Raw genomic sequence first — 104,508 nt, 5'->3', positions numbered from 1 at the left:
CATTGTATTACTTCTATTTTAAAATAAAAAAGACTGCAGACAAGCACGATTTTCATCGAGTTTGTCGACAGTCTGAAAGCCGCCTAAAAATTAGGCGGCTTTTTCTAATTATTTTGCAGTAACAGTCATAATCGTAGATGTCCCTCTAGCCACAGGTCCCTCCACACTCTTCTCAAGAGAAGCGACCTGGTCGCCATTAGTGACAATGATCGGAGTGATAGTGCTCTTTGCCTTTTCTTTAACTAGAGCTAAATCAAAAGTGACAAGCTTATCCCCTTCACTGACCTTTGATCCTTCGGAAATATGGGTCTCAAACCCTTCCCCTTTCATCGAAACCGTTTCAAGGCCTATATGAATTAAAATCTCTGCACCATTCTCAGCACGAATGCCAATTGCATGCTTGGTAGGAAACACTTGAACTACTTCTCCATTTACCGGGGAAACAACCACCCCTTCTGCAGGTTCGATTGCAATACCGTCCCCCATCATTCTTTCTGCAAATACAGGATCAGGCACGTCTTCCAGATTAACTGCCGTGCCTGTCAAAGCAGCCTTAACCTCAATTGCTTTAACTGCTTCCTTTTTGCCAAATAATTTCTTAAACATAAAAACACCTTCCATTTCTTAGTTTGCATCATTAAATAATCGCAGAAATTCTTTATAGCCTTCTTCCTCCAGTTTTTCCTTAGGAATAAACCTTAGTGCAGCAGAATTAATGCAATAACGGAGGCCCTCAGGTCCCGGCCCATCATCAAAAACATGACCAAGATGGGAATCGGCTGATTTGCTTCTCACTTCCGTTCTGACCATAAAGTGGCTGCGGTCTTCTTTTTCCACAATTTCTTCATCCTGTATGGGCTTTGTGAAGCTTGGCCAGCCACATCCTGCGTCATACTTGTCTTTTGAGCTGAAGAGAGGCTTGCCGGAAACAATATCGACATAGATTCCCTCTTTAAATTCATTCCAATATTCATTGCGGAATGGCGGCTCCGTGCCATTATTCTGAGTGACTTCATATTGCATTGGATCAAGTTTCTGCTTTAAATCTTCTCTATTTTTTGCCATTATCTTTCACCCCAATGCTTATTAATAAATGCCTTTCTTCCAGAGCCGGTTTGATAGGAACTGTATCTATCCGGATTTTTTTTGTAATAATGCTGATGATAGTCTTCTGCAGGATAAAAGTCTGAAGCAGGCAGAATCCTGGTAACTATCGGTTTCGTAAATGGTCCGGTTTCTTCAAGCTTTTGTTTGGATTCTACTGCTGATTGCTTTTGTTTTTCATTATGATAGAAAATCGCTGTCTGATATGATTGGCCGCGATCATAGAACTGCCCGCCTGCATCTGTTGGGTCAATCTGCTGCCAATATAGTTCAAGAAGCTTTTCATATGGGAAAACCACAGGATCAAATGTAATTTGAACTGCTTCGTAATGACCAGTCGTTTCTGAACAGACTTGCTGGTAAGTAGGATTTTTTACATTTCCTCCGGTATATCCGGATATTACTTCTTTAATTCCAGGCTGTTCATCAAAAGGTTTTACCATACACCAAAAGCAGCCTCCTGCAAATGTTGCCTTTTCAAATAGTTTCTCTGTCATTTACTCCACCTCTTTCCGGCACTTTTCTATCTTTTACTTTTTCCCTTAGAATGATAATTTAAAGCTATATACATAAGATTAATGAAAAGATTCCTTATATGCAAAAGAAACCTCTTTAGCGAAGAGGTTTCTGAGGTTTATGAATTTTCACATTCTTTTGTTCTTTGCTCCGGCACTCACTTTTTTCCAGCGTTTGCGTTCTTCAGATTGGGCTCTCTTATCCTGCTTTCTGTCCAGATAAGCGAGTTCCTTGAGAAGCTTTTTATAGCTGTTAAGACGTTCCCCTGATATGTCTCCATCCTCTATCAACCTATGCACAGCACAGCCTGGCTCATTTTCATGTGTACAGTCCCTGAACCTGCAGTTTTCAGCGGCTTGCTCAATATCTGTGAAGCTTTCAGAAAGCCCATTTTCACTTTCCCACAGCTGAAGCTCTCTCATTCCTGGAGTATCAATTAATATGGCACCGTCAGGCAGCAGGATGAGCTCCCGATGGGTAGTTGTATGCTTTCCTTTATCATCACTAATCCTAATATCCTGGACTTTTTGCTTATCCTCGCCAAGAAGGTAATTTGTAAGAGTGGATTTCCCTACGCCTGAAGAGCCGAGTAAGGCGATTGTTTTTCCTGGCTCTAAAAAAGGCTTAAGCTGGTCTATTCCCTTCTCTTCAATGACGCTGATTGAGATAACAGGAACACCCATGGCGACACTATCCACATCAGCAAGCTGATCCTCCAGATTTTCACAAAGATCAGCCTTGGTAAGAACTATAACAGGATTTGCCCCGCTTTCCCATGATAAAAGCAAATAACGTTCCAATCTCCTTAAATTAAGATCCTCGTTAAGAGAATTAACAAGGAAAATAGTGTCTACATTGGCTGCTACAATTTGCTCTTCAGTATTCATCCCTGCAATTTTCCGTGAAAATTTGCTTTTTCTTGGAAGGACAGCATGAATCGTCCCTCGCTGTTCTCCTGCCCTTTCTTTGATGACAACCCAGTCACCGACAGCAGGATAATCTTCCCTTGAAGATGCACTGAAAGAAAACTTCCCTGATACTTCGCAAAGCATTTCAGAGTTATCTGTCCAAACGCGATACATTCTTTTATGCTCTAGTGCAACACGGCCAATTTGATAATCTTTATCTTCATACACTGAAAAAGCCTCTTTAAAAAAGTTATTAAATCCAAATTTATTGATTGTCAATGTTTGTTCCTCCATGCTTATAGAAATTTAATTTACATACAAAAAACCATAGGCAATCAGCCCATGGTTTAATAATGCAAGGTTCAATAAGCAGTGGAAAACTAACTGTTCCGCTCGATTAAACGATCTCCATTTGGGCTGTGCCTGAATTTTTTACAATGAACGTATTTGCATAAATTTCTCTTTTCATAGCACATCACCCGCTTTCGTTTATTTGTTTATATTATATGGAATATTGCACCAGAAGTAAAGCCTATTTTTTTTCTACTTCATTTTCCCCATGTGGCATTCATCCAGTCAGAAGCATATGTTATTGGAGCAGATTTAGGAGGGAGAAGCATGGCTTCAGAGAGAAATCGGCAATGGTACTTCCAAAGAGCAGCTAAGTATGATCTTCTTTCGCAGTATTTTAAATATATTGATCCTGCACAGCATATTGCTTATTACTATAAACATTTACATTGCCTGAATCAGGCTTTTCAAATAATGCGGACACAAAACCAGCAGCCTTCTGAGGGACAGCAGGCAAAAGTACGGATCTTTCATGGTTCACCTGATGCCGGTCAGGTTGATATTTATGTAGACGGTACGCGTATTTTGAAGGACTTCCACTATAAAGAAGCAAGCGGCTATGCTTCCCTGCCAGCCGGCAAGCATCAGATAGACATATATCGAGCAGGCAATATGGTGTCCACGCTTCTAAGCAGAAAAATCATTGCTGCCGCAGGTAAGGCTTATACAATTGCTGCCGCAGGAATTGCATCGAAATTAAAGCTTGTTATTTTAGAAGACCACCATAAAGTGCCTGCTGGAGAAACAAAAGTCAGATTTGCCCATCTTTCAGCTGATGCTCCTGCGGTTGATATCGCCGTAAAAAACCGGGATGTCGTTTTTCCCAATATCGCTTTCAGGCAGGCAAGCAAATATCTGGCCTTAACTCCAATGACTGTCGACTTGGAAGCAAGGATTTCAGGCACCCCCAATGTAGCACTGGCAATTCCTCGGATGCAATTTCAAGCAGACCAGGCTTACACCCTATTGGCTGTAGGTTCTGTTGCCAATGAGCCTGTGCTTGAAGCAATTCTGATTCCAGACTAATGGGTTCAAATACCCATTAACAGAAAAAGAATCCTTTGCGAAAGGATTCCCTTTTCTCATTTAACCGGCACAAGAAGGGTAAAACGAATATCATCCTGCTTTAAATTAAATTCATCCACTTTTACTTTTACATCACTTTTCAGCTTCATCTCCTGCAGCGACACATAAATTCGTTCTTTCTGCGGCTGGATTGTGACCCCTTCTGGAACCTTGTAGCGGTCTTTTACCAGCTTTAGGACATGTGATACAGGAAGATTCAGCTGCCCTACAGATATGGACTTTTGCTGGAGGACAACATCCCCATTCTCCAAGGCTTCTGGTTCAAATGATAATTTCATTTGCAAATCCTGGCTGAAAAAAGGGATTGTGCCATATAAATCAACTTCATCATTCAAGAGAACTTTATAATCTATTGCCCCTGTCAGTCCTTCTTTTTCAAGATAGTGGTTAATGACTCTATTCAAGTCTTCTTTATTGGCTTTTATGTTAAAAGGAACATAATTATCACTATTCTCGGTGATCGCTGTATAGCCTTCATCATCTGCCGGCATGCTGATAAAAATAAACAGCACAATTAAGATGAGTGCATTAATGACCAGCAGCGCAAAAAACAGCTTTTTCCATTTGCTATCTTTCAATAATCTTCTCTCCATTTCCTTCTGCTTTCCTTTTATACGGAATTTCTTTCAGAACTTCTTCTGTGAGGATTTGATGAACTCGGTCAGCTATTAATTCATATCCTTTGTCATTTGGGTGAAAATAGTCTGTATATAAAAGATTATCATCGGTATTTTCGAAAATATCATCTATTTCAACAAAATAGGTTCCCGGATACTTTTTTAATATTGTCTGGCTTGTGCCATTCCAATCTTCAAGAATATCATTTATTTCCGTTATTTCGGAAAACCATTTTAAGAAGGGATTATATAATCCTATTAAAATGATTTTACTATTAGGGTTTACCTCTTTAATCGCATCTAAAACATCAATCAGATTCTGCTCATATTTTTTCTTTTCCTTAACAAAAGCTCTCAGCTTTAGGTTTGAAAAATTCTCGCGGACTACTTTCATCACATCATTTCCGCCAATGGTTATGATAACCGCGTCTGCACTCTTCACAACATCTTTTACTTCTTCAGTCCCTAGCTTTTTCAATAATTGATCGGAACGATTGCCTCTTACTCCAAAATTATAAAAAACAGCGTCTTTCACACTTTTGTCTTTTTCCAGTGACATTTCAAGATATGGCACGTAGCCTCCGCGTTCAGTACTGTCTCCAACCCCCTGGGTTAAAGAGTCCCCTACTGCAGCAACAGTAATATTTCTTGGAAAAAAGTCGAAGGGAATCTCCTCTTTAAGTGCAAGTTTAGATTCTTTTTCAGAATGAATGATTTCGCTGTTGTTTGAGGAACTGCAGGAGGCGAGAAGAAGCATGATCAAAAAGATGAAGGTGAATTTTTTTATCATACTATCACCTGCCTATATAATTCAATCATATTATAACATGTACTTTACTATTAAAAAGAATTAGCTTTTGCCCGGAAGGTTCCCGGGCTTATCTGAAAAGAAAAATAGACCTTTTCCAAGGTCTATTGCAAGGCTTTAATATCATTCATTATTTCATCTAATGGAATTTCATTAAGACCGGTATAATATTTCATTACATTGCCGTTCTGGTCAACAAGGTAAAAATCAGTTCCATGGATAACCTGATCGCCTGTTTGCGGCTTTTTCACAATGGCTTTGAAATATTCCATAGCATACTTTTCAATTTCTTCCTGGGAATAGCCGGTCAGAAAATGCCAATTGGTGAAATCTGCATTGTATGTTGATGCAAATTCCTTTAATACCTCCGGTGTATCAACCTTGGGGTCAACACTGAAAGAAACAAATTCGATATTTTTAATGCCTTCCTTCTTAGCCAAATCCTGAAGCTTCTTCATATTAGCTGTCATTGGCATACATACATCTTCACAGTTAGTAAAAATAAAGTCCGCAACCCATACCTTGCCTTCAAGATCCTTTAAACCAATTTCCTGATTGTCCTGATTTGTATACTTAAAATCTGCAAGTTCCCAGTTTAACGCATCCTTTATGCCACTCTGTCCACATGCTGAAAGGACTAAAAGCATAAAAACTGAAACGATAATGGCAAAAACTCTTTTTCTCATACATTCACCTGCTTTAATTAGTTACGATGCTAATTTTAGCAAATATTCTTGAAAGAAGAAAGAAGTACTTGTGACAAACTTGTGAATAGAAGCTTTTGCCTCTTTTTTAAGAAATAGCGGGATAAGCCGGAAGCATCCGCATAAACACATTTTTCTTTTTAGGGTGTTTTCGTTTTATGATTGGTCATTATCTCATAAAATATCTTGATAAAACTTGAATAATTAAATTGTACAGCAATCCGATGAATCCGGTATTTCATCTTATCTTCAGGAGGTGCATTCCTAAAATCTCCAATGCTCTGGCCGAACGCCTCCCCTCTGTTGACAATTATTTTTACCGGGACTTCCATATATTGAATTTCAGCTTCTTCTAGCATTGCCCAAAAGGTTAACAAATCGTGCAGGGGACTGCCGCTTATGCCAGGGGAGGTTCCTTTATAAAAATTAAAATAATAATCAACCATAGGCTTAATAAGCAAGCCTACTTCATTTTGTACAGACTGATAATAAGCATCAAGGGCGTCGACAACAGCTGGTGTAATGATTGCAGACATCGTTACATCCAAAGGAAGAATATGAATTTTCTTCGGTGCATTCGCAAACACAACATTGGCCGCATATGGATCACCATAAAAATTTGCTTCAGCTACCGGAGTCACATTGCCAGGAACATTAAATGCCCCTCCCATTATGTAAAAGTCACTGACTTTACTCATGAGTCCAGGGTAAAGAATAAATGCCGCAGCCAGTGATGAAAGCCTGCCTACATTTACTATAGTTATATCATTTTCATACTTCTGGATCAGGTCTTTGAAATCATCAAAATTTTCAAATATGTCATTGGAATTCTCCAGATTCGGCACAATCGGGCCGAGTCCCTCTATACCGTGGACGTCAGGATAATACACCGGAACTTCCCCGGTTAATGGCAAAACAGCTCCGCTGAATACAGGAATTTCCTTGTGTCCAGTTACTTCTTGCAGATATGCAGCATTTCGGATGGCATCTTCCCTTGATACATTTCCATAATCACCAACAATCCCCACGATATTGATTTCTTCTGAGAAAAAGGCAAAAATCACCGCAACAAAATCATCTATTCCAAAGTCACTGAATAAAAGGACATTTTTTTTCTTCAACCCTACACCCCCATAATTCATTTTATTCGGGGGATAAACAAGAATGGCAAATATTTTCAATTACAGGATAAAGCTCTATAAATCTAATCAATTGCCAGCGGAATGAATATCCGGAATACCGTTCCTTTTCCTTTTTCACTATTAACCTCAATACGTCCCTTCATCCGGTCGACAATTTGGTAGCATACCAGCAGGCCCATCCCAGTTCCCTTTTCTTTCAAAGAATAAAAAGCGGTTCCCAATCTATCCATTTCTTCTCTTGTCATACCAATCCCGGTATCAGAAATTTCAAAAACACCATATATACCTTCACTGGATACCGAAAGTGACAAACAGCCCCCATTTTTCATGGCTTCAATGCCGTTTTTATAAATATTGATCAAAACCTGCTTTAACTCACTGGCATTCCCTTGTATCCATATACCTTCAGATATCTCGGAAGCAACAGATATATTTTTTGACATCATGGCATAAGAGTTCATTAGATCAATTACACCGGCAGCAAGTTCTCCGGCATTAATTGCCTCTACTTGCTCTATATCAGGTTTGGCAAGGGATAAATAATCGTTTATGATTGTTTCCGCCCTGTCCATCTCATCAATCATAAGCTTTATGTACATTTTTTCTTCTTCGGTCATTTCTTCCTTAGCCAAAAAAATTTGTAGAAATCCTTTTACTACCGTCATTGGGTTTCTGATTTCATGTGCCACCGAAGCAGCAAGCTGGCCAATTGCGTTCATCTTTTCAGCTCTTTGCAGCTCTTTAAGAATCTTTGTCCTTTCCATGATATGCTCCATTTCCCCTATTGCTTCTTCAAAGCGATGTGAAGAGGGAGTATTCCTTGGCACTGTCCCAAATTGCTCGGAAGTGGCAGACAGTCTTTCAAAAAGGATAGCCAGCCGGGTGGTCATAAAGTTAAATCTCTCTGAAAGAATGCCTAAATCTGCTTGATTAGAAGGCTTTAACTTTACGTTAAAATTACCGCTGCTGACTTCTTTAAAACCTGAAATAATATCATTAATTGGCTCTAATACTTTTTTAAGACCCCGTTTCAAAACAAAATATACTAAAAAGATAATGATTAAAAATAAGCCTGATAAATAAAGGGCTAAATCTCTTTGAATCGATTTCAGCACAGCAGCATCAATATCGATACATAATATGGCAATAATATTTCCTTTAGAGTCCACAATAGGGGAAAAGGCAGAAATCCAGGTGCCAAACTGATCCTGATAAACTTTACTGGATGCAGTACTTCTCTTCTGCACAGCTTCCGTGAAACCATCTATAAAATCGTCACTTGCCGAATAAAATGAAAATGATTCCAGGCCCATTTCTTTAGAGCTTTTGGAAGTTACTAATAACTTTACCGAGTTATCATCACTTTTTTCCGGCATCAGCAGTGAAGCATTTGAATAGGCTGCCTTTTCATTTACCAATGAAATAAGATGTTGCAGCCTTTTATAAGCCGGATCGGACGGATTTTGATATTCCTTTACTTTTTCAACATCTTTGTACTCTATAACAGAGCTCCAAAGAGAAGCCATGTCAGTCACTCTATCTGTAAGCTGCTTCTCCAGATGCCGGGTTTCAACCATAAAGCTGATGCCTGCTGTAAAAACTGTGACAAAGATAGAAATGAGGAAGGAGAATAACAGTACTTTTCTGAACAAAGGCAGATTTTTTATTTGATCCTTCATATAGCAGTCACCGATTCCTTATATTCTAAGTAGCTATCTAACCTTTTTCGGCAAAATTCTGCTGAAATCCTCTAAAAACGCCAAAGTTTTAAAAGTGCAGCATTTATATCCTGAACAAAAACGGAAGGCCCTTGATCGGGTAGGAGCTGGATGCAGATAATTTTTCATCAAAGTTATTCACATCGTTATATTTTATAAATTCCTAAACTGCAAAAAAACGCATAGCCTGATAGCCATGCGTCCGTTTTATTAATCTTCCAGATGATACATAAATCCAATTGCTCCTGGCCCTGTATGTGTACTGATAATTGGAGTTGTTTCTTCGATTTCAATTTCTGCAGCAGCATCCAGCTCTTCAATCATTTTCTTCAGTTTAGAAGCTAACTCAATGCCTTCTGCATGGACAAGGCCTACACCTTTTATTGTTTTCCCTTTGATATCCTCTGCAAATTGCTTGGCCAAATACTTGGCCACCTGTGTATGGCTTCTTACTTTGGCAACTGGTGTGTATACACCGCCTTCAAGCGAGGCAATTGGTTTTATATTCAGCAAGGACCCGATCATGGCCTTGCCTTTGCCGATTCTTCCGCCTTTCACAAGATTTTCCAGCGTATCTACTACTACAAATAATTTAGTATTACTGCGAATGGTTTCCAGCCGGCTGACAATTTCCTGAATACTTTTCCCTTCGCTGGCCATTTTTGCAGCCTCCAATACTTGAAAAGCCAGTGCTTTGGATATATATCTTGAATCAACCACTGTAACATTTGCATGTGACATAGCTGCTGCACTTTCTGCTGATTGAACAGTACCGCTCATTCCGCCAGTCATATGAATTGAGAGAATATCATAGCCTTGGTCACCAAACCTGTCATACACCTCAGCTAATACTCCCGCAGGAGGCTGGGAGCTTTTAGGCAACTCGTCCGCTTCTTTCATTTTTCTCATGAATTCAGAAGGAGTAATATCAACCCGGTCCAAGTATGTATTACCTTCTATGTGAATAGATAGCGGGACAACTTCAATATCGAATTTTTCAATCAATTCGCTGGATAGGTCAGCTGTAGAATCTGTAACAATTTTAATTTTAGCCATTATGCTTTCACTTCCCCTGGATTAACAATTAGTTCATATTATACATTTAAGCAAAATACAAATAAAGCGATAAATATATAGCCTGTATTTCTCCTCCTCAAGTGGCCAAAAAAATACCGGCTGGCTGCCGGCATCAAAGTTGTTATGCGTTATTTTTTAATTCTGGAGTCTTAAAAATCTCTTCATAGACGGGCCACTTTAAAACTCGCTTTAGATATTCTCTAAATGAATGGTTCTTAAGTGTTTTCTCATTGGCGTTAGTGGCCGCAATAAAAGTTTTCAAACGGACTTGGATCATAAAATAATAAGGGCTATCTTTTGCCAATACAGGAATTTCAATAATTTTTACCTTCTGTCCAACAGCATTTTTGAACTCTAGGCTTTTAAATAGCAAAATATCAATCCTCTTTTTCACCCGTTTGTTTATATTATACCCCAAATACGGCTCGAAATGTGTCTGATTATGCTATCTGATTAATTTTTTTAAGAAGATGCCTCTCCTGAATTCTCTGCCTTTTTCAGCTTTCTTTTGTAAACAATTTTAGATAAGTTGATGCTTATTTCATAAAGCAGAAGCAATGGAATAGTGACAAGAATATCAGACATGAAGTCAGGAGGTGATATAACAACTGAAATCACGACAAGGATAAAATAAGCATACTTCCTGATTTTAGTAAGCACATAAGGATTAATGATTCCAAGCGAAGTCAGGAACATGATGACTACAGGGAGTTCAAACAAAACTCCAAAAGGCAAAGTCATATTTAGGACAAAGCGGAAATATTTATCCGCAGTGAAATTAGCCTCAAACATTTCTCCACCCAATTCAACAAGAAAACTCAATACGGTGGGGAAAATGACAAAATAGCCAAAGCAAAGGCCAATAATGAACAATATAAAAAGCGCCGGCACATAAGAAAGAGAAATCTTCCGCTCAGCGGCTGTCAGGGCAGGCTTGACAAAAAGCCAAATCTGCAAAGCCAGAACGGGAATTGTCCCTGCAACTGCAATGACCGTAGCAAGCATAAAGTAAACCCAGATAATATCACTTGGACCCAGGACAATCAATTTGACGTCCAGGTCTCTTACCAGCCATTTATAAATATCCTCCACAAAAACAAAGCCTGCAATAAAAAATAGGATAAATGCTGATGCCGTTATAATGAGTCTTTTTCTTAATTCATCTAGATGTTCGACTAAATTTAACTCTTTTTCTTCCATATAATTCTCCTGCTAATTTTATAAAAAACCAGGCTATGGCCCAGCCTGCTGTATCTGAAACCAAAACAAAAAGGTGCAAGAAGTATATCCTTACACCTTATTTAACCGTTTTTTTCTTAGAATCCTGTTCAAATTCTTCCATTACGTCACTCGTTAAATCACGGGTGGATTTTTTGAATTCTCTAAGTGTTTCACCAAAAGCACGGCCAATTTCCGGCAGTTTTTTTGGTCCGAATATGATTAACGCTAAAACAAGGATTAAAATTAATCCTGGAACACCAATATTTGAAAGCATATTCACATCTCCTTTTAAGTACTTCCCATCTGAATCTAATACGATTATAGTACTTTTCAAAGGAAATGTCACAGATATCATCAAAATTCATATTTCAGTCACAAATCAAGTAAATAATATGAAGCTGCCAAGTCATCCGGGTGCTTATACCAGCAGATGAAAAAGGTTACTGTCTTTGTTTATCTCTTTGTATGAAAATCCCTTTTTATTCATTCTTAAAATGAGGTCACTATAGTCCTCTTTATGCTTTAACTCAATTCCCACAAGGGCTGGACCATTCTCTTTATTGTTTTTCTTCGTGTACTCAAAACGTGTAATATCGTCTGCCGGGCCAAGAACCTCGTCAAGAAACTCTCTTAATGCTCCGGCACGCTGAGGGAAATTCACAATAAAGTGGTAAAGCAGGCCTTCATAAAGCAAGGACCTCTCTTTTATTTCCTGCATTCGTCCAATATCATTATTGCCGCCGCTGATCACACATACGACATTCTTTCCTTTAATTTGCTCCCTGCACATATCAAGTGCGGCTATTGGCAGCGCACCTGCAGGCTCAGCCACAATCGCATGCTCATTATATAATTCAAGGATCGTCGTACACACTTTCCCTTCAGGCACCATGAAAATATCATCAACAAGCTCATTGCAGATTTCATAGGTTTTTTCACCGACACATTTTACTGCCGCTCCATCTACAAACTTATCAATTTCCTCGAGAGGCGCTACTGCTTGAGCCCTGATAGATTCACTCATCGATGGTGCTCCTGCCGGTTCTACTCCAATCATCTGTGTTTCCGGTGATATACTTTTTATGTAAGTGCTCAGTCCGGCCATTAATCCGCCTCCGCCAATACTCGCAAAAACAAAATCTGCAGGCTCCTCACAGTCGTTAAGGATTTCCACCGCTACTGTCCCTTGTCCTGCAATCACCATTTCATCATCAAATGGGTGAATAAATGCCCTGTTTTCCGCTTCTGCACATTTAAGAGCTTCGTAATAGGAATCATCAAAGGTATCTCCTACGAGAATGATTTCCACTGAGCCCCTCCCAAACAGCTCCACCTGACTTACTTTTTGTCTAGGTGTGGTTGCCGGCATAAAAATTTTTCCCTGGACGCCAAGATGCCTGCATGCATAGGCAACTCCCTGTGCATGGTTCCCAGCACTTGCACAGACAACACCATTTTCCAGCTCCACCGCAGTTAAAGATTTAACTTTATAGTAGGCACCTCTTAATTTAAATGAGCGGACATGCTGAAGATCTTCTCTTTTCAGATAGACATTGCACCCATACTTTTCTGATAGACGTTCATTTTTCTGTAAAGGTGTATGGGCAACAATATCCTTTAGCTGCTGGTATGCAATCAAAATATCTTCCAACTGCACCCATTTTTTTGTCATTACCTTCTGTTCCATTTTGCCACCCTCTTCTTTACAAGTTATTAATTTGTACATTATACCATGACAAATCATGATTTCAATCGGGTTTTTTTAAAATTTACATTTTTCGAATTATTTCAAGGATAGAAATCGCTGAAACCGACATATAATAAGCAAAAGCTAATTTATATCTCAAAGGGGTGCCGGAATGGAGTTTTCTTTATGCAGTCTGGATAGCGCTTTGCCTGTGGAAGTAACATTGGATGAAGATAACGGCAGGTATATGATTCGGAAAAGCGACACGAGCGGAGAGTACTTCAACAGTGCTGACGAACTAATACAATGGGTGAAAACCAACTTTACAGCAGAAGAGTTTTGCGATCCCAAAGAATACCACGGAATGATTCAGAAACTGACAGATTATTTAGTGAATCCCAATTTCTAATTTAATTAACCGCATAATTTAAATAAGGCCCCTGACTGAAAGGGGCCTTCTTCTTATGACGCGATCTTCTTGCCTGTAAGGCTGCTGCAGATTATTTCTCTTACTTCCTGAGCAAGAAACTTTGCTTCCATATTTTGAACGATCCTGGAATTCACAGGCTTACACACCTGGATTTCTATTTTAGCCGGCTTTATGAGCCTCCCATTCTTTTCAAACACATCAGCTGTCCCTTTAATGGAAATTGGCACAATCGGAACACCTGCATCCTGTGCAAGCCTGAATCCGCCAACCTTAAAAGGCGCTACCTGACCGCCCTTGCTTCTGGTTCCTTCCGGAAAAATCAGGAGAGAATGCCCCTGCCTTAATAGTAATGCAGCATCCTTTAAAGAATTGACAGCCTTGCTGCGATTGCTGCGATCAATAAAAACACAGTTCATGACTTCCATCCATGAAGAGATAATGGGTGCTTTCTTAACTTCAACTTTTGAAATAAAACCAAAAGGTTTATCAATGGATGCGAGAAGGACTGGAATATCAAAATCCCCTTCATGATTGCAAACAATGACAACAGGCCCGTTTGGAATCAATTCCTGCCCCTTAACTTTCACTTGGGAGCCTGAGATTTTCATTATTGTCCTGGACCACTTCTGCGGCACATTATGGATAATGCGGTCTCGTTCCTCAACAGGGAGCGCAGCATTCAGTTTCCTCATTCGGGTTAGTGCAGGCAGGCTATAAACCAAATATCCGCCCATATACAGAAAAAAGATTATTAATCGAAGCATAATGACCTCCAGGTCTTGGGATGGTTTACATTATATAATAATCAGGTTCCTTTCACTATATGTTTACAGATTAAATGATAAAAACAAAGCAGCCCGCCGGAGCGAGCTGCTTTAAAGATTATTTTCTTTTATAAATGAGGAATTCAAAATCATATGGATTTTTTTCATCCCTGGTGCCCTTCTCCCTTGAAAGGAGATCCCATTCTGACATGTCTAATTCCGGAAAGTATGTGTCTCCTGCAAATTGGTCATAAATCATAGTCAAATAGAGACGATCTGCTGCAGGAAGAATGGCTTTAAAAATCTCGGCACCGCCAATGACGAAGATCTCATCTTCGTTTACACCGCTGTACTTCAGAAGCTCTTCAACCGTATTTACAACTGTGCATCCTTCACAGGAAAAGGATTTATTCCGGGTAATAACAATATTCTCTCTCCCCGGCAGAGGTCTTCCGATTGAATCCCAGGTTTTTCGCCCCATGGCAATCGGATGTCCCATCGTAGTTCTTTTAAAGAACTTTAAATCCTCAGGCAGATGCCAGGGAAGTTTATTATCCTTGCCGATCACACGATTCTCATCCATTGCCCACATTAAAGAAATCATACACTGACAACTCCTTTAATATGAGGGTGGGGATTATAGTCTTCCAGCTGAAAATCATCAAACTTAAAGCTGAAAATATCTTTCACATCCGGATTAATGATCATTTTTGGAAGCGGCCGGGGATCACGGCTCAGCTGGAGGTTTACCTGGTCAATATGATTCTGGTAAATATGCACATCTCCGAAAGTATGTACGAATTCACCAGGCTCCAGATCGCACACCTGTGCAACCATCATAGTCAGTAAAGCATAGGAAGCAATATTAAACGGAACCCCGAGAAAAACATCCGCAGATCTCTGATAAAGCTGGCAGGAAAGCTTTCCATCTGCTGCATAAAACTGGAACATGCAGTGGCAAGGCGGCAAAGCCATTTTTTCTATCTCTCCTGCGTTCCAGGCATTTACTATCAGCCGGCGGGAATCAGGATTTGTTTTAATCTGGTCAATCAGGCTGCTAATCTGATCAACTGTATTTCCATCGGCACCTGTCCATGATCTCCATTGATGACCATATACCGGCCCAAGATTGCCTTCCTCGTCAGCCCATTCATTCCAGATTCGCACACCATTCTCCTGAAGGTATTTTACATTGGTATCACCGTTTAAAAACCATAACAGCTCATGGATAATGGATTTTAAATGCAATTTCTTTGTTGTAACCAATGGGAAGCCTTCCTGCAGGTTAAAGCGCATCTGATAGCCAAATGTACTTATTGTCCCTGTACCAGTGCGGTCTTCTTTCTTCGTCCCATTCTCCAAAACATGCTTGCATAGATCCAAATATTGTTTCATTTCAACCCAACCTTTTTTAAATACTCATTGCTATTGTACACGAATTTCCGTAAATTTCACATCGGATAAAAATTTAGAGAATACGGTGAAATTAGTTTAATTTGTTTATAAAATCATAGGTCTTCGGAGCATTCACACTTAATGATTTCCTGGATTCCCCGCCTGCAAAATACATGGCAAAAGCCTCAGCGAAATATTCTTCAGGGAAGGATAGAAAATAGTTTTGACCCGGGAACAATTTAGCTTTCTCAGCTTTCCAGACAGAGAGAAACTTCTGATTAAATCGGATGCCATTGTAAACATAGCGATCAACAGAATGGGCAAGTTCATGAAGTTCCAGGTTAATGGATCCATGGCCTTTCCCCTTCTCACTGTAGCCTATTTTAACAAGGACTGTTTTTGCCCCGCCAATCCCCGGGACATCGTCCCAAGTGGTACCCCCTGTATAGCCGCGGGGAATTACCCCTTCAAGGTGCTGGGCTGTAGGATTATCGGTAAGCTTTCCTACGAATAATTTCACCCTGATATCTTCATCCTCTATTTTGGTCAGCAGGGAGGCTGGCAGATTATCCACCCGGGAAATCATTTCTGCAGCCTCTCCCTCATCAAAAGGTTCGAGCGGCAATATAAAAATGCCGCCAAGCTGTCGTGGAGATTTTAAACTGAGAAACTCTTTAAGCTGGGAGGAATTCGGATAATCTTTTAGTTTGATCCCGCCCATGGCAGCCTGAGAGTTCCCCAGCAATGCAAGGGAAACCATCATGATTGTAAATGTCAGTGCCATTTTGCGCATTTTAAAAGCCCCTTCTGCTAATCTAAGATGTATAATTTACGGGCAACAGAGCTCTTTGAAGTGTCTAAGCTGCGGAACTGCCTGAATGGAGAAAAAATTTTTAACCGTTCTGTTAATCTATTAAAATTATAACATACGAATGAAGAAGTTGAAGGAAACAAATGATGGGAAAATTAAATGAAAATTCAAAAAGGGCCCGAATAAATTCGGGCCCTGCCAATGAATATCTTTATTAAGAATATGAACGCACAACATCTGATAGGCCTGGAGAAGCCGTTCCAGTGCCAACTGCAGCAAACTTCCAATCGCCTCCATGGCGATAAATCTCACCGACAATTAAACTAGTTTTTCCGCTGTAATCATCTGTAAGATTGTATTTAATCAATTCTTGATTATTTCCAGAGTTAACGACACGGATGAATGCATTCTGAATCATGCCAAAATGCTGCTTTCTTTTTACACTATCATAGATATTTACAACAAAAACCATTTTGTGAACGTGTGCCGGCACTCTGCTTAAATCAACCATTACCTGCTCGTCGTCTCCATCTCCCGCTCCGGTAAGATTGTCCCCGGAATGCTGTACACTTCCATCGCTGCTTTTTAAATTACCGAAATATATAACATCTTTATTACTCTTAAGCTTTCCATTTTCACCAAGCATGATAACAGAAGCATCGCAGTCGATATTTGCACCGCCGCCGCCTCCGAATAAAGATCCCAGAAGACCGCCGCCTCCGCTTTTTTGTACTGGATCCCAGCCTAATCCTACCATAATTTTAGATAATCCGGGATTTCCTTTAGTTAAGTCAACACGCTGGCCTTTTTGAAGATTTATTGCCATATCAATTCCACCTCATCAATTATTTATATTTTATTTTAAAATGAGCAGCTGCCTAACCCTGCTGCTTCATTTTTTTAAAATTGTCCTGCAGCTGTTCCAGTCTCCTGGTTCCTTCTTGCCGTAAACGCTTGTTTTCTTCTTCTATTGATTTTGTCTCCTGCATACCTTTCATGATGATATTCCAGGATTCCTCAATGGTTTCTATCTTAATGCTCGGACCGCCTGCCAATCTTGCGATATCAGCGCTTTGATTAGAAATATTCTGGGCATTGCGCACAAGCATTTCATTTGTTCGTCTGTCCAGCTCGCTCATTGAATCTGCAACAAGTTTTTGTCTCTTTGCTGCCACTGCCTGAATCAAGCCATTCTTAAAAATTGGAATCGTAGTAACGAATGCAGAATTAATCTTCCCGATCAGCTTAGTATTGCCTCGCTGCAGCAGCCGGATTTGCGGTGCAGTTTGAAGGGCAACCATTTTAGCCATTTCAAGATCATAGACTCTTTGCTCCAGCAGTTCGATGGCATTTCTTAACGAATCCAGCTGCATCGAAGCCATTTGATCCCCCTGGGCTGCCCTTCCTTCCAGCTGAGGAAGCTGATTGGCTTTTAAATCGTCGGCTTTCAGCTGTCCTGCCACAGCATATTTTTCGAGCGTCAGATAGTACTGATAATTTTGCTCATACATTTGTTCAAGCATGGTTGTGGAATCAACCATTTCACTTTGGTATTTGGAAATTTCAACATAAACCTTATCAATTTCCGCGCCCATTGTCTGATATTTCCCGAAAAGCTTTTCAATCATCTTTTCACCGCGCTTGAAAAGCTTGCCAAAGATCCCTTTTGATCCCTGCTCGAAATCCTTCTTGTCAAATTTGTCCATAATTCTGCCGAGCTGCTTTAAAAGCTCACCTGAATCTTCAACCTTGGTTGTTCTCATGTTGCTCAGTATCTGATCGGAAAAGCGGGAAATCTGGACTGCAGGCTCTTTGCCAAATTCAAGTATTTGAATTTGGTCCTTCTCATCGATGGACCTGGCCAAATTTTGCACCTCAGGCTCCTGCCTTAAAGCAAGCTTAATTTCTGATACCTTATTTTCGGTTAATTTGTCATCCTGCACCTGGGCTGTTAAATTCAAATCTGTTGCGTTAGTCGGATTCATTTTCAATCACCCTTTAAATTTTTTAATATTCCTTGAAAGAGAACCTTCTTTAGAAAAGATGGCTCCTTAAATTCCTGTTCAAAAACAACATCCTCAAGCCAATGGACATCATATAAATCTTCCTCAATGAAGTTTTCAATGTCGTTATGGCCCGGCGGATTATACAATACAATATCCAGTCCAAACTGATTAAGCAGTAAAAGAAGAGCGGCATCCGATCTTACCATCGTCCCGTTCAGCTCGTTGTTATAGAGGATAATTTTAGGGACTTCCTGCGAATAATCAAATTGCTGCATTAATTTTAGAATGCTCGGCGGAATTTGCAGGCTTTGGCTAAATAGATAAATCTTCAATTCCTCTTCCGCTTCACCGGAAAGCGGCTTTAAACGCGGACGTTCACACATATTTCTAACCGCCATTGCAATTCCATTTTGCAGGCCGCCAGGAAGCTGCTGATACCTCCAATAGTGCCCTGCAATGATTTTTTCAGGATCAAGCTTTCCTTCCCTGTCAAGTGCATTCCGATAATGGAACCGAAAATCATTGTTGACGCTATTTGTAAAAGGAAATCTCCTTATCAGCAAACTTTCATCATACTGGCTGATTGTTTGTATTCGATCCCAGTATTCCTTGCGGTTCCTGCTTACACCCTGGATTTTTGAAAATACGGAAGGTATCATGACCCTTCCTTCTTTCACCTCGAAGTTTGGGCGGATCATGGCTTTCTCTTTAATTAAAATAAAGAGCTCATCATAAGTGGTTTTCAAAGTAACAGAGGAAGGTGTATAATCCCGCAGCTGCCAGGGCTTATAAAGTCCTGATCCCTCATGGTTAAGGATGGTCTCTATTTCCCGGGATGCTCTATAGGCAACTGTAGCACTCCTTCTTCTCTTTTCTTGCGGAAAAGGCTCTGGCTTTTTCTTTTCAGGGTAATGATGGACAAAAGATTCCTGACCAATCGGCCCCATATTTGCCGGAAGATCTTCCCCTGAAGGAGAAAAATAAAGAATATCGCACCCGATTTGAATTAAGTAATACAAAAAATAAAAATGACTCTTTTTCCCATTACCGTACCATAGGATTTTTGGCATGGCCCTTTTAGGGTCAATATCTTTAAGTTCTGTGCCCAAATGGTTAGTGGACCACTTAATCACATCTACTAGCACTCTTCGGATATCCTGGTTTTTTAATCCGGCTGGTTCATGTTCAGAAAAAAGTTTCAGCATACTGATCATCGCTTCTCTAATCTTCCTGTGCATAGAAGGTGAGGATGATTTAAGCAGCAGCTGTTCCCCATCAAGGAAAGCAGCAAAGCGGTTTATGGATAAATCCTGTTCCCGGTTAATGTTCAGGACTTTTTGTATCGCCTGAAACTGCTGATTATTAATGGTTTTATCCAGATGTTCTTCACTCAAAAGAAGCAGCCCTGCATTCTCTGTGTGAATAAGGTCAAAAAGACGATTATAATATTCATCTTCATCAAGCGGAACTCCGAGAAACCTGGCAACAATCTGGCCAATATGCAAAGTTTGCTGTTCCTCTCTGTAACTGTAACGCTCGTGATTAGGCTTTGTTAAGTGTGAGGTCCAATTCTCATGTGTAATCTTTATAATGTGATTTTTAATTTGACTGTACGACAAGTTCAATTTATATCCCTTCCCTCTATGAGCGAAAGATGCATTCTTATCATTTCATTCAAAAATGGCGTTTCAGTTCCCGGATAATGACACGGGAAAAAATATGTAAACTTATTACCATCATATCATAGGAATACAGCCTATTTCTAAAATGGTTAGCTTTCTTTACGATTTAACAGGAAGAAAGTTTCATTTCAGCCGTATTTTCATAGCTGAATAACCTCAAATGAACTTTTTCACCATTATTCCTGTCCCCGCATAAATTGGAGTACTCTGTGAAAGGAAGGTGAATCAGTATGAGGCTGCTTTTTCGAAGAGTGAGATATCAGAGGATTGATCATGATCTGGATATGATCAGGAATATTTTATGTTCCAGTTCTTTTGTTTTTACAGACATCTTTTTCTTGTCATTAATCCTTGCAGTCTTCACATTTGTTAGTTACCAGTCTATTGCCATCAGCAGCTTAATCTTTACAGGATGCTATACGTTTTGCATCTGTTTATTTATCGCTTTAAAAAAATGGCTGAGGGACCAGCCGGACTAAACTCTTTCTTTAATATTATTTAAAACATCATTAAGAATTTCTTCCCCGGCTGCTGCCCCTATATTATTAGAAATCAAGTAAGGATGTGAGAGGGCTGGATTAGCTGCCAGCTCACCATGGTTTGGGACGTATGAGAAATCGCAGAACTTTAAGAAATCATGGTCCAGAACTGAATCACCTGCTCCGAAAACAATTTTTATTTCTTCCCGATTCTTAATAAATTTTACTGCCTCGCCTTTACAGATGGGATTCGGCATAAAATACAGTTTTCTCCCCTGAAGGGATATTCTCCACCCATAAGACTCAGTCAGCCTTACTATTTCCTCTTTGGCTGCTGTTGTAATATGTTCATTCAGAATATAGTAAAAGAAAAGATTTTCAGCGGTTTTTATTTTTCCGTTCAGTTCCAGAGATTGTGATCTGTCCATCATTTCCTCAAGCAATGCACACTCTGCCTTTAGACGCTTTCGTACTATGCCGGACCACTCCTCAAGAGGCTTTCCATGATAATGGATATTTGCGCCATTCGATGTGACAGTGTACGGAATATTAAGTTGGTCATCCTGAAAAATAAAAATGCGCTTATATTGTTCGTAAGTTCTCGTTGTAACAGGCACAAAGAGCATTTGAGCGGATACCCTTTTCAGCATCAAGAGCGCCTCGTTCGTCATAAAGGCCACTTCCCTGCCATCTTTACGCTCAACCCCAATTAAATTTTTTTCTCCTGTCTGACCAAAATCAGCTAGTGCTTTATTTGAGTAGATCAATGTCCTGTCCAGGTCTGAAGCAAACATCCTCATTATTCTTCTCCCGTCTTTTTAATTAATCCACAGCATGTGTAGCTCATATCAGGATAATGAATAATCTCGACATTCCTCTCCCGGGCAAGCATCACAATATGGCGAACATATGGGCTTTTAGGGTCTCTAATCAGAATTTTCCATGGAAGCCTTCTCAGAAGAACCCTGGTGGTTTCTCCGACTCCCGGCTTTACAAAGTTAATAGATTCAATTTTAAATTCCTCTTGTATTCTCTGAACTTCTTTCATTCCTTTAAAACATGCTTCCCCAGGGTTTTCCATAATCTTAGCCGCAAGTTCAGCTGCTTCCTGTTTAATAGCCGAGAACTCTTCTGTAATCGCTGAGAGATAATGGTTTGAAACATCTGCTTCCTCCAGCTCCCTATAGTATTTGGCGCCATGGTAATCTTCCGGCCCAATTAAGGATTCATTTAATACTGTTCTGCTGACCAATCCTGAAACAGTAGAATTGAGGCAGGCACTTGGAATCAGAAAGTCCTCCCTTGTTCCATAAAGTGTTGTGCAAAATCCTGGATCTGCAAGAACAGCCAAAGTGTCATCGAGAAGAACACCATAATGTTCATGGAATTGTCTGCAGGCCTTGGTTAATTCAACAGAAATAGCCCCTTTGCCTGTCCATCCATCCACAAACTGAATATTGCAGCCAGGATGTGAGTTTAAGATATGCTTTATCGCATTTTCGTCGATCCCCCGGTCCCTGATAATGGAAATGCTGTAATGCGGCAATCTTACTCCATATACTTCATAAAGATACCGTTTTATTAGAATACCGACAGGCGTCCCTGCTCTGGCCAGGGACACTAAAACCGCATTTTTTCCTTTTTTCTTCCAAATTTGTTCAGAAACCACTCCTGTGGACAATGCTGTTTTTCGTTTGTATTCATCAAGTGTTTCCCAAAACAGGGAAAGGTAATTTTCAGGAGGCTGGTATTCAATAGGAAGTGTTTCACTATAATGCTGACCGGACTGAATGTTTTTTTCCCTTTGCTCAATGGATCCTTCAAGTGAATATCTGCTTAAATCCTTCAGTAAAAATACAACGTCATCTTTACTATATGAACCAAATTTTTCCGCAATTCTATTCATTTGTTTCACCCCCATTAAAGCAAACTATTTTTATATTCTTTATATATTTCTTTAATTGATTGATAAAAGGCATAAGTGAATCTTTTTCCGGCTCTCTTTCGAAAAACAGGAATAGTTCTTCATAATAGTCCTCTGGAATGTTATAAACAAATTGTGCCATTTCAGGGTCTTCAGGGTTTTGAAAGGAAATGCCGTATTTGGCTCCATATTCATCATCACTACTTACAAATATGGGACTGCGTGTTGTTGAGTGGAATTTTACGCCTTCCCCCATTAATGAGGCAAGTCTCATAGGGATATACATAAACTCCCCTGTTCCAAGACATAGCGTATTCCTGCCATCCCGTTTACCTGATAGGTATTGGCCGATCTCAGCTAATGACACACTTAATCTGGCTTGGCGTTTTGCATCCAGCCCGAAACGGCCAGAATCTTTTAAATAAGGAATAGTTCTGACTTCACCGCTTAGAGCAGCAGAAGGCTCATTCATCGGGCTTAATAGTTCAGGGAATTCATTATTTATATGAATATAGGAAATTAGCCCATCATTTCCTTTCAGTTCATCCGATGACTGACTTTCATGCACTTCAGGGGAACCCTTAACGTCTATCTCCCCTTTTAGAAGAGATACACTGTGAATAATAATGCCCAATTCTTTTTCAAGATCATCAAACAGAATCTGGTTTTTTAGGGAACGCCAATCCAGAATGGAGACGACTGTATAAATCTTTCTGGGAAAGCGTTCATGAATGGATCGGATGATATTAATAGCTGTTTTTCCTGTTGTCATTTCATCATCAACAAGAATGATCTCTCTCTTATTATCCAAAAGGCTTTCATTTGTGTAACATCTGTGGGAAGTAGCATGGGAATGTTCTTCTTCAAATGTTATGACAGAATTCCTATCAATCAGCTGCTCTCTTGTCGTGTGAAAGTAATCGGCACGTTTAAATGATTGAAAGAAAGCATGCCCAAGTGCCGTTGCTGTTTCGGCAAAACCGATAATGACAGGGTTATGTTCTTCATGAATAAAAGGGCTGCTGTTTATGACGCCTGAGCCGTTTTTAAAAGCAGATAGAAACTCAGCGGCCTTTCCTGTTTCCACCTTCTTTACCTTTTCCATATAACGGCTTGCAAGCAGTTCCCCTGTCAGGAGTCCGATTTGCGGATTAATCGGAATATGTTTTCCGAGTACTTTGCTGACAAATAAAAAGGATCTTTTTTTATTTATTCTTGCGGCCATGACAAACAAATCTTCAGGCGCAAGCTCATAAGGGTTATCGGTTATCTGAATATCAACGGTTAATGAGTTGAGTATCTGAATTGAATATTTCGTTTTTGAGTAGGTCAATGTATGTGATCTCATCCTGCAGCACCCCGTATACTTCTGATTTTAATAATATTTTTTTAGCCCAATATAAATGGGGTTTAATTTCATTCATTTTGTTTTGGTAATCGCTTTTCATTACCCCTATTTTTCCGCCGGCCTGTCCGGCGATGCTCTGTGCATCCAAATACTCTTCAAGGGTGACAGTATTCAATGCCTGTACAGGCCTGATATGGGTTGGATGGATAATGGTTTTTCCAGTTAAGCCATTTGAAATATCCATCGCGATTTCTCTTATTAATCCGTCCATATGCCGATCAATCAAGTCCGTCCTCATTTTGAGCCCATCCTGCCCAAGTCGTTCCCTGAATGGCGTCTGCCTGATTTGAGGCTTCAGAAGACGCTCCTTTGAGGAGAAATATTCCCATACCGGGCCTGAAATGACATATGGCTGATCGGAACGCAAAAATATATTAATGATATCTGAGATACAATCTCTAATAACAGCAATATCATATACAGTAGTATCTGAGTTTCTGCGAATTCCATATAGCCCGCTAAAATCCGTGGCACCAATCCGCACATTCAAAATCAGTTCGGAATACTGGTCCAAAACCTTCTTAATGCCGATTAATTCATCAAGCCTTGTTTCTTTTTGAATGATTTCTTTAGTTTCCAGAATCGGCATGGCATATAAACAATAACCATAAGAATTAAGCTTTTTAATTTCAGTTAAAATTTTGCATCCTTCAGCCGGAGAGAACTTTGGCAGGACAAAACCAGTGAGAAGATGCATGCCATTGGGAATTCTGCTTTTGAGTCTAATAAGCTGTTCATAGCTTCTGATTCGCACGAAGAGCAAAGGAAGATCTTCTTCTTCACAAAGCCCCTTCGCAAGGTCCGAGCTCAAATTTTCCAATTCCAAAGACAGCAGGTCTTCTGCCTGTTCCACTTCATCATCACCAATTGCATCTTCAAGGCATATGACCATGGATGTAAGGCCTGCATGCTTTTTTGAGAGCAGATCCTGATGAATATTAGGCCTTGTAGCCGGCATATACAAAGTTGCTCCAAGTGCATATGCTAAAAGATCCCTGCCTGACCTCTTGTTAAAATGGCCCGGCTTTTTGTAAAACACCTGATTTATTTTTTCATCCGGAAGATCGGAAAATAGTCTCATTTTCGCAGCTCCATTCCTTTACATAAATACTACTTTCTTCCTTTTTCGTCCAAAAAAGATAAAAATAAAAGGGAGCGGACAAGTGTCTGTTCCCTTTTAAACGTAGAGCAATTAAGATATTTAAGTTCAGCCCTGATCTGCAGCTTCCTTTTTTGCATTCCTAGCATGAACAATAAATGTAATTGCAAACACGATAACCAATACAATAAAGAAGTAAATATGGTCAATATGAATACCAGCAGCACTTGCAAGCATCTTAGCAGCAATAAGCAGGATCAGAATATATGAGCTGGTTTCCAGTTCAGGCACTCTATCAATCAGCTTTAAGAATACTCCCGCTACACCACGCATCATGATAATTCCAAGCATGCCTCCAATTAACAGCACCCAGATTTCCTGACTCACTCCAAGCGCAGCCAAAATACTGTCTATTGAAAAAGCAATATCCATTAATTCAACTGCAATGACTGTTCCCCAGAAAGTACCGAAAAGGCGAATTAATAACCCCCGTTGGTTAATCCCTTCTATTGCCTCTTCATCACCTTCTTGCTCGGCATTCCGCTTATCAATAAAATACTTGATTGCAAGCCAGGCTAAATAGGCTGCACCCAATACCTTAATATACCAGAATTCAATTAAGAATACACCGATTCCAATGGCAATAAACCTGAAGAAATAAGCACCTAACAGACCATAAAAAAGTGCTTTCTTGCGCTGTTTTTCCGGTAGATGTTTTACCATTACAGCAAGTACGAGTGCATTATCAGCAGACAATAAGCCTTCTAAAATGACAAGTGTCCCTATCAGTGCCCAGCTTTCTGGTTTTGATAAAGCTTCAACCCACATTTCCCAGTTAAAAAACTGGGAATATGTATGCATAATAGATTCTAAGATTTCCATTCTAATTTATTCCCCCCGGATGATGACTATTTTATTCATATAAAAGACCCGGCAATGCCGAGCCTTATTAAGCAAATATACCTCTTATTTATCCAACCTGTAAACCAAAATCTTTTGCCAGTGCAGCCAGTCCGCCCTGATATCCGCTTCCAATCGCACTGAATTTCCATTCTCCGTTATGTCTGTATAGTTCTCCAACTACAAGTGCAGTTTCAATAGAGAAATCTTCCCCCAGGTCATAGCGGATCAATTCTTCACCTGTATCTTCATTCAGGATTCTTACATAGGAATTTGATACCTGTCCAAAGTTCTGATTGCGTGCTTCTCCGTCATGAATTGTGATTGTGAACGTAATACGCTGGATGTTTGCAGGCACATTAGCAAGGTCAATTTTCACCTGCTCATCATCTCCAGCCCCTTCTCCTGTACGGTTATCTCCAGTATGTACAACGGAACCATTAGCACCAGTTGTATTGTTATAAAAAACAAAGTCGCTTTCAGAAGTTACCTTCCCAGTGTCTCCGAGGAGGAATACAGAAGAATCCAAATCGAAGTCAGTTCCGCCATCGTATTTATTCGTGTCCCACCCAAGTCCGACTATTACCTTAGTCATACCCGGGTTTGTTTTTGTTAAGTCAACTTTTTGTCCTTTTGATAAGCTTACTGCCATTTCAACTCAAACCTCCATTATGTAGAATAAATGTATTTACGCTATAAATCATGAAAAGTTTCATAATCCATAAAAATATTTTTTCATATTCCAGGATTTATTTCAATCTTTAAGTCATCCATTTCGGCGGAGTGTTTTTATTCCAGTAAATTGATCCAAGTTCATGGTGGGCCTGAAAATTATCATGGTGTGTATGATAGTGAAAATTAAACCAGTATCCCTGCTGAGGAGGATGGTCCCTTCTTACATGGAAGCGAATGACATCTTCATTCGCCTTGCTATTGGTGATATGAAAGATTTTTTCCGACAATCCGCCCCCCGGAGTTTCTGTAACCTTTAAGTTAGCAAGGCTTTCTTCGGGAAATTGCACCGCCACCTCCTGGATGGCTTTCTCAATATTTGGAAGTATCACCTCGTTAAACTCATCTTCAATAACAGGGCCTATCTTTGCGCCAAACTTCTCATATGATTGTGCCTCAGCTTCTATAAGCATTTGCCTGATAAAGTCATCCTTATCAAAATTAGTATCTTCCTCTTCAGCAAGTTCTGCATTGTTTTCCGAGTTTTCCACATCAGAAGCTCTAGAGGCTTTTAACTGGCTGGTATTTTCATATAGAAAAGCCTGAGAAGGTGTGACGAGGCCAAATGTTAAAATGGTAACAAGTACAACAAAGGATTTTCTCAGCCAATTCGGCATGTTTTTTCGCCTTCCTTTCTGCTAAGCAAGGATTTTCTTAAATATGCCGCTTTTTTCAATATTTGCGGCAGCTTGCTTTAATACATCTTCGGGCTGAACAAGTGCAATCCGAACATATCCCTCACCCCATTGGCCAAAGGCACTTCCAGGGGTTACGACTACGCCGGCGCGGTTAATCAAGTCAACCGCAAAATTCCAGGAGGAGCTGTATCCATTTGGAACCTCTGCCCACAAGAACATTGACCCCTCCGGCTTGCTGATATCCCACCCGATATTTTTCAGCTCTTTTAATAATACATCTCTTCTTTTTCTATATGTTTCTCTCAAGTCCTGCAAAAAAGAGGACTGATCATTCAATGCTTTCACTGCAGCTGACTGCACCGGCAAGAATACCCCATAATCCAAATTGGATTTGAAGTTGGCCAGCAGCGCAATAAGCTGCTGATTACCGGCAGCATACGCCACCCTGCATCCTGCCATATTAAAGCTTTTTGATAGTGAATTCATTTCAATCCCTACATCCATTGCCCCTGTAACAGACAAAAAACTTAGAGGTCTCTTCTCATAATAAAGTTCTGAATAAGCAAAATCATGCAATACAGCAAAGCCGTACTTCTTTGCCTGATGGATCACCTGAAGAAAAAACTCTTCTGTCGCCATTGCAGGAACGGGATTGCCGGGGAAATTCAGAATCATTAATTTCGTGTTTGCGAGTATTTCATCAGGGATTGCATCAAAATCCGGCAGGAAGCTACTGTCCTTTTTTAAGGGCATGCCGTACATCTTTGCCCCGGCCAATGCTGCACCTGCAGCATAAGCAGTATATCCCGGGTCCGGGACTAGGATATACTCTCCAGGATTACATAGAACCATCGGCAAATGAACCAGCCCGTCCTGGGAACCCATTAAAAGCAGCACCTCTGAAGATTCAAGATTCACTTCAAAATTTCGTTTATAATAGCTGCAGACTGCAGAATGAAATTCATTTGTACCTGTTAACGAGTACCCATATGATTCTGGTTCCCGGGTTCCTCTTGCTAACTCCTCCATAACAAAAGCGGGAGGGGGCAAATCAGGGCTGCCAATGCTCAAATCAATCACCGGAAATCCGTCTGAAAGTTTCGAATTCTTAATTTGGGACAATTCAGCAAACACACTTTCCGGAAAAGAAGCCATTCTTTTTGAAATAGGAAATTCCATAGTATCCTTCCTCGCTATGTATCTCAATTCTATTTTTCTATTATACTTCTTTTCGAACCAAATTTAAATTGATTTCATGTATCGTTAAAAAGAACAATAGATATATAGTGAAAAATATATTTGCCGGATTATAAAGCAGCAAAGCGGGAATAATAAGAACAAATCGTTTTCTTCAAGCCGAGGAGAATAAAAAGGGGGAAATTCAAATGGATTGGTCTGTATTCTTTGTTATTGCAAGCCTTGTGCTGATGGCTTACTTTGTTTATCTGGCCATCGCAGATTAAATAAGAAGGTGCCTGGTATTCAGGCACTTTTTCTTATTTTTCAATTACCCCAAAATGAAATTTCGATGACTTTCTTTCAATTACTTTGAAGCCATATCGGTCAAACCTTGAACTTCTAAAGTGATCCTTCAGAACCACTCTCTGTCTGGCTGCTCTTTTTGCATGAAAAATAACTTCCTCTGACAGGTCCTCATAAACAGCAAAGTTCCTCAGTGCTTTAATCCCCTCTGACTCAAGGATTTTTTCTTCAAACATGGGATCAAAATATACAACGTCATAACTGTCCGGGGGCAATTTTTTCAAATAAGGAAGGGCCATTGACGACTCCACCTTTATTCTTCTCATTGCCTGATTCATACTATCAAGCCCGGAGTCCCATTGTCTAAGGCCATTCGCCACCAGGAAGGAAAGATATTTATTTCCTTCCAGCCCTGTAACTTTGCCTTTACTCCCTGCTGCATAACTGGCTGTTATGCTGTCCGAGGCCAGTCCAAGGGTACAATCTAGAATACTGCTGCCTTCTTTAAGCCCCGCAGCCTGAAGAAAAGGATCACCCTCTCCTTTTAGGAGACGCTTTACTCTGAACATCGCTGAACTGGGATGAAAGAAGAATGGCTGGCTTTCACCTATCGGAAAAAGCTCCAAACGTTCTTTTCCAACTACTATGCAGTCTTCAGGAACTTGTTTTTGGATCATTCCTACAGACCTTTTATTCCTGCTGATATATTCTGCACCCAATTGTTCGGCAATTTTTTTTGCTTTTTCTTTCATTGCTTCATTGGTGCGTCCGGCAGTTGTAATAATCATTGTGTTCACCTGAATTTCTTAATTTTGCTATAAAAAAAGGGTGCCAGCAGACACCCCGTTTTGTTTAATCTTTATATTCTCAGCAATTCGCCTCAAAAGCCGCAAGAAGATTTTCCATGATCGCTTCCATGGAATGGTCTTCAATATCATGGCGGTGAATGAAGTGCACAACTTCCTTCCCTTTTAAAACAGCCATAGAAGGAGATGAAGGCTCATATCCATCAAAGTACTCGCGCATTTTAGCTGTTGCTTCTTTATCCTGTCCTGCAAACACCGTCACTAAATGATCAGGTTTCTTTTCACTGCGTAAGACGGCCTGTGTAGCTGCCGGCCGAGCCAGTCCAGCAGCACAGCCGCAAACTGAATTGACAACAACAAGAGCTGTTCCTTCAAGACCTTCCATAAACTGCTCTACATCTTCTGAAGCCGTCAGCTCTTTAAAACCAGCCTGTACAAGCTCCTCACGCATCGGCTTGACCATTTGTTTCATATATTCTTCATATGCCATAGACATAAAATTGCCTCCTCCTTAAGCTGCAGTTTGTAAAGTAAGCATACTATAACGTATGATCTTTATGCAATTTTTCTATGCCGGGTATTACTTTGTAATCCTTTTTATCGTCCTATTACGGTATTCTATCGTCCTAAATCACATACATATCGGCCAAAAACTCTTATCAGCAAGAAAGCCAGTCATAAATGACCGGCTTTCTTAACATTATTAAATTTTCATAACACCGCCTGTGCTGGCATTGGTTACAAGCTTCGAATAACGGGCAAGATACCCTTTTTTGACCTTTGGCTCGAAGCCTTGCCAATTGGCTTTGCGTTCTTCAAATTCTTCATCGGAGATTTCCAGGTTGATTGTACGGTTATTCAAATCCAATTCAATGATATCTCCATTTTCCACGAATGCAATAGGCCCGCCTTCAGCAGCCTCAGGAGAAATGTGCCCAATGCTGATCCCCCTGGAAGCCCCTGAGAAACGGCCATCTGTAATCAGGCCGACTTTTGCCCCAAGTCCCCGGCCAACAATCTGGGAAGTAGGTGCAAGCATCTCCGGCATTCCAGGCCCTCCTTTAGGACCCTCATATCGAATGACTACAACATGGCCTTCCTGCACTTTACCGGTAATGATTCCGGATAATGCCTCTTCCTGCGAATCAAAGCAGATGGCTGGTCCTCTATGGTATCCGCCTACTGATTCATCAACAGCACCGACTTTTATAATTGATCCTTCAGGAGCAAGATTTCCAAACAGAACTGCCAGCCCTCCGCGTTCAGAATGCGGATTCTCCAGGGTACGGATTACGTTTTTATCCAGAATTTCACTGCCTGCAACATTCTCCCTTAGCGTCTTTCCGGTAACTGTCAGACAATCTCCATTCAGGGCGTCCGGCTTTTTAAGCAATTCATTGATGATCGCACTGACTCCACCCGCATTATGAACATCTTCAATATGATAATCTGAAGCAGGAGCAATCTTCGCTAAATGCGGAACCCGGTTGGCAATCTGATTAATTCGTTCAATCGGATATTCAAATTCGGCTTCGTGAGCAAGTGCCAATGTGTGAAGAACTGTATTGGTTGACCCGCCCATTGCCATATCCAGGGCAAATGCATTGTCAATCGCATCAATTGTAACGATATCGCGCGGCTTGATATCTTTTTTTATTAATTCCATCAGCTGCTTGGCTGAACGTTTAACAAACTCTTTTCTCTCTTCTGATACTGCCAGAATCGTCCCATTGCCAGGAAGTGCAAGACCCAGCCCTTCTGCCAGACAGTTCATAGAATTTGCAGTGAACATTCCGGAACATGATCCGCAAGTCGGACAGGCAACCTGCTCGATTTCCTGAAGCCTTTTTTCATCGATTTGTCCAGATTCAAAGGCACCTACACCCTCAAAGACAGAGCTTAAAGATAAAGGTTTTCCGCTTGAATCAACGCCAGCTTTCATCGGGCCTCCGCTGACAAAAACGGTTGGAATATTAACCCTTAAGGCCCCCATCATCATTCCAGGCGTAATTTTATCGCAGTTCGGGATACAGACCATTCCGTCAAACCAGTGTGCAGAAACAACTGTTTCAAGTGAGTCTGCAATGATTTCGCGGCTTGGCAGAGAATAGCGCATGCCAATATGGCCCATGGCAATTCCATCATCTACTCCGATGGTATTAAATTCAAATGGAACTCCTCCTGCTTCACGGATTGCTTCTTTAACAATTTTACCGAATTCCTGCAGATGCACATGTCCAGGTACGATATCAATATAGGAATTGCACACAGCAATAAATGGTTTTCCGAAATCCTCTTCCTTTACCCCGGCAGCACGCAGCAAGCTGCGGTGCGGAGCCCGGTCTGTGCCTTTTTTGATCATATCACTTCTCATCTGTGAGCCAGTCATAGTATGTAATACCTCCGTTTACCCTAGATTCATAATCTCTTATTCTATGGGAATAATATGATAAGCCTCCTGCTCCCAAATATTTTCTTTCCAATATAGACCCTTTTTCGGATAATTTCAATAATTTTTAAAAATTTATTATAATTTTTCGCTTTAAATGGGTGAAACTGCAGTGTGTGTGAGTTATGGAATTCAATAATTAGGGACGGGACATTCTATAAAAAGCCGGGCACACAATTTTGCTTCAGTCGTTACCTTATTCCTGCTGCCATCTTTCCTAAGACGCCGGGAACAATTCCTTATATGCCCAACAAAAAAACCGCTCCAGATTTTCATTCTGTGAGCGGTTTTTTTCCTGTAATTATTCCTGGCCCTGTTTCCGGGATTCAGTCATCTGTTTCCAAACTGACCCTTTTGCTTCTTCTCCATGTTCAATTCTTTCAATAGCCAATTTGATTTGCATGCTGACTTCGAATTCCGGATCGTCTTCTGCTGCTTTTAAAGCAGGAAGCACACTTTCATCACCCACTTCGTAAAGGAACATAGCCGCACGCCAGCGCACAAGTTTACTGTCATCCTGCAGTGCTTCCTTCATGGCGTCCATTGCTTCTTCAAATCCCAGGTCTGACAAACAATCCCCTGCTGTACGTCTTACAGTGACCGTTTTATCCTTTAATGCTTTGTAGAGGAGAGGCAGGACACTCTTTTCCTCAATCATCCCAAGATAAACTGTCGCAAGTCTTCTGATTGAAGCCTTCTCATCTTTAAGCGCTTTTTCAAGCACAGGCAGGTCCTCCAGTTCAGGATCATCCATCTGTTCGAGTTTTTGATAGCGCTCCCGCCAATCTGGGGAATCCAGATCTTCGACAGACAGTTTAAGAAGGGAACGTGCGTGTTTTTCCTCCGTTTTATCCGGGCTTTTTGCCGTTTTAACAAGTATCTGGAGTCTTGCTTCTGGATAGGCAGCCATTAGTTCTTCAACAATATCATGGCCAACTTGGTCAAAGTCTCCATAGCGGACACCGAATTCTTTCCACTTGCGGACCATGACAACGTTATCTGCAGGATCCTGGGCCTCTGAAACAGCACTGATAAAGTTTTCAGGAAGTCCAAAGCGCTTTTCTTCTGTGCCGTCAGTCAGTTTCACCTGCATGGGAATTCCTTTATACATTTGGACTAACACTTGGACTTCGCCAAAATGTTCATCGATGCCGTTGTCTTCTGTGCCTTCATTTTCCACATCCTCGCCAAAAGCGGATCTTACTTGAGGGAGAAGCTCTTTCCAGTCATATTTCGCATTTCTTTCGACAGCAAGGAAATCGGCAACATGGTACACCCCTTTGATTCCTTCAATTTCAAGTATATCTAGAATAATCTTTGGAGCTCCTTCTTTTTTTTCCTTTTTATAATTATTGGCCTTCCCCATCGGAAGCTCTTCATCAAGAATAACCTTCATAGTGTTTGGACTTGGTGTTGGTTCGATTGCTTTTATTCTCAAAAGTATCACCCTTTTTTATATATTCACGATGGTAACTGGTATTATTTTAACATAAGGAGATTATCGAGGCATTTTAGCTGTTTCTGAATATGCAAAGAAACCCGGGAAAAATCCCCGGGTATGAATTATTCATTTTCAGCTGCTTCTGAAAGATAGCTCCATCTCTCAATCAAGTATTCAAGCTCTTCATTCAGCTTTGTTTCTTCTTCTACTAAGGCCTGACCCTTTTCAAAGTCACTGCCGATGCTGGCCATTTCTGAGGAAATCGCTTCGAGACGGGATTCAGCCGCTTCAATTTTACCCTCGATTTCTTCCCATTCCTTTTTTTCTTTGTAGCTCATTCTCTTCTTTTTCGGCTTAGTTTCCCTCGCTTTTTTGGGTGCATAATCAGCTTCCTGAACAGGCTTGGCATTCTCGCTTTCAAGAAATTCACTGTAATTTCCATAGTAGGATTCGATTTTGCCCTCGCCTTTTAATACAAGAAGCTGCTCAGCCACTTTATCCAGGAAGTAGCGGTCATGCGAAACTGTAATGACTACACCGGGAAAATCTTCAAGATAATCTTCGAGAACCGTTAGGGTTTGAGTATCAAGGTTATTGGTCGGCTCATCAAGCAGAAGAACATTAGGCTCAGACATTAAGATTTTCAATAAATACAGCCTGCGTTTTTCCCCGCCGGAAAGCTTGCGGATAGGAGTGCCGTGAGAATAGGCCGGAAATAGGAAGCGCTCAAGCATTTGAGCTGCAGAAATCGTTTTGCCATCGGATGTTTCAACCACTTCTGCTGTTTCTTTGAGGTATTCGATCATGCGCTTGTTCTCATCCATATCTTCGCTTTCCTGTGTATAGTAAGCGATTTTTACTGTCTGCCCAATAATGCGCTTACCTGAGTCAAGCGGAATCCGGCCTGCCAGTATGTTAAGCAGAGTAGATTTCCCCGTTCCATTTCTTCCGATAATCCCTATTCTATCCCCTGGTTTTACAAGAAGATCAAAATGATCCAGAATCGTTTGAGTGCCATACTTTTTTGAAGCAGATTCGAGTTCAAATACCTGTTTTCCTAGGCGGCTGCCGCTTAGGGACATATCCAATTTTTCGGAGGATTTAACTGAAGCAAGCTGGCTGTCAAGGGTTTCAAACCGCTGGATTCTGGCTTTTTGTTTGGTGGTACGGGCTTTTGCACCTCTTCTGATCCATTCCAGTTCCCTTCTGAACAGATTTTTCTGCTTATCGATGGCTGCCGCCTCATTTTCCTCTCTTACCGCCTTTGCTTCAAGGAATGCAGCATAATTCCCTTTATAGCTGTATAGATTTCCGCCTTCAAGTTCAAACATTCTATTTGTAACCCGGTCAAGGAAATAACGATCATGTGTTACAAGGAGCAGAGCACCCCTGTACCTGCCCAGATATTCTTCCAGCCATTTGACCGATTCAAAATCAAGATGATTTGTCGGCTCGTCAAGAATCAGCAAGTCAGGTGACTGGATCAATACTTGTGCCAGAGCAACCCGTTTTTTTTGCCCGCCAGAAAGCTCTCCAATCTTTTTACTGAACTCCTCGATACCCAGCTTAGTGAGTATCGTTTTTGCATCGGTGTTCACTTCCCAGGCATCAAGGGTATCCATTCTTTTTTGAAGTTCGAAAAGATTTTGCTGAATGTCTGAATCTTCGGGGTGCATGCTAAGCTCCAGCAGGGCTTGTTCATATTCTCTCTGCAGTACAAGAATTGGCGCATCTCCTGCAAAAACCTGCTCGAGAACTGTTAAATCATAGTTGAGTTCAGGCTGCTGTGCTGAATATGAAATGGTGTAATCTCTAGGAGTGACTATTTCTCCAGAGTCTGGCAGGTCAACACCGGCAATCACTTTAAGCAGGGAAGATTTCCCTGTACCGTTTACACCGATCAGTCCTGCCCTTTCTTTTTCAGCGATTGTAAAAGATATATCATTAAAAAGTTCTTTCTCTCCATATGTTTTTGTAACATTTTCCACAGAGATCATCTTCATGCTTGACCATTCCATTCTATAAAAAATTGATGCAGATATTTCTCCATAATTTGATGCCGCTCTTCTGCCATTTCCCTGGCAGTGTCAGTATTTAGCAGGTCTCTCAGCTTCAATAGCTTTTCGTAGAAATGATTGATGGATGATGACTTACCATTCCGGTATTCATCTTCAGTCATTACTTTTCTGATTTCAAGGCCGGGATCATGAATTGGCTGCCCTTTTTTGCCGCCATAGGCAAATGCCCGTGCAATCCCTACAGCACCAATCGCATCCAATCGGTCCGCATCCTGGACTATTTTAGCTTCCACGCTTAAGACCTTCTTGTTATTGCCGCCTTTAAAAGAAACTGAATCAATAATTGTCTTAATGCTGCTGGAAGCTTCTTCTGCAATCTCAATTTCCTGCAGAAAATCAGATAGCTTCCTTTCTCCCGCTTCCCTTGAAGTGTTCAGCTTAGCATCGGGTATATCATGAAGCAGCGCTGCCATTTCAATTAAAAAAGGATCTCCTGCTTGTTCCTTTTTGGCTATGTAAAGGGCATTTTTTCTCACCCGCTCAATATGATGCCAGTCATGCCCGGTTGAATCTTCTCCGAGTGTATCCCGGACGAATTTTTCTGTTAAATGTATATTTTTTTCCTTCATTATTTCACCTGCTTTCAAACTCCACACTCCATTTTAACATTAGTCCCAAAAAGAAACGATGGCAAGGTAATGCCATATCTATAGAACCATTTATTGGATTCATTCTTACAGACGGCACCGATAAAAAAATGGCGCAGAAAACCAGTATTTGATTTCCTGCACCAGGTCCCTAAGCTATTTTATTCCAGGCCATTCAGCCAGCTGATGCCAAGTGTATTTTCTCCTGCATGGACGCCAATGGTAGCCCCCAAAGAATAGCATCCAAATTCAACTCCATTAAATTCTTCCTGGAGCTCCTTCTTCCATGTCTCCGCTTCTTCCGGATGCAAACCGTATAGGATGAATACTTCCTTCAGCAGTTTTCTCTCATGTGCACCCTTGAGCAGATTCACAATTTTGTCTTTTGCCTTTCTTTCGCTTCTGGCTTTCTCTTTTACGCTTAATTCCCCATCACGAACTGAAATGATCGGCTTTACATTTAGCATGCTGCCCAGGAAAAACTGAACTCCGGACATCCTGCCGCTTCTATGAAGCTGTTCAAGACTCCCAATGAGGACATAGGTTTCTCCCGTATCGCGGAGTGCCTCAAGCCTGCGGATAATTTCTTTAATATCCAGTCCGGCTTCTGCCAATTCCATCCCCTTAAGGATTAATCTTGTTAAAGGGTATGATAATATCTTGGAGTCTATGCTGTATACTGGTATATCAACCAGCTGGGCTGCCTGTTCACTGGAAGAAACAGTCCCGCTGAGTTTTGCCGATACCAGCACTGCGATAATACAGTCATAGTCCTTCTGCAGATTTTCATATAACTCCTGAAAAGCACCAATTGATGGCTGGGAAGTTTTTGGAGGAGTATCAAGGGTTTTTAAGCTCGCATAAAGTTCTTCCGGTGTTAAATCAACTCCATCTGTATATTCTTTGCCATCCATAATGATGGTCATCGGAATCTGGTACATGTGAGGATGGTCTCTTAACTCGTTATTTAAAAAAGCAGTGCTGTCTGTTACCCATGCAATTTTATCCACTATAGCCGCCCCCTTTTAAGATATTTATACGTGTATGTATGTAATTAAGACTATTTGAAAGGCTGGAAGTGAAAGATTTCTCTTCCAGCCGCAGGTTCTATGGCAGAAAAGGCTTGATTTTAGGAAAAACCTTTATAGCGGTATTGTAAAATACATCTTCATGATGCTCTTCAGGTATGAGTTCTTTTATAAATTCAATATAAGGACCTACTGGCGCAAGAGGCCAATCAGTTCCAAACAGCAATTTATCGTAAGAATCTGCAAACACTAAAGCATGCCTCAGATGATCCAAAAATCTTCCTTTGCTGCGCTTCTTCAATTCTTTTTCTGTACCGACAATCAGGCCTGAAAGATCCGCATAGACATTTGGATTCTTGTATATGATTTCAGCTCCTGTCAAAGTCCATGGGTCTCCAAAATGAGCCATCATGAAATTAACATTCCGGTGTTTAACAGCAACCTCGTCAATAGCCAGCGGGTGAGAATACTTAAGCAATCCCCTTTCTGAATAAGTATCTCCTGTATGAAATACAACAGGAACTCCATATTTTGCAGCGAGTTCGTACACAGGTTCATAAACATCATCATAGGCGTAGAAAGGATAATATCCCAGGTAAATCTTGATCCCTGCCACGTTCGGCTTTTGCAGATTATCCTCCAGCCTTTGAAGAGCTCCTTCATTGAGATCATATGGATTGATGCCAGCGCAGTAAACAACATTAGCCGGTATCTTATCATCCAGGTCAAGCCCCATAGGCGTTCTTGCTTCATAATCCGGAAAGCCCATATTTTCTGTTTCTGTAAGCCCCATTGCAATGCTCAAGACTACATTAGCTTTTTGGAACTCCTGCTGATGCCCATGGTATGAATAATCTACAAGTGAGAGTTCATTGGCAGTATGATGAAATGATTTAATATCAGAAAAATGAATATGTGCATCTATGACTTTCATAATTTCTCCTTTAGCAGAATTCCAGGTTGTGGAGTCTATTAAGCAGTCTGCCCTCGAAGCTTCTTTCATCAAATGCAATAAAGCCCGGTTTGGCCAATGGGCCTGCTTTTCGTTCCGAAATAACTTCGAATGCTTCTTTATTCATATATGCTCCAAGGAATTCATTATCTTTACTTCTCATTACATACATATTTTCAGGAGACAGGCAGCTGGAAATACGGGATCCATCAATTAGAACAAATGACTGCTCCTCAACTCCGGCCTGATATGCTGATTCTGCTCCTTTGTCACTTACTGTAAGAGTAAGATCCTTTAATGAGCTACCGGCTATAAATAAATCTGTAATCCATTTTTCATTTAACAGGTACTTCCCGCCTGCATTCTCCGCTTTTACCCAATGGGCAAGGAGCGGCACTCCCGGCAATAACGCGAAATACTGTGTATATTCAAGGCCTTTCCATATGGAGTGATGGACAACTTTCGTACTGATGGCCAATGCAGACCATTCGTTTCCATACGAATCTTTAACACTGGTAAATTCAGCAGAAGATGACTCCTTCAATAGCGAGAACACACTCATTTGCGATGGCACAGTTTTCATGCCGCCAGTCCATGGGTTCCACCATCCTTTGGCAACCGGTTCGGGAAAGGATGAATCAAGCCACTCCCTCTCTTTATAGGTTAATGAGAATAAGCCAGGATAAAAATCCGGTGCACCTTTTAAACTAATGATGCCATTATCCATGATATAAACAGTCTTGCCGCCATGCTCTTCCGTAAGCTTACGGACATTACCCCGGGGCACAAGCAAAAGTTCCCTTACTTGCTTCTTTTCACTGTCAAGGGTAATTTCAGCATTTATAATAGATAGAGGTTCCGTATCCTTAATAGGAAAATTGGATTTGAACACACTTAATTCCTGTTCTTGACTGAAATTTGAGGTTTGTTTTTTATCTGTATTTAAATATAAATCAATAGTGCCATTAAGATAACTAGAACGATATGTTTTAAGAGTGAATTCTGCTGTATCCTGTTCTTTTGCAACTGGATTTCCCCTATTGATAATTAGTGCTTTTTCTTGGTAAACATTTTTTTTATACTCTGTCCCGACACCTGCAAAATGCCGCATTTCTTCCCATGTCCGGAAAGCTCCTATTGATAAATAGCCAGGTGCCAATACTATCTGATCTCCCGATTCAATGCAGCCAGTTTCCTGCTGATAGTAAAATTGCCACCCATCAGGATTGGACTTCGCATTTTTCGGCCAGCAGAATCCAACCGGCTCGCCGTTATGATCGGCGAAAAACCAATTTTCGGTTATACCTGATAACTCCATGAACCCCAATTCTTTTATGTCAGAAAACTCGATTACTTCATTATCCAGGGGGAAATACGGCTTCTGCATTTCATAATATAACGGCTGGCTGAAATACAGATTCTCATATTTTTCATCCCCTTCGTTTGTCAATTCAGCCCATATTTTAACAAGGCCTTCACCATATAGGGATGTAAACAATGATACAAGAATACCTGTAAATGCTTCAGACTTGAATACCAATTTGAAAGTGATTGCCGTGTCATCTGTAAACCACTCAGCTGCCACCGGCTTTGCCTTTGAAAATTCAGCTGAAAAGGGTTTCCCAAGTTTAGGAGCAAAAAACGCGAAAGGCTGGTTAACACTTTCGTTCCTGCCAGCCGTTATTTTATAATCCAATTTACGGATATTCACCTGGCAGATTCCATTGCAGATATGCCAATAATCCTTTGACTCTCCCCCGAACTTTTGACCGAAGCTTTTAATGGGGATGCCCATTGAGCTGCATGAAAAAGCGAGTTCGTCTCCATTCTCCTTTATTGCCAATATTGCCATTTCCGGCTGATAAAAGCCATATTTTTTAACAATGAAAGGCACCTTCAGCAACTTACGCCCTTTTTTGTGAAGCTCTATTCTAAAGTCCCGCTCTTCTAATTCGACAAGATCACTTACAGGAAATGAAAGGTGAAATACGGCGTCTTCTTCAAGGTTGTTCTCAACCTCAATTTCCAATTCAGCTTCCTGATTTATAAACCTGAGATTCCCTTTTGAACCGCCTGTAATTTTGGCTGGCTGCTTAGGCAGCAGACCAAGGCGCAATTCACACTCCTCACCATTTACCCACACCTTAACTTCTAATGAAGGATGCGTTTTCCAGATACTAGGCTCTTCCCCTTCATGCACTATGAATTGTCCGGTAATTACCGCGTCACTCTCCGCCATCAGGTCATGTTCGAAAACAGCTTCGACTCTTCCCTGGTTATTGCCTTCAGCCTTAAAAGAAACAGGAACTCCCGTCTTATTGATGAATTTGAGCTGGAAATTTTGGATTTCATTTCCGATTACTTCATGATGATCCATGGATAGTTCTAGAAGGTAATCATCCGTTTCTATTAAACTGATTCCTCTGCCCGTTCTTTCAAACCTGACTCTCGCAGACACTTCCCCGCTCTCCCATAAATACTCGTAAAATGTAAAGCCGCTTTCTTTGATTCCATCTGGCTTCACGTCAATTTCTCTCATGCTGCTGCTATACCAATCAAGCTTTTCGAAGGCAGGTTTCAAAAGCTGTGTCTGATGAACAGCCGGAATAAAATTCATTAAGTGTGTTGTATCATCTCTGTCTTCCCAGAAGAAACCGCATTTTTTGTAAAGCGGGACAGCTTTCACATTTCCTGGCCATGTATACAAGTCAAGGCGCGGCCAGCCCAATTCAATTGTTTTTTGCAGCGCTTTCAGCACAAGCATCTTTCCTATTTTCCGTCCATGGTAATCCGGCCTTACATTTAAAAGAGGGATGTATAGGGATCCCGTATCTTCTTTATATTCCGATAACCCGCAATAGCCTACGACCTCTTCACCATACAGCGCTAAGTATAAAGTAATATTGCCATTATTCGCTTCCTTCGTTTTTACTTGTTCTTCAGTCATTACACTGGTATCTCCGCCCCAGCTGTCTCTGCTCAAGTTCCACATTTTTGCTATTCCTGCCGCAAAGCCCTCATGATACTCTGCAATGACTATTTTGTCTGTACTTTGAATCATACCTTTGTCCTCCTGACTAGGTTACGTCTTGTCTACCCTTCTCAATTCCTTTTCCTTCAATGATAACCAAAACCATTTGCCTCTCCTCCTTTTGATATTATTCGGAATGTTTTTCCATTCCTTCTTAATCGTATTATCAGAGTAAGTGATTGTAAATATAATTTTGAATTTTCCGTATAAATTCCATACGAAAAAAGCGCCTTGCTATTTTCGGCAAGACGCATTCATATTAAATATAGACTTTTCTTAAAGCTTTCATCGAAGCGGTCATATAAGTGATCATTTCATTCAGATCATCTATCTGTTCTTCATGAATAAGCCGGTTAAAAGAAATGACGGTTTCTGTTTCGGCCAAGGCCTTCATATTTTCAGGGTTGTATTTTACAGTCTGTTCGACCTTCCGTTCACTGCCCCAGATATGACGCAGAACTTCACGGATTTGCAGAAATGATTTTGAATCTTGTGGATGCTTAATTGTAAATTTTACATTAATCCGGCAGCCTGCCAGCTTCTCAGATTTCCCTTGAGGCAATAGCTCAGCTGCGAGATTATCCAATCCCGCTTCCATTGTAAAGGTACAGAAAATCTCTGCCAGCCCTTTTGCAATGTCTGTGAAAGTAATGTCATACCTCCGGCTCATTTTAGCTGAGTTTAATATGTCATTTCGATCAACGATTCTTATTTCACCGTCCAGATCCCGGTCATAGAATCCGCCTTCCATTACAACCTTCATATTCTCAAAGGCCGTTGGGTCAAACATGGGCTAATTCCCCCTTAAAATAGGCCGACAGCATTCCCATCTTCATCTACATCCATGTTCATGGCTGCAGGGGCTTTAGGCAATCCAGGCATAGTCATCACATCACCGGTGAGTGCTACAATGAATCCTGCACCAATAGATGGCTTCAGCTCGCGTATAGTAATGGTAAAATCTGATGGCCTTCCAAGCTTTGAAGGATCATCAGATAATGAATATTGTGTTTTAGCCATACAAACCGGCAGGACGCCCCAGCCAAAGCTTTCAAAGTCTTTTATCTGCTTTTTGGCTTTAGTTGAGTATTCCACTTTGCTTGCGCCATAAACCGTCTGGGCTACTGTTAGAATTTTCTCCTCAAGAGGCAAAGATAAATCATATAGGTGGCTGAAATTCGCTGCTTTTTCATCCAAAATTCCCAGGAGCTTCTCGGCCAGCTCAATTCCTCCCTGCCCGCCTTTTTCCCAAACCTCTGTCAGCGCCACTGGCATGCCGGCCTCACTGCAAAGTTCTGTAAGGACCTCTATTTCATTCTCGCTATCGGAAATAAACCGGTTAATAGCCACTACATACGGAAGGCCAAAACTTTCAATTGTTTCAATATGCTTTTTTAAATTAGCAAAGCCTTTAGTGAGTGCTTCAGTATCTTCTTTGCCCAATTCTGCTTTTGACAAACCGCCATGCATTTTTAGAGCACGGATTGTAGCTACAATCACCACTGCTTCAGGGTCAATGCCCTCTGTTCTGGCTTTAATATTTAAAAACTTTTCAGCACCAAGATCCGCGCCAAAACCGGCTTCTGTCACTACATAGTCAGCCAGCTTGGAGGCAGCGGCAGTTGCAATCACACTGTTGCACCCATGAGCAATATTGGCAAACGGGCCGCCATGAACCAATGCCGGTGTATGTTCAATTGTCTGCACCAGATTAGGTTTGACTGCTTCTTTAAGAAGCAAAGTAAGAGCTCCTTCCACTCCAAGATCGGCTACTGTTACCGGCTGTTTATCATAATTGTATGCTATCACCATTTTCCCCAGTCTTTCCTTCAAGTTCTGAAGGTCAGAGGCAAGGCATAGGACGGCCATAATTTCTGAAGCCACAGTGATATCAAATCCATCTTCTCTCGGAACACCTTGTACAGGCCCTCCAAGGCCAATGACTATTTTTCTTAATGCACGGTCGTTCAAATCCAGGGCACGCTTCCATACTATCCTTCTCTGGTCAATATTTAACAGATTCCCCTGCTGGAGGTGATTATCAATCAGGGCAGCCAATGCATTATTGGCTGTAGTGATTGCGTGAAGATCACCGGTAAAATGCAGATTGATGTCTTCCATCGGCAGAACCTGCGAATACCCTCCGCCGGTTGCTCCGCCCTTGATTCCCATAGTTGGCCCAAGAGAAGGTTCCCTCATCGCGACCATAGCTTTTTTGCCAAGTCTGTTGAAAGCATCGGCAAGACCGACTGTTACTGTGGATTTTCCTTCTCCTGCAGGTGTCGGATTAATGGAGGTGACAAGAATTATTTTTCCGCTTTCTTTCATACTTAATTTCTTTAAGGTATCAGCGGATAATTTTGCTTTATACTTGCCGAAAAGCTCCAGATCATCCTCTAAGAGCCCGATTTTTTCAGCTATTTCCGCAATAGGCTTCATTGCAGATGCCTGGGCAATTTCAATGTCTGATTTTACAATCGGTTTCACATTCATTTTTATCCCCCTAGAATCCAATATGTATAGGTTCCTTACAGCTATATTGTACCATCCCCGAATCGAAATATTGTCATTTACTTTTGATATTTTCGCATTTTCACACAGTGAAGCATTGATACAATTTCGAATCGTCTTTATAATAAGTTTAATTGAATTTTTGCACAGGGAGATGATCACTTGCCAATAAAAATTCCTAAGCTGCTTCCTGCAAGGGAGATCTTAGAGGAAGAAAATATATTTATCATGGATGAGGATCGTGCCAAACAGCAGGATATTCGCCCATTAAATATCCTCATCCTGAATTTGATGCCTGAAAAAGAAAAAACCGAAGCACACCTTTTAAGACTCCTTGGAAATACGCCTTTACAGGTGAACATCTCGTTTTTAAAAACTGCCACACATCAATCAAAAAATACCAGTCCTATGCATCTCGAACAATTCTATACTACGTTTGAGCAAGTCCGAAACCGCAAATTTGACGGGATGATCATAACTGGAGCACCTGTAGAGCTTCTCGACTTTAAAGAAGTGGACTATTGGGAGGAACTAACCGTAATAATGGAGTGGACGAAAACGAATGTTACTTCCACCCTGCATATATGCTGGGGAGCACAGGCAGCGTTATTCTATCACTTTGGAATCGGAAAATATGAGCTGCCTGAAAAGTGCTCAGGCGTTTACCTTCATGAAGTCCATGACAGAAGCGAGAAATTATTGAGAGGATTCGATGACATCTACTTTGCTCCGCATTCGCGCCATACTGATGTTTATACAGAGCAATTGCTGAAACACCCGGAAGTCAAGCTCCTGTCATCATCTGAGGAAGCGGGTCCTTTCATCATGAGTGCCAACAGCGGAAGACAAATCATGGTAACAGGACACCTGGAATATGAAGCAGGCACACTTGCGGAAGAATACACAAGAGACAGAACCAGAGGCCTGCAGGTCCCCATGCCAAAACACTATTTCCCGAATAATGATCCCGGCAGAAACCCCCATAATAAATGGCGGTCACATGCCCATTTAATGTTTTCCAACTGGCTGAACTACTATGTTTACCAGGAAACTCCTTATGATTGGGATTAATAGTGCAGTGAACGGATAACTTAATTTGCAGCAAAGCATGAAAAAAGCCGGTATTTGAGAGGTTTGCCCCTCTCAAATACCGGCTTTTCCTTATGATTGCTGAGCATAATACACTTCTTCAAATGGCTGAACTACTACAAAGCCGTTGCCTGAAAACTTCATTTGGATCGACTCTCCACTTCCTCTTCCAAGGAACGTTTTAAATGAGATATCTGTCACAAATTCCGGCTGCAGTGTACCTGACCATGCAACTGTCGCATTTGGATCCGTATACACCGGATTATCAGGAGTAACCAAGAGTGTCAGCGGCTCATAGTGAGAAGTGATAGCCACCATTCCTGTTCCTTCTAAACGGACGTTGAACAAACCTCCTGCAAGCATGCCTGCCATCCTCTTCATTAACTTAATGTCCCAGCTGATGGAAGGCTCGAATGCAAGCAGATCATTCCCATTTACAAAGATGGCATCTCCATCGAGATTCAGAATTGAAATTTTCTTTCCTTGGTCTGCAAGGTACAGCTTTCCGTTGCCCGTAGCTTTCATTAAAGCTGCCCCTTCTCCAGTAAGTGCCTTTTTAAACATTTTTCCTAAGCCATGCTCGAGTATCCCCTCGCGTTCAAACTTAATTTGGCCGCGGTAGGAAACCATCCCGCCTGCTTTAGCCCAAACCTGGCTGGTTAAATTAATTTCGAGCATCCTTGGTGTTTCAAGTTCAAATAATCCTTCTCCTTTATCCTGCTGTTTTGTCTGCTTTACAAACTCTTCAATTGAATATCTGCTCATTCTCTTCCCATCCCTTCATTTTTCCTGTTTTCAAGCATAAAGATCCACATAAAAGATAATGATTGCTTTAGCTCATCCGTCAGCGAGCCTTTTGAAAGCTGGTCTGATGCTTTTTTATAAACACCAAGTTCATCAATCTTTGACCATCCGTTTTCTTTTGCAAGCCGTTCAAACTCCCACGGCATCATGGTATTGCAGATAACTTTTTCCTTATAAAGCCTGCGGTAGCTGTTAGCCCTGGGTGCAGCTGTTGGACCAAGAATGCCTATACATGCCCTTCCGCCCGGCTTAACAGTTCGCCGAATTTCTTTTAATACATCCAGCGGGCTCTCTGTCCATTCCAGTGAATTGATGGCAAGGACCGCATCAAGTGCATTCTCTTCAAGGGTAAGATCTGAAATGTCTTCTTTCTTAAATACCGCACCTGTTTTTTCGTTCAATTTTTCTGCTTTATGTATCATCTCTTCAGAGACATCAATCCCGATAACTTTATAGCCAGCCAAAGCAAGTTTATATGAACCATACCCATCACCGCATCCAAGGTCACATACGGCAGATCCCTTTTTGACATGCTTTTCGAAGAAGGAGATGATATCCTTTCGGCTCCCTTCCTCCCACATTGCTGCACTCTTTGCATTCCATGATTCCGAATTTTCATCCCAAAGCCTCTCTGCTTCTGCAGACCAGTTAAAAGTGCTCATCATATCCCCCCGTGTATGCATACGATTGTTCATTAAAAAAGTTCCCAATATTTTAAATTCGCTAAGATTATCAAAAATACCTCTGATTATAAAATGTTAAAAAAGTCAACAATACTGATAGAAAATGAATAAGGAGTGTTTATATGAACGGTGAACAGCTGACTGCAGTCTACAGAAACAACAATGAAGAGATTATTTCATTCCAGACTTCCGGAGGAAGGATCATTTCTTATCGGAAAGCACTATTGGAGGCTAAAGAAGGCTTGATTGAAGGTATTCAAATTTATGAAAACGAAGATGGTTCGATATATCTGAATCCTTCCTTTGCGTCATCTTTTGATGATTTTCCCAGCTTCTATTAAAAAAGTCCGGTGCATGAAAAAAACCTGACGAAAGCAGTCAGGTTTTTACTGTTCTTCTTCATTTTTACGCTGGATTTCCCTCAGTACTCCAATGCGGCTATCATCCTCTTCAAAAAACTGAACCAAGTCGCCAACCCTATCGATGGCATCCCAGCTCAGGTGATGTTCAATGCCTTCCACATCTTCATAAATATTTTCTTCTTTAACTCCAATAATACGCAGGAGCTGTTCTAAAAGCTCATGCCGATATACAAGCCTCTTGCCGACTTTTTTTCCTTTTGGCGTTAAAATAAGCCCTCGATACTTTTCATAAACTAGATACTCATCCTTATCAAGCTTCTGAACCATTTTTGTCACAGAAGAGGGATGTACAGAGAGAGCCTCGGCAATATCAGAAACTCTGGCATATCCTTTGTCCTCGATTAACATATATATTTGTTCAATGTAATCTTCCATACTTGGTGTTGGCATTACGCAACCTCCTGCCAATTAGAAAAGCGCAAGCGCCTTGCCCACCCCCGACAAACACAAGACGAGCCTATCAGAAAGGCGTTCTTTGCCTCTTTGGGAGGATTGACTTGTGATCTCGAGGGGGTAGCCGCTCGAGCTAGACCATTCTCAAAATTCAAAGATATAAATTCAGATATTATAAATGCGCAGAGCGCCATGTCCACTTTATTTCATTCATTAACAATTATAAGACTTTAACGATTTTACTACAGTTGGAAAATGGAGACAAGGAAATTCGCTGCAGCAAGCAAATTCAGGTCTTTTGCGGGAAGAGAAATTTGACTCTATTCTCCTGTCGGTCCCAGGTTAATTTAGCTGAAAATGTTTTATCCTTTCCTTTGCTTGTAAAACCTTCAACTAAGTCTGTTTCCCCATCCTTCAGTAGCTGTTTGATCAGTTTCTGAGTCATCGTCTTGCCCATAATGCTTTTGGAAATAGTGAAAGTGCATTTTGTTTTATTATAATTGGAGCAGCCATAAAAGCTCCCCTTATCAACAGCTTTACCATCACACAGCATGCATTTGCCCAGATTGACTGCTCTTTTTTGCTTGAATTTCCCGGGCGTGAACCCCTCTTTATCTTCCTCAGAGAATGTCCACTTTCCCGCATGTTCAATGGAGGCGGAAATCAAATGGCCAACCATTTTATTGGTTTGCTCCATGAATTGTTTGGGGGATGCCTGACCATCCGAAATATCCTTCAGCCGCTGTTCCCATTTGGCTGTCATTTCTGGAGAAGCCAGTATTTCTGTGCCTATTGCTTCTATCAGGATTTTTGCTTTTGAGTTTGCATATACAAGATTCTTCTTTATATCAATGTATTTGCGCTCCTTCAGCATTGTGATGATTCCCGCCCTTGTAGCTTCCGTTCCAAGGCCTTCCGTCTTCATCAGGACCTTCTCAAGTTCCTTATCTTCGATTTGCTTCCCGGCCGTTTTCATCAGTGTAATCAGCTGGCCTTCCGTATACCTTTTTGGCGGCTGGGTTTTGCTTTCTTTTACATCCGCCTTTAACACTGTACCTTGATCACCCGCCTGCAATAAAGGCAGAATCGGTTCCTTTTCCTTCTCCTGCTGCGGAATCACTTTTCTCCAGCCTTCTTCAAGCTGTACTTTTCCCTTGGATAAAAACAAAGCTCTTCCATCTGCAAGGGTTTTAATAGTTGTATATTCTGTTACAGCTTTTCCATAATGTGCAGCTATTAAGCTCCTAACGATCAGGTCATAGAGAATTTTTTCATCCGAAGATAATCTTACCAGGTCGGGCACTTGTTCGGTCGGAATAATGGCATAGTGATCAGTTACCTTTTTATCATTCACATACCGTTTATTCTGCAAAATCGAGCTTGAAGGCAAAGGGAAAAATTCCTTATACTCATCTTTTGTTTCCATTTTCCTGAGGATCTCCGGAAACATTTCCGCTTCTCCTTCTGTTACATGCCTGGAATCTGAGCGAGGATATGAAACGATTCCTTTTTGATAAAGCTTCTGCAATACATCAAGTGTTTTTTTGGGCGGGAATTTGAATCTGCGGTTGGTTTCTGCCTGCAATGCAGAAAGGTTATAAAGCATCGGCGGCAGGAATTCTTTTTTTTCGGCCTGCACATCTTCTACCTGTGCATCTTTGTCCCTGCAGAATGCCGCAATCTTTTCGGCAAGCTCCTTCGTCTTAATTCTTGATTCCCCATCTTTTTCCCACTTGCCGATATATTTTTTCCCGTTTACTTTAAACTGTGCATTTACTTCCCAGAAAGGTTCGGAAACAAAATTCTGGATTTCCTGTTCCCTTTTTACGATTAAAGCTAAAGTGGGAGTCTGAACCCTTCCTACTGAAAAAACATCCGAGAAGCCTTTCTGCTGCAGAAGAAGACTGTATAATCGTGAAGCATTCATGCCAACGATCCAGTCGGCACATGCTCTCGTATAGGCTTCATAATATAAGTTCCTTGTGTCACTTTCATCCAGCAGGGTAAGAAACCCTTCCTTTATGGCTTTAGGAGTCAAGGAAGAGATCCAGAGCCTTTTCATGGGCACTCTGGTACCGGTAAGCCTTAGAATATTCCGGATGATAAGCTCGCCTTCTCTCCCTGCATCACCAGCATGGATAATTTCTGTTAAGTTAGGATTAGAAGCAAGCTGTTTGATTATATTAAATTGTTTTGCTTTATCCTTTGTCACTTCATATTGAAATTGCTCCGGAATTATGGGCAATGTATCCAATGACCACTTTTTCCAATCCTTCTTGTATTTTTCAGGGGCAGACAGCTGGCATAGGTGGCCTATAGCCCAAGTAACATGAGCCCCTTGGGGAAATATATCGTTCGGAAGGATCTCAATATATCCCTGGTGTTTCTTCATTTTAAAAATAGAAGCCAGCGTCATACCCTGATCGGGTTTTTCCGCGATTATCAATTTCATACTTTAGCTCCCTTTGCATTGTAGAACAAATTGTAGACATCTATTTTAATATTAACCTAAAAATTTAGCAAAGGGAGTTAAAATACCTATATAGTTATGAAATTTTTAAAACAATCTGTTCCGCTAAGCAAAACAAAAGAAGAATCCCCTGACAGGATTCTCCTCCGTTACTTATCTTTTTAGAATAAAGCTTGTTTGTGCAGGTACTTCAATTGTTTTTGACTGATATATCTTTAGGTTTTTTATCCCTGCCTGTTTTCCGTCTGCAAGCAAATGCCAAGGGCCCTTGCCTGGAAGTGTTATTTTGGCTGTTTCTGTATTTGCATTATGGATTACAACAATCTCTTTCGCTCTATCTTTTAGGCCTTTTGCATCCAGTCTATATGCCACCGTATTATCTGGGGCATCAATAAATTCAAGCTTTGATTGAATATCCTCAGCTGATGTCATTCTAAACGATTTATAATGCTTTCTGAGCTTAATCAGACCTTTAAAATAGTCTACTTCCCCGCTGAAATCTGTTCGGCGGTCCCAGTCTAACTGATTTACACTGTCAGGGGATTTATAGCTGTTGTGATCCCCGTATTTTGTCCGCATGAATTCCTGGCCTGCATGAACAAAGCTGATTCCTTGGGATGTCAGTATAATGGAAGATGCCAATTTATGCATTTTCTTTCTTGATTCCTCCGCTGCGTCTGGATTAGTCAGTTCAAGCTTATCCCAAAGAGTGTGGTTATCATGCGCCTCAGCATAGGTAACCGCCTGTTCAGGATCTTTGTATGTGGCCATAGTGCCCGGATATTCCAATCCTGCTGCAATTCCTTGCTGAACAAAGTTTTCCATGCCTTGTTTGCCATTTACAAAACCTTTATCCAGTTCATCAAACACACTGCCTTTTAAACCATCCCGGATGCCATCGTTGAAATGGCCAATGCCAGGCATATCTTCGGCATTTTTCTGATTGGCCTTTCTTTCAGCTGCCAGTGGTGTGTTTAAATCCCATCCCTCCCCAATGATAATGATAGTAGGATCAATTTTATCCAATGCCTTTCTTACTTTATTCATTGTTTCAGTATCATGAATGCCCATCAGATCGAAGCGGAATCCATCAAGATTATATTCCTCAGCCCAATATGCAACAGAGTCGACGATAAATTTCTGCATCATTTTTCTTTCCGAAGCTGTATCATTGCCGACTCCTGTGCCATTGGCAAGTGTTCCATCTTCGTTATAGCGGAAATAGTAGCCTGGAACAAGCTTATGGAAACTGGATTCATTTACTGCAAATACATGATTATACACAACATCCATTACAACCCGCAGCTGCTCTTTATGGTATTCCTGAATCATTGTCTTCAATTCTGTAATTCTTGCAGCTGGATCATAAGGATCAGTAGAATACGAGCCTTCCGGCACATTATAGTTTTTAGGATCATAGCCCCAGTTATATTGTGGTTCGTCCAGTTTTGTTTCATCAACTGTCCGGTAGTCATAAATCGGAAGGAACTGAACATGTGTGACTCCAAGATCTTTTATATGATTTAAACCTGTTTTTTCTCCTTTTGAATTTAAAGTGCTTTTCTCAGCAGCTCCAAGGAACTTCCCCTTATGCTTAATGCCGCTGTCCTCATGAATCGAAAGGTCCCGTATATGAACTTCATAAATGATGGAGTCCTCTGGATTCTTTAACTTCGGCTTCTGTTTATTCCACTTTTTAGGGTCGGTTGAATCCAGATCCATCACAACGCCCCTGTCGCCATTCACTGTTACAGCCCGGACATAGGGATCAGTCGCTTCTGTCCATTCCCCTCCGATTTTAACTTTATAATTGTAAATCAGCCCATTTTGATTACCTTTTAGAACAGTTGTCCAGGTTCCTTTTTCACCTCTATTAAGAGGCAGTTCTTCAGCAGTCTGATCATCCCAGCTGTCATAAAGCACTATCGATGCTTCACTTGCTGTAGGAGCCCAAAGCCTGAAGGAGGTTTGATTTTTCGCATACTGGTTTCCCAGCTTCCCATCATAATAGAAAGCATCATCAAATTCCTTTGATCTGACAATATCCCCAATCTTCACCTCTGCCTCTCCGAATGAAACTGCAGAAATTTTATATGATTGCCTGAAATCTAGTTTATCTTCTGTTATCACTCTTACTTTATTTGTAAAATCCTTTTCCTCGTCCCCGTCAAAAGGAACAACTTCTTTAATATTGGCATTGTCAATTTCAATGATGGATTCCCAATCCCTCCACTGGAAAGGAAAATTGGTTTCAAGCGTAATCTGATTAAAAGTATCCATAGAAGCATTCACTATTTTTGGATCTTTTTCAATATAGGCTGGATTGTAATAAATTCTTTCTGTTCCCTGAACAATCCATATTTCTGCATTCCCATTTTCATCGAACTTTGTAATAAAGCGATCACTAAATTCCTTGCCTGCCCAGTCATTTCCTTCTATGCTCTTCCTGACTATAATCCGGCCTTTGTCATACCTTCCGGATTTTCAAGCTCAAATTCAGCAACTTTCCCAAAATCATCTTCTGCTGCAAAATCAACTCTTTTGCCATCTTTGCCTTCTGGCCAAGTCCATAAATTCCAGCCTTCATAATTACCGTCATATCGAAAGTAGTGGAGTTTTACCTTCACCCTTTCAAATGCTGGAAAGTCCCTGTACTCACCATCAGGCGGTGATGTATATGTATGTTCATCGCCTGCTTTTACCCATACTTCATCATTGCCGCTCTGTACATTGATGAATCGGTCTCCCCCATCCTTCTCCCAGCTGTCAGTACGGACAATAAACCCAACTTCATCATGGATTCCAGGGAGTACAATCTCTGCAGTGAGTCCAAATTCATCTTCACCAGTGAATTCAAAAGCCTGACCTTCGCCATCTTTAGGCCATACCCATAAATTCCAATCTTTCGCATTGCCCTCTGCAGGCTGATAATGGATAGTGACTGCCGTAGTCTGATCGAGCCCTTGTGTCGTTTTTTTAGCTGATGCAATCGTTTGCATGAATGGGGATAAAAAATTGGATGCCGCCAATATTATAGCAGCGGCCAGAAAAATAAACTGTTTATACCCTCTCAACATAAGTCCTCCTTTGCAAATTGTTTAAAGTTTCCTGCAATTATATATTAATCCATGCAGGAAAGCGTTTGCATAAGGCGGAAGACCCTGTGATTTATTACCTAATAAATTTGCTTGCAATAAGAAAAGCGCAAGCGCCTTGCAGTAAGAACGCCATATCTCTCAAAAGCTGCCTATTTTGTCGTGCGGTGTGTATACCGTCGAAGCCTTCCTTAACCTGTGGGCATCAAGCACACGACGAGCCTCTCGGAAAGGAGTTCTTTCCCTTTTTTCGGAGGCTGCCCTACATGTAGAGGCGACTGCACAGGGACGACAAGCATAAGACGAGCCCTGCAAGAAGTGTACTTTCCTTGGAAGGGATTGGCTAGTCTTTCGTCACTAGGAGCCGCAACTAGACAGCCTTGTGACCTCGAGGGGCAGGCGCTCCTCCTAAAAGCTAACACTTTTAGTCGTGCGATGATAAAGCTGTCGTTGCATTCCTTGTGGAGCTGGAAAGTTATCGGCGACCAAAATTTTTTTCTATCAAAAAAATGGCTTTTGCCGATCATTCTTTAAGATAGCGCTTTATTGTCAGGTTTTTTTGGATGTACCATTTATTTTCTGTAACAATGTTTGCGACCGTCAAAATCATGGATGGAATTTTCTCAACATTAAATACAATGATGCCTAATTGGTCATTCATAATAAGAAATGACTCTCCATGTGAGTATAGAGGGAGATCCTTGCCAAGCTGCAGGATCGAGCTGATGATGGCCTGCTTCTCTTCTGCTTCTATTTGGATGTTGGGTGAAAACCTCAAGATCCAATCTTGATTCTCAATGGAAAACCGATACATTTTCCTCACCCTTTGCCAACAAGATAATTAATAATTAATATGAGAAAATCTCTAATTTATGTTATCAATTCACTAGTGAACATTGCATTTCACTCTCAAATAAACAAAAGTTGAAATATTTTAAATATTTTATTGTTTTTTGTAAAAAAGCGTTTTAATTCCTTGACGGAAAGTGCCCATTCATGTATATTATAATCATCATTTAACAGAATATATTTCCGTTATTAGATAAAAATATCTGCTCTATGTTTTGTTAGGTGGTAATATTCATCTAAGGCACAAGATGTGTCTTGACAGGCTTAGGAGGAAAAGTAAACATGCAAAACGGTAAAGTAAAATGGTTCAACAATGAAAAAGGTTTCGGTTTCATCGAAGTTGAAGGCGGAGACGATGTATTCGTTCACTTCACTGCTATCCAAGGTGAAGGTTTCAAATCTTTAGAAGAAGGCCAGGAAGTTTCTTTCGAAATCGTTGAAGGAAACCGCGGACCTCAAGCTGCAAACGTTGTAAAACTATAATTCAAATATAACGATAAAAAGGCTGGCACCTGCCAGCCTTTTATTTTTTTCCTGATTTATGAAAGCTTGCTGCCTATTGATTTAATTTTCTCACCTACAGTGCACTCTGTAATGCAAAATCGATGGGCATATCTGCGCCCTCTTTCCTCTTTATGATGCTTATGAAGGAAGCAGTCTTTGCAGTAACTGATTATCAGCTCCTCCACTTCATTAATAATTTCCTTCCTGCTCAAACGATTCACGCCTTCCTTATATCGGATTATATGATCTGCATTTTGCTGTTAATAAACTTCCCCTGCAGTGCCTGACCGGCCAATTTATCTGCTTCTTTATTTTCATTGCGCGGAATGGGTCTATATCTTGGCAAAATACCAAGCTTTTTAATCTTTTCTTCAATTCGGTCAAGCCAGCGGTTTAAATTTTCTTCATAACATGGCCATTCACCTTCAAGCTGTTTCAACACTACCTGTGAATCACCTTTGAATTCACAAGTCATATGATGAACGCCCATTTCTTCGAGCAGGTTGAGAGTGTAATAAATGGCAGCATATTCTGCTTCATTATTATTATCCATCTCATCAAATAGCTCATTTGCCCGCACACGGTACTTTTTTTTGCCCTGTTTAAAATATATTACTGCACCGAGCCCAGCCTGACAGGTTTCTTTATTAAATCCCCCATCAAAAAATACGGTAATATCGTGGGGATCCTCTTCCACTTCCATTAGAAGTTTTCTCATTTCCTTTGTGCTCCATGAAGTGCCAGCTTCATCATAGTAAATTATTTCTTTGCCCTTCCCTGATTTTTCAATATCTTCTCCAGCCTGCAAGGCCGATTCACCGTCAATCCAGTCTGAAGTAAATAATATATCCTCATTACCTTTAAGTTTATATTTCCATTCCAATTTATATTTCATTAAGGTCAGCCTTTCTGTACTTTATTAGCTGGTCATCATTATTAGAACTGTTTGCAATAGTTGAACTTATTATACTTTACTCAGTTTATTACTAACTGAGTATATTTCAAGGTATAATGGTCAATGACAATTTTATATCTCCTGCGGTTCGTAAACTCCCGCATTAACAAAACTAGGAGGAATATGATGTTTAACGAATGGTTTGGACTTCTCTTTGCAATTATTAATTTCACATTAGTATTGACTATGTACCGCGTGTTCGGAAAGACTGGTTTATTCGTGTGGATTGGCTTCTCTACTGTCATGGCCAATCTTCAAGTCGTAAAAACCATTGAAATGTTCGGCCTGACGGCTACTTTAGGAAACGCTATGTACGGTACCGCTTTTCTCGTTACGGATATCCTAAATGAAAAGTACGGAAAGGAAGAAGCAAAAAAAGCTGTATGGCTTGGTTTCTTTACTCTTCTGTCCATGACTCTCATCATGCAGATGGTTTTATTATTTAAACCGCATGAAACAGATTTTGCACAGGAGCCCCTCAGCACTCTTTTTTCGATTCTGCCGCGGATTGCTGCTGGAAGCCTCGCTGCCTATTTAGTCAGTCAATTTACGGATGTTTATATTTTTACCTATTTAAAAAAGAAATTTCCAAAGGATGGCCAATTTTGGATCAGGAATAATGGCAGCACTATGATCAGCCAGCTATTGGATACCCTTGTTTTTACAAGCATTGCTTTCCTCGGCGTATTTCCAATGGAGGAATGGATTCAAATATTCATCACCACTTATTTGCTGAAATTTATAGTAGCTATACTTGATACCCCGTTTGGCTATATTGCTAAACGTTTTCCAGTAAAAGATTAGGATGCCATTTTTGGTATCCTTTTCTGTTTTATCGCGGTCTGACGGGCAGTAGGCTCCCCCAATTAAAGACTCAGCGGTATCAATGGAGGATAACTGGGGGATCCAACTGCCCGTAAAGGCCCGATTGGTTCAACTAACAATCAGTGGGAGATAAAGCCCCCCACTTATTGAAGTTTCACTTTATCGCTTATTTTTATGATAAACTACACTTAGTTTACCCTATTATGCTGTTAAAATCAGGAGGCAGTTTAATTGATTGAAGTGTATATCGATGGAGCAAGTGCCGGAAACCCGGGTCCCAGCGGGGCAGGCATTTTCATTAAAAATAATGGCCAAGTTGAACGCTATTCCATTCCTTTAGGGAATATGGAAAATCACGAAGCCGAATACCGTGCATTTATTCATGCTCTGGAAATATGTATAGAAAAGGGATACAAAACAGTATCCTTTCGAACGGATTCACAGCTCGTTAACCGGGCCGTTGAAAAGGAATTCGTTAAAAATAAAAAATTTGCTCCCTTGCTTGAAAATGCTTTGGAGCTTACAAGGCAATTTGATTTGTTTTTTATGAAATGGGTGTCCAGCTCCGAAAACAAAGGAGCGGATGAATTAGCCAGAGCTGCCATTCGCAAAAATAGAACGAAAGGTCAATGAGATAATGAATAGATCGGTTATATTTGCAGATGTAAGCCTATTGCTCGTAGCCTTTGTGTGGGGAACTACCTTTGTGCTTGTACAAAACGCCATTGCTTTTCTTGAGCCATTTTCTTTTAATGGCGTACGCTTTTTCATGGCCGCTTTCTTGCTGGGAGGCTGGCTAGTTATTTTTGAAAGAGAACAGTTAAAGAAAATAAACAAAAAGCTTTTGATTTCTGGAATTATTATGGGCTTGTTTTTATTTATAGGCTATGCTTTCCAGACAATCGGACTGCTTCATACAACTTCCTCAAAAGCTGGCTTTATTACGGGGTTAAGTGTAGTAATGGTCCCAGTCTTTTCTTTTATGCTTTTAAAAATTAAGCCAGGGTTCAATGCTATTATAGGTGTATCAATTGCAACAGCGGGATTGTATTTGCTTACAATGACTGATAAAGTCTCGCTAAATATCGGTGATGCATATGTATTAATCTGTGCAGTTGGTTTTGCCCTTCATATTATATTCACAGGAAAATATAGCAGCAAATACCCGGCCCTGCTATTAACGGTTATTCAAGTATGTACCGTGGCCTTGCTATCAGGCATTTTTGCGTTTTTTACAGAAAATTGGCAGCAGGCATTTGAAACTGGAGTATTATTTAAGACCAATGTGGTGACTGCTCTAATTGTAACTTCATTGTTTGCGACCGCGCTCGCATTTTTTGCACAGACTGCTTTTCAAAGATTCACAACCCCAACAAGAGTGGCCCTCATATTCGCCATGGAACCTGTGTTTGCTGCTGCTGCAGGATTTATGTGGGCGAATGAGAGACTTTCCTTTAGTGCCCTGACTGGCTGTCTGCTAATTTTTGCAGGTATGGTCTTTGCAGAAATTCCTGCTAAGAAAACATTATCCATCTTTAGGAGAAAAACAGCTTAATAAATAGAAAAAGGGCGTGTCCTCAAAAAACACGCCTTTTAAATGATTGATTTTTCTTTTACAAATTTTATTGCTTCACGCCTGCTGGTAATATTCTTTGAAACCAATGTTTCAAGCAATGATACGTAAAAACTGCCGTCAAATGATTTCTGAGCTTTTAATGTAAGTTCTATTGCTGCATTGGCAAGCTCATCAGAAGCATTGGTATAATTTTTGCCAAAGTAAATGAAGCCAATCGCGTCTTCCCGAAATTGAAATCCTTTACTTTGCAAAAAGTGCAAATACTCTTCAACTGTCTTCATTTCACTTACCCTCTTCCCCTGCTCCCTCCTGCGTTCTCCTAAATCTTACCTGATTTTTCGACAATTATCTACCTTTTTTCTGCATGAAGCAGGGGAGTTGTAAGCTCAATTATTTCTTCTTAGTTAGAAGGTAGCCAAGTGTTCCGGTTAATACACCGAGGAGAGCTCCGCCCAATACTTCAGCAGGCTGGTGGCCGAGCATTTCCTTCAGCTTCTTTGGACCTTCCTCCTCAAACTTAACTGTCTCATCTTTGTGAATTTTATCAACCAGCTCACCAAGACTATTTACCTTTAAGGTAAGCTCACCGGTTTGACGCCTGATTCCCTGGGCATCATACATAACAATCAGGCCATAAACCAGTGATAAAGCAAAGTCGACCGTCGGAACTCCGCGCTTTAAAGCTATAAAAGTGGTTAAAGAAGAAACACCAGCCGAATGAGAACTCGGCATGCCCCCTGTCTGGAAAAACAAATCAGGTCGAAGTTCTCCCTTTTTCACATAATGGATGGGGATTTTTAGGCCCTGTGCCAGCCCTATACTTAAAAGAGCGATATAAACTCCCTTGTTCATAACAATTCACCTCTTCTTTATTGTGAAGTATGCAGACTTTTATTATTCCTCCTTCAAATGCTAAATAGGCCTGTAATTATGGAATAATTAAACCCAAAGCAGAAGAAGAACTCACCGCATCAGTTGCTAAATTGTACCCTCGATGGACATGATTAAAACCCGAAGACTTTAACAATAATAAGGTTATCAATGGAGAAGTTGCTGACTGGGGAGGTGAATCACATGAGCAAAAATGGACATACAAACAGAGGAATAAAAGCACCTGGTGTAAACCCTCAAGGATACGGGCAGGATGCTGAATTTTCAGAGGAACCTAAAAGCAAACTGGAGAATGCAGCGAAAAAGAAGAATACTAAATAAATTGGATGCCGCCTTTGGCGGCATTAATGTTTGTTAGAGTAAAGCTGCATTTGGGGTCTGATGGAGATGTACACATTTTACTTCGGTTATATGTGCATGATCCTTGTGTGAGCGGTTACTGTCATTTTTGTGCGCGGGGGTTCTTCGTTTACGCGCGCTTGACCCTTGTGTGCTCGGAGCTCTCTCGTTTGTACGCGCAAGCTTTTCTTATACGCGCTGGCTTGGCGAGGATGTGCGCGGGGGTTCTTCGGTATGCGCGCATGATTATGGTGTGTGCGGGTTTCTTGCATTTATGCGCTCAGTTTTCTCTTTTACTTGGAGATGCGCAATCATGAAAAAAATTTAAAACCCCAGGCAGGAGCCTGGGGTCTCTATTATGCATATTCCTTTTTAAAATCAAGAAATCTATGAAGACCGCGGAATTCAATTTCAGTGAATTTCTCTATGACCTTTTCCCGGTTCATTGTGAATTGCGCCAGGTCTAGAGGGCATTCAACAGGTACATCGCATTTTATTTCGGCGAGCTGTCTGCTCAAGTGCAGCATTTCAAGATCCTGTTCGATCTTGGCACGCTGTCCTTTTGTGAGCTGTTCCAGGTTTTCTAATACACCTTCAATATGCTCAAATTGCTGCAGCAGCTTCAGAGCTGTTTTTTCGCCAATCCCTTTTACTCCGGGATAATTATCACTTGTATCTCCCATGAAGGCTTTCAAATCAATCATCTGCTTCGGTGTTATTCCCTTTTCTTCATAAAAGGTTTCTGTCGTATGCACCAGATAATTGCCGTAGCCTTTTTGCAGCAAAATGACAGAAATATTATCATCCAGAAGCTGAAGGATATCCTGGTCGCCAGTAAGGATCAGTACTTCCGCTTCCTGGCTTGCTTTTCTTGCAATGGTGCCAATGCAGTCATCAGCTTCATATCCTTCAAGGCCAATATTTGGAACATCAAAAGCTTCCACGACTTCTTTTACCAGATCGAATTGAGGCACAAGTTCAATTGGAGCTTCAGGACGGTTTGCTTTATAGGCATCAAACATTTCCGTACGGAAGGTTTTGCTTCCCATATCCCAGCAAACGGCCACATGAGTCGGGCTAAAGGAAGAAACAGCCGTTAAAAAGTGTTTAACAAATCCGTAAACTCCATTTGTAGGTATTCCTTTTGAATTTATCATAAATTGACCGGACATCGCTGTTGCAAAATATGCCCTGAACAGCAGAGCCATTCCATCAACCAGCAGCAGTGAAGGTTTTTTCTCGTTCATTTTTCCGCCTCCCGATTATAATCATAACAACTATTATATCATGGGAAACTCTCCGTTTCTCTTGAAAAGTTTTACAGCCCTATTCTGTTTCCCTTATTAGTTCAACTCCATGTTCTTCCAGTTCATAGTAAGTAGCGATTCGCGCATTTCGGACATTATTATTTAATGGATACGCATATGTAGTTCCATCTTTAAAGGTAAAGATTAATTCATCATCAGACATAACACCCATTTTGTTTATGACCGTTTGCCTGGCATGTTTGATTTCCGGCCAATTATAGTGCTTCTCCTTCAAACTGAATAATGTATTAAAATGGACACCATTCTTATCAATATAGTGGTAATAATCAAAACTGAGGATAACTGTAGCCAGTGAAAACAAAAAACCGGCTCCTGTAATAAATTTCGCAATCCTGCCCAATTTTTCAGCACTGTGCAGCCAAACCCCCGCTAGGATAAAAATCCCCATCGATGCCAAAGCTATGCTAAATGTAACATAAGCGGCTTTAGGCGCTTCGAAAACCCAGGTCCCTTCAGGTCTGAAAAATTGTGCCTGAAATGGTGAAAGTAAAAATATAGGAATAAAAATTGCTGACAATATTAGAATAATTGCAGTCGTTACCAATATTTGTTTTGTTTCAGTTCTTTGTTTTTTTGTTATCGTGTAGCCCGAAGTATTCATTTAACCACCCCATTTTCAAAATCTATTAAACCTTTTAAATTATATAATAATTTTAACAGTAAAAAAATCCCTTTTTTTGAAAGGGATTCCTCTATTCTTCGACAGTTTCTATTTTATTTCCGTCATAAGAGATCCAATCGCTGAAGCTTCCAGCATATAATTTAACATTACTGAAGCCAGCTTCCTTTAATGCCAGAAAATTAGGTGCTGCTGTTACCCCAGATCCGCAGTAAACAACTACAGGTTTATTCTTATCGATGTCTGCAAACCGTTTTTCCTGTTCCTCTGCTTCTTTAAACCTGCCATTTTTATACGCTTCAAGCCAAACTCTATTGATTGCTCCAGGGATATGGCCGGCTTTTTTATCAATTGGCTCCTCCAGTCCCAGGTATCTCTTTTCCTCTCTCGAGTCAATAATAACAGCAGTATCCTGATTACCGGTATATTCTTTAACTTCTTCGTATGAGGCAAGTATGTCAGGCCGCAGATCGATTTTAAAGTCAGCTGGCCCGAAGCTTTGAATCTTATTATTCAAAGGATAGTCGCTTTCAGCCCATTCTTTATATCCGCCGTTCAATACATAAACTTTATCATGTCCCAAATACCTGAGGAGCCACCAGAACCTTGCGGCAAAAGCCCCTTCTCCTCCATCATAGGCAATTACTGTGGTATCCCTGCTGATACCAGCCTTCTCCAGGACTTCTTTAAATTGAGAGGGATTTGGAAGCGGGTGCCTGCCCCCATGTTCTCTAACAGGGCCTGACAGATCCTTCTCTAAATCAAAATACACGGCATTGGGAATATGGCTGAGATTATATAAGCTGCGCCCTTCTTCAGGTGACCCAAGTTTAAAGCGGCAGTCGGCAATTCGGATATTAGGATCATCCAGTTTAGTTACTACCCATTCCTTTTCTACTTGATACTTCATTTAAGGTTCTCCCCTTTTCTCTTTTCCATCAGGCGTTTTATATGTTCCTTTGGTGTCCAGCAGTTAAATTGATAGTCAGGTTTCGTTTCATAGCCCAGTCTGCTGCAAAAATAAACCATTCCTTCTTTACGCTTTTCAGGATGGAAGTTTACGCAGGTTGCACATGCATGAAATGAATTTTTCTCCATAGCTCTCCCTTTACTTCTCAGAATGATATTAAACTTTCAGCAGTTCCCAAAGCCATTTATTCAGTCCGGATACTTTGCCTTTTCCTATAGGCATTGATTCACCGGCTGTATAGAGGAATTCCCTTTCTGACTCGAGTGTATCAGCTATTTGATTAGCTAGATGCTCCTGAATAAGATCCCCGCGTTGTTTTGCATTAACCAGGGTCTGATAAAAGCGGGTAATCTCATCCTCTTCCTTTAAGCAAAAGAGACCTGTATACAAAAAATCTCCGTTTATTTTGCTTTGCTGAAGCAGCTGCCTTGAAATGAGGCAGGCTCTTATCGCCTGGATTAACAGCTTCTGTTTTTTAATTGAAAAGCCCTCTTTTTTTGCCGCTTCCCCAAGATTGCGGGAAAATAGCTGGGTGTAATGCTGGAATAACTTATACCGTGAGAACTCTTTTTCCGCGATACTCCTCAGCCTATTTGAAAAGCCATCCCTATCCTTGTAGATGATGGGTGAGTATGCCCATTCGAATATACTTGGATTTGATCTTTGCATAAGGTCAAATGCTTTAAAAATATCCCAGCCGTGCGCATCATAAGGGTTATCTGAATCAATAACCTCTTTGGCACGTTCAAGGGAAAGATATGTTTTCAGGTCCTTATGTTTAAAGATGAAGCGGATATCATAATCTGATTCCGCATCATCTGTCCCCCAGGCCCTGCTTCCTGCTTCACATGCAAACAGGATGTCTATATTATATTTTTCTTCAGCAGCGGAAAGCCATTTTTCCATAAGAAAAGCAGCAACCTTTCAATACCTATTATTCGTACTGTGCAATGTTCCTCTCAATTTCTTTCAGCTCTTCAATCGGGAAATCATCTTTTAAAGCAGCCGTAATACCTTCATAATATTCATTGTTCTGTTCAATCAGCGAATTGAGCAGCCGCTCAAATTCGACCGTCAGCAGGCTGCTGTAATGGAATTTTAGTCTGGTGCTTTCAGCTTGCAGGTAACGATCTGCAGGTTCCTGCAGGTTCTTCTCCAGTTCATCCGCCAACTGCTTGCGTTCATTCTTTTCAAAAAACGTTTTTGGGTTTTTAAAGTAGGATAGAGCCTTTTTAAATTGGTTCGGGTCTTCATTGGAAAATGCAGAATCAAATTCAATACTCTCCATTTTTAATGGCTCATATGAGCTAAAAGACAAATCACTGTTCACATTGGCGGCTTTTTTCGAAATAGTCTCCTGCTGCTGGCCGATCAGCTTGGATATATAGGATTCAAGCCTTAATGTTGTTGCACGAAGTTCCTGGGCAAAATCAAACCCAAAGCTTGCAAGGAATTCATCAAGAGCGATTTTAAGCATTTTCTTTAAGTTCCGGCCATCATCCTTCAGGACTGAAGGGTTGAAAGCCTCCTTAACAAAATCAAAGAAACGCAGAAATACTCTTTGCTTGATGTAAAAGACTAGCTCATCCGTTTCCTGTTCAAGCCTTTGGGAAAGCAGTTCGGATTTTTGTCCACGGATAATCTCAGTAACCGTCTGATGCTCTTCCTCAAGCTGTTTCAGCTTTTCAAACCTGACTTCTTTATTTTCCTGTGAGGAGGAAATGTAAGACCTCAGCTGGGCTAATAGCCGCCTCCACTCTGTTTCTGCTGATGAGATGGAAATATTCAGCAGGTCTTGATTTATAAAGGAGTAAAAGCTTTTTTCAAATGAACTGATATTGGAAACTCCCTCTTTGCTGTTATCCAGCTTCTCTGCCAGAGCTTGAAGGCTTGAAATGCCAGACAGATGCGGCCGGCGGATTCCGTATTGCACCAGCTGTTCTTCAACGTACTCCAGTACCGAATCCTTTTCTTCTTCATTATTGGCAAGGTCAATGGCATTAACGATAAAGAACATTTTATCAAGTGAGAAGGTGTCTTTGACCCTTCCAAGCTGAATAAGAAATTCTCTATCGGCTTTCGAAAAGGCATGATTATAATAAGTTACAAAAAGGATTGCATCCGAGTTTTTTATATATTCAAATGCGACCCCGGTATGCCTCGCATTAATCGAATCTGCCCCAGGTGTGTCAACCAGGGTAATTCCCTGCCTTGTCAGTTCACAATCAAAGTAAACCTCTATTGTCTCAACGAAGCATGATTTTTCCTCATTGGCTACATAATCCCGAAACTCTTCCAAATCAGCTTTTATGATTTTCCCAAGCTGATCTGTGAAGAAATTAAAACCTCTCATAAAGGCATTAAGAAATGCAAAGTGTGTCTTTTCATTCGCATCGAAATCCTGGTTTTCCCCAGTGATCTTTTTAATCGCTGCAGCAGCATCGCCAAAGTTTCCTGCAGAATAATCAAAGACCTTCAATGAATGATTGATATCATTTAAGAGAGTCTGTGAATCCTTTACTTTTACAAGAACAGTTCCATGGACATTTTCAGCCGTAACAGGCTTAATTTTGTTGATTGCAGCTGTCGTCGGATTTGGTGAAACCGGAAGCAGTTTTTTCCCGATTAAAGCATTGGCAAAGGAGGACTTTCCTGCACTGAATGCACCAAAAAGGGCAACTGTGAATTCTTTGCTCTCAAGCCTTGATGCTTTATCTGCCAAATCAGCAGCAAGCTTTCTGAAACCTGGGATATCCTTTACTGCATTAGCGGTGAATTGAAGCTTTTCAATATCAGGCTGAACGAAAACCGCAGGAACGGCTTCCCCTGTCTGCTCTTCCTCAGCAGATTTTCCAGATTTCTTTGGCACCTTTTCCTTCTCAGCTTTATCTTCATGCAGGAAAACAACTTCAGCTTCATCGACATCTTCTGCTGCAAGGATTTTGGCTTGCTCTTGAAACTCAACTTGAGCAAAGTCACCTGTTAAATAGACTTTCATCTCGGCAGATGCCTTAATAACTTTTTCATTGAGAGCTTTAATTGCACTAAGAGCTTCCGCATAGACAGTAAGCTTGCGGATTTCATTGACCAGTACAGTCTGATCCTGGCTGATATTTTCTTCAAGCGCTTCCAGTAGTGCATTTTTCAGGAAAGCTGCGTTCTTTTTGGCAATTCTCTTTACAGCCTCTGCGGTGTCGTTCGTATACTGAAGAACATAATCTCCTGAAACCATGGCCCCGGACTTTACTGTTTCGGCTAAAACTGCTGGTTCAAAGGAAAGCTTGAAGCTCTGAACTTGTGCTAGAATTTCTGAATCATGGATATTATGCTGCTTGAACTGCTGTAAAAACAGCTCTTTTATATGCCACTCCAGCTGAGACTTAACCTTTTCGGAAAAATCTTGATAGAAGCGGTCAAGCCGCACTGACCTTTCCTGCTCCGTTTTCTGTTTGCTGAAAAATAGGCCAATTTTAAACGAAGGCTGGCACGACTCAAGGTAAGATTCAGCCAGTTCCCTCGTCTGGAAAGGCATTAAATAAGCGTTTTTTAAAATCTCATCTATCTTTCCGGTTAACTCAATATCTGCTTCATGCATAGAAGACTTTAGCTTATTCAACTGATTCTCTAACTCTTGCAGCCTGTTTCCGAGCTGATCCCGTTCATCCTGATCTAATTCAGCCAGTTTTTCTTCCCATTTACCTTTTTCAGCTGCATGGGTGTCTCCTAAAAATGCCAGATGGTCCTCTGTTAATTTCTTTAAAGAATTAAAAACGGATTGGGGCAAAAGCTCTTCACGGTTATCAATGCTGCTGTTAATAAAGTTCTGAAGTGCCTTAAAATCGTTTGCCTGGTGATTTTCATCTTTTAACGTGGTGTAAAAAATCCGCGCAGGCTTTACTCCCCAGGATGCAAATGATTCCTTTACGCTTTCTTTAAATTGTTCAAAGCTGAGCTCTTCATCCCGATGTTTATCAATTTGATTGATAACAAGATAAACTTCTTTTCCTGCAGCCGTCAGTTCTTTTGTAAAAAGAAAATTTAATTCCGACTGGACATGGTTATAATCCATAACATAAAAAATAAGGTCAGCCAAATGAAGAGCAGATTCAGTAGCAATTCTATGCGCATCATCTGTAGAATCGATTCCAGGTGTATCCATAATTACTGCCTTCTTGGGCAAACTGGTGGCGGAATGGCTTATTTCAATGGAATGAATTGAATCGCCGTCCTTGCAATAGGATTTTACCTGTCCGTAATCATACGGAGCAGGATAAAGCCTTGGCTTTCCTTCCTTAAAAATAACTTTTGCATAATCTTCCTCACCTGATTTGACTTTTACCAGGTTGGCACTGGTTGGAATCGGCGAGGACGGAAGGAGGTCCTCTCCTGCAAGCTTGTTAATCATGCTCGATTTTCCAGCAGAAAAATGTCCGCAAAAAGCGATGGCAAATTCCTGGTCTCTTAGCTTAATTAAGAGATCTTTAGCTCTTTTAGCTGTCTGGCTATCCCCATTTCTCTGGGCGAATGTATATATCGCAGTAATTCTGTTCATTAATTCAGTTTGCTGTAATCCTGGTTGCAAAATCGTGTCAGCCATTTCCATTAATCCCCTTGTAACTTTAATTTACTTCCTATTTTAAATGATTTTCGTTTATTTTCCTATATAGGATGGTTTATTCTTTGATTTTTCTAATATTTCTCAGCAGCTGCTTTTATTCTATGTTCAATTGCTTGTATTTTCACATGCGTTAAAAAAACAAAAACCAGGCCTCCCGCGCCTGGTTTCAAAAAATACTATTATCTTGTATGTGGTCTAGCTACGTTATTTAATACATGTTTCATAACAAGTGAGTAGGCAGCAATTGTGCCTGCAACAAATAGAATTGTCATATGTAGCAACACCTTCCTGTTGGAATGATATTGAGAATAATTTTCAAATTCAATTAAAAGTTTATCACGAACGATAATCATTTTCAATAGGGATATTAAAATTGTCAAACTTTTTTAATATCTCTATTCATGCCAGGTCTTAATCGTAAAAAAGCTTCTTCGTATCCTGTCAATTCTTTCAGTGCTTTTTCTTCGGCTGGTATCCTGACCGAAAGTACCATTATGTTTAGCAGGGTAAATACAGCCGCAGTGATATAAGCCTGGAACATTAAAGGTATTACGAGAAATTCAGCAGCTACAATTACATAATTGGGATGCTTTATAAAGCGGTATGGCCCCCTTCTGACGACCTTTGCCCCCGGCATGACTATGATTTTGGTATTCCAGTATTTCCCTAAAGAGAAGAGTGCCCATACTCTTCCTGCCTGGGTAAGAAAGAAAAGAATCAGAAGAATGGGCCAAAAAGGGGACAGGTCTTTTTCAAAGATGGTTACTTCAATCAGAAAGCAAATGAAAAAAGAAACGTGAACCGCAACGATCCAGGGATAGTGCCGCTGACCAAATTCCAGTGCGCCCCGGCCTTTCATCCACTTTTCATTATTTCGGGCTACAGCAAGCTCTGCTGCCCTCTGCAAAATGATGACGGCAATAAATAGTTTGAACAGCATGTATTCACTCCCATTCCAGCAGCAGTAATTCCGAGCTAAATCCCGGGCCGAGAGCAGTTGCAAGTCCGGTATCTCCCTTTCTGCCGATCTCCATAAACCTTTTCAGCACGTAAAGAATGGTTGCTGAGGACATATTCCCGAACTCCTTTAATACATCAAGTGAAACTTTTGTCATATCAGGATCGAATTGCAATGCTTTCTGATAAGCATCAATAACTTTTTTTCCCCCAGGATGGGCAACAAAATGGATTATTTTTTTCATCTCCATGCCTTTTCCCCTTAGAAATTCCGTTACATTCTGCTTCAGCCAGCCCTCTATTATGGATGGTATATCCTTTGAGAAAACCACATATAAGCCCTCATTCTTCACTTCCCAGCCCATCACATCCAGAGAATTGCGCATTGTTGTTGATTGGGTTCCCAGGATTCTCGGAATGGATGACACCTTTTGAAAATCCCTTTGAACTTCATCACCCGTTATCAGCGCACATGCTGCGCCGTCAGCAAAAAGAGAGGTCCCGATAAGATTACTCTTTGATCTGTCATTGCGCTGAAAGGTCAAACTGCATAATTCTATAGTTAAAACCAATACTTTTGCTTCAGGGTAAGCCAGGCAGTATTCATAGGCTCTTGAAAGGCCTGATGCGCCGCCCGCACAACCCAGTCCCCATATCGGTATTCGCTTCGTATGTTCAGAAAATGGAAGCTTATTCATGATTCTTGCTTCAATACTCGGTGTGGCAATTCCTGAGCTTGAAATAGTAAAGATGGCATCGATATCATCACATTGGAGATTCTTGCTCAGGAAAATGTCATTTTCCAGACAGCACTTTATAGCCTTTGTTCCCAGTTCAATAGCCTGTTCAATATAAGCATTGTTTCGCTCTTCAAATGATTTATCTGTTTTAAACCATTCGAGTCCCTTTGCGAAGTGGCGCTTTTCAATTTGGCCGTTGCGGAAAGCTTTCAATAGGCGTTCAATATCCTTAAAGGACTCTGAAAATAAATCTCTGGCAAAATCCATTACCTGATCCTGTGTCAGAACATGTTCAGGTATTGCTTCTGCAACTGATACAATTGCTGGCATACATGACTCTCCTCCGCTTGCTTTCTTTTACTTTTTCCAAATAAAAGCAATTTATGTTACAAAATTGGATAATGAAGCAAAAAAAAAGCTCCCCCATTAGGAGGAAGCAATGTGTTTTGAAGGAGTTGTTGTGCATCTTTATTATAATGGAATAACTAAATGAATATCATTACTAAATCTTTTCCAATTAGCTCTAGAGCCAAGCATTCAATAAAAAATGGCTGGCCCATGGCATAGTTATTCTGATGCATCCAATCCATTATTGTTTTTGTGATGCTTTTGTACTTCTATATATATTTTTTTCGTAACCAGGATACCGCAAGCAGCACAAACCTCTTCTTCATTATATAAAAGCCGGCAGTTATCACAATAAAATTTCTCCATCACATTCCACTCTCTTTCGTGCGAGAAACAATCGCTTCGGAAATGTAAAATACCGATAGAATATTATATTGATTGCCAGAATTATTGTGATTGCCGCAAAGAAGAATTAGGAAGCCTTCTGCTCCGCAAAAGATGCAGGCTGAACTGCTTTTTTTCCTTTAGCAACATTGAATACGATATTTAAAAGAATTGCTGTCACACTGCCAGCCACTATACCGTTATCAGTCAGGATACGCACACTGGAAGGCATTTGCGCGAATAGTTCAGGAACGGCTGTTACTCCCAATCCCATCCCGACAGAGCAGGCAATGATTAATAAATTTTCCTGAGAGGAGAACTCTACCTTGCTGAGCATTTTTATTCCATAGGCGACTACCATACCGAACATGGCTACCATTGCGCCTCCTAAAACAGGAGTAGGAATAATGGTTGTCAATGCGCCGATTTTCGGAACTAGCCCAAGCAGTACAAGAAAAGCCCCTGCTGTATATATGACATTTTTTGTTTTAACGCCTGACATCTGAAGAAGTCCGACGTTTTGCGAATATGTTGTATAAGGAAAAGCATTAAAGACAGCACCAAGGATAATCGCAAGTCCTTCGGCACGATAGCCATTTGACAGATCTTTCTCTTCCAATTTTTCTTCACAGATATCACCAAGGGCAAAGTATACGCCCGTAGATTCAACTAAACTGACCATTGCTACGAGTATCATTGTGAGGATCGCTGTCACCTCAAATGTCGGCATGCCGAAATAGAAAGGGGATGGCATATGAAACCAGGAAGCTTCCCCAACAGCGGAGAAATCTACCATGCCCATAAAAAACGCAGTAATGGTGCCAGCAGCCAGCCCCAGCAAAATGGCAATCGCTCGAACAAAGCCTTTAAAGAATCGGAAAAGTACTATGATGAACAGCAAAGTGCCAAAAGCCAATGCTATATTTGTCAGGGAGCCAAAGTCAGGGCTTCCCTCACCTCCAGCCATATTATTCATTGCTACAGGAATTAACGTAATCCCTATAATGGTAACTACAGACCCTGTTACAACAGGCGGAAAAAATTTAACCAGTTTTCCAAAATACTTTGAAACAGCTACAACGAAAATACCAGAAACCAGAATAGAACCATAGATAGCAGGTATTCCATACTGCCCTCCGATCGCAATCATCGGTCCAACGGCCGTAAATGTGCAGCCCAGAACTACGGGAAGGCCAATCCCAAAAAATTTACTGCGCCATACTTGAAGGAGTGTTGCAATTCCGCACATAAAAATATCAATGGAAACAAGATAAGTAAGCTGTTCCCCTGTTAAGCCAAGTGCCCCTCCTACAATCAATGGTACAATTACCGCGCCTGCATACATGGCAAGGACATGCTGAATTCCCAATGAAGCAATTTTAAGCGGATTCTGATTCATCGTATCATTTCCTCCATATTCTTTGCTGTATTATCAAAGCTGATCATGCCGTTTTCAAGTGAGTCAATAATAGCTAAGGACTCGACCCGGAATCCCTTTTCCCTCAGCAGCTGTCCGCCATTTTGAAAGCCTTTTTCAATAACGATTCCAATCCCTGCAATTCCTGATCCCGCTTTTTTTACTATATCCGCAAGACCTAGTGCTGCCTGTCCATTCGCCAGAAAATCATCGATTATAAGGACATTATCTTTTTCTGATAGATATTTCTTTGAAACAGAGATTTCACTTGTTTCTTCCTTAGTAAAAGAATAGACAGAGGCTGTAATCAGGTCATTTACCAGAGTGAGAGATTTTCTTTTTCTAGCGAATACAACTGGAGCATTCAGATGGAGCCCAGCCATTACAGCTGGCGCAATCCCCGAAGATTCGATAGTCAATATTTTTGTAATCCCGCTTCTGGAGAATCTATCTGCAAATTCTTTGCCGACTTCATGCATTAGCTGAGGATCTATTTGGTGGTTCAGAAAAGAATCCACCTTTAAAACTGTCGGAGATAAAACAATCCCTTCGCTCTTTATTTTTTCAATAAGCATATCCATTTTGCATCCTCCTCTATGATAGATAGCCTTCAATTACTCATTCCAGCCATATAAAAAGCCTGAAGCCCATCGCATTCACAACATAAAAATGAGTGAAGCAATGGCCTTCAGGCTAATGATCTAAGCTGCAGGCAAACAAGGATGACTTTAAACGTCCTTTACATTGCTCACTCATAGTCGGATCATTTACGGTAACCCGGTAGAAACTTGCGAGCCATATCCTCGCGATTATATGAGTGAATGTTATTAATTTATTAACATTATAACATCATTTACTAATACTTCAATCAAAAATTTAACTAAATACGAACTAAACAATATATTACCAGAAAATTGTTCGCTAATCAGATAATTCGCCCTCTTCAGTATGTTTATTTTTAAAAATTTGCCTTCCTTCTGAAGCTCAATTAAACCTTCACAGTTTTTTCACAATTCACAGGAGTTTTTTGTGACATAAATCACTTAAATATCAATTTTTCACCATTATCATAGTGTTTAAGTTACGAATGAACAATTTGTGAACTCACTGAAAGCATCTAGAATCTTCCTAAATGTTTTGTATTATGAAAGTGTAATCATTTACTTTTTCCACATATTCGAAAGGAGTGAAAGACAATGGCGAAAACGGAACTCAGCCGAAAAACAAAAACTGAAATAGAGGATAGCTCTTCCTTAAAGGGAACGCTAGCTTCCGTTTTCTTATTAGGATTCTTCCTGATCATTACATGGGCAGGTGTTTATTCATTATTTATCAGCCGCTTTTAGAGTTAGAAAGGGGAAAAAGCCATGCATATGCATAAATTTGAAAAGGCCTGGCTCACTTTTGGAATCGGATCGCTGCTTGTTTTTCTAACAGTCTTGGGAGTCAGCGCATTTTACCTGGGCAATCAGCCCCCAAGCTGTTTGGCAACAATCGACCCTGAAAAGGTCGATACTACCGCTCCATTTAATGAGCCAGGACTGAAAAAGGTAGAAGGGAAAGATTGGGATTACGAATTGGTATACGTAGCATCTGCGTTTTCCTATAGCCCAGCTGAAGTGGAGGTTCCATATGGTGCTAAAGTGAAAATTATCGCAACAACCAAAGACGTTGTCCACGGTTTCGAAGTTGCAGGATCAAATATCAACATGATGCTAGAACCCGGCTATATCAGTGAACACATTACAACATTTGATAAAACTGGAGAATACTTAATTGTATGTAATGAATATTGCGGTGTTGGTCACCACATGATGTCGTCTAAAATTAAGGTGGTGGAATAATGTTTAATCCTTCAGCAAAATTTAAAGTTGACCGCCGTGACGGAAAATTGGCAATGGCTCACTTTTTCGTTGCATTTACAGCTTTAGCAATAGGCGGCCTTGCTGGCTTATTGCAGACTTTGGTCCGCTCCGGTAAATTCGAGCTTCCGGCAGGCATCGGGTATTACCAAATTCTCACGGTTCACGGTGTTGTACTCGGACTTGTACTTACTACCTTTTTTATAATGGGCTTCCAGTTAGCAGCAACAAGCAAAACATCAGGAACCCTTACAAATAAACAGCGAATTGCCGGCTGGGCCGGTTTTTGGCTGATGACAGCAGGAACTGTTCTTGCAGCTGTCATGATCCTGTTGAATGAAGCTACTGTTCTTTATACTTTCTATGCTCCTCTTCAGGCACATGCATTGTACTATATCAGTTTAACACTTGTTATAGTGGGAAGCTGGATTGACGGGGCAGCCATCATTATGAAGTATGCAGAATGGAGAAGAAAAAATCCCGGGCAGCCGAGTCCGTTATTAACCTTTATGTCATTGGTCAACACAATGATGTGGATTGTGGCAACAATCGGTGTAGCGTCTACTGTTCTTTTCCAGCTTCTTCCTTGGTCATTGGGGTTTGTAGAAACAGTAAATATCGGAGTCAGCCGTACTCTATTCTGGTATTTCGGACATCCGCTTGTTTACTTCTGGCTATTGCCAGCTTACATGGCCTGGTACGTTGTCATTCCTAAAGTCATCGGCGGAAAGATTTTTTCTGATTCATTGGCGCGCATGTCATTCATATTATTCCTGCTGTTCTCAATCCCTGTCGGATTTCACCATCAATTAATGGAGCCGGGAATTGACCCAGCATGGAAATTCTTACAGGTTATCCTAACATTCCTGGTTGTCATTCCATCTCTTATGACTGCATTTTCTCTTTTTGCCACTTTTGAAAGCTTTGGGCGTTCCAAAGGGGCCACAGGATTATTCGGCTGGGTAAAAAAACTGCCTTGGGGAGATGCCCGATTTACTGTTCCTTTCATCGGGATGGTTGCCTTTATACCTGCGGGAGCAGGCGGTATCGTTAATGCGTCCCACCAGATGAACCAGGTTGTCCATAACACGATTTGGGTAACCGGCCACTTTCACTTAACCGTGGCAACATCTGTAGTACTTACATTCTTTGGGGTTTCTTACTGGCTGATTCCACATCTCACAGGAAGAACATTAACAAAAGCGATGAATAAATTGGGTATCATCCAAGCAGTTATCTGGGCAATCGGAATGACATTCATGTCTGGTGCCATGCATGCTGCCGGTCTTCTGGGAGCGCCGCGCCGTTCATCATACTCTGAATATGGCGGAGCAGCACAAGCAGCAGAATGGATTCCATACCAGGTTGCACAGGCAATCGGCGGTTCTATCCTATTTATAGGCATCATCTTAATGCTTTATATCTTCATCAACCTTGCCTTTTTCGCACCAAAGGGAGAGCAGGAATTCCCTGTCGGAGAAGCTGCTGATGAAGCCGAAAAAGCTCCAATGGTATTTGAAAATTGGAAGCTTTGGCTTGGAATAACGGTTGTTCTTATTCTATTTGCCTACACCATTCCTTTTATAGATTTAATTCAAAATGCACCTCCCGGGGCTAAAGGATATAAGCTTTGGTAAAAAAAAACACTCCGTTCCGATATGGACGGAGTGTTTTAGTGTTCAAGCTTGCTTGAGTCTGCCGCCCTTCCTGCATTTTTCCTTCTTGCAGGCAAATTCACAATAATTACAGAACTGAGTATCAGCAAAGCACCAGCAATCTGGACTGCACCGAGACTTTCCCCGTAAAGTGTGACTCCTAGAAGCATGGCCACGACAGGTTCAACTGTAGCAATAACTGCAGCTTTGCTTCCATCCGTTTTTTCCAGTCCCCATGTATATACAAAATAGGCGAGAACCGTAGGTACAAATCCAAGACCAATACTAAGAAACAAAACTTCAGTGTTTAGAAAGATTTCAGCTTTTGTCCACAGTCTGGTTACCGGGATTAGAAATACCGATGCAATCAGGAATGTATAAAGCGTAACTGTATACGGATGATATTTTCTTAATGCAAATTTTCCGAATATCGTATACAGTGCATAGCCAAACCCAGAACCCAATCCCGTCATAATTCCAAGCAAAGTGATATCACGGCTGCCTGCTGTTACTCCGGCAATTAGAATGCAGCCTAAAATTGTGCCTGCCACAGCTGCAATCTTTCCAAGATTTATTCCTTCCTTTAAAAACAGGTAAGATAATACAGTAACAAATGCTGGAGCTGTGTAAAGCAGAACGACAGCCATTGATATGCTGATTTGGTTCATTGCTGTGAAATAACAATAATTAAAAAAGACGATGCTCAGTATTCCGGTTCCTGCAAAAAGTCTGATGTCAGAGGCAGATTGCAATTTAAAACAGTTCCGGAAACGCATAATTCCTATTAGGACAAGAAATATTGCTGCAAAAAAAACTCTCGCGGCCACAATTTCCATAGCCGTAAATCCATATTCTCCGAGCCCTTTAACAAAAACAGCAATAATTCCCCATAGACTTGCCCCTAACGCAATCATTATGAATGGAAGTATTTTCTTCATTATTTCTCTCCATGAAGTAAGAGGATGGCTGAGGCCACCCTCCTCTCAAATTATAATAAACACCTATTTCAACTGATAGACCTTACCGTACTTATCATATAGATAGTCAATTAAATGCTGGGCATTCAGTCCTTCTCCAGTTACGTCATTTAAGATTTCAAGCGGTTTTTTCATTTTGCCGAACTGGTGCACATTTTGGGTAAACCACTCTTTGATTGGCAGCAAATTGCCCTCTTCCAGTAATTCATCATAGTTTGGCAAATCCTTTAACATGCTGTTTTTAAGCTGTGCTGCGTACATATATCCTAAAGCGTATGAAGGGAAATAACCGAAGCTTCCTCCAGCCCAATGAACATCCTGCAGAATGCCTGCTCCGTCATTTTCAGGCTTTACTCCCAAGTATTGTTCATATTTTTCATTCCAGATTGCAGGAAGGTCTTTAACTTCGATTTCATCATTGAACAAGCCCTTTTCAATTTCATATCGGATGATGATATGAAGAGGATATGTTAATTCGTCTGCTTCAATACGGATTAAAGAAGGCTTTGATTCATTAATGGCACGATAAAAAGCATCTATTGGCACATCATCAAATTGACCGCTGGCATATTCTTTAAGAAGGTCAAAATTCCTTTTCCAGAAAGAAAAATGTCTTCCAACAAAGTTTTCATAAAATAATGACTGTGATTCATGAATTCCCATGGATGTTCCAGAGCATAGCGGGGTGCCCACAAGATCAGAAGAAATATTTTGTTCATACAGAGCATGCCCGCCTTCATGAATCGTGCCAAATACGGCAGTTCGGAAATCTGTTTCATCATATTTGGTTGTCACCCGGACATCACCAGGGTTTAAACCGGTCGCAAAAGGATGAACAGTCTCATCCAGTCGTCCTGCTTTAAAGTTATAACCCATTTGTTCAAGAACTTTAAGGCTGAAATCCCGCTGTTTTTCCTTGGCAAAGTGTTCAAATAAAAAGCTGGTGTCCGGTTTATTCTGTGATTCGGAAATTTGGTGAACCAGAGGGACAATTTTCTCCCTAAGCTGCCCAAAAACCTGATCAAGTGTTTCAACGGTAACACCAGGTTCATACATATCCAGCAGAGTATTATATTTGTTACCTTCATATCCCCAATAAGAAATGAATCGTTTATTCATTTCAACAAGCTTTTCCAAATATGGCTGGAACATCTCGAAATCTGAGCTTGCTTTTGCATCTTCCCAAATGCTTTCAGCTTTGGATTGCAGGATGACATACTCCGTATATTCCTCCGCAGGAATTTTTTTATTCCGATCATAATCCTTTTTGCATTCTTCAAGAGTTTTCAATGTCACTTCAGTAAGATTTTCCTGGCCTGAAAGTTTTGCTATGTATGCAGCCATTTCCTCAGATGTTGACATTTTGAATACTTCTGAAGAGATCATTCCAATCACTTCGGAACGCTGTTCCAGACCCTGCTTGGGTGCCCCTGTCCGCATATCCCAATACATCAGCCCGATGGCTTCATTATATGCCGTCATTTTTTTGACATAATCAAGGAATTGCTGTTCTGTCTGTTTTAATGATTCTGCCATAATTTTACCCCCTATATATATCTATTACATTATCATTTTATCACATTTTTCTGAAAAGGCAGTCAACATAATCTCTTTCCCATTGCTGTTTTTCTTTTTAACCTGCCGGCCAAAGAGTTATAATGGTGGAAAGTGAACTAACCATAAAGTGAAACTTCAATTAGCGGGGCGCTTTTCCCCGCTGATTGTTAGTTGAACTTATCGTGCCCTTATGGGCAGTTTGAGCCCCACTTATCCTCTTTTGATTCCTCTTTAGCCCTAAAGTGAAGGTCTTACTGCCCGTTGGACGCGAGAAAGTGAGAGAGCATGAAATATTTGATTTACTTTATCATAATCGCAGCATTTATTGATACCTTTTCCCAGCTCCCTATTATGAGCCCTTTTGCCAAAACCTTTGACTCCTCACCAGCCTTTGTGGGATTAATTGTTGGGATGTATTCCTTCTCGAATATGATAGGCAATATATTAGCAGGCTATTGGATTGATAAAAACGGAGCAAAAAAAGTTTTGGTCTCTGGCCTTTCCTTAACTGGCACCATTTTAGTCCTGTATGCATTTGCTGAGACACCTTTGCATTTAATTACAGTAAGGTTTTTTCATGGGTTATTTGGCGGGTTTCTGGTACCTGCAGCTTTTACAGTCATCGCAGACCGCGGAAAATCAGACAAACAAGGAAAAAAAATGGCTGTATCAGGTGCTGCTGTTGGCTGTTCTGCCATTATCGGGCCTGCTTTTGGCGCTGTGGTTGCTTCCAATTGCAGCATAAACTGGGTCTTTTTAATTATAGCAGCAACGATGATCAGCAGTGCAGTCCTGGCCTTTGTGTTTTTGCCATCAGGGAATCTGAAAAAGGTTAAAGAAGAAAGCTCTCATTCTGAGAAAATGCTTTCATTATTAAAGAATCCTATGCTCGCAGCAAGCTATTTAGGAGCTTTTTCACTCATGTTTGCTCAAGGGGCACTTGCTTACCTTCTCCCCCTTCAGGTAGAAGCTCTGCAATTTGATTCAATGTACAGCGGAATCTTATTAAGCACTTTCGGAATAACCGCAATTCTTATTTTTCTGCTGCCTATTAATAAAATTTTTGATACATTTAAGCATCACAATAGCATGCTTTCAGGGATGCTGATCATTGGAATTGCACTCATTCTGCTAAGTTCAGCTTATTCTCTTGCATTCATGTTTTTATGCATGGTCCTTTACGGCACCGGGTTTGCTCTTTTATTCCCTTCCATTAATGCCCTTATAGCCAGCCATACAACTGAAAAAACAAGAGGAAAGGCATTTGGCCTCTTCTATGCCTTTTTTTCTTTGGGCGTTGTAGCCGGCTCCACCGTATTAGGTTTAATGGGAGTAACTTTCAATATAGGTTTCTTGATCGCCGCAGCGCTTTTACTGTTAACGGTATGCGGGATGTTCATATACTTTAAAAAGCAAAGTTCCCAAATATTAGAGAGCCAGGAGTGACCGAAAATGAAGGAATTAGTTGGCAGCTGCTCTGTTTGCGGCAAAGACCTATTCTGTCTTGATGGATTCTTCAACGGAGTTCATAACGAAAAAAATGAAACAATCTGTTTTAAATGTATTGAAGAACAGGAAGAATCCGCAGAGTAAGCATCTGCGGGTTTTTTTGTTCCAATGATTTTTTTATAACTTTATAATGCCTTTTGAAAAATGTTCTTCGAAATATGATATATGTCACTTATTTGAAAAGCTGCCGCTGTTAAACTTAAAGCAATTAATAACTATTCTCACTGCAGTTGATTCACTGTTATTGGCAGCTATTTTAAACTATCAGCCAATTAAAGGAGAGGTCAAAATGAAAAACAAAGTCGTTGAACTTGATGTAAGAGAAGATATAAAAAACAAATTGGAGCCATTTCAGAAAATCATGTCCGCGGTATCTGGACTGGATGCCGAAGATGTTTTTATTCTGCATGCACCATTTAAGCCCATCCCTCTTTTTGGAGTATTAAAGGCAAAAGGGTTTGAATATAAAACTGAAGAAATTGATAAGAAGCATTGGAAAGTGATCTTTACTAAGAGCGGTGAGTCAAAATGAAGCTGGATAACCGGGGACTGGAGCCGCCGCAGCCCATGCTGAGAACACTTGCAGCTCTTGAAAGCCTTCCAGAAGGAGAAACCTTATTAATCATTAATGACAGGCGGCCCATGTTTCTTTATGAACAGCTGGACGAAATGGGCTGCAGCCATGTAACTGCCGAACAGGAAGATGGAAGCTTTTTAATAGAAATTAAGAAATAAGCAGGTGATCCCAATGTTCGCCAAAACAAAAAATGAGACCAATATCAAACTTCCATTTTTATTTATACTTTTCAGCCTGCTCTGTTTAATAGGAGCTATGTCCCTTATTCTTTTTAAAGGGGATTCCATCATCAGCAGCCAATTTCGTGTACCCGCAATTTGGTCAGCCGCTCATCTTTTTATATTGGGATGGGCGCTGATGACAGCAATGGGAGCCATGTATCAGCTCGTTCCAGTGGTTTTTCTGACACCAATTTGGAATGAAAGGTTTGGCTTTATCCAATTTACGGTTACTGCCTTTGGAATATTATATTTTGCCCATAGTTTATTTCATAATCTAGAGAGTGCACTGCTGCCTGGGCTTATTACTTTAACGGGGATCTTAATGTTTCTGCTGCAAATGTTCATGACTTTAAGGCAGCAGGCGAAGCCCAATGTATTGACTCTTTTCGTGGGAACTGCACTAATTAGCCTGTTAACTGCAATTCTACTGGGAATCCTTATGGTCTTCAGCATGAAAACTGGATTTATCTCTGATTATTATCAAGCAGTCTTTAAAAGCCACATACTGTTCGGAACAGCGGGCTGGTTTACCCTCTTGATTTTTGGATTTTCCTATAAAATGGTTCCCATGTTTTCCTTGTCTCATGGCTACAGCATGAAGCCGGCCAAATACGTCTTTACGGTTTATGCATCAGGGCTGGCTGCGGCAGTTCTCTCTTTTTTCACAGAGAAAAACTCACTTCTTACCATTGCATTAATGATTCTGGCAGGCGGATTTGCATTCTTCACCTGGCACATGCTGCAAATCCTGCAGAGAAGAGTAAAGAAAAAGCTTGATTATTCATTCCGCTTTGCTCTGCTCGCTATACCTGCAGGACTGGCCATCCACCTGGGAGCTTTCATATGCTCGCTTACCGGCAGCTTCGAAAGTGTCATTGGATATCTGGCATTTGCATACCTCCTGCTTTGGGTAGCATTGAGCATTATGGGTTATTTATTTAAAATTGTTCCATTCTTATGGTGGACTTGGAGATATAGCAAAGAGATAAGCAAACACAGTGTGCCTTCGCTCAAGGATATGATGAATGACAAGGCATCCATTCCGGTTCTTTCCGCCTTTATTCTCGGTATACTCAGTGTGACTGTTTCCATTGCATATGAACACCTTGCCCTGTTCCTTTCCGGCCAGATTTTAACTCTTGGAGCATCCATTGTTTTCTGTTATTTAATTATTTCTGTTTTAAAAAAATAGGAGGAATGAACATGAATCCAGAAGAATTAGTTCTCAGCAATCTAAAAAGAGTTATGGATCCTGAGTTAAATATAAACGTGGTGGATTTGGGACTTATTTATAATATTGATTTTCCCGATGATGGCAAGGCAGTTATTACCATGACCCTGACAACACCCGGATGCCCGCTTCATGACAGTATTGTCAGCGGAGTGAAATATTGCATTGAAGATCTGAAGCAATTTTCTGCTGTTGAGGTTAATCTTGTCTGGGAACCAGCCTGGACCCCTGCCCGTATGACATCTGAAGCAAATCAGCTTTTGAGAGGTTAACAATAAGGCAGTGCCCGCTTGGGGCACTGCCTTTGTTCAACTCTTTATGGATGGCTCTGCAGGCAGAACCTTTTTTATCGTTTCACGCACTTCTTCGTTTTCATTTTCATTCATTAGAATGTGAACTGTGCCCTTGTCTTCATGTGTTCTAATTAATCTCCCAATACCCTGCCTTAACCTCAGAATCATATATGGCAGATCAACCTCTCTGAAAGGATCAGATGAACCTTCCCTTTTGGCTGTAAAGACCGGATCATGAGGAGGAAATGGCAAGCCAAAAATAAGCACATTTTCCAGGGATCTTCCCGGTATATCAAGACCTTCCCATAAATGGACAGAACAGAGTACTGAATACTCATCATTTTGGAAATTTGACACGAGGGTACTTATTTCTGCATCCCCTTCAAAAAAGATTGGCACACTCAATTTTCCTGATGCAAAGGCTTTGAATTCTGCCAATTCAGAAGCGCTATTGAATAAAACTAAAGCCCTGCCTTCTGTCAGCATAATTTGTTCAAGAATATAATCCATCTTCGCTGTGGCAGATTCCTCTGCAAATTCCGGCATGCGAATAACCATATTCTCTTCATAGTCAAATGGGGAATCTACGGTAAATGATAAATACTCATCTACCCCAAGGCTCTTTGCCATATAATCAAAGGATTTATTCTCTGATAATGTTGCTGAAGAAAATACAAACGGCTTCTTCTGGGAAAATACTTCTTCCCGCATAATATCTTCCACCATTCTTGGCATGATGACCAGGGTTCTTTCACCATTTGTTTCTTCAAACCAGGTAATTCCTTTTAAATCCTTTAGGAACAGTGAAAGTGAGTATGCGATTTGCTCAAGATATTCTTCGACAATTTTTAAGTCATATTCATTAATAACGTACATTTCGCTTTCAAACACCAATTCTTCCTCAAGTGTATTGATTAAGTTCTGGAGTTTACGGCCTTCTCTCATTACATCGGCAGTTTTTTCAATCGTTTTCTTGTCAGAGCCTGCGTCACCAGAAGCGGACATGGCAAGTGTTAAAAAGAAATGCTCATTCTGGTAAATGGCATCCTCAATTATATTTAACGTTTTTTCACGTACATCATTAGCCATGAGTCTTGTTAAAATGGATTCCAGTATCTGCTCAGTAAAACGATACGTCAGAGCCTTTTGGGATGCATATTCCAACAAATGGCCTTCATCAAAAACCACACAGGAGCTCTCAGGAAGCAAAGGCAGCTGCCCTTCACGTTTTCTTGATTCCTTTGTCCAGATATGTTCCATATAAAAATCATGCGAACAAATAATCAAGTCTTTTGCGCTCCGGTAGTATTCCCTATGGAGGGTTTGACCACAGCGGTGGCGCTTCTCACAAGTAAAACAATCCTGGATTGAATCCCACGAGACATTCTTCCAATGCTCATCCGGCAAATCAGGATAATCTTTCCGGTCACCATATTTCTCAAACTTTTGCATGGAAGATCCTGTTTGAACAAAATCCGGGAGATCATCAAAAATGCGGTTATAATGATCATGAACATCATTCGCTACGAGCTTATCCAGCTTATTTAAGCATAGGTACTGATCACGTGATTTTGCCAGCCTGACATCAATATTCAATCCTAATGCTTTCTCCAGCTTGGCAATATCTCCTTCCTTTTTCACAAGCTGCTCAATTAAAGTCTCATCCGCACATGCGATAATAGCAGGTTTGTTTATGTACCTTGCATAGCTGATTGCATATAAAAGATAAACAATCGTTTTCCCAGTCCCTACACCAGCCTCAGCAAAAATAACACTTTTGTCTTTAAATGCCTTCTCAAGCTGAAAGGCCATAAATATTTGTTCATCCCGAATTTCAAATCCTGCTTCAGGCAATATATCGTAAAAAACATCTCCGATCCACTCGCTTAGCTTTTCGTAAAAAGATTCGCTTTTGGATACGGCAAAAGGCATTCGGTTAGACATGCTACCCCTCCGTAATTAAAAAGTTAAAGCGCCTTTTTATCCAGACGCTTTGATTTCAGTTCTATCAGTATTTCATATTTAGATTGTTAATAATCAAATGAACATCATATAATTTTATCTCAAATACTGCAACTGTCAAGATTTATAAAAAAACGAATATTGATCTTTTACATAAAAAAACAGGGGTGCTATTAGGCAGCCCCTGCTCAGGTATTGACGATTAGTTGACACGTGACATAGAAAATGACAATGCCTGCTGCAATTCGTCCTGTGCATTTCTTAGACTCTCCAGTGCTTCTGCTGATGGATCACCGTCTCCCTGTATTGCTTCAAGTGTTCCATTAAGCGCCTGGGAAATTTTATTAAAATCAATGCTTGAATGTTTCATTGCCACCCCTCCTTAGAAAAGCGCAAGCGCCTTGCCCACCCCCGACATGCACAAGACGAGCCTCACGGAAAGGCGTTTTGTGCCTTTTTGGGAGGAATGGCTTGTGAACTCGAGGGGGTAGGCGCTGGAGCTAGACAGCTCTCGAAAAAGAATATAGATTCTGATGTTGAAAAAAGAATCAGATAGATATATTCTATACAGCCTCAGGAGGAATTATGCTTTTGTTTTTACATCTAATTATTTCTTGGCGGTCTTTTGCCCCAGTACTGATAATAGTCTGTGCGAATAAAACCATTGAAGAGCTTGCGTTTCTTTGTCGCTTTTTTTCCAAAGTGATTTTCAAATTCCTCGTCTGAAGTCAGGATATAAATCGACCACGTATCAAGAGGGGCCAAGGCCCTCCCCATTTCAGCGTACATTCGCTGTACCGCTGCCTTCTCACCAAGTCTCTCCCCATACGGAGGATTTCCGACAATGACACCATATTCCTTAGCAGTCGTAAAATCGCGCACTTGCATTTGTTTGAAGTTTATTAAATCTCCCAATCCGGCTTCAAAAGCATTTTCTTCTGCTATTTTCACCATCCTGTGATCAATGTCAGCACCTGTAATATCGAGAGGCTGATCATAGTTCGCCAGATCTTCAGCTTCGTTTCTTCCATCCTCCCAGACTTTTTCAGGAATCCATGACCATCCTTCCGAAATGAATTCACGATTAAAACCTGGTGCAATATTCTGGCCGATTAACGCTGCTTCTATCGGAATAGTGCCAGATCCGCAGAAGGGATCTGCAAATGGTTTATCTGGGTTCCAATTAGTCAGCATAACCAGTGCAGCTGCAAGTGTTTCCTTTAGGGGTGCTTCCCCCTGCCCCGTACGATATCCCCGTTTATGGAGTCCACTTCCGCTGGCATCGATGGTCAAAAGCGCTACATCTTTATGAAGAGCAACTTCTATTTTAAATAACGGCCCATTTTCTTCGAGCCAGCCTGTCTTATTATACTTTGTTCTCATGCGTTCCACTATTGCTTTCTTGACAATAGCCTGACAATCGGAAACTGAAAAAAGCTTGGACTTCACAGACTTTCCTGAAACAGGAAATTCGGCATTTTCAGGCATATAATTTTCCCAGGGCAGCGATTTTGTTTTCTCAAAAAGCTCATCAAAACTTGTTGCTTTAAATTCTCCCACTTTTATGCGTATTCTGTCTGCTGTTCTCAGCCATAAATTCGACCGGACAATTGCAGCTTCATCGCCTTTATATGTTATTCTGCCGTTTTCAACTTCACATTCATATCCGAGATCGCGCACTTCTTTGGCAGCGAGTGCCTCAAGCCCCATGGCCGTAGTGGCGATTAAATCGTATTTAGACATATTTTCACCCTAACCTAATTCTTATTACTATTATGTATACCCTAACTCGGCTTAGCAATCAACATATAAAGTATATCTGTTTATTTACTTACCCGCAATGAGCCTTTCAGGTTCTCTGATTGGTCATCTTGGACTTCAGCTTTGCTTTTTTCTAAAAGTTTTGTGTTTTTGCTAATGAATTAGTCCGTTGATTTCCACTGCGGGAAGTTGCTTTCCGCGGGGAGGAACGGGAGCCTCCCCAGCTTCGACTACGGGGTCTCCCGCTCCCCCTCCTCCCGCAGGACATTGAATAAGCTACTTCGAATTTACACCATTAAACTAAGTTATTAAATAGCAACAAACTTTACGAAAACAGCTTAAACTTCTTAACAGCAGGCAGAAAAGTAAAAAAGCTCTCCCAAAAAGGAGAGCTTGAATTTATAACACTCATACTGTCTCACTAATAACGTTCTGTAAGCCATGTTTTGTACCGTAGTACTGCAAGCGACAAATGTCTCGTACTCAGGTGGTAATCATCTATCTACAGGCATCTGCCTGTCCTTCCCGTTGTTCATTTCCTCAGGGAAAGTGCCCCTACCATCATTTGGGTTTCTCGCTCGCGGGGTTTACCTCGTTCCACCCTTTTCATTTCTGAAAAGGCTACGTCACTGTGGCACTTTCAAGGTATTCATGCCATATCCAGAAGGACTTAGGCATTTTCCCTGCCGTCAGCCAGAGCTAGCTCAGACTGCCCTAGCTTATGAATTCGCTAGGCACGAACACTACAGGCATCTCAGCCTGTGCGAGCATGGACTTTCCTCTACAATATAAAACATATTGCAGCGATTACCCGAACGCTATTAATGATCACAAAGAATATTATATGTAATCTGCGATGGAATAGCAATGGTTTTAAACAGGAAAAACTGTTAATTCCTGTCAATCATACAATTTACTGCCAAAAACGTGTTTTTCCAGATTTGATAATCTTTTTAGAATATCAAAATTGGTTGTACCTGCAGTTTGTGCTGCCGGTCTGCGTGAAGCATCGTCAACCTGTTTTTTCAATCTCATATTTTCCTGCTGAAGATCTTCAATTTCCTGATGGAATGCTTCATAATCTTTTATGACCAAATCTAAGAACTTGTCAACATCTTCAGGCTTATAGCCTCTCATAGCTGTCTTAAACTCTTTTTCCAAAATATCTTTTGCAGTTAATTTAATTTTATCGGATAGCATGATACTCACCTCAGTATATCGCCAATCATAATTAATACTATTTTTCCAGAGATATGTACATTTGTCAATTTATCTGTGTATTATTCAAATATGTCTCTCTGAGAGAATTGTTCTTCTTCTACAATCAATTGTAAATCATAAAAGGTGATTAGTCTAATTTCATATTCATTTTCTTCCTCATATTTTTTTGCGGTTTCATACAAATATTTGGGGCTTCCCTCTTTTTCCAAATCATAAAAAAGAAGCAGCACATCACTTTTGCCGACAAAAAAATGATTTTTCACCCTGAATTGCTGAGGACTTTCATAAGGTTTTTTTGATACTGAATCAACAAAATCAGCCTGAAGCAGTATGGATTCATACCATTCTTTGTTCGCATCCTTCCAGGATGCTTCCTGCTCCAAAAAAGGAGTTATGAATGCAAGCTTCAGGTCTTCGTAACCTTCCAGCTTAAGGTCAGATACAACTTCAGCCGCCCAAAGCTCGGCACCCAGCTGCCCGCTGATGATTACCCACTCGAGCCCATCATCAATCAGTGAAAGCAGGCTTTTTCTTATGGCGGTTTTTTTATAGCCGACTGCCGGGTCATCATTTTTAAAAATCCCTACTTCAAAAGGCTTATACCCTGAAATAACTGCTACTTTTGTCAATTGCAAAAACTCCTTAAAGAAATCTGGCCGGGACTCATTTAAGTTTCCATTTGATATTTATATAAATAAAACAAGGGCATAAAGCCCTTGTTGATTATCTGCCGGAAAAACTCGGCCCTTGTTTTGGCCCCATTCCGGTTGATGCTCCTGCTACGCCAGTTCCTGGTCCGCCATATCCTGGACCCATTCCCATACCTGGGCCCATTCCCATACCTGGACCCATTCCTGGGCTATATGCACCTGCCACGCCTGGTCTTGGTCCCATATTAACATTTGATTGTGTCACCTGGTTCACATTTGACTGAGTATGCGGGAAAGAATGCTGATTCTCATAGTTAATGTGGTTTACATGAGTATGATGTGTAGGATGAATGTGTGGAACCACAATGTTCTGGAACGAATGAGTTACACAGCATTTTGTCGGATGAACAACAGCAGGCATCACCTGCGAAGGTCTTGGTCTGCAAAACATGTAAAGATCCCCTTTCCAAATTGTTTTTACATTAACAACCTATGTGAGAAAGAGTAATCTTGTACTAATGAAAACACCTATTTTTTAGGTACTAGCCTTAGAGCATGCTGTAGAAACTGTCTTTTAAATTGGAGAAAACGATTGCTGTAGTGAAAATCACAAGGAAGAATAAAAATAAGATTGCTTTATACATTTTACCAGCCTCACTATATAAAATTCCTAAAAAAGTACCACACAAGTTATAATTTTACCTGTAAGAAGAAGTACATACAACTAGGAAATAGTGGATTTTTTTGTCTGGTATATTAAAATTATGTTACAGGGAAATTTAAGTTCGATTAAACTTTCGTTCAAGCCGTACAATCCGCCGATGCAATTCTTCCTGTTTTATTTTCAGCTTTTCTGTTTCGCCACCTGAGATATCTTTCATCATGTTAAAAGCTTTTTTCGCATATATAATTGCCTGGCCTATATCCTTTAAGCGATGCTCATAGATCTTGGCCAGTTCAATGCATGATATTACCTTCCTATTCATCAGGCCTTTTTCAGCAATATCCTTCCATAATTTTGCCGCCTCATCCCAATTTTTATGTTTCTTATGCTCAAAAGCCAGTGCAAACCTGGCATCCAAAGCTTCAGAAGACTCTCCTTCAGATATTCTATTAAAGGCTGTCTTCGCCTGTGAAGATTCACCCAATGTCGAAAGCCATCTTCCTACTTCATAGACCTCACGGGGAGTCTGTTTTTCATCCAGCTGCATTATTTGGAAAGAAAGATGTGTATAAAGACTGATCAGGGACAAAATATCTATTTCATTATGTTTAATTATTCCCAGCATTCCTTCAGGATTTTTTCTTTCCACAAAATCAAAATAGATCATCGGTGCCAGAAAACCCGGAATATCATCCTTTCTTTCGATCCCCAAAACATCTTTTTCCACTGCAGTAAGTTTTATCCTCTCGAGTTTGTGCTTCCACATTCTCCTTGCTGCATGATACAAATCAAAATGGCCAAATGGAGGAAGTTTGGGGACATGCTCCTTCAGAAGGGTATGCCTCGTTTTTACCTGCGGCCAGTCGAAAGCCTTCCCGTTGTATGTCACCATTGTTGAATAATCAATGCTTTCAAGAAAGCTTTTATACAATGGAATCTCGGCTCCAGGATGAGGAAGGATATGCTGCTTCAGCTTTATTTTATTTCCGTGCAGACTGGCTTGGCCAAGCAGGAAAATAGTGTTTCCAGTCCCTCCGCCTAAGCCAGTTGTCTCTGTATCAAAGAAGAAAAGATTTTCCGGCCCATGTCCGGCAGCAGACAGCGGATGCCTGATGCCTGAAGAATTCCAGGCCTCCACCGCCGCTGTAAACTGGCCAAAAGAATAGATTCCATGCATTTGATCAAGGCTATATTCCTTTTCCCTCACAAGGCAATAGGAGTCTTCAAAATAATATGGATAGACACTTTCGGCTTCCCATACTTCTTTGAATGGCACATCGATATTATTCTTTGACAACTTGACGGGTGATGGCTGTTTATCCTTCTCTGTACCGAGATGGCCCTTTAGCCTGTTCAGTTTGTTTTTAATGGACAAGTCTATCACCTGCTCGATTAACTCCATTTTTAAAAGAGCTGAGAATCCTGAGTACGTCTTTTTTCGCGGTTTCTGAAGAGGTATCAGTTCCAATGCAGGAAGGACACCCATGCTCACATGAACATCTGCTGACCATTTCCATCGTTTCGTGCATGATATGTTCTATTCCCCCAAAAATCTTCTCGCTTAGCCCTACCCCGCCGGGATACCTGTCATAAAAAAAGATCGTCGGCTTTTCATTATGGGCCGCTTTTACCTGTGGGACAACATGAACATCCTGAGGATCGCACATAACAAAAAGAGGCACAATATGTTTAAGCGCATGTGCTGTTCCGATGAGTCCCTGCTCAAGCCGGTCTTGCTTATAATTTAAGGATTCCTTGTTAAACGAAAGCCAGGTTGAGCTTGTATGAAGCTCTTCTTCCGGAAGTGTTATTGGACCGGATCCGATATTTTCATGTGTTTCAAACTTAATTTTCTTAAAGATCGTAGCCATTGCCACAACACTTACATCCCCAAACCCTACTTCCCCAATGGTGGATGATCTGAGTTTATCCTGTTCCAGCACCTTTAGCTCAACTGCCAGGTTAGCATCTGTAAAATAGTCTACATCCACTTCGCGGACAAATGCTTTTTTCTCTTCCCAATCAAGCATTTCCACCTGAAACTGGGTCCCCTGGTGGAGATAGATTGCTTCTTCATGCAGAAGGGTCATAGCGGAAAAGCGGTCCATTTCGCCAATAACTTTCACATTCGCGATATCCGATTGATCGATTATAACGACATTTTCCTGTGATGCTGAACGGAGGCTGATGTTATGGGCAGGAAATGAGTCTTTCATCCAATAAAATTTATCTCCATTTTGATGCAGTACCCTTTCTTCTGCCAGGTATTCCAATACCTCTTCAGTTTCAAAGGTGCCAAAACGTTCCCCGGCATTAAAAGGAAGCTCATAGGCTGCACACTTGATATGATCCACCAGAATAATAAGATTATCTGGATTAATTCTGGCTGTTTCAGGACTTTTATTAAAAAAGTAATCAGGGTTTTGAATAACATATTGGTCAAGCGGACTGGAGCTTGCCACCATGATGACAAGCGATTCACCATGCCTTCTGCCTGCACGGCCAGCCTGCTGCCATGAGCTGGCAATTGTACCGGGGTATCCGGTCATGATACAAACCTGCAGCTGTCCGATGTCCACTCCGAGCTCAAGCGCATTTGTGCTGACAACTCCATAAATCTCCCCTGAACGAAGTCCTTTTTCAATTTCCCGCCTCTGAGTTGGCAGATAACCGCCTCTATAACCCCGAATGGCTTTAGGTCCCAACTTATGCTTTACAAGCTCCTGGAGGTATGTCAGCAGAATCTCGACTCTGACTCTGCTTCTTGCAAACACAATGGTCTGGATTTTATTTTTCAGTAGTTCACCTGCGAGCTTTCTCGCTTCTAGAGTAGGGCTTCTTCTAATATTCAGCGGTTTATTGACAATAGGAGGATTGTAAAATACAAAATGTTTTTTCCCGCTCGGGGCTCCATTATTATCTACAAGTTTCATCGGCTTTTCTGTAAGCTTTTCTGCGAGTTCCAATGGATTTGCAATTGTTGCAGAAGTACAGATAAAAATGGGGTCACTTCCATAAAAACGGCAAATCCGTCTAAGGCGGCGTATGACATTGGCTACATGACTGCCAAATACCCCTCTGTAAATATGAAGTTCATCTATGACCACATACTTCAAATTTTCAAACAATGACACCCATTTTGTATGATGGGGCAATATCGCCGAATGAAGCATGTCCGGGTTTGTTATAACCACATGCCCAGCCCTGCGTACCTTTTGCCGAATATTTGCTGGTGTATCCCCGTCGTATGTATAGGAATTGATATCCAATCCGGACTCCTGGATGATTTCATTGATTTCGCTTTTTTGGTCCTGAGCCAAGGCTTTTGTCGGAAACATATAAAGCGCCCTTGCATCTGGATCATTGACGATCGTCTGCAGGACTGGAAGGTTGTAGCAAAGTGTTTTGCCTGAGGCCGTTGGAGTAACTGCCACAAGACTGTCCCCATTCATGGCTGTCTGATAAGATGTTTTTTGATGTGTATAAAGCCTTGTAATGCCCCTCTTTTGCAATGCTTCTATTAAAGATGGATGTATGTCTTCCGGAAGGCCGGCAGTCTTAGCCTCTTTTTCTTCTATTGTATGCCAATGGACAATATTATCTTTATATTGCTGTTCAGATATAAGTTCTTTCATGATTTCAGGCAGATTTTTACGCACTTTCATCTATTTCACCTCATACCCCTATTCTAGCGAATAAACGTTCGTTCTAACAGAGCAAACTCTTAAATCCCATTAACTTTTTATGGAAATATTCTATTAAACTCTAAAATCCTTCGTCCTCAATTCCCTAAATTAGACTTCATGGGAAAAATTGACTGAAGGTTCTAAATATAGGACAATATTATGTATATTTTTCATTTTTTTTAAGAGGTGAAGTCATGCTTTACAGCATTTTAAAATCAGCAGGGGTGTTTTTGTTAATTCTAATTGGATTTATCCTGATTCTTCTTCTTCCCCGGGAACAAGAAATAACTGTTTTTTCGGCGTTTCATGTTGAAGCGGATTACCCCTTTAGCTTTGAATTATATAAAGAGAGAATACAAGATTTCACTGTTTATATAGTAACTGAAAAAGGTTTGGGTGATGCAAGGAGCGGACGCCCAGTCAGTGAGGAATCAGCGATATTTGTTAAGCGCAGCATTAAGATTATTTTGCCGGCCTTCATGGTCAGCATGCTGCTTGGCACACTGATGGGTGCACTCCAATTTTACAGGAGAAAAAAATTTTCCGGGAAGCTGCAGAACTTTCTTTCCTGGCTGTTTTCTTCCATACCCGATTTTTTTCTTTTTATTGCCATTCAATACCTTCTGATTCTGTTAATGCAGCAAGGGCTTCCTTACTTTAAGCTATATGGGCATGAAAATTGGTATAGCTTTTTACTGCCGCTCATTTCTTTATCCGTGTTTCCATTTCTTCATATGTCCCGTTTTACCTCGGCTGCACTTGAAAATGAAATGGGCGAAGAGTATGTGCGCACCACCTATGCAAAAGGGCTTGGCGACTTTAAAGCACTCCTGCATATGCTATGGAATTGCTGGTCCCCCATTTTGAACCAGGCGCAGCTGGTGATGCTCTATATCCTATCCAGTCTGCCAATCATTGAAAAGCTGGCTGGCTATAATGGGGCAGGCAAGGAGCTTCTATTCAGCATAACATCTAATGATGAAATTAAGGCACTGTCCCTGATGCTCCCTTTCCTCTTTATCATGTTTATTACTATTATCCTTTCACAGATAGCAAAATTCTGGCTCATGCCAAAAGGAAGGGCGTGATGGAGTATGCGCGTTTTAATATGGTTTAAGAGACATGCCCTATTTTGCACAGGAACTGTTTTTCTGATGCTACTATTGGCAATCACGTTTGCCGGACCTTATCTTCCTTTTGTAGACCGCGAGTTAACAAAGATTACTTACATCCTTAATGAGGATAAAAAGCCCGTTATACCGCCTTATCCGCCATCAGAGGAATACATATTCGGCACTGACAAAAGCGGAAGGGATTTACTCAGCCTGATTATATTGGGCGCAAAAGAAACCATTTTGCTGGTCGCCTGTATAACTGGCCTGAGATATACACTGGCAATTCCGCTCTCCTTTCTTGCGCACAAAAAATGGATGGGTACCCACCTCTTCCTTAAATGGCTTAATGGACTGCTGTCATATATTCCGACCATCATCATTGTCATGCTTCTTGCCATGCTTCCGCCATTTTTGTTAACTGAACACCGGCCCCTATTCCTGCTCCTAATTATAGGTCTGGCAGAAATGCCCCGTGCCGCAGAAATGATAAAGCTGGAATTTGATCAGATTTCTTCCAAGGAATATATATATGGAGGGATTGCTGCTGGAGCTTCACCATACAGGCTTTTCAGAACATACTATCTGCCTTTTCTATTTAGCAAGCTTCTTGTATATATGGTTACAGACCTTGGAAAAGTCATGTTTTTACTTGGTCAATTAGGGTTTGTCGGCATTTTTATTTCCCAGGATTTAGTTCAATCCATGGGAGGAGATTGGCAATTGGTCAATAATTCGATTTCTTGGCCTATGATGCTGATGAAAGCCTTTGAGGATATAAGAGGCCCGATTTGGATTCCTTTCTTCCCAGCATTTGCAATGACCTGTGCCATCTTAACGTTTAATATATTCGCTCAGGGATTAAAATCATTTTTCACCAAGAAGGTCCGATATATTTAGACGTCCCAGCCGGACTATCTTCTTTAAGGAACAGATTTTAAAATAAGCTTTTCTTTATATGAACGTCATGAATGTTTTTTGTTACAATAAGCTTTATAGGACAGACGCAAGAGGTGGATTATGAGAGCAGAAGAAATTAAGGGAGTTCTTTCCCAGTTCTCTCTATTTAAAGAACTGAACAATGAAGAGCTCGATAAAGTGGTAGAGATATCAATTTCACGGGATTGGAAAAAAGGAAGCCATGTTTTTCTTCAGGATGACCCGCTGGATAATGTTTATTTTATTAACAACGGCAGAGTTAAAATTTATAGAAGTGATATTAATGGAAAAGAGCAGATTGTTGCCATCTTAACAAAAGGCGAGATGTTTCCTCACGTAGGATTTTTCAGAAAAGGGGGATATCCGGCTTTTTCGGAGGTGCTTGAAAATGCTCAACTCGTCGTTGTACCAATTTCGCAATTTGAAAAGGTACTAATTGAAAATCCCGTGCTATGCATTAAGGTGTTTAAAGTTCTGGGCGAGAAGATTGTTGATCTTCAGGAGCGGCTGGAAGCGCAAATTTTAAACAATACTTATGAACAAATTATCAAATTACTTGTCCGTCTAGCCAAAATGCATGGAAAAACGCTTGAAAACGGCAGCTTTCTTTTAAAAGGGGACTTCACCAATAAAGACCTCGCCAATATGATTGGCACTACAAGGGAAACGGTCAGCAGGACTTTAACCAAAATGAAAAAAGAAAAGTTAATTGAAACAGATCAGGATGGACATTTAATCATAAACCCTGATCAGCTCTTAGAGACAATCTTTTAAAAACCGCCTATGCGGTTTTTTCTATTTTCCAGCTCAAGCGTTTACTCCCTCGAGGTTTCGGCCGTGAGCACCAAAGGAAAGCTTCCTTGGAGGTTCTCGCAGTCGCAGGAACAAGCGGTTTTACTTGTTCCAAAGGGCGCTTCCGCTTTTCTTTTAACCTTATTTGCTCAACAGGAACATCCACCCAATTGGCAGCATAGGATATGTTGAAAAATCCTGTTTGAGAGGGGATGGATGTATATATGGAGGATCCAAAGAAAAAAGACCGAAATGAGCCTTTTGGTGATTTAATGAAATCGATGAATCAGCTTTTTCATGAAAAACCCGTTAGAGGATTTCTGCAGACCATGGATGATTTCTTTAAGAATCCCTTCCCAAATTCTTCTTCCTTTCATGTCGATGTTGCGGAAACCGAAAAAGAACATATCATTAGTGCAGAACTTCCAGGAATAAATAGAGAGCAAATACAAATTGACATCCTGGACAATTATATAACTATTTCTGTCAAGTCCTCTGAGATGGTGACAGAAGAGGATGAGAAAAATAAAATCTTCAGAAGACAGCAAAGCATGCAGCGTTCCAGCCGGACCGTTCCGCTTCCCCAGCCAGTTAATGAAAAGAAAGTAAAGGCAGTTTACCAAAACGGCCTTCTGCAAATCACGGTGCCAAAGCAGCAGGGAAAAAGAATCGTAATCGATGAAAGCTGATCCTGCCTGCAAGCCAGGTAAAATTAATTCACTAATGCGGCCTGGTTAAACAAAAACAAGCAGGCTCAATGACTGCTTGTTTTTGTTTAAATGAACTAATTAGCTGTCTAGTTTAGATGTATCAATCCAATTATTGAAATAACCGGTCGGAACACTGAAGTAATCTTTTGTGAAGGATATAAACTCCTTTGTATCGACCTCTTTATAACGGAAATTTTGATAATAATCTGACAGGAACTGCATCCCCACGGCTTTAGGGGATTCTCCTTTTAGGGTATATTTTTCCTGAATCATCTGTAAAATCTCCAGAGAAGGCTGCCCATAGATATAGCCTGAATGCTTTACCTCATTAACCGGCACATTTGAATATTGCCTTCCAAGTCCAGCTTCTTCAATGGCCTCCATTCGAAAATGGGAAATGCCAAATGCCTGTCTTTCAGCCTGGTTTTGACCTGCATAGAAATACATAGAGGTGGCAAATTCAGTAATTCCTTCATCAATCCACGCATTATTGTAGGGGTCATTGGCCACTACTCCATAAAAATACTGATGCGCAATTTCATGAACAATAGATATATCATAAAATCTCTTATCATCAATATAAGGGTTAATGGTTACAATACCGGGATATTCCATAAATTGTCCATCATCTAAAACGATGTCAAGCTGCTCATGCGGGTAGTCTCCAATATGATCCTGATAGAATGTTAATGCATTTTTGGCCAGTGTCAATGAAGCTACAGGGTCTTTGTCATGATTGCTTCTTGAAAACAATCTGACCTTCACGCCGTCTTTCGCTTCCGTTTCATGAACTTCCATATCCTTCATGACAGCAATGAAGAAATCCCTGACCTTTTTGGCTTTAATATGCCCTTCATTCTTCCCTTCTGCAGGGTCTTTGTCTGCTGTGGAAGCCAGAGAATACCCTTTCGGAAGCTTATAGGAAACGTTGAAATCAGAGAAGCCTGTATGAAATGTTTCCAGTCCTTCCATATACGGCTCTTTATTCCATTTGCCTTTTTGATAAACTGCAGCCATAGGGTACCATTGAGCAAGATAATAGTTTGTGTCTACTTTTGAAAAGCGGCTGCCTTTGTCAGGGACTGTAAATCCATATTCGATCTTTACATTATGTCTTCTTTTATCTTTCATTTCAGGTTTTAACTTTATAGTTAACGTATCACCCTTTAGCATAAATGACGCTTTTTGCCCGTTCACTGTTACCTTCCCGATATCTGCCTCAGATGTTCCCTCGACTGAATCAAATGTATGTCCCTCTGCAAAAACGTTTGGAATGAAATAAAATACAAGGTCTTCCCATTCTTTATTTGATTGGTTTTTCACTTGGATATTAGCATTGGCAGTGAAATAACCTTCGCCATTCATTTTCAGATCAATGTTGTAATCCGAGTGGCTGCCGCTTTTAACGCCAATATTGGCATCTTTTGCTGCCATTACATAAATTCCAGCACCAGCAAAAGCAATGACTAGTGAAGAAAAGGCTGCTTTTGGGGCAGAAAATGACCAAAATCTCTTTTTTCGGCCATATTGTTTTCTGGAAGGCTGAATTAATGGTTCATGCCCTGTCCTAATCCACGGTGTACGCTGATAATTTGACTGAAATCGATTCTTCAATCCATTTGCCAGAAGGCTGAAGGATACTGTTGTATATAAAAGGACCGCAAGTGGCGCAACTAATATATGAGTGTTTCCATAGATATTCAACCTCGCCTGCCCAACCAGCCCTGCGAGCTCTTTTGTGGCTGATAGGTATATGATGGGGTCAAATCTCATAATGGTTCCGCCGACAAAAATATTTAAAAGCGCCAGCTGGCCCATAAGAGCAATCACATACACAATTTCAAGTATAAACATAACAAGGAAAGTTTCCTTTAACTGAGGAAATAGATGCTTCCAAATCAAACGGTGTTTTCCAGCACCCAGTGCTTTGGCCGCTTCGATATAAACGGACTTATATAATTCAGCGGTTTTAAGTCTTACAGATGATACGATGCTAGGAATGCTGATGATCGACGCAATAACTATAAAGTAGACTATTAATACATTTTGTTTAAGGCTGCTGTTGAAGCTTATTGGCGCCAGGAAAAAATACAGGATCAGAAACAGCGGAACATAGCTCCAGGCATTTTCAAAAGCAATCAGCCAGCCTGGTGTCCGTTTCAATGTGCCAGCATACAAACCGATGATTGTTCCGAAAGCCATTTTAATCATCGTAACAGCAGCTGCAATAAAAACAGTGTATCTTAATCCATATAAAATCATGGACAAAAGGTCGTAGCCCCATTTGTCTGTCCCCAGCGGATAGGAGGGTGATTCAAAGGGCTCTAATGGCGGGGCCAAAACCTTCCCGTTTGTATATTGTGTTTCCAGTGCTGCAGTCAATGAATGCGGTGCAAGATAAGGCCCAAATATACTGAAAAAAAGCAAGCCTGCAACCATAAGAATTCCGATAATCAAGGAGTAATTTATTTTTAGCAGCTTATTCATAGATAAAACCCCGTTTAAACAGATAGAATATGAGCCTGTTAGAAATATAGACAATTAGAGAAATCAAAAGCATGGCAAACAAGCCAATTGCGATCGGCTGGACCTCATTGCTCTGAAAAATAAATTTAGTTATGCCGGAGACATTCATAATATGTTCAATAATGAAGAGATTGCCAATCGCCAGGGAAATCACTTTGATTAGCTCAGATTTAATAAATGGCTCCAAATTTTTAAATACATGCTGAAAATTTATGTAATTCAAGCTCATTCCTTTAGCAACTGCAGTCTTTATATAGTCCTCCCCGCTTGTTTGATAATATTTTACCGAAACAAGCTTAAATAGATATAGAGTTGGAGCTAAGCTTGCGAGCACTGTTGGAAACCAGGTGTTAAGGGCTCCTCCATCCGGCCTTAGTGAGATCACTCTGATCCCCGTCATTTTATATATTTTAACGGCGAGAATCATAGACATTACAATGATGATAAAGTCGGGTATGGACGCAAGGATATTCAAGAATGCACCAAAAAGCTTAGTTAGTTTGAAACGGCTGATAAATACCCCGAAAATAAGACTTATAACTAAGGAAGCATTCACAGCAATCAATACAATTAGCAGACTGGTAGTAAAGTTATCAGCAATATCCTCGGCTATAGGACGAGTTTGCCGGCCGAGCTGATAGGTACCCAGGCTGCCCCCGCTTACTTCTTTAATAAAATCTCCATAAATCTGCGGTAGACTTTCAAAGCTCCAATCAAGACTCCCGTTTGATGGATCAACAGAAATAATTTTTGGCAATGCCGCAAGAAGCAAAATTAATATAAATATGATAAATATTTGCTGAAGAGCACGAACCATACAAATCCCCCTTTATGACCATGAGCCATTTTTCTATCTTTTCACTTTTATCTAAATTTTGTCAATCATGCGTTAAATTCTCCTGGATAATAATTCCTATACAATGGGAGTCGCAAAAAATAGACCAGCTATTTTATTTTCAAATATATTTAATTTTTTTTCAAGTCTGATTTTTATATATAATTCCATGCCATTAAAATAAGAGATAAAAAAAAGGCCTATTCGGCCATGATCAGTTAAGCTTTAAATATTCCGCCAATCCCTTTTACCATCGATGACACTTGCGTTACAGCTGACATCATCTGACCTGCGGTATCCACCATTTTATTGAGATCAAGCGAACCATCCTGGGCTTTAAAGGAATTCATAATGCTTTGCACTCCAGATGGCTGTTTAGGAATGAATGATTGTTTAGGATACGGATTCATATACGGCATCTGCTGCGCAGCGGACTTGCTTGCCTGAGTTCCGTAATAATCTTCAGATTCTAATGGGTTTTGAAAAACACCAGCATTTTTCGAACCGGTCTTTGCGTAGTATCCTTGGTCATAGTTATGCTGCGGATAGGGATTTGGTGAATAATTTTGCTGCTGCAATCCTGCCATCTGAGGCGGCTGATGATACTCCATATTATAAGGCAAATAATAAGGGTTATACTGTCCAGCAGAATTATTATAATTCTGCATTGGCTGCTGCCTCATATAAAATTGGCCATTCGGCCCCATATAAAATGGATCCATGTATATACTTTGATTTAAATGGCCGTACGGCTGCAGATGGCTCGCTCTATTCATTACTCGGCCAAACATGGGCAAACATCCTCCCCATTCAAAAAATATAAGTATATTAGCAATAATTCCAGGCAAAAGCCTTCTAATTATCACCAATATAATATATGAAAGTTTTGCCCAGAATGTGAAGGATCAATTAACATTAAAAATGGAAGCGGTTTCCGTTTTTGTCTAACTATGAAGAATCATGTCGGAAGTTTGATTTTTTTAAAAACGATGAAAAATAAATTTTCATGATAGGATATAAAAAACAAAACAGTTTCTTGTCCCCTTTTTCATTTACCGGGCTGCGGGGAAGAAATTTCTCCGCGAATCAATATTCTGAGGAGGCAATATCATGAATGTTCACGAACTAAAAATGAAGTTTCATCAGCTGCGGGAGTATACTCCTGAAAATGTTAATGAATTATTGGATTTTGCTAAAAAGGCCTATATCCATAATGAAATTTCCAGTACAGATTATCGAAATCTCGTTCGTGAGCTTGAAGCTCAAGGAGCGGCCGTTCCGGAAAGCTACAAAGATAACACCCTCCAGGATTCAGTAAATGCATAAGAAATATTTAAAAAAGGGACCCTATTTCAGGTTCCCTTTTTTTTCTTCACCTACTAATTTTATCAATTGCTTTAGGACATACACGGCCGAATTAACATAATTAATGAACCTGGTTTTGCTTGTTTCAGGGAAAAATGCCTGAATGGAGACCAGTTCAATATGTTCAGCAGCAGATTCAATCTGCTGAGGATAAAGATTTCGGGGTTTATGAATGCCAATCCACACCAGGGCTTCTTCTTTCCATCTTTCATTTATGGATTTAACATCATCGGCAAAAGGTTTGACTTCATTATAAAAATCACCCTTTTCACCTGATTCCTTAACCTTTTTAAACCTGCTGTCTGAGATTTCTACACATTCAAGCAGCTGTTCTGTCATTTGCAGCAGGGAATTTTCATCAACCATTCAGCATCAACTCCAATTAGAATAGCGGAAGGCGCCCGCTTAATAAAGGCACTCAGACTAAAAACGCCACGTCCTGTGGCAACGTCTGCATGACCCACATCCTCCCAAAAGCTATCGCTTTCGGTCGTGCGATGTTTATGCTGACGAAGCCTTCCATGTCCTGTGGGCCTCATACATAAGACTCTTTAACCTTTTGGACGGATTGGCTTAGACCCGAGAGCCGATGGCGCCAGGAGCTAGACAGTTATCTAACTTCAGATCTTATACGCTTTATAAAAAAAATAAAAGTAGCTAGTCAACATTAGCTACTGAAGGATACTGCTATTCTATGCCACTTAGAAGCCAAGTTCAAGCTTCATTGCTGCTGACCTTTTTGCATCTTCTATATTGTCTGCCTCAGACCTGATTACCGTCATGCCCTCTTCAATCGCTTCCAGCCTGCTTTCGCAAACCTCCAGTTTTTCTGACTGTTCATAATACCAATCCTGGCGAAGTCCAGACAAATTAGACTCCAGGACATTTTCAAGCTCTTCCAGCTGATCATATATTTCTGTAAGCATGGCCAGCAATTCATCTTTTTCTACCATTTTTCCCTGCATACAAAAAACCTCCCGATTTCTTTTTCTCCTTGCTTCCTGCAATAAATACGACGAAGGATACAGTGAAAATTTTGCTGTGTGCCTACATAATTCTATTTCGTTTGTAGGTTTCCTCCATGCATGACAAAACTAGAAGTGATTCGTCAAAGAAAGTACTTATTTGCATGGCAGCAACATGGTTTCGACAGCCCCCGGAAGAATGAAAACAGCGTCATTGAACAAACTAATTAACGGAGGTGTAATGTAATGGCAAAAAAAGAAAAACAAAATAAAGCACAGCCGAAAAAGCTGGAAGAAACAAAAACAGGCTATGGCAATAAGAAGCTTGAAGGCCCTGACCGCCCTTCAACTTAAAAGAACAAAGGCGGAAGCGCCTTGATCAGCCCCGACAGGCATAAGACGAATCACGCAGGAAATCCTGATTTCTGGAGTGATTTGGCTTATGACCCGAGGGGCTAGGCGCTGGAGCTGGATGCAGATATTTTTTCATCAAAGTTATCCACATTGATATATTTTATAATTTCATAGACATTGTAAAAAGCAAGGGATTCCTTGCTTTTTTTCACTTTTCCGCTAACAAAGCAAGCGAAATAATTTCCCCAGCTTTGCAGCAGTATGAAGCTGTTTCTGCTTATGCAAATACCATTTGGTAATATGGACAGGGTGCTTTAAGACAACCGATTCAGATGCCCATTTACTTTTAATGCGTTTTTTTTCGGACCAATCATTAAATTGATGAATGTGATGGGTGATTATCGGGTATGTACAGCGTAAGAAAGGGGTGGTTCTCCGTTGTCTTCCCTTAAAGTATTTCTCATAATCATGCCTTGAACCAGTATGAATTGTGCCTGAAGCAAATTCATACACGTCCCCATAATAGCTGGTGTCAAATAAGATTTCTGCCAGCCGTTTTCCAAGATCAATTCTTTTCGACACCGAGCGGAAACCATTGACACTTGCCCCGTATAATTCCCCTTTACAAGTAGGGAAGATTACAGAACTGAAATGAAGATAGTCCTGAAAGGAAAAAAGCAATGTATGAAAAACTTTATTCTTATAAATTTCATGTTCCATTACAGGTTCTTGGATAACATTTTGTTCATTGATAATCAGTGAAATCATTAACCTCTTTTTATTTCTATTTTTCCAGAAAGAAAGCCACTCCTGTTCCATAAATGCCGATACACGAAAAATTTTTAATAAATGAAACATTGGCCTATTTATTTTCGTCGAATAATGATAGAGGAGCAATTGCGGAAATGCATCCTGAAAAATCAGCCAATTGGCCCTTTCATATGTAATATAAAGCATGTCCCGCAATTTCTTTCCTATCAATTTAGGAAAACAGCTTCCTTCAAGATCACACATATTCCAGCCGGCATTTCGAGACACCATGGAGGCAAGAAACGCCCAGCGTATCTCAGGATGCTTTTTATAAAATCTGAAATATGCTTCCGTTCTTGAAATATTGTCCAGATTATATTTTGCAGTCATCTTCATAATATGATCCATTATTGCCTGTTCCTTTTTCTCATGGCTATTCAAGAATTTCCCAGGAAGAAACATCGCATTTCACCTCAGAAAATGAATGGTCTGTATTTGGCCAGCAGGCAGACACTCCAAATGACTCTGTAAAACGAATAAAACTGGAAAGTAACGCTCAAATGGAGTTTCCTATATACTTTGTTATTTAGAACTTTTTATTCAACCAAATCATGCTTACTTTTGTTATTATAGGGAGTAGTTTAAAACGAGGTGAATGCATGAATTTCCATTATCCTAATGGCAGGAGATATACTCCTTCTCCCAATAGCGCCAAAAAATTAACACCAGAGAAGAAATGGACCTACAGCAATCGTGGAATGACACTGGAGGAAGATATAAACGAAACGAATGAATTCTATCTGGAACATGGAATAGCCACTATTCATAAAAAACCAACGCCTGTTCAAATCGTCCAGGTTGATTATCCAAAGAGAAGTGCGGCCGTTATTAAAGAAGCATATTTCAAACAAGCATCAACAACAGATTATAATGGTGTGTATAAAGGGAGATATATTGATTTTGAAGCAAAAGAAACTCAGAACACGACCTCCTTCCCTCTCAAGAATTTTCATGAACACCAGGTGAAGCACATGGAGAAGGTATTAGCCCAGCAAGGGATTTGTTTTGTTCTTCTCCGCTTTTCTGCTACCGAAGAAGTTTTCCTTTTAGAGGCACATTATTTGCTCTCATACTGGGAGAGAATGAAGGCTGGGGGAAGAAAATCAATTACCAAGGGGGAAATCGAAATGCATGGCCACCACATTCCGCTTGGATTTCAGCCCAGAATTGACTATATTAAGATAATAGATTATCTTTATACCCTTAAATAAGTTTTTTTACAGTTCCATTGTCAAGAAAGGATGAACATAGATATGACTGAAAAATATCAATCAAGAGAGGAGCGCCGCAAACAGCAATCCAAGCCTAAAAAGAAGGGCAGAAAAAAAGGCACAGGCACTTTTAAACGTATCTTCCTAATTTTAATTGCCCTCGGGATTGCTGGAATGCTTATAGGAGCAGGCGCTTTTGCTTTTATGGTGAAAGACGCACCAAAGCTTGATGAAAAATTGCTGAAGGATCCAATTTCTTCACAGATTTACGATATGGAGGGCGAATTCATTACTGATGTAGGCTCCGAAAACCGTGATTATGTCGCTTATGAAGACATACCAAAACTAGTGGAAGACGCGTTTTTGGCAACTGAGGATGTTCGCTTTTACAAACATAATGGCATGGACTTAATTCGATTAGGCGGTGCAGTAATAGCCAACGTAACTCGCGGATTTGGTTCTGAAGGGGCAAGTACGATTACCCAGCAGGTGGTAAAGAACTCCTTCTTAAATAATGAAAAAACACTAAGCAGGAAAGCCCAGGAAGCCTGGCTCGCATTCCAGCTTGAGCGCAAGTATACAAAGCAGGAAATCTTTGAGATGTATGTGAACAAGATTTACATGTCAGAAGGGCATGGAGTTTTAACGGCATCGAAAATCTTCTTTGATAAAGAACTAGATGAGCTGGAGCTGCATGAAGCGGCCCTCTTAGCCGGCATGCCGCAAAGCCCGAACAATTATAATCCTTTCGATCATCCTGACAAGGCAGAAAAAAGAAGAAATATTGTCCTTTCACTGATGAATCAGCATGGTTTCATTACAAAAGAACAAATGGAAGCAGCCCAAAAAGTTCCTGTGGAATCTACACTTGTGGCTGAAGAGAAAAGAGAAACAAACGAATCAAAATATGATTCTTTCATCGATGTTGTCTTGGATGAAGTAGAAAAGAAATACCCGGATCTTAACCCATATTCTGATGGATTAAAAATTTATACGACCCTGGATCCAAATGCACAGAAACACGTAGAAAACATCTTAAACACTGATGCAGCGGTAGCGTATCCAGATGACGAATTCCAGGCAGGAATCACTCTGCTGGATACAAAAACTGGTGAAATAAGAGCAATTGGCGGCGGTCGCAACCAGGAAGTAAAACGCGGGTTTAACTATGCTGTAGATCAAAAAAGACATGCTGGTTCAACTTTTAAACCGATTGTCGATTATGGCCCAGCAATCGAGTATCTAAAATGGGGAACCTACCAGACTATTGTTGATGAACCCCACACATATTCCGGCGGAACAAAAATTAATAACTGGGACGGAAAACATATGGGCCCTATGTCCATGCGTGAAGCCCTCGCCCGTTCACGTAATATCCCGGCCCTGAAAACACTTCAGGAAGTAGGAACTGATAAGGCTTTAGAATTCACCAATAAATTAGGCATCCCAATGGAAGAAATGTATGAGTCATATTCTATCGGCGCATATGAGGTTTCCTCTCTGCAGGTAGCCGGCGCATACAGTGCTTTTGGGAATAATGGCTTTTACACTGAGCCTCATGCCATCAAGCAAATTGAAATGCGTGACGGCACGAAGCTTGACTTGAAACCAGAGTCTGAAGTAGTGATGAAAGATTATACAGCATTTATGATTAGTGACATGCTGAAAAGTGTAGTTAAATCTTCATATGGAACTGGCCGACAGGCAGATGTTCAAGGATTGCCTGTAGCAGGAAAAACAGGAACTACAAACTACACTGATGAACAGGAACAGGAATGGGGAATTCCTAGTGGTGCTGTGCCTGATGCATGGTTTGCAGGTTATACGACGAACTATACAGCAGCTATATGGACCGGCTATCAGGATAGAAAAAACTATATCCCTGCAGGCGATGAGCAAAAAATTGCGCAAAGACTTTTCAGCAGTCTAATGGCACATGTTTCAGAAGGAAAAGAAACAGAAGACTTCAAGGTCCCTAACTCCGTGGAGGAGGTTGCCATTGAAAAAGGAAGCAACCCTGCCAAACGGGCAAGCCAATTTACACCTAAGGACCAAATCATTTATGAATATGCTGTAAAAGGCAATGCTCCGACACAAGTGTCTGAGAAGTTTGATAAACTCGACTCCCCTTCTGGCCTGTCAGCGAACTTTGACCAGGAGACAAATGAAATTGCATTATCATGGGAATACCCAGACGCAGAAGGCACTCAATTTGAAGTGACGGTATCCGTAAATGAAGGCGGAGATCAGCAGCTTAGCGTCACTTCTGAAAAAGGCTTAAAAATTGCCAACCCTCAGCCAGGAGCTGTTTATACCTTTAAAGTAACAGCATTTAAAGGTGATCAGCAAAGTGATCCTGCCTCTGTAAAAGTAGAAATCCCTGATCCAGGCGTCATCGAAGAAGATGAAACTGAAGGTGAAGGACAAGATGGAACTGGCGAAGAGGAACAGGAAGGTCAAGAAGGACAAAATGGTGAAGACGGCCAGGACGGAAACCAAGATGGCGACGGTTCTGGAAATGGTGAAGGTGAAGGTTCCGGGGATGGCTCCGGAAACGGTGAAGGAGCCGGAAACGGTGAAGGTAATGGTGAAGGTTCCGGAGATGGCAATACCGGTACCGGAGAAGGAAATGGAGCGGGTACTGGAGGTACTGGAGGTACTGGAGGTACTGGAGGTACTGGAGGTACTGGAGGTACTGGAGGTACTGGCAGCGGCACTCCAGGCGCGAGCGGTTCAGGAAATGGATCTGGCACATAACTAAATAGAAATGAAGAGCTGGCTCAGGGTTGAGTCAGCTCTTCTTTTATCTTTGTCCTGCTGAGGTTTTATGGAATGGGAGTTACTGGTACAATTGAGTCCGGATAATTCGTGAGTGTAGGCAGCTTCCTCCTTTGGCGCTCGGATTCTTTGAAGTTGTGTGCGATTCTGTTGGGTTCGCGCGGATCCCGGTCTTTTACGCGCGCATTTCTTCCGTTTGTGCGCGCTTTCCCTCCTTTCGCGCGTGGCTTAATGGGGTTTATGCGCGGACCTTTGGTTCGCGCGGGTCCCAGTTTTTTTTACGCGTCATTTCTTCCGTTTGTGCGCGCTTTCACTCCTTTTGCGCGCGGCTTAATGGAATTTATGCGCGGACCCTTTGGGTTTGCGCGGGTTCCGGTCTTTTACGCGCGCATTTCTTCCGTTTGTGCGCGCTTTCTCTCCTTTTGCGCACGGCTTAA

Annotated in this window: 102 protein-coding genes, 1 other RNA gene, 1 pseudogene and 1 riboswitch; of the genes and pseudogenes, 26 read left to right on the top strand and 78 right to left on the bottom strand. The window is 40.8% G+C overall.

All coding sequences use genetic code 11. From position 1 onward, the window contains the following. Window positions 1-108 precede the first annotated feature (108 nt). From NR125_RS19910 to rsgA, 4 genes are all read right to left on the bottom strand, one after another. Entirely contained in the window at window positions 109-606 is a 498-nt protein-coding gene (locus NR125_RS19910) for a PTS sugar transporter subunit IIA (protein ID WP_019379710.1), read from the bottom strand. An 18-nt stretch (window positions 607-624) separates the two neighbouring features. After that, window positions 625-1,065, bottom strand: a complete 441-nt coding sequence (gene msrB / locus NR125_RS19905) for a peptide-methionine (R)-S-oxide reductase MsrB (protein ID WP_009332605.1) — start codon at window positions 1,063-1,065, stop codon at window positions 625-627. Further along, window positions 1,065-1,601 carry a peptide-methionine (S)-S-oxide reductase MsrA gene (gene msrA / locus NR125_RS19900; RefSeq protein WP_009332606.1) on the bottom strand — a complete coding sequence of 179 codons (537 nt, stop codon included), beginning with the start codon at window positions 1,599-1,601 and terminating at the stop codon, window positions 1,065-1,067. The genes msrB and msrA overlap by 1 nt, the downstream gene beginning before the upstream one ends. A 147-nt stretch (window positions 1,602-1,748) precedes the next feature. Then, on the bottom strand, window positions 1,749-2,807 hold the full coding sequence (gene rsgA / locus NR125_RS19895) for a ribosome small subunit-dependent GTPase A (protein WP_251156204.1): 1,059 nt from the start codon (window positions 2,805-2,807) through the stop codon (window positions 1,749-1,751). A gap of 339 nt (window positions 2,808-3,146) precedes the next feature. Here rsgA and NR125_RS19890 point away from each other — a divergent pair, with 339 nt between their 5' ends. Continuing rightward, window positions 3,147-3,905 carry a DUF4397 domain-containing protein gene (locus NR125_RS19890; RefSeq protein ID WP_019379711.1) on the top strand — a complete coding sequence of 253 codons (759 nt, stop codon included), beginning with the start codon at window positions 3,147-3,149 and terminating at the stop codon, window positions 3,903-3,905. A 56-nt stretch (window positions 3,906-3,961) separates the two neighbouring features. On the opposite strand, the gene NR125_RS19885 is transcribed toward NR125_RS19890, so the two are convergent. The 10 genes from NR125_RS19885 to ilvA form a co-directional block, all read right to left on the bottom strand. Beyond that, the gene (locus tag NR125_RS19885) at window positions 3,962-4,543 is read right to left on the bottom strand and encodes a YpmS family protein (protein WP_009332609.1); all 582 of its coding nucleotides are present in this window, start codon (window positions 4,541-4,543) and stop codon (window positions 3,962-3,964) included. Beyond that, window positions 4,533-5,372: an SGNH/GDSL hydrolase family protein gene (locus NR125_RS19880; RefSeq protein WP_251156206.1), complete on the bottom strand. Its 840-nt coding sequence runs from the start codon at window positions 5,370-5,372 to the stop codon at window positions 4,533-4,535. Before NR125_RS19880 ends, NR125_RS19885 begins: the two co-directional genes overlap by 11 nt. A gap of 122 nt (window positions 5,373-5,494) precedes the next feature. Continuing rightward, complete coding sequence (locus NR125_RS19875; protein WP_009332611.1) at window positions 5,495-6,076, bottom strand: SCO family protein; 582 nt, start codon at window positions 6,074-6,076, stop codon at window positions 5,495-5,497. Between the two features lie 158 nt (window positions 6,077-6,234). Further along, window positions 6,235-7,215: a nucleoside hydrolase gene (locus tag NR125_RS19870; protein ID WP_256815954.1), complete on the bottom strand. Its 981-nt coding sequence runs from the start codon at window positions 7,213-7,215 to the stop codon at window positions 6,235-6,237. An 83-nt stretch (window positions 7,216-7,298) separates the two neighbouring features. Next, entirely contained in the window at window positions 7,299-8,915 is a 1,617-nt protein-coding gene (locus NR125_RS19865; protein WP_251156208.1) for a sensor histidine kinase, read from the bottom strand. A gap of 249 nt (window positions 8,916-9,164) precedes the next feature. Continuing rightward, window positions 9,165-10,010, bottom strand: coding sequence for a DegV family protein (locus tag NR125_RS19860; RefSeq protein ID WP_009332614.1), 846 nt, complete (start codon window positions 10,008-10,010; stop codon window positions 9,165-9,167). A 142-nt stretch (window positions 10,011-10,152) separates the two neighbouring features. Next, window positions 10,153-10,404 (bottom strand): DUF2535 family protein, encoded by a 252-nt coding sequence (locus tag NR125_RS19855; RefSeq protein ID WP_019379714.1) that lies wholly within the window; start codon window positions 10,402-10,404, stop codon window positions 10,153-10,155. 89 nt (window positions 10,405-10,493) lie between these two features. Next, the gene (gene tatC, locus NR125_RS19850; RefSeq protein ID WP_251156209.1) at window positions 10,494-11,231 is read right to left on the bottom strand and encodes a twin-arginine translocase subunit TatC; all 738 of its coding nucleotides are present in this window, start codon (window positions 11,229-11,231) and stop codon (window positions 10,494-10,496) included. Between the two features lie 97 nt (window positions 11,232-11,328). Then, window positions 11,329-11,526 (bottom strand): twin-arginine translocase TatA/TatE family subunit, encoded by a 198-nt coding sequence (locus tag NR125_RS19845; RefSeq protein ID WP_009332617.1) that lies wholly within the window; start codon window positions 11,524-11,526, stop codon window positions 11,329-11,331. Between the two features lie 144 nt (window positions 11,527-11,670). Further along, complete coding sequence (gene ilvA / locus NR125_RS19840; RefSeq protein ID WP_251156210.1) at window positions 11,671-12,939, bottom strand: threonine ammonia-lyase IlvA; 1,269 nt, start codon at window positions 12,937-12,939, stop codon at window positions 11,671-11,673. Between the two features lie 172 nt (window positions 12,940-13,111). Between ilvA and NR125_RS19835 the strand changes: the two genes are divergently transcribed. Continuing rightward, a complete protein-coding gene (locus tag NR125_RS19835; RefSeq protein ID WP_206837973.1) occupies window positions 13,112-13,348 on the top strand; it encodes a hypothetical protein in 237 nt (78 codons plus the stop codon). Window positions 13,349-13,401: 53 nt separating this feature from the next. Here NR125_RS19835 and NR125_RS19830 read toward each other — a convergent pair whose 3' ends face one another. The 7 genes from NR125_RS19830 to NR125_RS19800 all read right to left on the bottom strand — a co-directional run bounded on the left by NR125_RS19830 (window position 13,402) and on the right by NR125_RS19800 (window position 19,964). Next, window positions 13,402-14,133 (bottom strand): lysophospholipid acyltransferase family protein, encoded by a 732-nt coding sequence (locus NR125_RS19830; protein ID WP_251156211.1) that lies wholly within the window; start codon window positions 14,131-14,133, stop codon window positions 13,402-13,404. A 118-nt stretch (window positions 14,134-14,251) separates the two neighbouring features. Further along, complete coding sequence (locus NR125_RS19825; protein ID WP_251156212.1) at window positions 14,252-14,737, bottom strand: dihydrofolate reductase; 486 nt, start codon at window positions 14,735-14,737, stop codon at window positions 14,252-14,254. Beyond that, complete coding sequence (locus NR125_RS19820) at window positions 14,734-15,528, bottom strand: thymidylate synthase (protein WP_009332622.1); 795 nt, start codon at window positions 15,526-15,528, stop codon at window positions 14,734-14,736. The genes NR125_RS19825 and NR125_RS19820 overlap by 4 nt, the downstream gene beginning before the upstream one ends. Window positions 15,529-15,619: 91 nt before the next feature. Then, window positions 15,620-16,321 carry an anthrax toxin lethal factor-related metalloendopeptidase gene (locus NR125_RS19815; protein WP_019379716.1) on the bottom strand — a complete coding sequence of 234 codons (702 nt, stop codon included), beginning with the start codon at window positions 16,319-16,321 and terminating at the stop codon, window positions 15,620-15,622. Between the two features lie 232 nt (window positions 16,322-16,553). Next, complete coding sequence (locus NR125_RS19810; protein WP_019379717.1) at window positions 16,554-17,165, bottom strand: TerD family protein; 612 nt, start codon at window positions 17,163-17,165, stop codon at window positions 16,554-16,556. A gap of 52 nt (window positions 17,166-17,217) precedes the next feature. After that, complete coding sequence (locus tag NR125_RS19805; RefSeq protein ID WP_251156213.1) at window positions 17,218-18,324, bottom strand: toxic anion resistance protein; 1,107 nt, start codon at window positions 18,322-18,324, stop codon at window positions 17,218-17,220. Between the two features lie 2 nt (window positions 18,325-18,326). Beyond that, window positions 18,327-19,964 carry a YceG family protein gene (locus NR125_RS19800; protein WP_372675473.1) on the bottom strand — a complete coding sequence of 546 codons (1,638 nt, stop codon included), beginning with the start codon at window positions 19,962-19,964 and terminating at the stop codon, window positions 18,327-18,329. A 314-nt stretch (window positions 19,965-20,278) separates the two neighbouring features. Between NR125_RS19800 and NR125_RS19795 the strand changes: the two genes are divergently transcribed. Next, a complete protein-coding gene (locus NR125_RS19795; protein WP_256815951.1) occupies window positions 20,279-20,506 on the top strand; it encodes a hypothetical protein in 228 nt (75 codons plus the stop codon). Here NR125_RS19795 and NR125_RS19790 read toward each other — a convergent pair. The 19 genes from NR125_RS19790 to NR125_RS19700 form a co-directional block, all read right to left on the bottom strand. After that, entirely contained in the window at window positions 20,503-21,306 is an 804-nt protein-coding gene (locus tag NR125_RS19790) for an HAD family hydrolase (protein WP_251156215.1), read from the bottom strand. The two genes, NR125_RS19795 and NR125_RS19790, sit on opposite strands and share 4 nt — an antisense overlap. Continuing rightward, window positions 21,306-22,412 (bottom strand): cysteine protease StiP family protein, encoded by a 1,107-nt coding sequence (locus NR125_RS19785; protein ID WP_251156216.1) that lies wholly within the window; start codon window positions 22,410-22,412, stop codon window positions 21,306-21,308. Before NR125_RS19785 ends, NR125_RS19790 begins: the two co-directional genes overlap by 1 nt. Further along, window positions 22,405-23,778, bottom strand: coding sequence for a phosphoribosyltransferase family protein (locus NR125_RS19780; RefSeq protein WP_251156217.1), 1,374 nt, complete (start codon window positions 23,776-23,778; stop codon window positions 22,405-22,407). Before NR125_RS19780 ends, NR125_RS19785 begins: the two co-directional genes overlap by 8 nt. Beyond that, on the bottom strand, window positions 23,708-24,919 hold the full coding sequence (locus NR125_RS19775) for an HpcH/HpaI aldolase/citrate lyase family protein (RefSeq protein ID WP_251156218.1): 1,212 nt from the start codon (window positions 24,917-24,919) through the stop codon (window positions 23,708-23,710). Before NR125_RS19775 ends, NR125_RS19780 begins: the two co-directional genes overlap by 71 nt. A 126-nt stretch (window positions 24,920-25,045) precedes the next feature. Continuing rightward, window positions 25,046-25,819, bottom strand: a complete 774-nt coding sequence (locus tag NR125_RS19770; RefSeq protein ID WP_009332631.1) for a TerC family protein — start codon at window positions 25,817-25,819, stop codon at window positions 25,046-25,048. Between the two features lie 88 nt (window positions 25,820-25,907). Further along, window positions 25,908-26,489, bottom strand: a complete 582-nt coding sequence (locus tag NR125_RS19765; RefSeq protein ID WP_009332632.1) for a TerD family protein — start codon at window positions 26,487-26,489, stop codon at window positions 25,908-25,910. A gap of 109 nt (window positions 26,490-26,598) precedes the next feature. After that, window positions 26,599-27,186 carry a YpjP family protein gene (locus NR125_RS19760; RefSeq protein WP_071157260.1) on the bottom strand — a complete coding sequence of 196 codons (588 nt, stop codon included), beginning with the start codon at window positions 27,184-27,186 and terminating at the stop codon, window positions 26,599-26,601. A 21-nt stretch (window positions 27,187-27,207) separates the two neighbouring features. Further along, on the bottom strand, window positions 27,208-28,386 hold the full coding sequence (locus NR125_RS19755) for an LL-diaminopimelate aminotransferase (protein ID WP_256815950.1): 1,179 nt from the start codon (window positions 28,384-28,386) through the stop codon (window positions 27,208-27,210). Between the two features lie 317 nt (window positions 28,387-28,703). Continuing rightward, window positions 28,704-29,477, bottom strand: a complete 774-nt coding sequence (locus tag NR125_RS19750) for a class I SAM-dependent methyltransferase (protein WP_009332635.1) — start codon at window positions 29,475-29,477, stop codon at window positions 28,704-28,706. A 79-nt stretch (window positions 29,478-29,556) separates the two neighbouring features. After that, window positions 29,557-29,991: a BrxA/BrxB family bacilliredoxin gene (locus NR125_RS19745; RefSeq protein WP_009332636.1), complete on the bottom strand. Its 435-nt coding sequence runs from the start codon at window positions 29,989-29,991 to the stop codon at window positions 29,557-29,559. Window positions 29,992-30,198: 207 nt separating this feature from the next. Beyond that, complete coding sequence (gene ilvD, locus NR125_RS19740) at window positions 30,199-31,869, bottom strand: dihydroxy-acid dehydratase (RefSeq protein ID WP_033196461.1); 1,671 nt, start codon at window positions 31,867-31,869, stop codon at window positions 30,199-30,201. A gap of 376 nt (window positions 31,870-32,245) precedes the next feature. Beyond that, a complete protein-coding gene (locus NR125_RS19735; protein ID WP_256815949.1) occupies window positions 32,246-33,382 on the bottom strand; it encodes a conserved virulence factor C family protein in 1,137 nt (378 codons plus the stop codon). 125 nt (window positions 33,383-33,507) lie between these two features. After that, the gene (locus NR125_RS19730) at window positions 33,508-35,388 is read right to left on the bottom strand and encodes an ABC-F family ATP-binding cassette domain-containing protein (RefSeq protein ID WP_192907733.1); all 1,881 of its coding nucleotides are present in this window, start codon (window positions 35,386-35,388) and stop codon (window positions 33,508-33,510) included. Continuing rightward, window positions 35,385-36,035 carry an HD domain-containing protein gene (locus NR125_RS19725; RefSeq protein WP_192908967.1) on the bottom strand — a complete coding sequence of 217 codons (651 nt, stop codon included), beginning with the start codon at window positions 36,033-36,035 and terminating at the stop codon, window positions 35,385-35,387. The genes NR125_RS19730 and NR125_RS19725 overlap by 4 nt, the downstream gene beginning before the upstream one ends. Before the next feature lie 176 nt (window positions 36,036-36,211). Further along, a complete protein-coding gene (locus NR125_RS19720; protein ID WP_256815948.1) occupies window positions 36,212-37,060 on the bottom strand; it encodes a DegV family protein in 849 nt (282 codons plus the stop codon). 97 nt (window positions 37,061-37,157) lie between these two features. Then, window positions 37,158-38,012 carry an amidohydrolase family protein gene (locus tag NR125_RS19715; protein ID WP_009332642.1) on the bottom strand — a complete coding sequence of 285 codons (855 nt, stop codon included), beginning with the start codon at window positions 38,010-38,012 and terminating at the stop codon, window positions 37,158-37,160. A 10-nt stretch (window positions 38,013-38,022) separates the two neighbouring features. Next, window positions 38,023-41,091 (bottom strand): GNAT family N-acetyltransferase, encoded by a 3,069-nt coding sequence (locus NR125_RS19710; protein ID WP_256815947.1) that lies wholly within the window; start codon window positions 41,089-41,091, stop codon window positions 38,023-38,025. 229 nt (window positions 41,092-41,320) lie between these two features. Then, complete coding sequence (locus NR125_RS19705) at window positions 41,321-41,851, bottom strand: hypothetical protein (RefSeq protein ID WP_256815946.1); 531 nt, start codon at window positions 41,849-41,851, stop codon at window positions 41,321-41,323. A gap of 14 nt (window positions 41,852-41,865) precedes the next feature. Then, entirely contained in the window at window positions 41,866-43,554 is a 1,689-nt protein-coding gene (locus tag NR125_RS19700) for a formate--tetrahydrofolate ligase (RefSeq protein WP_256815945.1), read from the bottom strand. Window positions 43,555-43,734: 180 nt separating this feature from the next. Between NR125_RS19700 and metA the strand changes: the two genes are divergently transcribed. Beyond that, window positions 43,735-44,643 (top strand): homoserine O-acetyltransferase MetA, encoded by a 909-nt coding sequence (gene metA / locus NR125_RS19695; RefSeq protein ID WP_251156223.1) that lies wholly within the window; start codon window positions 43,735-43,737, stop codon window positions 44,641-44,643. A gap of 90 nt (window positions 44,644-44,733) precedes the next feature. Here the strand turns inward: metA and NR125_RS19690 are convergent, their stop codons facing one another. Together NR125_RS19690 and NR125_RS19685 are read right to left on the bottom strand one after the other, a co-directional pair. Beyond that, the gene (locus NR125_RS19690; protein WP_009332647.1) at window positions 44,734-45,426 is read right to left on the bottom strand and encodes an AIM24 family protein; all 693 of its coding nucleotides are present in this window, start codon (window positions 45,424-45,426) and stop codon (window positions 44,734-44,736) included. Next, window positions 45,423-46,127 carry a class I SAM-dependent methyltransferase gene (locus NR125_RS19685; RefSeq protein WP_009332648.1) on the bottom strand — a complete coding sequence of 235 codons (705 nt, stop codon included), beginning with the start codon at window positions 46,125-46,127 and terminating at the stop codon, window positions 45,423-45,425. The genes NR125_RS19690 and NR125_RS19685 overlap by 4 nt, the downstream gene beginning before the upstream one ends. A gap of 143 nt (window positions 46,128-46,270) precedes the next feature. Between NR125_RS19685 and NR125_RS19680 the strand changes: the two genes are divergently transcribed. Further along, on the top strand, window positions 46,271-46,489 hold the full coding sequence (locus tag NR125_RS19680) for a DUF3892 domain-containing protein (RefSeq protein WP_009332649.1): 219 nt from the start codon (window positions 46,271-46,273) through the stop codon (window positions 46,487-46,489). A 45-nt stretch (window positions 46,490-46,534) separates the two neighbouring features. Here the strand turns inward: NR125_RS19680 and mntR are convergent, their stop codons facing one another. The 4 genes and pseudogenes from mntR to NR125_RS19660 form a co-directional block, all read right to left on the bottom strand. Further along, window positions 46,535-46,960 carry a transcriptional regulator MntR gene (gene mntR, locus NR125_RS19675; protein WP_009332650.1) on the bottom strand — a complete coding sequence of 142 codons (426 nt, stop codon included), beginning with the start codon at window positions 46,958-46,960 and terminating at the stop codon, window positions 46,535-46,537. 292 nt (window positions 46,961-47,252) lie between these two features. Continuing rightward, window positions 47,253-49,415, bottom strand: a complete 2,163-nt coding sequence (locus NR125_RS19670) for a DNA topoisomerase III (protein WP_256815942.1) — start codon at window positions 49,413-49,415, stop codon at window positions 47,253-47,255. Window positions 49,416-49,586: 171 nt separating this feature from the next. Then, window positions 49,587-52,528, bottom strand: a pseudogene (gene pulA, locus NR125_RS19665) (type I pullulanase). 523 nt (window positions 52,529-53,051) lie between these two features. Further along, the gene (locus NR125_RS19660) at window positions 53,052-53,342 is read right to left on the bottom strand and encodes a hypothetical protein (protein ID WP_009332653.1); all 291 of its coding nucleotides are present in this window, start codon (window positions 53,340-53,342) and stop codon (window positions 53,052-53,054) included. Window positions 53,343-53,659: 317 nt separating this feature from the next. On the opposite strand from NR125_RS19660, the gene cspD reads away from it, so the two are divergent. After that, window positions 53,660-53,860: a cold-shock protein CspD gene (cspD, locus tag NR125_RS19655; RefSeq protein WP_009332654.1), complete on the top strand. Its 201-nt coding sequence runs from the start codon at window positions 53,660-53,662 to the stop codon at window positions 53,858-53,860. A 56-nt stretch (window positions 53,861-53,916) separates the two neighbouring features. Here the strand turns inward: cspD and NR125_RS19650 are convergent, their stop codons facing one another. Continuing rightward, window positions 53,917-54,093, bottom strand: a complete 177-nt coding sequence (locus tag NR125_RS19650; protein WP_009332655.1) for a zinc-finger domain-containing protein — start codon at window positions 54,091-54,093, stop codon at window positions 53,917-53,919. Window positions 54,094-54,119: 26 nt separating this feature from the next. Continuing rightward, window positions 54,120-54,776: a ribonuclease H family protein gene (locus NR125_RS19645; protein ID WP_019379739.1), complete on the bottom strand. Its 657-nt coding sequence runs from the start codon at window positions 54,774-54,776 to the stop codon at window positions 54,120-54,122. Between the two features lie 186 nt (window positions 54,777-54,962). Here NR125_RS19645 and NR125_RS19640 point away from each other — a divergent pair, with 186 nt between their 5' ends. From NR125_RS19640 to NR125_RS19630, 3 genes are all read left to right on the top strand, one after another. Continuing rightward, on the top strand, window positions 54,963-55,640 hold the full coding sequence (locus tag NR125_RS19640) for a queuosine precursor transporter (RefSeq protein WP_009332657.1): 678 nt from the start codon (window positions 54,963-54,965) through the stop codon (window positions 55,638-55,640). A gap of 252 nt (window positions 55,641-55,892) precedes the next feature. Then, window positions 55,893-56,294 carry a reverse transcriptase-like protein gene (locus NR125_RS19635; RefSeq protein ID WP_256815936.1) on the top strand — a complete coding sequence of 134 codons (402 nt, stop codon included), beginning with the start codon at window positions 55,893-55,895 and terminating at the stop codon, window positions 56,292-56,294. Between the two features lie 4 nt (window positions 56,295-56,298). Continuing rightward, entirely contained in the window at window positions 56,299-57,216 is a 918-nt protein-coding gene (locus NR125_RS19630; protein WP_256815935.1) for a DMT family transporter, read from the top strand. A 38-nt stretch (window positions 57,217-57,254) separates the two neighbouring features. Here NR125_RS19630 and NR125_RS19625 read toward each other — a convergent pair whose 3' ends face one another. Together NR125_RS19625 and NR125_RS19620 are read right to left on the bottom strand one after the other, a co-directional pair. Continuing rightward, entirely contained in the window at window positions 57,255-57,518 is a 264-nt protein-coding gene (locus NR125_RS19625; protein ID WP_009332660.1) for a DUF6123 family protein, read from the bottom strand. Window positions 57,519-57,627: 109 nt separating this feature from the next. Beyond that, window positions 57,628-58,089 (bottom strand): divergent PAP2 family protein, encoded by a 462-nt coding sequence (locus NR125_RS19620; protein WP_009332661.1) that lies wholly within the window; start codon window positions 58,087-58,089, stop codon window positions 57,628-57,630. 222 nt (window positions 58,090-58,311) lie between these two features. Between NR125_RS19620 and sspL the strand changes: the two genes are divergently transcribed. Beyond that, entirely contained in the window at window positions 58,312-58,449 is a 138-nt protein-coding gene (sspL, locus tag NR125_RS19615; protein WP_009332662.1) for a small, acid-soluble spore protein L, read from the top strand. A 374-nt stretch (window positions 58,450-58,823) separates the two neighbouring features. On the opposite strand, the gene NR125_RS19610 is transcribed toward sspL, so the two are convergent. The 11 genes from NR125_RS19610 to NR125_RS19560 form a co-directional block, all read right to left on the bottom strand. Beyond that, window positions 58,824-59,714, bottom strand: coding sequence for a 5'-3' exonuclease (locus NR125_RS19610; RefSeq protein WP_009332663.1), 891 nt, complete (start codon window positions 59,712-59,714; stop codon window positions 58,824-58,826). 79 nt (window positions 59,715-59,793) lie between these two features. After that, window positions 59,794-60,183, bottom strand: coding sequence for a hypothetical protein (locus NR125_RS19605; RefSeq protein WP_256815934.1), 390 nt, complete (start codon window positions 60,181-60,183; stop codon window positions 59,794-59,796). Window positions 60,184-60,487: 304 nt separating this feature from the next. Next, window positions 60,488-61,324: a sulfurtransferase gene (locus NR125_RS19600; RefSeq protein WP_256815933.1), complete on the bottom strand. Its 837-nt coding sequence runs from the start codon at window positions 61,322-61,324 to the stop codon at window positions 60,488-60,490. Beyond that, entirely contained in the window at window positions 61,321-61,512 is a 192-nt protein-coding gene (locus NR125_RS19595) for a hypothetical protein (protein ID WP_192907736.1), read from the bottom strand. The genes NR125_RS19600 and NR125_RS19595 overlap by 4 nt, the downstream gene beginning before the upstream one ends. Before the next feature lie 28 nt (window positions 61,513-61,540). Continuing rightward, a complete protein-coding gene (locus NR125_RS19590; RefSeq protein WP_251156228.1) occupies window positions 61,541-62,290 on the bottom strand; it encodes a nucleotidyltransferase domain-containing protein in 750 nt (249 codons plus the stop codon). A gap of 28 nt (window positions 62,291-62,318) precedes the next feature. Beyond that, window positions 62,319-65,981, bottom strand: coding sequence for a dynamin family protein (locus NR125_RS19585; protein ID WP_256815932.1), 3,663 nt, complete (start codon window positions 65,979-65,981; stop codon window positions 62,319-62,321). Window positions 65,982-66,378: 397 nt separating this feature from the next. After that, window positions 66,379-66,942 (bottom strand): isoprenylcysteine carboxyl methyltransferase family protein, encoded by a 564-nt coding sequence (locus NR125_RS19580; RefSeq protein WP_009332674.1) that lies wholly within the window; start codon window positions 66,940-66,942, stop codon window positions 66,379-66,381. A 4-nt stretch (window positions 66,943-66,946) separates the two neighbouring features. Continuing rightward, window positions 66,947-68,029: a type III polyketide synthase gene (locus NR125_RS19575; protein WP_009332675.1), complete on the bottom strand. Its 1,083-nt coding sequence runs from the start codon at window positions 68,027-68,029 to the stop codon at window positions 66,947-66,949. A 237-nt stretch (window positions 68,030-68,266) separates the two neighbouring features. Continuing rightward, the gene (locus NR125_RS19570; protein WP_019379750.1) at window positions 68,267-68,413 is read right to left on the bottom strand and encodes a hypothetical protein; all 147 of its coding nucleotides are present in this window, start codon (window positions 68,411-68,413) and stop codon (window positions 68,267-68,269) included. A gap of 106 nt (window positions 68,414-68,519) precedes the next feature. Beyond that, window positions 68,520-69,830, bottom strand: coding sequence for a nucleobase:cation symporter-2 family protein (locus NR125_RS19565; protein ID WP_009332676.1), 1,311 nt, complete (start codon window positions 69,828-69,830; stop codon window positions 68,520-68,522). Further along, complete coding sequence (locus NR125_RS19560; protein WP_019379751.1) at window positions 69,827-70,429, bottom strand: xanthine phosphoribosyltransferase; 603 nt, start codon at window positions 70,427-70,429, stop codon at window positions 69,827-69,829. Before NR125_RS19560 ends, NR125_RS19565 begins: the two co-directional genes overlap by 4 nt. A 154-nt stretch (window positions 70,430-70,583) precedes the next feature. After that, window positions 70,584-70,685: riboswitch (purine riboswitch) on the bottom strand. Between the two features lie 359 nt (window positions 70,686-71,044). On the opposite strand from NR125_RS19560, the gene NR125_RS19555 reads away from it, so the two are divergent. Genes NR125_RS19555 through NR125_RS19545 form a run of 3 tightly spaced genes read left to right on the top strand, consistent with a single transcriptional unit; the run spans window position 71,045 to window position 73,347 of the window. Next, the gene (locus NR125_RS19555) at window positions 71,045-71,194 is read left to right on the top strand and encodes a cytochrome c oxidase subunit 2A (protein WP_009332678.1); all 150 of its coding nucleotides are present in this window, start codon (window positions 71,045-71,047) and stop codon (window positions 71,192-71,194) included. 21 nt (window positions 71,195-71,215) lie between these two features. Continuing rightward, window positions 71,216-71,692: a cytochrome c oxidase subunit II gene (locus NR125_RS19550; RefSeq protein ID WP_071157222.1), complete on the top strand. Its 477-nt coding sequence runs from the start codon at window positions 71,216-71,218 to the stop codon at window positions 71,690-71,692. Next, the gene (locus NR125_RS19545; protein WP_251156231.1) at window positions 71,692-73,347 is read left to right on the top strand and encodes a b(o/a)3-type cytochrome-c oxidase subunit 1; all 1,656 of its coding nucleotides are present in this window, start codon (window positions 71,692-71,694) and stop codon (window positions 73,345-73,347) included. The genes NR125_RS19550 and NR125_RS19545 overlap by 1 nt, the downstream gene beginning before the upstream one ends. Window positions 73,348-73,382: 35 nt before the next feature. Here the strand turns inward: NR125_RS19545 and NR125_RS19540 are convergent, their stop codons facing one another. Together NR125_RS19540 and NR125_RS19535 are read right to left on the bottom strand one after the other, a co-directional pair. Then, window positions 73,383-74,303: a DMT family transporter gene (locus NR125_RS19540; protein WP_009332681.1), complete on the bottom strand. Its 921-nt coding sequence runs from the start codon at window positions 74,301-74,303 to the stop codon at window positions 73,383-73,385. 63 nt (window positions 74,304-74,366) lie between these two features. Continuing rightward, on the bottom strand, window positions 74,367-75,878 hold the full coding sequence (locus tag NR125_RS19535) for a carboxypeptidase M32 (protein ID WP_251156232.1): 1,512 nt from the start codon (window positions 75,876-75,878) through the stop codon (window positions 74,367-74,369). A gap of 306 nt (window positions 75,879-76,184) precedes the next feature. On the opposite strand from NR125_RS19535, the gene NR125_RS19530 reads away from it, so the two are divergent. The 6 genes from NR125_RS19530 to NR125_RS19505 all read left to right on the top strand — a co-directional run bounded on the left by NR125_RS19530 (window position 76,185) and on the right by NR125_RS19505 (window position 79,709). Continuing rightward, a complete protein-coding gene (locus tag NR125_RS19530) occupies window positions 76,185-77,345 on the top strand; it encodes an MFS transporter (protein WP_009332683.1) in 1,161 nt (386 codons plus the stop codon). Window positions 77,346-77,351: 6 nt separating this feature from the next. Then, entirely contained in the window at window positions 77,352-77,492 is a 141-nt protein-coding gene (locus tag NR125_RS19525) for a hypothetical protein (RefSeq protein WP_019379755.1), read from the top strand. Between the two features lie 205 nt (window positions 77,493-77,697). Further along, window positions 77,698-77,940 (top strand): DUF2249 domain-containing protein, encoded by a 243-nt coding sequence (locus tag NR125_RS19520; RefSeq protein ID WP_026041556.1) that lies wholly within the window; start codon window positions 77,698-77,700, stop codon window positions 77,938-77,940. Beyond that, a complete protein-coding gene (locus NR125_RS19515; RefSeq protein ID WP_009332685.1) occupies window positions 77,937-78,143 on the top strand; it encodes a DUF2249 domain-containing protein in 207 nt (68 codons plus the stop codon). Before NR125_RS19520 ends, NR125_RS19515 begins: the two co-directional genes overlap by 4 nt. 13 nt (window positions 78,144-78,156) lie before the next feature. Then, the gene (locus tag NR125_RS19510) at window positions 78,157-79,398 is read left to right on the top strand and encodes a hypothetical protein (RefSeq protein ID WP_009332686.1); all 1,242 of its coding nucleotides are present in this window, start codon (window positions 78,157-78,159) and stop codon (window positions 79,396-79,398) included. A gap of 11 nt (window positions 79,399-79,409) precedes the next feature. Then, entirely contained in the window at window positions 79,410-79,709 is a 300-nt protein-coding gene (locus NR125_RS19505) for a metal-sulfur cluster assembly factor (RefSeq protein WP_019379758.1), read from the top strand. A 36-nt stretch (window positions 79,710-79,745) separates the two neighbouring features. On the opposite strand, the gene NR125_RS19500 is transcribed toward NR125_RS19505, so the two are convergent. From NR125_RS19500 to NR125_RS19455, 9 genes are all read right to left on the bottom strand, one after another. Next, window positions 79,746-81,674, bottom strand: coding sequence for an ATP-dependent DNA helicase (locus NR125_RS19500; RefSeq protein ID WP_009332688.1), 1,929 nt, complete (start codon window positions 81,672-81,674; stop codon window positions 79,746-79,748). Between the two features lie 220 nt (window positions 81,675-81,894). Beyond that, window positions 81,895-82,062: a hypothetical protein gene (locus tag NR125_RS19495; RefSeq protein WP_009332689.1), complete on the bottom strand. Its 168-nt coding sequence runs from the start codon at window positions 82,060-82,062 to the stop codon at window positions 81,895-81,897. A 233-nt stretch (window positions 82,063-82,295) separates the two neighbouring features. Then, complete coding sequence (locus NR125_RS19490; RefSeq protein ID WP_009332690.1) at window positions 82,296-83,435, bottom strand: THUMP domain-containing class I SAM-dependent RNA methyltransferase; 1,140 nt, start codon at window positions 83,433-83,435, stop codon at window positions 82,296-82,298. A 448-nt stretch (window positions 83,436-83,883) separates the two neighbouring features. Further along, window positions 83,884-84,272, bottom strand: an RNA gene (rnpB, locus tag NR125_RS19485) — RNase P RNA component class B. 81 nt (window positions 84,273-84,353) lie between these two features. Beyond that, window positions 84,354-84,653: a cell division regulator GpsB gene (gpsB, locus tag NR125_RS19480; RefSeq protein ID WP_009332691.1), complete on the bottom strand. Its 300-nt coding sequence runs from the start codon at window positions 84,651-84,653 to the stop codon at window positions 84,354-84,356. Between the two features lie 80 nt (window positions 84,654-84,733). Then, on the bottom strand, window positions 84,734-85,303 hold the full coding sequence (locus tag NR125_RS19475; protein WP_256815931.1) for an SLOG family protein: 570 nt from the start codon (window positions 85,301-85,303) through the stop codon (window positions 84,734-84,736). A gap of 94 nt (window positions 85,304-85,397) precedes the next feature. Then, a complete protein-coding gene (locus NR125_RS19470; protein ID WP_009332693.1) occupies window positions 85,398-85,775 on the bottom strand; it encodes a CotD family spore coat protein in 378 nt (125 codons plus the stop codon). Window positions 85,776-86,103: 328 nt separating this feature from the next. After that, window positions 86,104-87,363, bottom strand: coding sequence for a ribonuclease H-like domain-containing protein (locus tag NR125_RS19460; RefSeq protein ID WP_009332694.1), 1,260 nt, complete (start codon window positions 87,361-87,363; stop codon window positions 86,104-86,106). Further along, window positions 87,353-89,653 (bottom strand): DEAD/DEAH box helicase, encoded by a 2,301-nt coding sequence (locus NR125_RS19455; protein WP_009332695.1) that lies wholly within the window; start codon window positions 89,651-89,653, stop codon window positions 87,353-87,355. Before NR125_RS19455 ends, NR125_RS19460 begins: the two co-directional genes overlap by 11 nt. Window positions 89,654-89,868: 215 nt before the next feature. Here NR125_RS19455 and NR125_RS19450 point away from each other — a divergent pair, with 215 nt between their 5' ends. The 4 genes from NR125_RS19450 to NR125_RS19435 all read left to right on the top strand — a co-directional run bounded on the left by NR125_RS19450 (window position 89,869) and on the right by NR125_RS19435 (window position 93,206). Continuing rightward, the gene (locus NR125_RS19450; RefSeq protein WP_009332696.1) at window positions 89,869-90,762 is read left to right on the top strand and encodes an ABC transporter permease subunit; all 894 of its coding nucleotides are present in this window, start codon (window positions 89,869-89,871) and stop codon (window positions 90,760-90,762) included. Window positions 90,763-90,768: 6 nt separating this feature from the next. Beyond that, window positions 90,769-91,686, top strand: coding sequence for an ABC transporter permease (locus NR125_RS19445; protein ID WP_009332697.1), 918 nt, complete (start codon window positions 90,769-90,771; stop codon window positions 91,684-91,686). A gap of 120 nt (window positions 91,687-91,806) precedes the next feature. After that, window positions 91,807-92,499: a Crp/Fnr family transcriptional regulator gene (locus NR125_RS19440; RefSeq protein ID WP_009332698.1), complete on the top strand. Its 693-nt coding sequence runs from the start codon at window positions 91,807-91,809 to the stop codon at window positions 92,497-92,499. Between the two features lie 242 nt (window positions 92,500-92,741). Continuing rightward, on the top strand, window positions 92,742-93,206 hold the full coding sequence (locus NR125_RS19435) for an Hsp20 family protein (protein ID WP_009332699.1): 465 nt from the start codon (window positions 92,742-92,744) through the stop codon (window positions 93,204-93,206). A 99-nt stretch (window positions 93,207-93,305) separates the two neighbouring features. Here NR125_RS19435 and NR125_RS19430 read toward each other — a convergent pair whose 3' ends face one another. The 3 genes from NR125_RS19430 to NR125_RS19420 all read right to left on the bottom strand — a co-directional run bounded on the left by NR125_RS19430 (window position 93,306) and on the right by NR125_RS19420 (window position 97,364). Further along, window positions 93,306-95,714, bottom strand: a complete 2,409-nt coding sequence (locus NR125_RS19430) for an ABC transporter permease subunit (protein WP_034296475.1) — start codon at window positions 95,712-95,714, stop codon at window positions 93,306-93,308. Beyond that, window positions 95,707-96,570, bottom strand: coding sequence for an ABC transporter permease subunit (locus NR125_RS19425; RefSeq protein WP_009332701.1), 864 nt, complete (start codon window positions 96,568-96,570; stop codon window positions 95,707-95,709). Before NR125_RS19425 ends, NR125_RS19430 begins: the two co-directional genes overlap by 8 nt. Before the next feature lie 236 nt (window positions 96,571-96,806). Continuing rightward, a complete protein-coding gene (locus NR125_RS19420) occupies window positions 96,807-97,364 on the bottom strand; it encodes a YppG family protein (RefSeq protein WP_236887913.1) in 558 nt (185 codons plus the stop codon). 334 nt (window positions 97,365-97,698) lie between these two features. Between NR125_RS19420 and NR125_RS19415 the strand changes: the two genes are divergently transcribed. Further along, window positions 97,699-97,914 (top strand): YppF family protein, encoded by a 216-nt coding sequence (locus NR125_RS19415; RefSeq protein WP_009332703.1) that lies wholly within the window; start codon window positions 97,699-97,701, stop codon window positions 97,912-97,914. A gap of 21 nt (window positions 97,915-97,935) precedes the next feature. Here NR125_RS19415 and NR125_RS19410 read toward each other — a convergent pair whose 3' ends face one another. From NR125_RS19410 to NR125_RS19400, 3 genes are all read right to left on the bottom strand, one after another. Then, on the bottom strand, window positions 97,936-98,319 hold the full coding sequence (locus NR125_RS19410; protein ID WP_009332704.1) for a YppE family protein: 384 nt from the start codon (window positions 98,317-98,319) through the stop codon (window positions 97,936-97,938). 335 nt (window positions 98,320-98,654) lie between these two features. Continuing rightward, window positions 98,655-98,918: a hypothetical protein gene (locus NR125_RS19405; protein ID WP_009332705.1), complete on the bottom strand. Its 264-nt coding sequence runs from the start codon at window positions 98,916-98,918 to the stop codon at window positions 98,655-98,657. A 573-nt stretch (window positions 98,919-99,491) separates the two neighbouring features. Then, complete coding sequence (locus NR125_RS19400; protein WP_009332706.1) at window positions 99,492-100,484, bottom strand: DUF2515 domain-containing protein; 993 nt, start codon at window positions 100,482-100,484, stop codon at window positions 99,492-99,494. A 197-nt stretch (window positions 100,485-100,681) separates the two neighbouring features. Between NR125_RS19400 and recU the strand changes: the two genes are divergently transcribed. Further along, complete coding sequence (gene recU / locus NR125_RS19395) at window positions 100,682-101,293, top strand: Holliday junction resolvase RecU (RefSeq protein ID WP_009332707.1); 612 nt, start codon at window positions 100,682-100,684, stop codon at window positions 101,291-101,293. Between the two features lie 42 nt (window positions 101,294-101,335). Beyond that, window positions 101,336-104,050 (top strand): penicillin-binding protein 1A, encoded by a 2,715-nt coding sequence (locus tag NR125_RS19390; RefSeq protein ID WP_256815929.1) that lies wholly within the window; start codon window positions 101,336-101,338, stop codon window positions 104,048-104,050. Window positions 104,051-104,508: the final 458 nt, after the last annotated feature.

Source organism: Cytobacillus sp. Bac17 (assembly GCF_024519925.1).
In the GTDB taxonomy this organism is placed as follows: domain Bacteria; phylum Bacillota; class Bacilli; order Bacillales; family Cytobacillaceae; genus Cytobacillus; species Cytobacillus pseudoceanisediminis.
This window is presented reverse-complemented; position numbering and strand designations above follow the sequence as displayed.

Excerpts from the sequence above, each read along its gene's own strand:
- NR125_RS19600 (WP_256815933.1), bottom strand. The coding sequence starts at position 61,324 with ATGAAGTATCAAGTAGAAAAGGAATGGGTAGTAACTAAACTGGATGAT.
- msrA (WP_009332606.1), bottom strand. The coding sequence starts at position 1,601 with ATGACAGAGAAACTATTTGAAAAGGCAACATTTGCAGGAGGCTGCTTT.
- NR125_RS19610 (WP_009332663.1), bottom strand. The coding sequence starts at position 59,714 with ATGAACGAGAAAAAACCTTCACTGCTGCTGGTTGATGGAATGGCTCTG.
- NR125_RS19425 (WP_009332701.1), bottom strand. The coding sequence starts at position 96,570 with ATGGTTCGTGCTCTTCAGCAAATATTTATCATATTTATATTAATTTTG.
- NR125_RS19805 (WP_251156213.1), bottom strand. The coding sequence starts at position 18,324 with ATGAATCCGACTAACGCAACAGATTTGAATTTAACAGCCCAGGTGCAG.
- NR125_RS19430 (WP_034296475.1), bottom strand. The coding sequence starts at position 95,714 with ATGAATAAGCTGCTAAAAATAAATTACTCCTTGATTATCGGAATTCTT.
- NR125_RS19760 (WP_071157260.1), bottom strand. The coding sequence starts at position 27,186 with ATGCCGAATTGGCTGAGAAAATCCTTTGTTGTACTTGTTACCATTTTA.
- NR125_RS19745 (WP_009332636.1), bottom strand. The coding sequence starts at position 29,991 with ATGTCTATGGCATATGAAGAATATATGAAACAAATGGTCAAGCCGATG.
- NR125_RS19495 (WP_009332689.1), bottom strand. The coding sequence starts at position 82,062 with ATGAAACATTCAAGCATTGATTTTAATAAAATTTCCCAGGCGCTTAAT.
- NR125_RS19575 (WP_009332675.1), bottom strand. The coding sequence starts at position 68,029 with ATGCCAGCAATTGTATCAGTTGCAGAAGCAATACCTGAACATGTTCTG.
- NR125_RS19835 (WP_206837973.1), top strand. The coding sequence starts at position 13,112 with ATGGAGTTTTCTTTATGCAGTCTGGATAGCGCTTTGCCTGTGGAAGTA.
- NR125_RS19755 (WP_256815950.1), bottom strand. The coding sequence starts at position 28,386 with ATGGAATTTCCTATTTCAAAAAGAATGGCTTCTTTTCCGGAAAGTGTG.
- NR125_RS19535 (WP_251156232.1), bottom strand. The coding sequence starts at position 75,878 with ATGGCAGAATCATTAAAACAGACAGAACAGCAATTCCTTGATTATGTC.
- NR125_RS19860 (WP_009332614.1), bottom strand. The coding sequence starts at position 10,010 with ATGGCTAAAATTAAAATTGTTACAGATTCTACAGCTGACCTATCCAGC.
- mntR (WP_009332650.1), bottom strand. The coding sequence starts at position 46,960 with ATGCCAACACCAAGTATGGAAGATTACATTGAACAAATATATATGTTA.
- NR125_RS19775 (WP_251156218.1), bottom strand. The coding sequence starts at position 24,919 with ATGAGACTATTTTCCGATCTTCCGGATGAAAAAATAAATCAGGTGTTT.
- NR125_RS19390 (WP_256815929.1), top strand. The coding sequence starts at position 101,336 with ATGACTGAAAAATATCAATCAAGAGAGGAGCGCCGCAAACAGCAATCC.
- gpsB (WP_009332691.1), bottom strand. The coding sequence starts at position 84,653 with ATGCTATCCGATAAAATTAAATTAACTGCAAAAGATATTTTGGAAAAA.
- NR125_RS19825 (WP_251156212.1), bottom strand. The coding sequence starts at position 14,737 with ATGATTTCTTTAATGTGGGCAATGGATGAGAATCGTGTGATCGGCAAG.
- cspD (WP_009332654.1), top strand. The coding sequence starts at position 53,660 with ATGCAAAACGGTAAAGTAAAATGGTTCAACAATGAAAAAGGTTTCGGT.
- NR125_RS19445 (WP_009332697.1), top strand. The coding sequence starts at position 90,769 with ATGCGCGTTTTAATATGGTTTAAGAGACATGCCCTATTTTGCACAGGA.
- NR125_RS19765 (WP_009332632.1), bottom strand. The coding sequence starts at position 26,489 with ATGGCAGTAAGCTTATCAAAAGGACAAAAAGTTGACTTAACAAAAACA.
- NR125_RS19845 (WP_009332617.1), bottom strand. The coding sequence starts at position 11,526 with ATGCTTTCAAATATTGGTGTTCCAGGATTAATTTTAATCCTTGTTTTA.
- NR125_RS19545 (WP_251156231.1), top strand. The coding sequence starts at position 71,692 with ATGTTTAATCCTTCAGCAAAATTTAAAGTTGACCGCCGTGACGGAAAA.
- NR125_RS19590 (WP_251156228.1), bottom strand. The coding sequence starts at position 62,290 with ATGGAAAAATGGCTTTCCGCTGCTGAAGAAAAATATAATATAGACATC.
- NR125_RS19715 (WP_009332642.1), bottom strand. The coding sequence starts at position 38,012 with ATGAAAGTCATAGATGCACATATTCATTTTTCTGATATTAAATCATTT.
- NR125_RS19550 (WP_071157222.1), top strand. The coding sequence starts at position 71,216 with ATGCATATGCATAAATTTGAAAAGGCCTGGCTCACTTTTGGAATCGGA.
- NR125_RS19455 (WP_009332695.1), bottom strand. The coding sequence starts at position 89,653 with ATGAAAGTGCGTAAAAATCTGCCTGAAATCATGAAAGAACTTATATCT.
- NR125_RS19530 (WP_009332683.1), top strand. The coding sequence starts at position 76,185 with ATGAAATATTTGATTTACTTTATCATAATCGCAGCATTTATTGATACC.
- NR125_RS19680 (WP_009332649.1), top strand. The coding sequence starts at position 46,271 with ATGAACGGTGAACAGCTGACTGCAGTCTACAGAAACAACAATGAAGAG.
- NR125_RS19565 (WP_009332676.1), bottom strand. The coding sequence starts at position 69,830 with ATGAATCAGAATCCGCTTAAAATTGCTTCATTGGGAATTCAGCATGTC.
- NR125_RS19595 (WP_192907736.1), bottom strand. The coding sequence starts at position 61,512 with ATGGAGAAAAATTCATTTCATGCATGTGCAACCTGCGTAAACTTCCAT.
- NR125_RS19420 (WP_236887913.1), bottom strand. The coding sequence starts at position 97,364 with ATGAATAGAGCGAGCCATCTGCAGCCGTACGGCCATTTAAATCAAAGT.
- NR125_RS19770 (WP_009332631.1), bottom strand. The coding sequence starts at position 25,819 with ATGGAAATCTTAGAATCTATTATGCATACATATTCCCAGTTTTTTAAC.
- recU (WP_009332707.1), top strand. The coding sequence starts at position 100,682 with ATGAATTTCCATTATCCTAATGGCAGGAGATATACTCCTTCTCCCAAT.
- ilvA (WP_251156210.1), bottom strand. The coding sequence starts at position 12,939 with ATGGAACAGAAGGTAATGACAAAAAAATGGGTGCAGTTGGAAGATATT.
- NR125_RS19505 (WP_019379758.1), top strand. The coding sequence starts at position 79,410 with ATGAATCCAGAAGAATTAGTTCTCAGCAATCTAAAAAGAGTTATGGAT.
- NR125_RS19750 (WP_009332635.1), bottom strand. The coding sequence starts at position 29,477 with ATGATTATTACAACTGCCGGACGCACCAATGAAGCAATGAAAGAAAAA.
- NR125_RS19810 (WP_019379717.1), bottom strand. The coding sequence starts at position 17,165 with ATGGCAATAAATCTTCAAAAAGGCCAGCGTGTTGACTTAACTAAAGGA.
- NR125_RS19620 (WP_009332661.1), bottom strand. The coding sequence starts at position 58,089 with ATGAACAAGGGAGTTTATATCGCTCTTTTAAGTATAGGGCTGGCACAG.
- NR125_RS19790 (WP_251156215.1), bottom strand. The coding sequence starts at position 21,306 with ATGAGGATGTTTGCTTCAGACCTGGACAGGACATTGATCTACTCAAAT.
- NR125_RS19405 (WP_009332705.1), bottom strand. The coding sequence starts at position 98,918 with ATGCAGGGAAAAATGGTAGAAAAAGATGAATTGCTGGCCATGCTTACA.
- NR125_RS19730 (WP_192907733.1), bottom strand. The coding sequence starts at position 35,388 with ATGAAGATGATCTCTGTGGAAAATGTTACAAAAACATATGGAGAGAAA.
- NR125_RS19515 (WP_009332685.1), top strand. The coding sequence starts at position 77,937 with ATGAAGCTGGATAACCGGGGACTGGAGCCGCCGCAGCCCATGCTGAGA.
- NR125_RS19450 (WP_009332696.1), top strand. The coding sequence starts at position 89,869 with ATGCTTTACAGCATTTTAAAATCAGCAGGGGTGTTTTTGTTAATTCTA.
- NR125_RS19880 (WP_251156206.1), bottom strand. The coding sequence starts at position 5,372 with ATGATAAAAAAATTCACCTTCATCTTTTTGATCATGCTTCTTCTCGCC.
- NR125_RS19645 (WP_019379739.1), bottom strand. The coding sequence starts at position 54,776 with ATGAAATATAAATTGGAATGGAAATATAAACTTAAAGGTAATGAGGAT.
- msrB (WP_009332605.1), bottom strand. The coding sequence starts at position 1,065 with ATGGCAAAAAATAGAGAAGATTTAAAGCAGAAACTTGATCCAATGCAA.
- NR125_RS19875 (WP_009332611.1), bottom strand. The coding sequence starts at position 6,076 with ATGAGAAAAAGAGTTTTTGCCATTATCGTTTCAGTTTTTATGCTTTTA.
- NR125_RS19705 (WP_256815946.1), bottom strand. The coding sequence starts at position 41,851 with ATGTTTGACCCAACGGCCTTTGAGAATATGAAGGTTGTAATGGAAGGC.
- NR125_RS19470 (WP_009332693.1), bottom strand. The coding sequence starts at position 85,775 with ATGTTTTGCAGACCAAGACCTTCGCAGGTGATGCCTGCTGTTGTTCAT.
- NR125_RS19415 (WP_009332703.1), top strand. The coding sequence starts at position 97,699 with ATGAATGTTCACGAACTAAAAATGAAGTTTCATCAGCTGCGGGAGTAT.
- sspL (WP_009332662.1), top strand. The coding sequence starts at position 58,312 with ATGAGCAAAAATGGACATACAAACAGAGGAATAAAAGCACCTGGTGTA.
- NR125_RS19690 (WP_009332647.1), bottom strand. The coding sequence starts at position 45,426 with ATGAGCAGATATTCAATTGAAGAGTTTGTAAAGCAGACAAAACAGCAG.
- NR125_RS19540 (WP_009332681.1), bottom strand. The coding sequence starts at position 74,303 with ATGAAGAAAATACTTCCATTCATAATGATTGCGTTAGGGGCAAGTCTA.
- NR125_RS19500 (WP_009332688.1), bottom strand. The coding sequence starts at position 81,674 with ATGTCTAACCGAATGCCTTTTGCCGTATCCAAAAGCGAATCTTTTTAC.
- NR125_RS19490 (WP_009332690.1), bottom strand. The coding sequence starts at position 83,435 with ATGTCTAAATACGATTTAATCGCCACTACGGCCATGGGGCTTGAGGCA.
- NR125_RS19585 (WP_256815932.1), bottom strand. The coding sequence starts at position 65,981 with ATGGCTGACACGATTTTGCAACCAGGATTACAGCAAACTGAATTAATG.
- NR125_RS19660 (WP_009332653.1), bottom strand. The coding sequence starts at position 53,342 with ATGTATCGGTTTTCCATTGAGAATCAAGATTGGATCTTGAGGTTTTCA.
- NR125_RS19510 (WP_009332686.1), top strand. The coding sequence starts at position 78,157 with ATGTTCGCCAAAACAAAAAATGAGACCAATATCAAACTTCCATTTTTA.
- NR125_RS19520 (WP_026041556.1), top strand. The coding sequence starts at position 77,698 with ATGAAAAACAAAGTCGTTGAACTTGATGTAAGAGAAGATATAAAAAAC.
- NR125_RS19890 (WP_019379711.1), top strand. The coding sequence starts at position 3,147 with ATGGCTTCAGAGAGAAATCGGCAATGGTACTTCCAAAGAGCAGCTAAG.
- NR125_RS19820 (WP_009332622.1), bottom strand. The coding sequence starts at position 15,528 with ATGAAACAATATTTGGATCTATGCAAGCATGTTTTGGAGAATGGGACG.
- NR125_RS19435 (WP_009332699.1), top strand. The coding sequence starts at position 92,742 with ATGGAGGATCCAAAGAAAAAAGACCGAAATGAGCCTTTTGGTGATTTA.
- NR125_RS19815 (WP_019379716.1), bottom strand. The coding sequence starts at position 16,321 with ATGCGCAAAATGGCACTGACATTTACAATCATGATGGTTTCCCTTGCA.
- tatC (WP_251156209.1), bottom strand. The coding sequence starts at position 11,231 with ATGGAAGAAAAAGAGTTAAATTTAGTCGAACATCTAGATGAATTAAGA.
- NR125_RS19560 (WP_019379751.1), bottom strand. The coding sequence starts at position 70,429 with ATGGATATGCTTATTGAAAAAATAAAGAGCGAAGGGATTGTTTTATCT.
- NR125_RS19785 (WP_251156216.1), bottom strand. The coding sequence starts at position 22,412 with ATGAATAGAATTGCGGAAAAATTTGGTTCATATAGTAAAGATGACGTT.
- NR125_RS19625 (WP_009332660.1), bottom strand. The coding sequence starts at position 57,518 with ATGAAGACAGTTGAAGAGTATTTGCACTTTTTGCAAAGTAAAGGATTT.
- NR125_RS19570 (WP_019379750.1), bottom strand. The coding sequence starts at position 68,413 with ATGGAGAAATTTTATTGTGATAACTGCCGGCTTTTATATAATGAAGAA.
- NR125_RS19670 (WP_256815942.1), bottom strand. The coding sequence starts at position 49,415 with ATGAAATTGATAATCGCGGAAAAACCCGATCAGGGTATGACGCTGGCT.
- NR125_RS19555 (WP_009332678.1), top strand. The coding sequence starts at position 71,045 with ATGGCGAAAACGGAACTCAGCCGAAAAACAAAAACTGAAATAGAGGAT.
- NR125_RS19400 (WP_009332706.1), bottom strand. The coding sequence starts at position 100,484 with ATGTTTCTTCCTGGGAAATTCTTGAATAGCCATGAGAAAAAGGAACAG.
- NR125_RS19630 (WP_256815935.1), top strand. The coding sequence starts at position 56,299 with ATGAATAGATCGGTTATATTTGCAGATGTAAGCCTATTGCTCGTAGCC.
- NR125_RS19910 (WP_019379710.1), bottom strand. The coding sequence starts at position 606 with ATGTTTAAGAAATTATTTGGCAAAAAGGAAGCAGTTAAAGCAATTGAG.
- NR125_RS19830 (WP_251156211.1), bottom strand. The coding sequence starts at position 14,133 with ATGCTTCGATTAATAATCTTTTTTCTGTATATGGGCGGATATTTGGTT.
- NR125_RS19640 (WP_009332657.1), top strand. The coding sequence starts at position 54,963 with ATGTTTAACGAATGGTTTGGACTTCTCTTTGCAATTATTAATTTCACA.
- NR125_RS19780 (WP_251156217.1), bottom strand. The coding sequence starts at position 23,778 with ATGAGATCACATACATTGACCTACTCAAAAACGAAATATTCAATTCAG.
- NR125_RS19710 (WP_256815947.1), bottom strand. The coding sequence starts at position 41,091 with ATGATTCAAAGTACAGACAAAATAGTCATTGCAGAGTATCATGAGGGC.
- NR125_RS19685 (WP_009332648.1), bottom strand. The coding sequence starts at position 46,127 with ATGAGCACTTTTAACTGGTCTGCAGAAGCAGAGAGGCTTTGGGATGAA.
- NR125_RS19525 (WP_019379755.1), top strand. The coding sequence starts at position 77,352 with ATGAAGGAATTAGTTGGCAGCTGCTCTGTTTGCGGCAAAGACCTATTC.
- NR125_RS19580 (WP_009332674.1), bottom strand. The coding sequence starts at position 66,942 with ATGCTGTTCAAACTATTTATTGCCGTCATCATTTTGCAGAGGGCAGCA.
- NR125_RS19410 (WP_009332704.1), bottom strand. The coding sequence starts at position 98,319 with ATGGTTGATGAAAATTCCCTGCTGCAAATGACAGAACAGCTGCTTGAA.
- NR125_RS19440 (WP_009332698.1), top strand. The coding sequence starts at position 91,807 with ATGAGAGCAGAAGAAATTAAGGGAGTTCTTTCCCAGTTCTCTCTATTT.
- ilvD (WP_033196461.1), bottom strand. The coding sequence starts at position 31,869 with ATGAGAAGTGATATGATCAAAAAAGGCACAGACCGGGCTCCGCACCGC.
- NR125_RS19865 (WP_251156208.1), bottom strand. The coding sequence starts at position 8,915 with ATGAAGGATCAAATAAAAAATCTGCCTTTGTTCAGAAAAGTACTGTTA.
- NR125_RS19700 (WP_256815945.1), bottom strand. The coding sequence starts at position 43,554 with ATGAATGTGAAACCGATTGTAAAATCAGACATTGAAATTGCCCAGGCA.
- NR125_RS19605 (WP_256815934.1), bottom strand. The coding sequence starts at position 60,183 with ATGGGGATTTTTATCCTAGCGGGGGTTTGGCTGCACAGTGCTGAAAAA.